General features: G+C 72.1%; 100 protein-coding genes and 1 riboswitch (1 of these 101 running past the window's edge). Of the genes, 42 read left to right on the forward strand and 58 right to left on the reverse strand.

What is annotated here, in order from left to right; genetic code table 11:
• Window positions 1–451: 451 nt before the first annotated feature.
• Together ADK54_RS05735 and ptsP are read left to right on the forward strand one after the other, a co-directional pair.
• On the forward strand, window positions 452–901 hold the full coding sequence (locus ADK54_RS05735) for a PTS sugar transporter subunit IIA (RefSeq protein ID WP_053724419.1): 450 nt from the start codon (window positions 452–454) through the stop codon (window positions 899–901).
• An 81-nt stretch (window positions 902–982) separates the two neighbouring features.
• A complete protein-coding gene (gene ptsP / locus ADK54_RS05740) occupies window positions 983–2,653 on the forward strand; it encodes a phosphoenolpyruvate--protein phosphotransferase (RefSeq protein ID WP_053724420.1) in 1,671 nt (556 codons plus the stop codon).
• A 106-nt stretch (window positions 2,654–2,759) separates the two neighbouring features.
• On the opposite strand, the gene ADK54_RS05745 is transcribed toward ptsP, so the two are convergent.
• Both ADK54_RS05745 and ADK54_RS05750 read right to left on the reverse strand, forming a co-directional pair.
• A complete protein-coding gene (locus ADK54_RS05745) occupies window positions 2,760–3,644 on the reverse strand; it encodes a hypothetical protein (RefSeq protein WP_053724421.1) in 885 nt (294 codons plus the stop codon).
• 24 nt (window positions 3,645–3,668) lie between these two features.
• Entirely contained in the window at window positions 3,669–4,943 is a 1,275-nt protein-coding gene (locus ADK54_RS05750; RefSeq protein ID WP_324610136.1) for an MFS transporter, read from the reverse strand.
• 45 nt (window positions 4,944–4,988) lie between these two features.
• On the opposite strand from ADK54_RS05750, the gene ADK54_RS05755 reads away from it, so the two are divergent.
• Window positions 4,989–6,308 carry an aminotransferase class I/II-fold pyridoxal phosphate-dependent enzyme gene (locus tag ADK54_RS05755; RefSeq protein WP_053724422.1) on the forward strand — a complete coding sequence of 440 codons (1,320 nt, stop codon included), beginning with the start codon at window positions 4,989–4,991 and terminating at the stop codon, window positions 6,306–6,308.
• Here the strand turns inward: ADK54_RS05755 and ADK54_RS05760 are convergent, their stop codons facing one another.
• Complete coding sequence (locus ADK54_RS05760) at window positions 6,309–8,297, reverse strand: acetoacetate--CoA ligase (protein WP_053724423.1); 1,989 nt, start codon at window positions 8,295–8,297, stop codon at window positions 6,309–6,311.
• Window positions 8,298–8,514: 217 nt separating this feature from the next.
• On the opposite strand from ADK54_RS05760, the gene ADK54_RS05765 reads away from it, so the two are divergent.
• Window positions 8,515–10,869 carry a glycoside hydrolase family 31 protein gene (locus tag ADK54_RS05765; protein WP_053724424.1) on the forward strand — a complete coding sequence of 785 codons (2,355 nt, stop codon included), beginning with the start codon at window positions 8,515–8,517 and terminating at the stop codon, window positions 10,867–10,869.
• Window positions 10,870–10,901: 32 nt separating this feature from the next.
• Here ADK54_RS05765 and ADK54_RS05770 read toward each other — a convergent pair whose 3' ends face one another.
• A complete protein-coding gene (locus tag ADK54_RS05770; RefSeq protein WP_053724425.1) occupies window positions 10,902–11,447 on the reverse strand; it encodes an NUDIX hydrolase in 546 nt (181 codons plus the stop codon).
• Window positions 11,448–11,539: 92 nt separating this feature from the next.
• On the opposite strand from ADK54_RS05770, the gene ADK54_RS05775 reads away from it, so the two are divergent.
• The 6 genes from ADK54_RS05775 (at window position 11,540) to glpK (ending at window position 17,268) form a co-directional block, all read left to right on the forward strand.
• Window positions 11,540–12,391: a M15 family metallopeptidase gene (locus ADK54_RS05775; RefSeq protein WP_078966149.1), complete on the forward strand. Its 852-nt coding sequence runs from the start codon at window positions 11,540–11,542 to the stop codon at window positions 12,389–12,391.
• Between the two features lie 177 nt (window positions 12,392–12,568).
• The gene (locus ADK54_RS05780) at window positions 12,569–12,922 is read left to right on the forward strand and encodes a DUF962 domain-containing protein (protein WP_053724427.1); all 354 of its coding nucleotides are present in this window, start codon (window positions 12,569–12,571) and stop codon (window positions 12,920–12,922) included.
• Between the two features lie 118 nt (window positions 12,923–13,040).
• A complete protein-coding gene (locus ADK54_RS05785; protein ID WP_053724428.1) occupies window positions 13,041–13,469 on the forward strand; it encodes a Zn-ribbon domain-containing OB-fold protein in 429 nt (142 codons plus the stop codon).
• On the forward strand, window positions 13,466–14,656 hold the full coding sequence (locus tag ADK54_RS05790; protein ID WP_053724429.1) for a lipid-transfer protein: 1,191 nt from the start codon (window positions 13,466–13,468) through the stop codon (window positions 14,654–14,656). Before ADK54_RS05785 ends, ADK54_RS05790 begins: the two co-directional genes overlap by 4 nt.
• Before the next feature lie 346 nt (window positions 14,657–15,002).
• The gene (locus ADK54_RS05795) at window positions 15,003–15,728 is read left to right on the forward strand and encodes an MIP/aquaporin family protein (protein WP_053724430.1); all 726 of its coding nucleotides are present in this window, start codon (window positions 15,003–15,005) and stop codon (window positions 15,726–15,728) included.
• Window positions 15,729–15,756: 28 nt separating this feature from the next.
• Window positions 15,757–17,268 carry a glycerol kinase GlpK gene (gene glpK, locus ADK54_RS05800; RefSeq protein ID WP_053724431.1) on the forward strand — a complete coding sequence of 504 codons (1,512 nt, stop codon included), beginning with the start codon at window positions 15,757–15,759 and terminating at the stop codon, window positions 17,266–17,268.
• A gap of 75 nt (window positions 17,269–17,343) precedes the next feature.
• Here glpK and ADK54_RS05805 read toward each other — a convergent pair whose 3' ends face one another.
• From ADK54_RS05805 to ADK54_RS05820, 4 genes are read right to left on the reverse strand one after another with little or no spacing between them, the layout of a single operon-like run.
• Window positions 17,344–17,949, reverse strand: a complete 606-nt coding sequence (locus ADK54_RS05805; protein ID WP_053724432.1) for a GTP-binding protein — start codon at window positions 17,947–17,949, stop codon at window positions 17,344–17,346.
• Window positions 17,930–18,373: a DUF742 domain-containing protein gene (locus ADK54_RS05810; RefSeq protein WP_078966150.1), complete on the reverse strand. Its 444-nt coding sequence runs from the start codon at window positions 18,371–18,373 to the stop codon at window positions 17,930–17,932. Before ADK54_RS05810 ends, ADK54_RS05805 begins: the two co-directional genes overlap by 20 nt.
• Window positions 18,374–18,401: 28 nt before the next feature.
• Window positions 18,402–18,845: a roadblock/LC7 domain-containing protein gene (locus tag ADK54_RS05815; protein ID WP_053724433.1), complete on the reverse strand. Its 444-nt coding sequence runs from the start codon at window positions 18,843–18,845 to the stop codon at window positions 18,402–18,404.
• Entirely contained in the window at window positions 18,842–21,694 is a 2,853-nt protein-coding gene (locus tag ADK54_RS05820) for a nitrate- and nitrite sensing domain-containing protein (RefSeq protein ID WP_053724434.1), read from the reverse strand. Before ADK54_RS05820 ends, ADK54_RS05815 begins: the two co-directional genes overlap by 4 nt.
• Window positions 21,695–21,973: 279 nt before the next feature.
• On the opposite strand from ADK54_RS05820, the gene ADK54_RS05825 reads away from it, so the two are divergent.
• Complete coding sequence (locus ADK54_RS05825; protein WP_078966151.1) at window positions 21,974–22,438, forward strand: hypothetical protein; 465 nt, start codon at window positions 21,974–21,976, stop codon at window positions 22,436–22,438.
• Window positions 22,439–22,495: 57 nt separating this feature from the next.
• Here the strand turns inward: ADK54_RS05825 and ADK54_RS05830 are convergent, their stop codons facing one another.
• The 4 genes from ADK54_RS05830 to ADK54_RS05845 form a co-directional block, all read right to left on the reverse strand.
• Entirely contained in the window at window positions 22,496–27,103 is a 4,608-nt protein-coding gene (locus ADK54_RS05830) for a hypothetical protein (protein ID WP_053724436.1), read from the reverse strand.
• Between the two features lie 40 nt (window positions 27,104–27,143).
• Window positions 27,144–28,052 carry a hypothetical protein gene (locus tag ADK54_RS05835; protein ID WP_053724437.1) on the reverse strand — a complete coding sequence of 303 codons (909 nt, stop codon included), beginning with the start codon at window positions 28,050–28,052 and terminating at the stop codon, window positions 27,144–27,146.
• 310 nt (window positions 28,053–28,362) lie between these two features.
• Window positions 28,363–29,889, reverse strand: coding sequence for a hypothetical protein (locus ADK54_RS05840; protein WP_053724438.1), 1,527 nt, complete (start codon window positions 29,887–29,889; stop codon window positions 28,363–28,365).
• Window positions 29,890–29,968: 79 nt separating this feature from the next.
• Window positions 29,969–30,676 carry a GntR family transcriptional regulator gene (locus ADK54_RS05845; RefSeq protein WP_053724439.1) on the reverse strand — a complete coding sequence of 236 codons (708 nt, stop codon included), beginning with the start codon at window positions 30,674–30,676 and terminating at the stop codon, window positions 29,969–29,971.
• A gap of 268 nt (window positions 30,677–30,944) precedes the next feature.
• On the opposite strand from ADK54_RS05845, the gene ADK54_RS05850 reads away from it, so the two are divergent.
• The 4 genes from ADK54_RS05850 (at window position 30,945) to ADK54_RS05865 (ending at window position 34,646) form a co-directional block, all read left to right on the forward strand.
• Window positions 30,945–32,234 carry an MFS transporter gene (locus tag ADK54_RS05850; protein ID WP_053724440.1) on the forward strand — a complete coding sequence of 430 codons (1,290 nt, stop codon included), beginning with the start codon at window positions 30,945–30,947 and terminating at the stop codon, window positions 32,232–32,234.
• Window positions 32,235–32,380: 146 nt separating this feature from the next.
• Entirely contained in the window at window positions 32,381–33,154 is a 774-nt protein-coding gene (locus ADK54_RS05855) for a LamB/YcsF family protein (protein WP_053724441.1), read from the forward strand.
• Window positions 33,151–33,780 carry a 5-oxoprolinase subunit PxpB gene (gene pxpB, locus ADK54_RS05860; protein ID WP_053724442.1) on the forward strand — a complete coding sequence of 210 codons (630 nt, stop codon included), beginning with the start codon at window positions 33,151–33,153 and terminating at the stop codon, window positions 33,778–33,780. The genes ADK54_RS05855 and pxpB overlap by 4 nt, the downstream gene beginning before the upstream one ends.
• Complete coding sequence (locus ADK54_RS05865) at window positions 33,777–34,646, forward strand: biotin-dependent carboxyltransferase family protein (RefSeq protein ID WP_053724443.1); 870 nt, start codon at window positions 33,777–33,779, stop codon at window positions 34,644–34,646. The genes pxpB and ADK54_RS05865 overlap by 4 nt, the downstream gene beginning before the upstream one ends.
• Here ADK54_RS05865 and ADK54_RS05870 read toward each other — a convergent pair.
• The 5 genes from ADK54_RS05870 to ADK54_RS05890 form a co-directional block, all read right to left on the reverse strand.
• Window positions 34,595–35,500, reverse strand: coding sequence for an SGNH/GDSL hydrolase family protein (locus tag ADK54_RS05870; RefSeq protein WP_053724444.1), 906 nt, complete (start codon window positions 35,498–35,500; stop codon window positions 34,595–34,597). The two genes, ADK54_RS05865 and ADK54_RS05870, sit on opposite strands and share 52 nt — an antisense overlap.
• Window positions 35,497–36,663, reverse strand: a complete 1,167-nt coding sequence (locus tag ADK54_RS05875; protein ID WP_078966152.1) for a glycosyltransferase — start codon at window positions 36,661–36,663, stop codon at window positions 35,497–35,499. The genes ADK54_RS05870 and ADK54_RS05875 overlap by 4 nt, the downstream gene beginning before the upstream one ends.
• On the reverse strand, window positions 36,660–37,769 hold the full coding sequence (locus ADK54_RS05880) for a glycosyltransferase family 4 protein (protein WP_053724445.1): 1,110 nt from the start codon (window positions 37,767–37,769) through the stop codon (window positions 36,660–36,662). Before ADK54_RS05880 ends, ADK54_RS05875 begins: the two co-directional genes overlap by 4 nt.
• Before the next feature lie 128 nt (window positions 37,770–37,897).
• On the reverse strand, window positions 37,898–39,316 hold the full coding sequence (locus tag ADK54_RS05885) for a hypothetical protein (protein ID WP_053724446.1): 1,419 nt from the start codon (window positions 39,314–39,316) through the stop codon (window positions 37,898–37,900).
• A 267-nt stretch (window positions 39,317–39,583) separates the two neighbouring features.
• Window positions 39,584–39,976, reverse strand: a complete 393-nt coding sequence (locus tag ADK54_RS05890; protein WP_053724447.1) for an ankyrin repeat domain-containing protein — start codon at window positions 39,974–39,976, stop codon at window positions 39,584–39,586.
• Window positions 39,977–40,272: 296 nt separating this feature from the next.
• Between ADK54_RS05890 and ADK54_RS05895 the strand changes: the two genes are divergently transcribed.
• Entirely contained in the window at window positions 40,273–40,467 is a 195-nt protein-coding gene (locus ADK54_RS05895) for a hypothetical protein (protein ID WP_053724448.1), read from the forward strand.
• Window positions 40,468–40,540: 73 nt separating this feature from the next.
• Complete coding sequence (locus tag ADK54_RS05900; protein ID WP_053724449.1) at window positions 40,541–42,088, forward strand: hypothetical protein; 1,548 nt, start codon at window positions 40,541–40,543, stop codon at window positions 42,086–42,088.
• 11 nt (window positions 42,089–42,099) lie between these two features.
• Here ADK54_RS05900 and ADK54_RS05905 read toward each other — a convergent pair whose 3' ends face one another.
• Window positions 42,100–43,602 carry a PLP-dependent aminotransferase family protein gene (locus tag ADK54_RS05905; protein WP_053724450.1) on the reverse strand — a complete coding sequence of 501 codons (1,503 nt, stop codon included), beginning with the start codon at window positions 43,600–43,602 and terminating at the stop codon, window positions 42,100–42,102.
• 29 nt (window positions 43,603–43,631) lie between these two features.
• Here ADK54_RS05905 and ADK54_RS05910 point away from each other — a divergent pair, with 29 nt between their 5' ends.
• The 4 genes from ADK54_RS05910 to ADK54_RS05925 all read left to right on the forward strand — a co-directional run bounded on the left by ADK54_RS05910 (window position 43,632) and on the right by ADK54_RS05925 (window position 47,221).
• On the forward strand, window positions 43,632–44,411 hold the full coding sequence (locus ADK54_RS05910) for a YczE/YyaS/YitT family protein (RefSeq protein WP_420717264.1): 780 nt from the start codon (window positions 43,632–43,634) through the stop codon (window positions 44,409–44,411).
• Complete coding sequence (locus ADK54_RS05915) at window positions 44,408–45,172, forward strand: glycerophosphodiester phosphodiesterase (protein ID WP_053724451.1); 765 nt, start codon at window positions 44,408–44,410, stop codon at window positions 45,170–45,172. Before ADK54_RS05910 ends, ADK54_RS05915 begins: the two co-directional genes overlap by 4 nt.
• Window positions 45,173–45,221: 49 nt before the next feature.
• Complete coding sequence (locus ADK54_RS05920; protein WP_053724452.1) at window positions 45,222–46,592, forward strand: MFS transporter; 1,371 nt, start codon at window positions 45,222–45,224, stop codon at window positions 46,590–46,592.
• Window positions 46,593–46,846: 254 nt separating this feature from the next.
• A complete protein-coding gene (locus tag ADK54_RS05925) occupies window positions 46,847–47,221 on the forward strand; it encodes an RNA polymerase-binding protein RbpA (protein WP_053724453.1) in 375 nt (124 codons plus the stop codon).
• A 93-nt stretch (window positions 47,222–47,314) separates the two neighbouring features.
• On the opposite strand, the gene fxsA is transcribed toward ADK54_RS05925, so the two are convergent.
• From fxsA to ADK54_RS05945, 4 genes are all read right to left on the reverse strand, one after another.
• Window positions 47,315–47,899, reverse strand: coding sequence for an FxsA family membrane protein (gene fxsA, locus ADK54_RS05930; RefSeq protein WP_053724454.1), 585 nt, complete (start codon window positions 47,897–47,899; stop codon window positions 47,315–47,317).
• A gap of 82 nt (window positions 47,900–47,981) precedes the next feature.
• Entirely contained in the window at window positions 47,982–48,749 is a 768-nt protein-coding gene (locus ADK54_RS05935; protein ID WP_053724455.1) for a polyprenol monophosphomannose synthase, read from the reverse strand.
• Window positions 48,750–49,387: 638 nt separating this feature from the next.
• Window positions 49,388–51,034 (reverse strand): amidohydrolase, encoded by a 1,647-nt coding sequence (locus ADK54_RS05940; protein WP_053724456.1) that lies wholly within the window; start codon window positions 51,032–51,034, stop codon window positions 49,388–49,390.
• Between the two features lie 10 nt (window positions 51,035–51,044).
• Entirely contained in the window at window positions 51,045–51,485 is a 441-nt protein-coding gene (locus ADK54_RS05945; RefSeq protein WP_053724457.1) for an Lrp/AsnC family transcriptional regulator, read from the reverse strand.
• A gap of 203 nt (window positions 51,486–51,688) precedes the next feature.
• On the opposite strand from ADK54_RS05945, the gene ADK54_RS05950 reads away from it, so the two are divergent.
• Entirely contained in the window at window positions 51,689–52,111 is a 423-nt protein-coding gene (locus ADK54_RS05950; RefSeq protein ID WP_053724458.1) for a hypothetical protein, read from the forward strand.
• Window positions 52,112–52,174: 63 nt separating this feature from the next.
• On the opposite strand, the gene ADK54_RS05955 is transcribed toward ADK54_RS05950, so the two are convergent.
• From ADK54_RS05955 to ADK54_RS05965, 3 genes are all read right to left on the reverse strand, one after another.
• Window positions 52,175–53,275 carry a phosphotransferase family protein gene (locus tag ADK54_RS05955; RefSeq protein WP_053724459.1) on the reverse strand — a complete coding sequence of 367 codons (1,101 nt, stop codon included), beginning with the start codon at window positions 53,273–53,275 and terminating at the stop codon, window positions 52,175–52,177.
• Window positions 53,276–53,301: 26 nt separating this feature from the next.
• The gene (locus ADK54_RS05960; protein WP_053724460.1) at window positions 53,302–54,423 is read right to left on the reverse strand and encodes a hypothetical protein; all 1,122 of its coding nucleotides are present in this window, start codon (window positions 54,421–54,423) and stop codon (window positions 53,302–53,304) included.
• Window positions 54,424–54,875: 452 nt separating this feature from the next.
• Window positions 54,876–56,048, reverse strand: a complete 1,173-nt coding sequence (locus ADK54_RS05965) for an acyl-CoA dehydrogenase family protein (protein WP_053724461.1) — start codon at window positions 56,046–56,048, stop codon at window positions 54,876–54,878.
• Window positions 56,049–56,427: 379 nt separating this feature from the next.
• Between ADK54_RS05965 and ADK54_RS05970 the strand changes: the two genes are divergently transcribed.
• Entirely contained in the window at window positions 56,428–57,678 is a 1,251-nt protein-coding gene (locus tag ADK54_RS05970) for a glycoside hydrolase family 18 protein (protein WP_053724462.1), read from the forward strand.
• Window positions 57,679–57,728: 50 nt separating this feature from the next.
• Here the strand turns inward: ADK54_RS05970 and ADK54_RS05975 are convergent, their stop codons facing one another.
• Window positions 57,729–58,355, reverse strand: coding sequence for a TetR/AcrR family transcriptional regulator (locus tag ADK54_RS05975; RefSeq protein WP_053724463.1), 627 nt, complete (start codon window positions 58,353–58,355; stop codon window positions 57,729–57,731).
• A gap of 103 nt (window positions 58,356–58,458) precedes the next feature.
• On the opposite strand from ADK54_RS05975, the gene ADK54_RS05980 reads away from it, so the two are divergent.
• The 3 genes from ADK54_RS05980 to ADK54_RS05990 all read left to right on the forward strand — a co-directional run bounded on the left by ADK54_RS05980 (window position 58,459) and on the right by ADK54_RS05990 (window position 61,099).
• Window positions 58,459–59,073 (forward strand): DUF6230 family protein, encoded by a 615-nt coding sequence (locus tag ADK54_RS05980; protein ID WP_053724464.1) that lies wholly within the window; start codon window positions 58,459–58,461, stop codon window positions 59,071–59,073.
• A 233-nt stretch (window positions 59,074–59,306) separates the two neighbouring features.
• Window positions 59,307–60,224 (forward strand): DUF6114 domain-containing protein, encoded by a 918-nt coding sequence (locus tag ADK54_RS05985; protein ID WP_234391940.1) that lies wholly within the window; start codon window positions 59,307–59,309, stop codon window positions 60,222–60,224.
• Entirely contained in the window at window positions 60,221–61,099 is an 879-nt protein-coding gene (locus ADK54_RS05990; protein ID WP_053724465.1) for a hypothetical protein, read from the forward strand. Before ADK54_RS05985 ends, ADK54_RS05990 begins: the two co-directional genes overlap by 4 nt.
• A gap of 27 nt (window positions 61,100–61,126) precedes the next feature.
• Here the strand turns inward: ADK54_RS05990 and ADK54_RS44675 are convergent, their stop codons facing one another.
• Together ADK54_RS44675 and ADK54_RS05995 are read right to left on the reverse strand one after the other, a co-directional pair.
• Window positions 61,127–61,291: an SCO1431 family membrane protein gene (locus ADK54_RS44675; RefSeq protein ID WP_107090466.1), complete on the reverse strand. Its 165-nt coding sequence runs from the start codon at window positions 61,289–61,291 to the stop codon at window positions 61,127–61,129.
• 119 nt (window positions 61,292–61,410) lie between these two features.
• Window positions 61,411–62,775: a peptidase C39 family protein gene (locus ADK54_RS05995; protein ID WP_053724466.1), complete on the reverse strand. Its 1,365-nt coding sequence runs from the start codon at window positions 62,773–62,775 to the stop codon at window positions 61,411–61,413.
• Window positions 62,776–63,048: 273 nt separating this feature from the next.
• Between ADK54_RS05995 and ADK54_RS06000 the strand changes: the two genes are divergently transcribed.
• Both ADK54_RS06000 and ADK54_RS06005 read left to right on the forward strand, forming a co-directional pair.
• Window positions 63,049–63,699: a uridine kinase family protein gene (locus tag ADK54_RS06000; protein WP_078966154.1), complete on the forward strand. Its 651-nt coding sequence runs from the start codon at window positions 63,049–63,051 to the stop codon at window positions 63,697–63,699.
• Between the two features lie 334 nt (window positions 63,700–64,033).
• A complete protein-coding gene (locus ADK54_RS06005; RefSeq protein ID WP_053724467.1) occupies window positions 64,034–65,929 on the forward strand; it encodes an AAA family ATPase in 1,896 nt (631 codons plus the stop codon).
• On the opposite strand, the gene ADK54_RS06010 is transcribed toward ADK54_RS06005, so the two are convergent.
• The 11 genes from ADK54_RS06010 to ADK54_RS06060 all read right to left on the reverse strand — a co-directional run bounded on the left by ADK54_RS06010 (window position 65,930) and on the right by ADK54_RS06060 (window position 76,178).
• Window positions 65,930–67,024, reverse strand: a complete 1,095-nt coding sequence (locus ADK54_RS06010; protein ID WP_053724468.1) for a hemolysin family protein — start codon at window positions 67,022–67,024, stop codon at window positions 65,930–65,932.
• A complete protein-coding gene (locus ADK54_RS06015; RefSeq protein ID WP_053724469.1) occupies window positions 67,021–68,358 on the reverse strand; it encodes a hemolysin family protein in 1,338 nt (445 codons plus the stop codon). Before ADK54_RS06015 ends, ADK54_RS06010 begins: the two co-directional genes overlap by 4 nt.
• A gap of 183 nt (window positions 68,359–68,541) precedes the next feature.
• Window positions 68,542–69,021, reverse strand: coding sequence for a PH domain-containing protein (locus tag ADK54_RS06020; protein ID WP_053724470.1), 480 nt, complete (start codon window positions 69,019–69,021; stop codon window positions 68,542–68,544).
• 53 nt (window positions 69,022–69,074) lie between these two features.
• On the reverse strand, window positions 69,075–69,923 hold the full coding sequence (gene hisG / locus ADK54_RS06025) for an ATP phosphoribosyltransferase (protein ID WP_053724471.1): 849 nt from the start codon (window positions 69,921–69,923) through the stop codon (window positions 69,075–69,077).
• A gap of 47 nt (window positions 69,924–69,970) precedes the next feature.
• Window positions 69,971–70,252: a phosphoribosyl-ATP diphosphatase gene (locus ADK54_RS06030; RefSeq protein WP_053724472.1), complete on the reverse strand. Its 282-nt coding sequence runs from the start codon at window positions 70,250–70,252 to the stop codon at window positions 69,971–69,973.
• A 34-nt stretch (window positions 70,253–70,286) separates the two neighbouring features.
• Window positions 70,287–70,772, reverse strand: coding sequence for a 6,7-dimethyl-8-ribityllumazine synthase (ribH, locus tag ADK54_RS06035; RefSeq protein WP_053724473.1), 486 nt, complete (start codon window positions 70,770–70,772; stop codon window positions 70,287–70,289).
• A gap of 36 nt (window positions 70,773–70,808) precedes the next feature.
• Complete coding sequence (locus ADK54_RS06040) at window positions 70,809–72,107, reverse strand: bifunctional 3,4-dihydroxy-2-butanone-4-phosphate synthase/GTP cyclohydrolase II (protein ID WP_053724474.1); 1,299 nt, start codon at window positions 72,105–72,107, stop codon at window positions 70,809–70,811.
• On the reverse strand, window positions 72,104–72,748 hold the full coding sequence (pnuC, locus tag ADK54_RS06045; protein ID WP_053724526.1) for a nicotinamide riboside transporter PnuC: 645 nt from the start codon (window positions 72,746–72,748) through the stop codon (window positions 72,104–72,106). The genes ADK54_RS06040 and pnuC overlap by 4 nt, the downstream gene beginning before the upstream one ends.
• A gap of 5 nt (window positions 72,749–72,753) precedes the next feature.
• Entirely contained in the window at window positions 72,754–73,362 is a 609-nt protein-coding gene (locus ADK54_RS06050) for a riboflavin synthase (protein ID WP_053724475.1), read from the reverse strand.
• A gap of 2 nt (window positions 73,363–73,364) precedes the next feature.
• The gene (gene ribD, locus ADK54_RS06055) at window positions 73,365–74,453 is read right to left on the reverse strand and encodes a bifunctional diaminohydroxyphosphoribosylaminopyrimidine deaminase/5-amino-6-(5-phosphoribosylamino)uracil reductase RibD (protein WP_053724476.1); all 1,089 of its coding nucleotides are present in this window, start codon (window positions 74,451–74,453) and stop codon (window positions 73,365–73,367) included.
• 165 nt (window positions 74,454–74,618) lie between these two features.
• Window positions 74,619–74,749, reverse strand: a riboswitch (FMN riboswitch).
• Between the two features lie 289 nt (window positions 74,750–75,038).
• A complete protein-coding gene (locus ADK54_RS06060) occupies window positions 75,039–76,178 on the reverse strand; it encodes an ROK family transcriptional regulator (RefSeq protein WP_053724477.1) in 1,140 nt (379 codons plus the stop codon).
• A gap of 120 nt (window positions 76,179–76,298) precedes the next feature.
• Between ADK54_RS06060 and ADK54_RS06065 the strand changes: the two genes are divergently transcribed.
• The gene (locus ADK54_RS06065) at window positions 76,299–77,501 is read left to right on the forward strand and encodes an MFS transporter (RefSeq protein WP_053724478.1); all 1,203 of its coding nucleotides are present in this window, start codon (window positions 76,299–76,301) and stop codon (window positions 77,499–77,501) included.
• A gap of 24 nt (window positions 77,502–77,525) precedes the next feature.
• Here ADK54_RS06065 and ADK54_RS06070 read toward each other — a convergent pair whose 3' ends face one another.
• Window positions 77,526–78,803: an alginate lyase family protein gene (locus tag ADK54_RS06070; protein ID WP_053724479.1), complete on the reverse strand. Its 1,278-nt coding sequence runs from the start codon at window positions 78,801–78,803 to the stop codon at window positions 77,526–77,528.
• 264 nt (window positions 78,804–79,067) lie between these two features.
• Between ADK54_RS06070 and ADK54_RS06075 the strand changes: the two genes are divergently transcribed.
• The 3 genes from ADK54_RS06075 to ADK54_RS06085 all read left to right on the forward strand — a co-directional run bounded on the left by ADK54_RS06075 (window position 79,068) and on the right by ADK54_RS06085 (window position 82,234).
• On the forward strand, window positions 79,068–80,447 hold the full coding sequence (locus ADK54_RS06075) for a uracil-xanthine permease family protein (RefSeq protein WP_053724480.1): 1,380 nt from the start codon (window positions 79,068–79,070) through the stop codon (window positions 80,445–80,447).
• A 106-nt stretch (window positions 80,448–80,553) separates the two neighbouring features.
• Window positions 80,554–81,294, forward strand: a complete 741-nt coding sequence (locus tag ADK54_RS06080; protein WP_267886980.1) for a DUF5995 family protein — start codon at window positions 80,554–80,556, stop codon at window positions 81,292–81,294.
• Window positions 81,295–81,304: 10 nt separating this feature from the next.
• Window positions 81,305–82,234 carry an LLM class F420-dependent oxidoreductase gene (locus ADK54_RS06085; RefSeq protein WP_053724481.1) on the forward strand — a complete coding sequence of 310 codons (930 nt, stop codon included), beginning with the start codon at window positions 81,305–81,307 and terminating at the stop codon, window positions 82,232–82,234.
• Between the two features lie 57 nt (window positions 82,235–82,291).
• Here the strand turns inward: ADK54_RS06085 and ADK54_RS06090 are convergent, their stop codons facing one another.
• Together ADK54_RS06090 and ADK54_RS06095 are read right to left on the reverse strand one after the other, a co-directional pair.
• Entirely contained in the window at window positions 82,292–83,983 is a 1,692-nt protein-coding gene (locus ADK54_RS06090; RefSeq protein WP_053724482.1) for a flavin monoamine oxidase family protein, read from the reverse strand.
• Between the two features lie 104 nt (window positions 83,984–84,087).
• The gene (locus ADK54_RS06095) at window positions 84,088–84,885 is read right to left on the reverse strand and encodes a carbon-nitrogen hydrolase family protein (RefSeq protein WP_053724483.1); all 798 of its coding nucleotides are present in this window, start codon (window positions 84,883–84,885) and stop codon (window positions 84,088–84,090) included.
• Window positions 84,886–85,192: 307 nt separating this feature from the next.
• Here ADK54_RS06095 and ADK54_RS06100 point away from each other — a divergent pair, with 307 nt between their 5' ends.
• Window positions 85,193–85,768: a hypothetical protein gene (locus ADK54_RS06100; RefSeq protein WP_053724484.1), complete on the forward strand. Its 576-nt coding sequence runs from the start codon at window positions 85,193–85,195 to the stop codon at window positions 85,766–85,768.
• A 38-nt stretch (window positions 85,769–85,806) separates the two neighbouring features.
• Here ADK54_RS06100 and ADK54_RS06105 read toward each other — a convergent pair whose 3' ends face one another.
• The gene (locus tag ADK54_RS06105) at window positions 85,807–86,262 is read right to left on the reverse strand and encodes an Lrp/AsnC family transcriptional regulator (RefSeq protein WP_053724485.1); all 456 of its coding nucleotides are present in this window, start codon (window positions 86,260–86,262) and stop codon (window positions 85,807–85,809) included.
• Between the two features lie 10 nt (window positions 86,263–86,272).
• The gene (locus ADK54_RS06110) at window positions 86,273–87,742 is read right to left on the reverse strand and encodes an amino acid permease (protein ID WP_053724486.1); all 1,470 of its coding nucleotides are present in this window, start codon (window positions 87,740–87,742) and stop codon (window positions 86,273–86,275) included.
• Window positions 87,743–88,134: 392 nt separating this feature from the next.
• Here ADK54_RS06110 and ADK54_RS06115 point away from each other — a divergent pair, with 392 nt between their 5' ends.
• Window positions 88,135–89,175 (forward strand): GDSL-type esterase/lipase family protein, encoded by a 1,041-nt coding sequence (locus ADK54_RS06115; protein ID WP_053724528.1) that lies wholly within the window; start codon window positions 88,135–88,137, stop codon window positions 89,173–89,175.
• Here ADK54_RS06115 and ADK54_RS06120 read toward each other — a convergent pair.
• The 3 genes from ADK54_RS06120 to ADK54_RS06130 form a co-directional block, all read right to left on the reverse strand.
• A complete protein-coding gene (locus tag ADK54_RS06120) occupies window positions 89,172–90,653 on the reverse strand; it encodes a GuaB1 family IMP dehydrogenase-related protein (RefSeq protein WP_053724487.1) in 1,482 nt (493 codons plus the stop codon). The genes ADK54_RS06115 and ADK54_RS06120 overlap by 4 nt on opposite strands.
• An 89-nt stretch (window positions 90,654–90,742) precedes the next feature.
• On the reverse strand, window positions 90,743–91,081 hold the full coding sequence (locus ADK54_RS06125) for a barstar family protein (protein WP_053724488.1): 339 nt from the start codon (window positions 91,079–91,081) through the stop codon (window positions 90,743–90,745).
• Window positions 91,078–91,500, reverse strand: a complete 423-nt coding sequence (locus ADK54_RS06130) for a ribonuclease domain-containing protein (RefSeq protein WP_053724489.1) — start codon at window positions 91,498–91,500, stop codon at window positions 91,078–91,080. The genes ADK54_RS06125 and ADK54_RS06130 overlap by 4 nt, the downstream gene beginning before the upstream one ends.
• 71 nt (window positions 91,501–91,571) lie before the next feature.
• On the opposite strand from ADK54_RS06130, the gene ADK54_RS06135 reads away from it, so the two are divergent.
• From ADK54_RS06135 to ADK54_RS06145, 3 genes are read left to right on the forward strand one after another with little or no spacing between them, the layout of a single operon-like run.
• Entirely contained in the window at window positions 91,572–93,116 is a 1,545-nt protein-coding gene (locus ADK54_RS06135) for an ATP-dependent DNA ligase (RefSeq protein WP_053724490.1), read from the forward strand.
• A gap of 4 nt (window positions 93,117–93,120) precedes the next feature.
• The gene (locus tag ADK54_RS06140) at window positions 93,121–94,470 is read left to right on the forward strand and encodes a glutamine synthetase family protein (protein ID WP_053724491.1); all 1,350 of its coding nucleotides are present in this window, start codon (window positions 93,121–93,123) and stop codon (window positions 94,468–94,470) included.
• Window positions 94,471–95,559: an amidohydrolase family protein gene (locus ADK54_RS06145; RefSeq protein WP_053724492.1), complete on the forward strand. Its 1,089-nt coding sequence runs from the start codon at window positions 94,471–94,473 to the stop codon at window positions 95,557–95,559.
• Between the two features lie 30 nt (window positions 95,560–95,589).
• On the opposite strand, the gene ADK54_RS06150 is transcribed toward ADK54_RS06145, so the two are convergent.
• The 4 genes from ADK54_RS06150 to fmt form a co-directional block, all read right to left on the reverse strand.
• The gene (locus ADK54_RS06150; RefSeq protein WP_078966155.1) at window positions 95,590–96,639 is read right to left on the reverse strand and encodes a sugar-binding transcriptional regulator; all 1,050 of its coding nucleotides are present in this window, start codon (window positions 96,637–96,639) and stop codon (window positions 95,590–95,592) included.
• Window positions 96,640–96,731: 92 nt separating this feature from the next.
• Window positions 96,732–97,415: a ribulose-phosphate 3-epimerase gene (rpe, locus tag ADK54_RS06155; RefSeq protein ID WP_053724494.1), complete on the reverse strand. Its 684-nt coding sequence runs from the start codon at window positions 97,413–97,415 to the stop codon at window positions 96,732–96,734.
• A gap of 234 nt (window positions 97,416–97,649) precedes the next feature.
• Window positions 97,650–99,107, reverse strand: a complete 1,458-nt coding sequence (locus tag ADK54_RS06160) for an RsmB/NOP family class I SAM-dependent RNA methyltransferase (RefSeq protein WP_053724495.1) — start codon at window positions 99,105–99,107, stop codon at window positions 97,650–97,652.
• Window positions 99,108–99,145: 38 nt separating this feature from the next.
• Window positions 99,146–100,090 (reverse strand): methionyl-tRNA formyltransferase, encoded by a 945-nt coding sequence (gene fmt, locus ADK54_RS06165; RefSeq protein WP_053724496.1) that lies wholly within the window; start codon window positions 100,088–100,090, stop codon window positions 99,146–99,148.
• Between the two features lie 335 nt (window positions 100,091–100,425).
• On the opposite strand from fmt, the gene ADK54_RS06170 reads away from it, so the two are divergent.
• Window positions 100,426–100,965 (forward strand): hypothetical protein, encoded by a 540-nt coding sequence (locus ADK54_RS06170; RefSeq protein ID WP_053724497.1) that lies wholly within the window; start codon window positions 100,426–100,428, stop codon window positions 100,963–100,965.
• Window positions 100,966–101,041: 76 nt separating this feature from the next.
• On the opposite strand, the gene ADK54_RS06175 is transcribed toward ADK54_RS06170, so the two are convergent.
• Window positions 101,042–103,189: a primosomal protein N' gene (locus ADK54_RS06175; protein ID WP_053724498.1), complete on the reverse strand. Its 2,148-nt coding sequence runs from the start codon at window positions 103,187–103,189 to the stop codon at window positions 101,042–101,044.
• Between the two features lie 213 nt (window positions 103,190–103,402).
• Between ADK54_RS06175 and ADK54_RS06180 the strand changes: the two genes are divergently transcribed.
• Genes ADK54_RS06180 through ADK54_RS06195 form a run of 4 tightly spaced genes read left to right on the forward strand, consistent with a single transcriptional unit; the run spans window position 103,403 to window position 108,514 of the window.
• The gene (locus tag ADK54_RS06180; RefSeq protein WP_053724499.1) at window positions 103,403–104,686 is read left to right on the forward strand and encodes a helix-turn-helix domain-containing protein; all 1,284 of its coding nucleotides are present in this window, start codon (window positions 103,403–103,405) and stop codon (window positions 104,684–104,686) included.
• Window positions 104,687–104,714: 28 nt separating this feature from the next.
• Window positions 104,715–105,470: a toll/interleukin-1 receptor domain-containing protein gene (locus ADK54_RS06185; protein WP_053724500.1), complete on the forward strand. Its 756-nt coding sequence runs from the start codon at window positions 104,715–104,717 to the stop codon at window positions 105,468–105,470.
• Window positions 105,467–107,413 carry a hypothetical protein gene (locus tag ADK54_RS06190; protein WP_053724501.1) on the forward strand — a complete coding sequence of 649 codons (1,947 nt, stop codon included), beginning with the start codon at window positions 105,467–105,469 and terminating at the stop codon, window positions 107,411–107,413. The genes ADK54_RS06185 and ADK54_RS06190 overlap by 4 nt, the downstream gene beginning before the upstream one ends.
• A gap of 18 nt (window positions 107,414–107,431) precedes the next feature.
• Window positions 107,432–108,514, forward strand: a complete 1,083-nt coding sequence (locus ADK54_RS06195) for a hypothetical protein (RefSeq protein WP_159047641.1) — start codon at window positions 107,432–107,434, stop codon at window positions 108,512–108,514.
• Between the two features lie 75 nt (window positions 108,515–108,589).
• Here the strand turns inward: ADK54_RS06195 and metK are convergent, their stop codons facing one another.
• The 6 genes from metK to pyrF form a co-directional block, all read right to left on the reverse strand.
• Window positions 108,590–109,798 carry a methionine adenosyltransferase gene (gene metK, locus ADK54_RS06200; RefSeq protein ID WP_053724502.1) on the reverse strand — a complete coding sequence of 403 codons (1,209 nt, stop codon included), beginning with the start codon at window positions 109,796–109,798 and terminating at the stop codon, window positions 108,590–108,592.
• Between the two features lie 233 nt (window positions 109,799–110,031).
• Window positions 110,032–111,264: a bifunctional phosphopantothenoylcysteine decarboxylase/phosphopantothenate--cysteine ligase CoaBC gene (coaBC, locus tag ADK54_RS06205; RefSeq protein ID WP_053724503.1), complete on the reverse strand. Its 1,233-nt coding sequence runs from the start codon at window positions 111,262–111,264 to the stop codon at window positions 110,032–110,034.
• A 106-nt stretch (window positions 111,265–111,370) separates the two neighbouring features.
• The gene (gene rpoZ / locus ADK54_RS06210) at window positions 111,371–111,643 is read right to left on the reverse strand and encodes a DNA-directed RNA polymerase subunit omega (RefSeq protein ID WP_005319902.1); all 273 of its coding nucleotides are present in this window, start codon (window positions 111,641–111,643) and stop codon (window positions 111,371–111,373) included.
• Window positions 111,644–111,728: 85 nt separating this feature from the next.
• Entirely contained in the window at window positions 111,729–112,322 is a 594-nt protein-coding gene (gene gmk, locus ADK54_RS06215) for a guanylate kinase (RefSeq protein ID WP_053724504.1), read from the reverse strand.
• 38 nt (window positions 112,323–112,360) lie between these two features.
• Window positions 112,361–112,684, reverse strand: a complete 324-nt coding sequence (locus tag ADK54_RS06220; protein WP_053724505.1) for an integration host factor — start codon at window positions 112,682–112,684, stop codon at window positions 112,361–112,363.
• Window positions 112,685–113,057: 373 nt separating this feature from the next.
• On the reverse strand, window positions 113,058–113,774 hold the 3' portion of the coding sequence (gene pyrF / locus ADK54_RS06225; RefSeq protein WP_053724506.1) for an orotidine-5'-phosphate decarboxylase. Its footprint extends 117 nt past the window's final position; 717 of the gene's 834 nt are visible here — the last part of the coding sequence; its start codon lies beyond the right edge, outside the window — the gene reads right to left on this strand; it ends in the stop codon at window positions 113,058–113,060.

Genomic DNA, 113,774 nt, shown 5'->3' on the forward strand with positions numbered 1-113,774 from the left:
ACTCACCCTCTCGGGCTTTCCTCCGGGCGCTTCCCTTCGGTATTTCGTGTTTCCAGCTTAGCAGATCCGATTTCCGTTTCTGCCACCCGCTGGAGCGGGGATTTCGCTTTCCAGCCTTATCGGCTTTCCGGCGATTCAGACTCTAGCAAGTCTTTTCCGTCTTCCTGACCACCGTCTCCACAGCATGCAGAGTCAGAAATCCGGGTTAGGATCGGGACTTGGTAGGCGCCGCCGACCGCCGAATCACAGTGTTGTGATGGGGTCAGGCAGGAGTACGACAGTACAGGCCACCGGGAGTTGAGGCAAATCGTTTCCGGTGTGCATCTAGGTCCGCCAACCGTCACCTGTCGTGCGGAACTAGGACTTCTTATGACTTACCCTTCTGAACAGTACGCCGTCCAGGACAGGTAGTGACGGCGACACTAGAAGCTCCGCCCCTGGGAGGCTCCCCATGACTAGCGTGACGTCCCCACTTGCTGGAAAGGCCATCGGGCTCGCTGCAGTGCCCGACCCCGTCTTCTCCGGCGCGATGGTGGGCCCCGGCACCGCTATTGATCCCGTACGTGAGCCGTCGGCGGCCGTGGCGCCCGTGGATGGCGTCGTTGTGTCCCTGCACCCGCACGCCTTCGTCGTCGTCGACGCCGAAGGCCACGGTGTGCTGACGCACCTCGGAATCGACACCGTTCAGCTCAATGGCGAGGGCTTCGAGCTCCTCGTCAACAAGGGCGACACCGTGACGCGCGGCCAGGAGGTCGTGCGCTGGGACCCGGCCGCCGTCGAGGCCGCCGGCAAGTCCCCCATTTGTCCCATCGTGGCTCTCGAGGCCACCACTGACTCCCTCTCCGGTGTCGTCGACAGCGGTGACGTGAAGGCCGGCGACGCGCTGTTCGGCTGGCAGTGACGCCCGCGCCGTTGCGACGGCGCGCTGGACGGACAACAACGGCGGCGGCACTGACCGCCGCGACTATCGGAGACGGGTGAGATGGAGACAACGCTGCGAGGCGTCGGCGTGAGCCACGGTGTGGCGATCGGCGAGGTTCGGCACATGGGCACGGCGGTTCTCGAACCGCCTGCCAAGCAGATTCCGGCATCGGAGCACGAGCGCGAACAGGGGCGCGCTCGCCAGGCCGTGGAAGCTGTGGCGGCCGACCTGATGGCGCGTGGCAATCTGGCCGGCGGTGAGGCGCAGGCCGTGCTCGAGGCCCAGGCGATGATCGCCCAGGACCCGGAGCTGATGGCCGATGTCGACCGGCGCATCGTCGTCGGCAGCACCGCCGAACGCGCCGTGTACGACGCGTTCTCGCACTACCGCGAGCTGCTCGCGGGGGCCGGCGAGTACATGGCGGGACGCGTCGCCGACCTCGACGACGTGCGGAACCGGATCGTGGCGCGCCTGCTCGGCGTGCCGATGCCGGGTGTGCCGGACAGTGACGAGCCGTACGTGCTCATCGCCCGGGACCTCGCGCCGGCCGACACCGCGCTGCTCGACCCGGCCCTTGTGCTCGGTTTCGTGACCGAGGAGGGCGGGCCCACCAGCCACAGCGCCATCCTGGCGCGGGCGCTCGGTGTTCCCGCGATCGTGGCGCTGCCCGGCGCCGGTGAGCTGGCCGAAGGCACGCTGGTCGCCGTGGACGGCAGCACGGGCGAGATTTTCGTCGACCCGAGCGAGGAGAAGCAGGCCGAGCTCGAGCGGGCCGCCGCCGAGCGCAAGGCCGCGCTGTCCGCCTCGTCCGGCCCGGGTGCCACCTCGGACGGCCACAAGGTTCCGCTGCTGGCCAATGTCGGCGGTCCCGCCGATGTTCCGGCCGCGGTGGAGGCGGGCGCCGAGGGCGTCGGTCTGTTCCGTACCGAGTTCCTCTTCCTCGACGACTCCGCCAAGGCGCCGTCGGAGGAGAAGCAGGTCGAGGCGTACCGCAAGGTGCTTGAGGCGTTCCCCGAGGGGCGCGTCGTGGTGCGGGTTCTGGACGCGGGCGCCGACAAGCCGCTCGACTTCCTGACCCCGGCCGACGAGCCCAACCCCGCGCTCGGTGTGCGTGGTCTGCGCTCGCTGCTCGACCACCCCGAGGTGCTGCGTACGCAGCTGACCGCGCTGGCCAAGGCGGCCGAGGGTCTGCCGGTGTACCTCGAGGTCATGGCGCCGATGGTGGCCGACCGTACCGACGCCAAGGCGTTTGCCGACGCGTGCCGGGAGGCCGGGCTGCGGGCGAAGTTCGGTGCGATGGTGGAGATCCCTTCCGCCGCACTCCGGGCCCGCTCGATCCTGCAGGAGGTCGAGTTCCTGTCGCTGGGCACCAACGACCTCGCGCAGTACGCCTTTGCCGCCGACCGCCAGGTGGGCGCGGTGTCCCGGCTTCAGGACCCGTGGCAGCCCGCGCTGCTCGACCTGATCTCGATGTCCGCCGAGGCCGCCAAGGCCGAGGGCAAGAGCTGTGGTGTGTGTGGCGAGGCTGCCTCCGATCCACTGCTGGCCTGTGTTCTGACGGGTCTTGGTGTGACCAGCCTGTCGATGGGTGCGGCTTCCATTCCTTACGTGCGGGCGACGCTGGCGAAGTACACGCTGGCCCAGTGCGAGCGTGCTGCGTCCGCGGCTCGTGCCGCGGACACCGCCGAGGATGCGCGCAAGGCCGCCCAGGCGGTGCTGTCCGGCGAGTGAACGGACGGTCGTGAGACCGGTGTGGTCGTGAGACCCGTGTGAGGGGCTTCCCGTCGCGGTGCGGCGGGGAGCCCCTCTTCTGTGCCTCCCCCCCCTTGTTGTTGCTTCAGTGGTGGCTGTCGGGCTGGTCGATGGCGAATCCGGCGCGGTATTCGACGTCGGGTTCCGGGGCGAGGGGGTCGCCCGTCGCCGCGTCGGTGCAGTAGGCGCTGAAGACCTCGCCCGCGGTCAGTGGGTCGAGTCGGCCCTGGTTCAGGCGCCAGCCGTGCAGCCGGTCCGGGGTGCCCGATTCAGTCGTACGGAGTACCAGCCCTCCGACGCTGTGCAGGGCGATGCCCGCCGCGAGGACGGTCACGAACTCGGCCGCGTCCCTCTCGTCGAGGCGTACCGGGTCGAAGCCCTCCCGGTCGGCGTGGAGGACTGCGATGAGCTGCTCCGCCTGGGCGGGGATGCTGCACACCAGGTGGTGGGTGCCCGGGCCGGCCACCTCCAGCAGGCTCAGGACGAGGTGCGAGGCACGGTCGAAGGCTGACCTGCCGATGTCCTGGCCGCATTCCGCGCACTCCCCCGCCTCTGCCAGGAGCAGCGTCGCGTACTCCCAAGTCGCTTTGCGGACGGCCTTGTTGATGAGTTGCGGGACCAGGCTGTCGATGGGCTGGCCCGCGTAGGCGACGCAGGCGCCGCCCGCTGCCAGTTCGGCTGTGAAGCGGGTGCGGCTGTCCGCCGTGTCCGGGTCGAGGCCCTCCGACGCACAGAACTCGGTGAACTCGTCCGGGTCGAAGAGCGCGACCGTCGTGTGCGCGCCCTGGGCGGCAAGTGAGCGGAGCAGCCCTTCGACCTGGCGGAGGTAGGCCGTGTGGTCGTCGAAGGCGAAGGATCGGTATCTCGTCATGGCCGTGAAGTCGTGCGCGTCGGCGATCAGGCCGACGGTGCTCGGCATTTCACGGCGGAGTGTGCGCCGGATGGCCCTGATGTGATTGGCGTGCGCCATGTTTCCCCCTGAGCACGGTGTTGATCAATGCTCACTCACCGTAACCGAAGGCACTGACAGCGGCGTCCGCCGGGATCCCGGCCGGGCGAGACGGTGCTGGACCAGGCAGGTTCCCGCGATGACGGTGCCGAAGGTGATCCAGCCCGCCGGTCCGGTCGCGATGGCCGCGGTCACGGCGAGGGGTCCGACGCTGCGCTGCACGGACTGGGCCAGGCCGTGCACTCCGAGGTAGGCGCCCTGTGCCGCGTCGGGCGCGAGGGCGATCGAGAGTTCCCAGGAGATCGTCGCGTGGATGATCTCGGCCAGCGTGAAGGCGGCCGTCGCGATCAGGAGGAAGGCGGTGGCGAGGGCGGCGCCGTGTACGGCGGAGGCTGCGATGGCCACGCCCGCGAGCGCGAAGATCGCGGAGAGCGGGAACAGGAGCCGCCGGGCCGCCGCCGTGGTGGCGCCGAATCGCGCGAGGGGCACCTGAAGGCCGACGACCATCACGTTGTTGAGCACCATGAGCAGCGGGACGAGGCCGTGCGGGGCGTCGGTGGCGTGCACGGTCCAGAGCGGGAGGCCGATCTTGAACACGGCATCGTCCAGGAAGAGCACCGTTTCGCTGGCCACGAAGGCCAGGTAGCGGCGGTCGCGCCAGGGGTTGGTCGGATTCGGCCTGGCCGCCGGATCGCCGGACTTGGCGACCGTGCGCGAGGGCGCCGGGGGTTCGGCGCAGAGCGCCGTGATGACGGCGGAGCCGACGAACGAGAGCGCGTTGCCCGCCAGGAGCCACTCGTAGGCGGAGACCGAGCCGATGGCGAGGGCTCCTGCGGCGGCCAGTCCGCCGACGGCCCAGCCCGCGTTGGCGACGGTCCGGCTGACGGCCTGGTAGCGGACGCGGTCGGGGCCCGCGATCCGGGCGGCGTACAGCTTGGTGAGGACGTTGGCCGAGCGGTCGCCGAAGCTTCCTACGGAGGCGATCAGGAGCAGCAGGATGAAGTTGTCGGTGGTCAGGAGCGCGAACGCGGCGACGGCGCGCAGCGATTGGAGGCCGACGAGGACGCGGGTCAGCGGCAGCCGGTCGGCGATGCGGCCGCCGATGGGCGCCCCCGCGATTCCGACGGCTCCGGACGCGGCGACCAGGGTGCCGATCTGGGCGAGCGAGAGCCCGGCCACGTAGGTGAAGTAAAGAACGGAGACGGCTTCCCAGAGGCCGCTTCCGGTCCTGTCCACGAAGGCGACCGACAGCATCCGGCGGCCGTCGAGGCCTCCCGGGATGCGTTCCCACAGTGCTGCGCGGCGGCGGCTCCAGCTCATTGCTCCCCCTTGACGGAATTTATGTATTGGTACAGAATCATTTACGTGGCAGCACAATATTCGATCTCTGGTACGACAGCCAAGGGGATTGCCGCGTCCGTCGAGCGCGCGGTCGCCGACGGAGGCCTGGGCCCCGGCGACGCGCTCCCTCCCGTGCGCAGGCTGGCCGATGACCTGTCGGTGAGTCCCGGCACGGTCGCCACCGCCTACAAGGAGCTGCGCCGACGCGGTGTGGTCGTGACCCGTGGGCGCGGCGGAACCGTGGTGGCCGCGGAGCCCGCCGTCGCTTCCCGGCGGCCGCCCAAAGTCCCCGAAGGGCTGCGGGACTTGGCGGGCGGCCACCCCGACTCGGCCTTCCTGCCGGATCTGCCGGGGCTCGTCGCGCCGTCGACGGGGCCCCGCTCGCACCGGTCCACGCCGCGGCTCCCGCAGTTGGAGGAGCGGGTGCGCGCGTGGTTCGAGGGTGACGGGGTGCCGTCCGAGTGCGTGACGTTCGCCCATGGGGCGCTCGACTGCATCGCACGGCTGCTGACCACGGAGCTGCGCCCCGGGGACGCGGTGGCGATGGAGGACCCCGGATACCACCATCTGCTCGATCTGCTCCACGCCATGGGGCTGCGCACGATCCCGGTCGCCGTGGACGACGAGGGCATGCGGCCCAAAGAGTTGCGGGAGGCGCTGCGCGGCGGGGCGCGGGCCGTCGTGTGCAGCCCCCGGGCGCAGAATCCGTACGGCGGCTGCTTCTCCGAGGCGCGGCGCGACGAGCTGGCCGAGGTGCTGCGGCAGGCGCCCGAGGTGCTGGTGATCGAGAACGACCATGCCGCCGAGATCGCGGGTGCGGAGCTCAACTCTCTTACGGAGGGCGGGCTTTCGCGGTGGGCACAGGTGCGGACCGTGACCAAATATCTGGGCACGGACCTGCGGTGGGCGGCCGCCGCCTGCGATCCGGTGACGCTGGCGCGGCACGACGGGCGGCTGCTGCTCACCTCCGGGTGGGTGAGCCATCTGCTGCAGGCGGCCGTGCTGGCCTTGCTGGACGACCCGTCGGCCCAGCTATTGGTGACGCGGGCGGAGGACACCTATGGGGAGCGTCGTACGGCATTCGTCAAGGAGCTGGCCCAGCGCGGGATTCCGGCGCACGGGGCGAGCGGGATGAATGTGTGGGTGCCGGTGCGGGACGAGTCGGCCGTCGTCAACGGGCTGCGTACGCGCGGCTGGTGGGTGGCGGCCGGGGCCCGCTTCCGCATGGCCTCGCCTCCTGGCGTACGCATCACCGTGGCCGGCCTGGACGGCTCGGAGGCGGCGCGGCTGGCCTCGGACTTCGCCGATGTGCTTGGCGAGTCCGAGGCCACCTACGGCGGTTGATCAGCCGCGCTTGCGGGCGACGTCCTCGTAGAAGCGCAGCAGGTCGAGATTGTCGACCGAGCCGGGGTTGACAGCCTTGTCGAGGGCCGTGCCTTGGAGGAGGCGCTTCACGGGGACCTCGATGCGCTTGCCGGTGAGGGTGTGCGGGACGCCCGGGGCCTCGATGATCTCGTCGGGGACGTGGCGGGGCGAGAGCTGCTCCCGGATCGCCTGCTTGATCCTCGTACGCAGTGCCTCGTCCAGGACCGCGCCCTCGGCGAGGTGCACGAACAGGGGCATCCAGTAGCCGCCGTCCGGCTCTTCGAGACCGATGACGAGGGACTCGCGGATCTCCGGAAGGCGCTCGACGACCTCATAGATGTCGGCCGAACCCATGCGCACGCCTTGACGGTTGAGGGTCGAGTCGGAGCGGCCGTGGATGATCACCGAGCCGTGGTCCGTGATGGTGATCCAGTCGCCGTGCCGCCATACCCCCGGGAACATGTCGAAGTAGCTGTCGCGGTAGCGGCTGCCGTCGGGGTCGTTCCAGAAGCGGATCGGCATCGAGGGCATCGGGTTGGTGACGACGAGCTCGCCGACCTCGCCGATGACGGGCCGGCCCTGCGCGTCCCAGGCCTGGAGGTCGGTGCCGAGGCAGGGGGCCTGGAGCTCGCCGATGTGCACGGGCAGCGTGGGGACCGCTCCCGCGAAGCAGGAGCAGACGTCGGTGCCGCCGCTGACGGACGCGATCCACAGGTCCTCGCGCACCTCGTCGTGGAGCCAGCGGAACCCGTCGGGCGGCAGCGGCGAACCAGTGGTCGCGACGCCCTTCACGCGGGACAGGTCGAAGTCGCGGCCCGGGTGCACATCGGCCTTGCGGCAGGCCATGACGTACGCCGCCGACGTGCCGAACAGGGTGGCGCCGGTGCGCTCCGCCACGCCCCACTGGGCGCCGGTGTCGGGGTAGCCGGGGCTTCCGTCGTACAGCACGACGGTGGTGCCGGTGAGCAGGCCGGAGACGAGGAAGTTCCACATCATCCAGCCGGTGGAGGTGTACCAGAAGAAACGGTCCTCGGGGCCGAGGTCGCAGTGCAGGCCCAGCTGCTTGAAGTGCTCCAGGAGGATGCCGCCCTGGGACTGCACGATCGCCTTGGGCAGGCCTGTCGTGCCGGAGGAGTAGAGCACCCACAGGGGGTGGTCGAACGGCACCTGCTCGAAGACGGGCTCCACCTCGTCCGAGGTGAGGGCGGACCATTCGACGGCGCCCTCGGGGGCGGGCGTGCCGAGCAGCGGGATGTGCACGACGGCGCGCAGGGTGGGCAGCTCGCGACGCAGTTCCGCGACGACGTCGGTGCGGTCGTGCTCCTTGCCGCCGTAGCGGTAGCCGTCGACGGCGAACAGGACGACCGGCTCGACCTGCTGGAAGCGGTCGAGGACGCTGCGGGCGCCGAAGTCGGGGGCGCAGGAGGTCCAGACGGCGCCGACGGCCGCCGAGGCGAGCAGCGCGGTCACCGCCTGCGGGACGTTGGGCAGATAGCCGCTGACCCGGTCGCCGGGGCGTACGCCGAGGGCACGCAACTGGGCGGCGAGCGAGCCGACTTGGCGGCGGAGTGCGGACCAGCTGATCTCGACCGGTTCGTGGGTCTCGTCGACGTGCAGCAGGGCCGGGTCACCGGCCCGCGCGGGGTCCTCGGCGGTGCGCAGCGCGTGTTCCGCGTAGTTCAGGGTGGCCCCCGGGAACCACTGCGCGCCGGGCATCGTTCGATCAGCAAGGACAGCTTCGTAGGGGGAGGAGAAGCGGATGTCGAACCAATCGGCGACGGCTTGCCAGAAGGTGTCGAGTTCGGCGACCGACCAGCGGTGGAGAGCCGGGTACCCGCCCTCGGCCGGTGCCCCGTAGCGCTCGGCCGCCCAGGCCTGGAAGCGGGTGATCCGCGCGGCGGCGATGCGGTCTGAGTCCGGCTGCCACAGGGGCGCGGGCTGCGGAGCGGGGTTCGCTGCTGAGGTCATGGGTCGGCTCCCGGGCTGTAACGCGTGATGTGCGTGTTTCCCGCGCACACGCGAGGGGTGTGCGCGTGAGGCGGCTGACAGGGACGATGCCATGTGATCGTCTTCCGCACCAGGGTCCCCCACCCATAGTCGGCTGCCCGGGCATGTGGCGCGACCACGGGTGAACGGCAGTTGAACGATCCGCACACGGGGCCGTCCGGGTGGCAGGGTGAGCTGCATGAACGGCGATGACCTGGTGCGCTCGGTGAAGGCGGTCGGCTCGGTGCGGGGGCTGCGGGCGATGCGCTCGGCCCTGCGGCGGCGCCGGGCGGACGCGCGGGACCTGCCCGCGCGCAGACCGGAGCGGGCCCGGGTGCCGGGGGCGGTGACCGAGGCCGAGCCGCGCGCCGGCGGCGGTGTGGTGCGGTTCGCCCGCTCCGAGCTGGAGGTGCGGGTGGCGGTGGGCGGCGCGGTGTTCTGGGGCTGGGACGGGGCTGGTCCGGAGCCGTCGTACGCCCTGAGCGGCCGGGCGCCCGAGCCGGATCCGCGGGCGGTCCTCGAACCGGACAAGGACGGCGGCTGGCGGGTCGTGTCCGAGCGGCTGACCGTGGTCGTCTCCCGGCACGGCGCGGTGGAGGTGAGCACACCGGGCGGAGTGGTGCTGCGGCGCGAGCTGCCGCCGCGCTGGTGGGAGCCGGTCGGCGGCGGTCCTGCCCGCTGGCTGCAGCGGTCCGAAGTGGCCGCCGACGCCCGGTTCTTCGGCCTGGGAGGGCGGGCGCACGGGCCCCGGCTGCGAGACGGTGCGTACCGGCTGTGGAACACCGATCCCGGGGGCGGGTTCGGTCCGGGTGACGATCCGCTGTACATCACGATGCCCGTGCAGCTGGTCGTGGCGGACGCGGGGACCCACCTCGCGTTCTACGACAGCACGTGGGACGGGCGGGTGGTGCTGCGCGAGGGCGAGGAGGGCGCGGGGTCCGGGCACGACCGGCCCGGCGGCAGCGAGCTGCGCATGGAGGGCGGACCGCTGCGCTGCTGGGTGGTGGCGGGCACACCGGCCCGGGTGCTCCAGGGCTGGACGGCACTCACCGGCGCGCCCGCGCTGCCTCCGTCGTGGGCGCTCGGCCCCCAGCACGCGCGCTGGGGGTTCGGCAGCGAGCGCGAGGTGCGGCGGATCGTCGGCGGGTACACCGAGCGCGGCCTGCCGCTGTCCGCGCTGCACCTGGACATCGACCACTACGACGCCCACCAGGTCTTCACGGTCGACCGGGAGGCCTTTCCCGATGTACCGCGTCTCGCGAAGGACCTGGCGGAGGAGGGCGTACGGCTGGTGTCGATCGTCGATCCGGCGGTCAGGGCGGAGCGCGGGAATCCGGTGTACGAGAGCGGCGTCGCCGCCGGGGCCTTCGTGAAGGACGCCCACGGACAGGAGGTGCACGGCGAGGTGTGGCCCGGGGAGTGCGCCTATCCGGACTTCACCGACCCCAGGGCGCGTACCTGGTGGGGCGGGCTCTACCAGGAGCGGCTGGACCAGGGCTTCGCCGGGGTGTGGCACGACATGAACGAACCGGTGGCCTTCGCGCCGTTCGGGGATCCGACGCTGCCCAGGTCCGCGCGGCACGACCTGGACGGCCGGGGCGGCGATCACCGCGAGGCCCACAATGTGTACGGCCTCACCATGGCCCGCGCCGGGTACGAGGGGCTGCGCCGGCTGCGCCCCGCCGAGCGGCCGTTCCTCTTCTCCCGCTCCGGCTGGGCCGGGATGCAGCGCTACGGCGGCACCTGGTCCGGCGATGTGGCGACCGGCTGGCCCGGGCTGCGTGCCTCGCTGTCCCTGGTGCTGGGCCTCGGCCTGTGCGGCGTGCCGTACTCGGGCCCCGACGTGGGCGGCTTCACGGGCAGCCCGTCTCCCGAGCTGTATCTGCGCTGGTTCCAGCTGGGCGCCTGGCTGCCCCTGTTCCGTACGCACGCCGCGAAGTGGGCGGGGCGGCGGGAGCCCTGGGAGTTCGGCCCGAAGGTCCTTGAGGGCGCGCGGGCCGCGCTGGCCGAACGGCAGCGGCTGCACCCGTACTTCGTGACGCTGGCCCAGCTGGCCCGGCTCACCGGGGCTCCCTATGTGCGCCCGGTGTGGTGGAGCGCGCCGGCAGACCGGGCGCTGCGCGACTGCGAGGACTCCTTCCTGCTCGGCGACGCGCTGCTGGTGGCCCCGGTCCTGGAGCGCGGCGCCGACCGGCGGGCGGTGCGGCTGCCGCGCGGGCGCTGGTACGACACCACGACCGGCGAGGCCCACGACGGCCCGGGCACGGTGCTCCTCAACGCCCCCCTGTCCCGGATCCCGGTCCTCGCCCGGGCCGGTTCGGTGATCCCGGTACGGGGCGACGGGGGCGGCCTGGAGCTTGAGGTGTGGGCGCCGGCCGCCGGACGTACCGGGGGCGGGGTCGTGGTGCGGGACGCGGGCGACGGCTGGGAGCCGGCGAGGGTCGAGCGGTTCTCGACGCGGGTGGCCAACGGCCGGGTGGTGGTGGAGCGGGTGGACGGCGGGGCGGGCGGCGACGTCGGGTACCCGGTGCGGGTGAGGGGGGCGATGCGCTGAGCCGACCGTCCACCGGTGATGCTGACGCCTCGTCAGGAACGAGGTGGCCGCCCTTGGCCGTACTCCCCCGCGAACCACTTCCGTACCGCCTCGGTATGCAGCGGAAACGTCAACTCGGCCGGTTCGCGCAGCAGTTCCCAGCCCTCCGTCTCGTCGGTGGGCCGCGCGGGCGGCAGAGCGCCGGCCGGGCGGGCGGGCAGCAGGCCGAACAGCAGCAGGTGCTCGGAGGAGCTCAGGGCGTCGGCGAGGCGGACCTCCGCGACCGGGGCCTCGATGCCGGTCTCCTCGTGGAGCTCGCGCACGACCGCGTCCTGCCAGGTCTCGCCGAGGTCGATGAAGCCGCCGGGCAGGGCCAGGCCGCCCAGCTGCGGCTCGATGGTGCGGGTGATCACGACGAGCCCGGTGCCGCGCGCGTCGACAACCGGCAGCAGCGCGATCGCGACGGGGAGCGGATTGCGGTACGCGACCGTGCCGCAGGCCGTGCAGGCGCGGGGCCAGTCGCCGTCCGGGGCGGCGTACGGTGCTCCGCACGAAGCGCAGTGGGAGTCGTCGATGGGCTGCTTCAGGGGCACGGTCACGCGCGGACTCTAGTCGACACCCGTTTCTCAACCGAAAGCCCGAGCCAACTGCCCTTTCCCACCCACCAGTTGACCTGATAGAGGGTGTGCACATGACACGACGTACCGAACGGCAGGACCTCACCTCCCGGCGAACACCGTCGCGGGCGTTGCGGACTTGGCGCGGGCTCCTCGCCGGTGCTGCCGCGCTGCTCACCGTCACCGCCCTCTCCCCCGCCGCACAGGCTGCGCCGGAACCCAAGGCACCCGAGGCGTTCGTGGCGCTGAGTTCCGTCGACCCCTCGATCATTCAGGAGATGCGCTACATCACCCCCCACGACTTCGTGGGCGAGCCCATCGACGGCTACCGACAGCCCCTGTGCATCCTGACCCGGCCGGCCGCCGAGGCGCTGCACCGGGCGCAGCTGAAGCTGCTGCGGCACGGCTACTCCCTGAAGGTGTACGACTGTTACCGGCCGCAGCGGGCCGTCGACCACTTCGTGCGCTGGGCGAAGGACCTGGACGACGAGCGGATGAAGGCGGAGTTCTATCCACGTGTCGACAAGTCGAGGCTGTTCGCGGACGGGTACATCGCCGAGAAGTCCGGGCACAGCCGGGGCAGCACGATGGATCTCACCATCGTGAAGCTGCCCGCCCTGCCCACCCGGCCGTACCACCCGGGGCAGCCGCTCGTGCCCTGTTACGCGCCGAAGGGCGAGCGGTTCCCCGACAACTCCGTCGACATGGGCACCGGTTTCGACTGCTTCGACACCCTGGCGCACACCGACGACCCGCGCATCCAGGGCGCACAGCGGGCGAATCGGCAGTTCCTGAAGAGCACCCTTGAGGCGCAGGGTTTCGTCAATCTGCCCGAGGAGTGGTGGCACTTCACCTACCAGCCCGAGACCTTCCCGGACACCTACTTCGACTTCCCCGTGGCATGGCGGTCCGTGGCCGGGCACTAAATTCCGGTTCGGCCAGTCTCGCCGTCACTGCCAGTGCGAGTGCCTGTGACGCCTGGTTCCGTTTGAAGGTTGAGCGGGCGTCCGGGGCCACCCCCGTGGGTCCCGGGCGCCCGCTCTGTCTTCTCGGACGCGCAGCAGCCGTATCCGGTTCTCCGAAGAGCGATTAGGTTCTGCCGCATGACGCACACGAAGCCGACGTTCGATTCGTACGAGGAGTTCTGGCCCTACTACGTGGCGATGCACTCCAGGGCGGCCACCCGCTGGGTCCATCTGGCGGGCACCCTCACCGGGCTCGCGCTCAGCGCCTACGGGCTCGCGCGCGGGCGCAAGCGGTACGCGCTCGCGCTGCCGCTCATCGGGTACGGGACCGCCTGGCCCGCGCACTGGTTCATCGAGAAGAACAACCCGGCCAGCTTCGGGCATCCCGGCTGGTCGCTGCGCGGGGACCGGCAGATGATCTCGATGATGCTGGCCGGGCGCGACCGCGAGCTCGGGGAGATCGCCGCCAAGTGGCTGGCCGGGAACCGCTGATCCAGGACCCGGCCCCGACCGCCCCTCCCCAACTCCGGTTGCCCATGGCACACTTCTGACGTTCCGTCAGAAGTGAGTACCTGGAGGGGACTTGACAGACGCACGCACACGCACGCCTGTGGTCGCGGGCTGGTTCACGGACGCCGCGGGGCAGGACTTCCGGCTGCTCGGCACCCGGTGCGCCGCCTGCTCCTCCGTCTTCTTTCCGCGTGAGGACTCCTTCTGCCGCAACCCGGGCTGCGCGGGCGGCGAGCTGGAGGAGGTGCCACTCTCCCAGCGAGGCCGTGTGTGGTCGTACACCGACGGCCGCTACCGGCCGCCCGCACCTTATGTGTCCGACCCACATGTGGAGTGGGAGCCCTATGTCCTGATCGCCGTCGAGCTGGCGGCCGAGCGGATGATCGTGCTCGGCCAGGCCGCGCCAGGGGTGAGCACCGCCGATCTGGCGGTCGGGATGGAGGTCGAGGTGGTGCCCGGCGTCCTCAACGAGGACGCGGAGACCACCTGGACGACCTGGCACTGGCGGCCCGTGGAGGTGGCGGCATGAGCGGCGACATCGCGGTCCTGGGTGCGGGAATGCACCCGTGGGGCAAGTGGGGACGGAGTTTCATCGAGTACGGGACGGTCGCGGCCCGGGCCGCGCTCACCGATGCCGGGATCGACTGGACGGACGTGCACTCGGTGGTCGGCGCGGACACCGTGCGCGGCGGCTACCCCGGTTATGTGGCGGGGGCGACCTTCGCGCAGGCACTCGGCTGGCAGGGCGCGCGCGTGACCAGCGTGTACGCGGCCTGCGCCTCCGGTGCGCAGGCGATCAACACGGCGCGGGCGCAGATCCTGGCCGGGATGGCGGACGTGGTGCTGGTGGTGGGGGCCGATGCCGCGCCGAAGGGGTTCTTCGCGCCGGCCGGGGGCGACCGCCACGACGACCCGGACTGGCTGCGGTTCCGGGTGCTCGGCGCGACCAACCCGGCCTACTTCGGACTGTACGCCCGCCGCCGCATGGCGCTGCACGGCGACAGCGTCGACGACTTCGCGCAGGTCAAGGTGAAGAACGCGGCGGCCGGCGCGCTCAACCCGAACGCCCGCTACCGCAAGGCCGTCAGCGCCGAGGAGGTCGCCGCCTCGGCCGTCGTCGCGGACCCGCTGCGGCTGCTCGACATCTGCGCCACTTCGGACGGCGCCGCGGCGCTCGTCCTGACCAGCATGGACTTCGCCCGCCGGCACGGCGCCGCCGACCCGGTCCGCATCCGAGCGGTCTCCACGGTCACCCCCACCTACCCCAAGGCGGTGCTCGACCTGCCCGACATCGCGACCGACTCGGCGGCCGCCGTCGAGCCCTCGCCGCACTCGTTCCGGGCGTCCATCGCGCGGGCCGCGTACGAAGAGGCGGGCATCGGGCCCGAGGAACTGTCGCTGGCCGAGGTGTACGACCTGTCCACCGCGCTTGAGCTGGAGTGGTACGAGGACCTCGGGCTGTGCGGCACGGGCGAGGGGGCCAAGCTCGTGCGGGACGGGACAACGGCGCTCGGGGGGCGGATCCCGGTCAATGCGAGTGGCGGATTGGCGTCGTTCGGGGAGGCCGTGCCCGCCCAGGCGATCGCCCAAGTATGCGAGCTCACCTGGCAGTTGAGGGGCACGGCCGGAGCTCGACAGGTCGCCGGAGCCCGGGTCGGAATCACCACGAACCAGGGTCTTTTCGGACACGGCTCCTCGGTGGTGGCGGTGCGCTGAACCGACATGCCCGATCACCTGGGCACGTACCGGGCATCCGGAACGTACCCGCCCGCATTCTTCGCACCGCACGCCAACAGGCCGTGCTGTCGGCGACCTTGACGGTCCATCACGGCCGGTGAAAACTTCCCGTTGTCTCTCGGCATCGCCGTTTTCCGGCTCCCGGCCGCGCGGCAGGCGCACGGCTGTCCGGCGCCGCCGCCACGGGTGATTTCGCCACAGGGGCACGCTCGACGCGACGCCGGCCGGCGTCCGGGTTCGCCCCTCGGCCGGCCTTGCCGCCATGGGAAACGCGCACCCTGCACGGAGACCGGGGCACCCCCCGGGCGAGGGCCTAGGAGCCGCGATGAGCAACGGGGACATATTCGTCGGTGAAGTGCTCGGCACGTCGATCCTGATCCTGTTCGGGGCCGGGGTGTGCGCCGCCGTCACCCTCAAGCACTCCAAGGCCAGGGCGGCCGGCTGGGTCGTCATCGCCTTCGGCTGGGGCCTCGGCGTGCTCGCCGGGGCCTACACGGCCGCGCCGCTCTCGGGCGGCCAGCTGAACCCGGCCGTCACCATCGGCATCGCGATCGACACCGGCAGCTGGGGCCAGGTGTGGATCTATCTCTGTGGCCAGATGACGGGCGCGCTCCTCGGCGCCGTACTCGCCTATCTCGCCTACTTCGCGCAGTTCCAGGCCAACGCCGACCAGGACGACGCGCTGCCGACGCTCGGCATCTTCGCCACGATTCCCGAGATCAGGAACCCGGTCGCCAACCTGGTGACCGAGATCATCGCGACCATCGGGCTCGTCCTGCCGGTTCTTGCCTTCGGCAACACCAAGGGCCTCGGCGAATCCGGCGTCACGGTGCTCGTCGTGGCGCTGGTCGTGGTCGGCATCGGCCTTTCGCTCGGTGGCCCCACGGGGTACGCCATCAACCCGGCACGCGACCTCGGTCCGCGCATCGTCCACGCCCTGCTGCCGATCCCCAACAAGGGGACCTCCGACTGGAGTTACGCCTGGATCCCGGTCGTCGGGCCGCTGATCGGCGGGGCGCTGGGCGGCCTCATCCACCACGCAGCCTTCTGACCCGCAGCCTTCAGAACCAGGGGTAGCCATGACGGACAAGTTCGTCGCCGCGATCGACCAGGGGACCACCTCCAGCCGCTGCATCATCTTCAACCAGGACGGGGCGATCGTCGCCGTCGACCAGCGCGAGCACCGGCAGATCTTCCCCAAGCCCGGCTGGGTGGAGCACGACGCCACCGAGATCTGGTCCAAGGTGCAGGCCGTGGTCGCGGGCGCGCTCGCCAGGGCCGGGCTGCGCGCCGAGCAGCTCAGCGCGCTCGGCATCACCAACCAGCGCGAGACGACGGTGCTCTGGGACCGGGCGACCGGCAAGCCCGTGCACAACGCGATCGTCTGGCAGGACACCCGGACCTCCGCGCTCTGCCACGAACTGGGCGCCACCGACGGGCAGGACCGGTTCCGCGAGGCCACCGGGCTGCCGCTCGCGAGCTACTTCTCGGGGCCCAAGGCGGCCTGGCTGCTCGACAACGTCCCCGGTCTGCGGACCCGCGCCGAACGCGGCGAGATCGCGTTCGGGACCATCGACTCCTGGCTGATCTGGAACCTGACCGGCGGGACCTCCGGCGGCGTCCACGTCACGGACGTCACCAACGCCTCGCGGACGATGCTGATGAACCTGGAGACCCTGCAATGGGACCCCGAGATCCTCGCCGCGATGAACGTGCCCCGCGCGGTGCTCCCTCAGATCAGGTCCTCGGCGGAGGTTTACGGCACCGCCGTCGGCCAAGTGGCGGGCGTTCCCGTCGCCTCTGCGCTCGGCGACCAGCAAGCGGCGATTTTCGGACAGGCCTGCTACGACACCGGGACGGCGAAGAACACGTACGGGACGGGGAGTTTCCTGCTCCTCAACACCGGCACCCGGCCGGTCCCCTCGAAGAGCGGGCTGATCACCACCGTCGGGTACAAGATCGGTGAACAGGCGCCGGTCTACTGCCTGGAGGGGTCGATCGCGATCACCGGGGCCCTGGTCCAGTGGTTCCGCGACCAGCTCGGCATCATCCGCAGCGCGGACGAGATCGAGACGCTCGCGGCGAGCGTCGACGACAACGGCGGGGCCTACATCGTGCCCGCCTTCTCCGGGCTCTTCGCGCCCTACTGGCGCTCCGATGCGCGGGGCGTCATCACGGGGTTGACCCGGTACGTGACGAAGGCGCACCTCGCGCGCGCCGTCCTGGAGGCGACGAGTTGGCAGACCCGCGAGGTGGTCGACGCCATGTACCAGGACTCGGGAGTGCAGATCACGACGCTCAAGGTGGACGGCGGCATGACCGCCAACAACCTCCTGATGCAGCATCAGGCGGACGTGCTGGGGGTCCCCGTGATCCGCCCCAAGGTGTCCGAGACGACGTGCCTGGGAGCGGCGTACGCGGCCGGTCTTGCCACCGGTGTCTGGTCGGACCTCGACGAACTCAAGGCGCACTGGCAGCGCGATGTGGAATGGTCTCCGCGTATGGAGGGCCAGGTCCGCGAGCGCGAGTACGCCAACTGGCGCAAGGCGGTGGAGCGCAGCCTCGGCTGGCACGAGGAGGGCGGCCGGTAGGCCCCCCACGGACGCGCGGCCCGTACCCCGGTCGGTGGGGGTACGGGCCGCGCTGCGCTCCTTGGGCACGGGGCTTCACGTGGTGGCGGGCTGGCGCGACTTCGCGGACATCGCCATGGCGTGCTCGACCACCCCGACGAGGATCTCCTTGACGGACTCGCGGACCCGAGCGTCGCACATCAGGAGCGGCACCTCGGGGTCGAGGTCGAGGGCCGCGCGTACGGTGTCGACGGGGTAACGGGCCGCGTCGTCGAAGCAGTTGACGGCGACGGTGAAGGGTATGCCGCGCCGTTCGAAGTAGTCGATGCCGGCGAAGCAGTCCTCCAGGCGGCGGGTGTCGGCGAGGACGACCGCGCCGAGCGCCCCCTGCGCCAGCTCGTCCCACAGGAACCAGAACCGGTCCTGGCCCGGGGTGCCGAAGAGGTAGAGCACCAGGTCCTCGCGGAGCGTGATGCGCCCGAAGTCCATGGCGACCGTGGTGGTGCTCTTGCCCTCCACGCCCGCGAGGTCGTCGACCGGGCGGCCCGCCTCGCTGAGGCGTTCCTCGGTGCGCAGTGGCCGGATCTCGCTCACCGCGCCGACCAGGGTGGTCTTGCCGACGCCGAAGCCGCCGGCGACGAGGATCTTGAGCGTCACCGGATCGACGTGCCGCTTCCTGCGGCTAGAGCGCCCGAAGGCCATTGATCACCTCGCGGAGAAGGGACTCGTCCGGCAGCTCGGCCGGCGGAACGGGTCGGGTTACGTGCACCAGGGCGTCGGCGACGAGATCGCCGACCAGGACCCGGACCACCCCGACGGGGAGGTCGAGCCCGGCCGCGAGCTCGGCGATCGACTGCGGGGAGTCGCCACAGCGTTCGACGATCTCCACGTGTTCCGGGGAGAGCGTCTGGTCGCGGCCCGGGTCGTCGGCGGCGGGTTCCGGGACGACCACGGCGATCAGGTCGAGACGGTGCTGGCCGACGCTGGTGGTGCGGCCGCGCGTCATGGCGTACGGACGCACCACCGGCCCCGCGTCGTCGTCGAACCAGTGGTGCGGCCGCCCCGGGGCCGCTGCCCCCGACGGGTCGCGCAGCCGGTCCTGGGCCCGCTGGTCTGCGTCACTCATCGCGTCCCCCGCTCATGACGTACCCCACTCACCCTCCGGTGTGCAGGCCGGTCCGTGGTGCGGTGGTCAGATGGACGCCGACCCGCTTGACCATCAGTGTCATCTCGTACGCGACCTGTCCGACGTCGGAGTCGGCGTCGGACAGGACTGCCAGACAGCTGCCGTCGCCGGCGGCCGTCACGAAGAGGAAGGCGTCGTCGAGTTCGACGACGGTCTGGCGGACCTTGCCCGCCTCGAAGTGGCGGCCGACGCCCTTGGCCAGGCTGTGGAAGCCGGAGGCGACGGCGGCCAGGTGCTCGCCGTCCTCGCGGGTCAGGTCGCGGGAGGTTCCGGTGGCGAGGCCGTCGCTGGAGAGCACCAGTGCCTTGCGGATGGAGCCGACGCGGTCGACCAACTCGTCGAGAAGCCAGTTGAGTTCGCCGGAACCGCTCCCTGCGTTGCGTGCTGCGGCTGAGTCCTGTGGCGCGGTCATCGACCGTCCCCCTCCGGTGTGGTTCGTCGTGCGGTGTCGCCCCGGGCGGGCGCGGACGGTCCTTCCGCGGTGTCCGGTGCGGCGTTCTGGCGGCGGCCGCGTTGCCAGCCGCGCTGCAGTGCGGCCATGCGGTCGCGCACCTCGTCGGCGTCGCGCTCCGGCTCGGGCCCGTCGTCGGACTCGGGGCCGGGGAGCCGACCGTCGGGGGCGCCCTTGAGCTGGGGGGCCAGGCTGGCCTGGCGGACCCGGCGGGGCAGCCCGCCCAGCGGGGTCTCGTCCTCGGGCCGCTGCGGCCCGGGCAGGCTGCCCCAGGACGGTGCGGAGCTGGGCGCGCCCGGCAGGTCGGCCGGGTTGGCGGGCCCCGACCCGGGCGGCTCGGAGAGGCCCGCGGGCTTCACCGGCGTCAGTCCTGACGGCGCGGGCGCGGGCCTGAGGGACTGCGGGGCCCCGGGAGTCGAGGACCGCGGCGGCTGGGGCGTACGGCGTTCGGGCAGCCGGTTCCCGAAGGCGCGGCCCTCCGCGGGGGCCGGGTCCGGGTCGGGGGCCGGGTGGCCGCGTCCGGGGCCGTCCACGCGCCGGCCGTTGTCGCTGACCAGGGTCGGCACCCGGTGGCGGCGCGGCAGCGGCACGGGACCCTGCTCCTCGCCCTCGTCGGCGGCCTGCTGGTGCTGCTGGCGGTCGTCGGCCGGTTCGGGCACCCGGCGGGCCGAGCGGAGGAGTCCGCCGCGGGACGCCTCGATCTCGTCGAGACCCGGGGGCGCTTCGAGAACGGAAGGCACCTCCAGGCCCAACTGGTCGAGCGGCGGCTCCAGTTCGACCGGTCCGTCCAGGACCGACTGGCCGGGGATGCCGACCGGCAGCGGGGAGAGCGCGCGGCGCGGCGCGTCCGGGACGCTCTTGCCGTCGCCCTTGGCGGCCTTGCGGTCGAGCCGGAACCCGGTGCCCTCGGTGTCGGGCGCGTCAGTGAGCAGCGTCGCCGGGATGAACACGACGGCGGTGGTGCCTCCGTACGGAGACGGCTGGAGCGAGACGCGTACGTTCTGGCGCTGGGCGAGCCGGCTGACCACGAACAGGCCGAGCCGGTCGGTGTCGGAGAGCTCGAACTCGGGGGTCTCGGCGAGCCGCAGGTTGGCGTCGAGGAGCATCTCCGGGGCCATGCCGAGGCCGCGGTCGTGGATCTCCAGGGTGAAGCCGTTGGCGACCCGCTCGCCGTGCACCTGGACGGCGGTGTGCGGGGGCGAGAACACCGTGGCGTTCTCCAGGAGTTCGGCGATCAGGTGGGTGAGGTCGGCGACGGCCGGGCCGCCGACCCCGAGCCTGGGCAGCCTGCGCACCTCGATGCGCTCGTAGTCCTCGACCTCGGCGACCGCGGCCCGTACGACGTCCATGAGCTGGACGGGCTTGCGCCACTGGCGGGAGGGAGCCGCGCCGGACAGGATCACCAGGCCCTCGGCGTGCCGGCGCATGCGGGTGGTGAGGTGGTCGAGCCGGAAGAGGTCGGCGAGCTCGTCGGTATCCTCGGTGCGCCGCTCCATGGTGTCCAGGAGCGTCAACTGGCGGTGCAGGAGCACCTGGTTGCGGCGCGCGAGGTTGACGAACACCTCGGAGACGCCGCGGCGCATGTCGGCCTGCTTGACGGCGGCCTCGACGGCGGCGCGTTGCAGGGTGTTGAGGGCCTGGCCGACCTGGCCGACCTCGTCGCGTTCGTAGTCGAGGCGCGGCGCCTCGGTCTCGACGTCGACCTGTTCGCCGGCGGCGAGGCGGCGCATCACGCTCGGCAGCCGCACGCCGGAGACCTCGTGCGCCTCCTTACGGAGGCGGGTGAGGTCGCGGATCAGCTCGCGGCCGACGCGTACGGACATGAACAGCGAGATCAGCAGCGCGAGGAAGCCGAGCACGCCGGCGAGCCCGGCCTTGATGAGCACGTTGAAGGCGACCGGCTCGACGCGGTCCTGGTAGCGGTTTCCGGCCTCGGTGCCCATCTGGGCGAGGTGGTCGAGGACGGGGGTTGCGGCCTGCTGCCAGCGGGCGGCGTCGATGTGCCGGGGGTCCTTGGCGGGCCCGGCGTCGATGATGGCGGCCTCGGCGGTGCGCAGGGCCTCGGTGTCGGGGCCGCGCCAGTACTGCTCGAAGACGTCGCGTTCGGAAGCGGGCAGGATCTCCAGGTTGGTGTCGTAGAGCAGCTGCCGGTTGGCCACCAGGTCGGAGATCCGGCGCAGTTCGGGGGCCGTCGTCTTCGGAGTGATCAGCGAGGAGGCCACGAGGGCGTCCTCGCGCGACAGCATCTCGCGGGCCCGGGTGATGCCGACGAGCGCCCGGCCCTGCTTGTCCATCTCCACGTTCTCCAGGGCGTGGAGATTCATGAGGAAGCTGTAGCAGGGGTCGACGAGGCGGTTGTAGAACTCCAGCGCCTGCTGCCGGTCGACACTGCCCTGGTCGATGGACTGGCGCAGCGAGGCCATGGAGTCGAAGCCGTCGAGCACGGCCTTGAGCCGGGCCTTCGCGAGGGGCTGGAGGTCGCCGCGGACGTCCGAGTCCTGTGCCGCCGCCCGGATTTGGGCCATCTCGGTGTCGGTGGCGGAGCGGCGGCTGCGCAGCGCGGCGAGGGCGTCGGACGGGCGCTCGTCGGCGAGGTAGACGAGGGTCTGGCGGCGCTCCTGCTGGATGACGCGGACGGTGTCCTCGATGGGGTAGCCGACCTTCTTGACGATGTTCGCCACGTCCAGCAGCTCGTTGGCCTGCCGGCCGGTGAGATAGGTGGAGAACCCCCACAGCGCGGTGAGGGAGACGAGCGGCACGAGCAGCAACGCCACGATCTTCCTGCGGATGGACTTCCCGCGAAAGCGCATGGCCTCCCCCAGATCAACCGTCAACAAACGGCGTGAGCCTACTACTGACACACAGACAACTCGAAGGCACGTCCGGGCGATTTTCGGCCGCCGTCGCGGACGGTGATCATGAGTTGTCCTGGTATTCCGGGAGATGACGACCCGGTCCCTGGCCGAGGACACCCGCCATGGCGGCTTTTCGACCACTGTGGCAGATGGCTGGAATTCTGCGTTCCGGGCAAATCCCGGGAATCTTCGGGGAGTTCCGTTCGTCTGTCTGTGCGGGAGGTCTGTTACGGGATGTCTGATGCGGGGGTATCTGTGGGGGGCATCGGGGCTCCGCGGGCGGGGAGGATTGAAGGCATGAGCGTTGAGCAGCAGCCGTTGTGGGTCGAGGAACCTGCCGTGCGACCGCGGCTGCCCGACCCGGTCCGCATCGCGGCCGTGCGCGCGGTCATCATCGTCGCGGCGACGCTGATACAGGCGATGGTCGCCGTCCTGTGCACACTGGCCGGGGCGTGGCTCGCCTTCCCGATGGTGCTGAGCAGCGTCGGAAGCACCGTGCTCGCCACCTGGGGGGTGCTCGACGTCTGGGTCACCCGCCAGGTGTGGAACCAGCGCAACGGTGTGGTGTCGACGCCCAGCAGCACGGCGCGCAAGCTGCGCAAGGAGCGCCGCCGGGCCCGGCGGGCCGCCCGCACGGCCGAGCGGGCGGCGCGAATACGGTCCGCCGACGGCTCGGGGCAGCGGCTGTCCCGAGCCTGAGCCGCCCGGCCGCCGCTTCCGCCCCGGCGTGCCGCGCCGAGTGCCTCGACTCCTCGGTCAGGCGGGCTTCTTGAACATGCGCGTCGCGGTGATCTCGCCGTGCACGGTCTCGCCCGCGGTGTCCTGCTGGGGCAGGCCGGGCCGCAGGTGCTCCTCGACGCTGATGTACTTCAGGCCCGCCCTGAGGTCCGCGTCGTTGCGCAGCCGGATCACCAGGGGGAACTCGGCGAGCGCGGTCGTGTCGAACAGGCCCGTGGTGTAGAGGAGTTGGACACCGAGCGCGTCGGACACGGCCCGCTGGAGCTCCAGGAGGTATGTCGCATTGGCGCGGCCGATCGGGTTGTCGAGGAAGAGCGTCCCGGCGTGGCGGTGCTTGTCCCGGCCGCGGTCGTTGCTGCGCAGCGCCGCCATCGTGCAGTAGAGCGCGATCGCGGCGGTGAGCAGCTGGCCGCCGGAGAACACGTCGCCCATCTGCCCGACGGGGACGCGCTCGGCGCGCAGCACCGCGTCCGGCTTGAGGATCTCCACGGAGATGCCGCGCGGCTCAAGTGCCGCCTGCACTCCGCGCAGCAGCAGGGACATGCCGTCCCTGCGCATGTCGGAGTTCTTCTTGACGGCGGCGCGGGTGGCCTCGTCGATGACCTCGCCGAGCCGTTCGGTGAGGGTCGCCTGGTCGGGTTCGTCGAAGCGGATCCGCAGGAATTCCTGCCCCGACCATTCGCCGAGGCCCTCGGGGAGCTGGGAGAGGCGCTGGGCGGAGCGGAGCGTGGTGAGCGCCGAGTCCACCAGGCCGCGCAGCCGGTCGACGATGGAGTCGCGGTTGCGCTCCAGCTGCTCCAGCTCGTCGGTCAGGACGCGCAGCCGGGGTTCGAAGGCGGCGGCCCAGGCGGCGGCGTGCTCGGGCAGAGCCGCGGCGGGCAGTTCGCGGATCTGCTGGCGGGCCGGGGTGCGGACCTGCTCGTAGCGGGTGGCGTTGGCGTGCCGGACCAGGATGTCGGACGCCTCGCGGACCGCGGAGTCGGCGGCCGAGAGGTCGCCGGAGCAGCCGCGCAGCGAGCGGCGTGCCTCGGCGGCGGACTGCCGGGCCTCCTCCAGGCTGCCCGGGTACGGCTCGGGGGCGCTCTCCTCGTCCGGGCCCTGGCTGTTGTCCCGCAGCAGGTCGCGCAGCAGCGCGGCCGTCTCGTCGAAGCCGCCGGCCGCGTCCTCGGCGGCCCGGTGGGCGGCGAGGAGTTCGGCATGGGCGGCGCGCGAGGTGTCCAACTCGTCCGTGCGCGCGGCCAGTTCGCTGGTCGCGGTACGCAGCAGGGCCTGGGCCTGCTCGGCGTCGGCGGGCACCTGGTCCTCGGGGAGCTCGGTGTGCGTCTCGCCGTCGGCGGGTGCCAGGCGTTCGGCTTCGCCACGCAGTCGGCCGAGCTGCTCGCTCGCCGTGGACGCCCGGGTCTCCAGCATCTGTACGAGCGACTCGGCGCGGGCGGCGGCCGCCTGGCGGGAGGGGCCGTCCGCACCGTCGGTGCCTTCGAGGAGGGTGGCGGCGCGGGTGCGCACCTTGTTGGTGAGGCGGTCGAGCTCGGCGAGAGCCGCGCTTTCGTCGCTCTCGGCTCGGGCCTGTTCGGCTCGCAGATCGGCGCCGACGCCGACCTTCTCGTACAGCTGGGACGCGGCGCGGTAGGCCTCGCGCAGGGCGGGCAGTGCGGCGCGCGGGGCGTCCGCGTCGGGCTCCGGCAGGGTTTCGGGTGCGCCCGCGATCTCGGCGCGCTCGGCGCGCAGCGCGCGGGAGGTGCGGTGGGCGTCGTCGGCGGCGCGCTGGGCGGCGCGGCGGTCCTCGTCGGCGGCCTTGGCTCGCTCCAGGAACGTCTGGGCGCGGGCCTCCGACTCGGCCGCGTCGTCGGCGAGTTCGCGGAGTTTGACCTGCCAGCCGGCCCGCTCGCGGAGCCGGTAGGCGAGTCCGGCCAGCGCGTCGGCGGCGCGCCGGGCGCGCTGGGCGGCCTCCTGGCGCTCCTCGCGTACCCGTGCGGTGTCGGCGGCCGCCTCGTCCGCCTCGGCCCGTACGGTGCGGGCCTCGGTCAGTTCCTGTGCGGCTTGCCCGGCGGCCTCGCGGGCGCAGTGGGCGGCGGTGGCAAGCTCGGCGAGCATGCCGGGCGGGCAGTCGGCGCGCCAGGATCCGATGCGGGCGGCGAGCGAGCGGTCCCCGGTGAGCCGGGCGGCCAGCGTACGGATCTCCTCGTCGCGGGCGGTGGCGCGGGCGCGCAGCGTCTGGCGCTCCTCGTCGGCGGCGCCCTCGTCGTGCATGGCCGGGTTCGGCGGGACGAGGAAGATGCCGCTGTCACCGCCCGAGTCCGCGGCGGGAACGGGCGCGAGCAGCGCGGCAGTTGTGCCGACGGCCACCGCGGAGCGCGGCAGCAGCGCGGCGCTTGCGAGGGCCTCGCGGGCCCGGGCGTGCGAGGCGGGGTCGGTGATCACCACGCCGTCGACGAGCTCGGGGCGGGCCGCGAGCACCGCGGCGTGGTCGGCGGGGGCCACGGCCTGGGCGAGGTAGCGCCAGCCGGGCAGCGCCGGGATGCCGTGCTCGCCGAGGTACTCGACCGTGGCGAGGACGTCCGGACTGGGCGGCAGCAGCCCGCCGTCGCCGAGGGCGCCGAGGATGCGCGCGTCGTCGGCGGCGGCCGTGCGCAGTTCGAAGAGCTGGCGCTCGGCGGAGGCGATGCCCTGATCGAGGAGGGCGCGCAGTTCATCCGCAGTTCGGTCCAACTCCTCGGCGGTGAGCGGGCTTTGGGCGCCTTCACCGTCGGGCCGGCGCGGGCCGGGCACGGAGGCCGGGGCTCCGGGCAGGCTGAGCAGTTCGGCCAGGCGCTCCTGTGACGCGATGGATTCGGCGGCGCGGCGCTCGGCGTCGTAGGCGTTCCCGGTGGCTCGGGCGGCGTCCTCGGCGCGGGCCGCTGCCAGTTCGGCGCGGGCTTCGACGGAGGCGGCTTCGCGGGCCCGGTCGGCGGCGGTGCGGGCGGCTTCGCGGGCCGCGTCCCAGCCGGCCACCGCGGTCTTCTCGGCGTCGCTGGCGGCGAGCGCGGCGCGGGCCGGGTCGGCGTCCGGCGCGCTGTCGTCGAGCCATCCGGCGCGTACCGCCTCGGCGGTCTCCTGCTCGACCTCCGCCAGGCGCTGGCGCAGGTGCCCGGCCTCGCTGCGGGCGCGCTGGGCCTCGGTCGCGGCGGCGGTGGCGTCGCGGTGGGCGGCCTCGCCCGCTTCCTGGAGGCCCGCGGAGCGCTCTTCTTCCTCGGCCGCCACGCGCTCGCCGTCCTCGGCGGCCGCGTGCAGGGCCCGTACGAGATCGGCGGCGGCCTTGGCGCGCGCCGCCAGGGCGGGGGCCGCGTCCCGTTCGGCCTCCTGGATGGCGGCGGCGACGCGCGCGGAGCGGTCGGCGGCGGCCCGGTGGCGCAGGACCGCCTCGGCGGCCTGCCAGGCGGAGTGCAGCGTACGGGCGTCGGCCAGTTCGCGGCGCTGCGCGGTGGCGGCCTTCTCGGCGACGGCGAGCGCCAACGAGGCGTGCCGGTAGGCGAGTTCGGAGGCGATCAGGGAGCTGCGGCCGCGCGTCTGCTCGGCGAGGGTGACGTGGTGGGCGGCGGCGGTGACCTGCTGGGCGAGGTCGGTGGCGCGGCCCCGCTCGTCGGCGGCGCGGGCCGAGAGGCGGCGGGCGAGGGTGCGGGTGCGCCGCTCGGCCCCGGCGTGGACGTCGCGGGCGCGTGCCCGGGTCTCGGCGGCTTCGACGATGCGGTTCAGCAGGTCCACCGAGCCCGCGGTGAAGTCGCGTTCGGCGGTGAGTTCGGCGCGGCGGCCGAGCTTGTTGCCGAAGCCGCTGACCAGGTCGGCGAGCCCGTCGGTGTCGCGGGTGTCGGTGACCGCGCGAAGCAGCAGGTCGGTGAAGTCGGAGTCCTTCTTGACCGCGAACAGGCCCGCGGCCTCGCCCTCGTCGGCGTTCATCTCCCGCTGGTAGCGGAAGAGTTCGGGGTCCAGACCCAGGTCGCCGAGGTGTTCGTTCCAGCGGTCGTGGATCTCCTCCCAGTACACCTCCAGGTGCGGGTACGCCTTGGTCGCCTCCGTGATGGCGTCGCGGAAGCCCTTCATGGTGCGGCGGCGGCCCTGGGCGCCCGAGGCACCTTCGGCGGACGGCCGCATCGCGCTGGACTCGGCGACCGGCAGCGAGTCCAGGCTGAGCCCGGGGCCCGGCCGGAACGAGTACCAGGCCTCGGCGAACTTCCGCGGGTCGTTGGAGACCTGGCGGCCGCGCCATTCGCTGACCTTGCCGACCACGACGAGCTCGCCGGTGAGGGTGTGCTGCCACTCCAGGGCGACGTGCCCGCAGTCGTCGGCGAGCAGGAACTTGCGCAGCACGCCGGAGCTCGCGCCGCCCAGGGTGTTGCGGTGGCCGGGCAGCATCACCGAGAAGATCAGCTTGAGGAGTACGGACTTGCCGCCGCCGTTCTCCAGGAAGAGCACGCCCGCGGGCGCCGGGCGGCGCGGCGGGCCGACCGGCTCGTCCTCGAAGAACTCGGCCTGCGCGGGGGCCGGGTTGGGCACGGGCGCGCCGACTCCCCGCAGGTCAAGCACGGTGTCGGCGTAGCGCGCACCGGCAGGCCCGATGGAGTAGAGGCGGACCCGGGACAGCTCGTACATGTCGGCGGACTCTCGTGGTGGTGGGGGGCGGGAAGCGGGGTCAGGAGTGGAACGGCAGCCCGGCGTCGGCCGCCAGTTCCAGGTCGTCGGCGTCGGTCGGCGGGAGCAGGGTGGCGCCGCCGTCGGTGACCGCGACCACGCCGAGCTCGATCAGCTCGGACAGGGCGGCGCTGCCCGCCATGTCGCGGACCTGCAACTGGTAGCGGGCGGTGGTGCGGTAGGCGCCGCCCGCGTCGTCTCCGGTCCGCTGGAGGAAGCCGGACTCGGTGAGGAAGGCGACGGCCTTGGCGACGATGCCGGTGGTCGATCCGGCGAGCCGGCGGGCGTCCTTGGTCGCGCCGGTGGAGCTGCGCCGCGCGTAGATCCGCCAGGCCGCCTCCAGGCCGGGGGCGCCGCTCTCGGGGTCGGTGTTCTCGCCCACCTCCTCGGCCCGTTCCTCCAGGCGGCGGCAGGCCTGCCGCACGAAGGCGTCCACGCCGTTGACGGTGATCCGGCCGATGTAGCCGTCGTCGGCGAGGTCCTCGGGCCGGGGGTACGCCATGGCGGCGACGGCGAGATGGGCCAGGCCGTGCAGGAAGCGGTCGGCGGAGTCGGGGGCGGCGGCGCGGCGCGCGTAGTCGCCCATGCGGACGGCGAAGACCGAGTCCTCCGCGGCCGTCACGGCCATGCCGGCGCGGGGCGACACCTCCAGGACGATCAAGCCGAGGCCGGCTGCGACGGCGTCCGCGAGGCGGGCGAACGCGGGGTCCTCGCGGTGGCGCCTCAGCAGCTCGCTGTACTCGGCGTCCCTGGCCGGGAGCAGCTTGGGCTGGAGGCCGAAGGCGACGAGCCGCGCGGCGTCGGCGGCGTCGGCGGGGGTGATCCGGCCTTCGCCGCCGGTGCCGGTCGCGGCGGGCGCCGGGGCCTCGGCGTCGTCGCCGAACGCGGGCTCGGGGTGGTGGTCGGTCACGGGTGCTTCTCCTTGGTGCGTACGTTGCCGAGCGGGGCGGGGTGGGCGCCTGCGGCGGGGTTCTCCCCCACCCCGCCCCTTCCCGCTGTGACACTCAGCGGCTCCGCCACGGGCCTCCGGCGGTTAGTGGGAAAAGGGAGGGTGTTCGTTCTGGGGGCTCCGCCCCCAGAACCCCGCGGGGGCTGCGCCCCTCGACCCCGCTGCGGGGTCAGATCCAGCCCCTCCGGCGTTTGAGGAGCGGGTGTTCGGGGGCCGAGCCCCCGGAGCAGGGGTGCAGGCGGCGCAGTCCCCGCCGGGTCCGGGGCGAACCTCACGCCGCCTCCGTCCGGCCCGCTGCCATCCCCGCCGCGTCGAGCAGCGCCGTGCCCACGATCAGGTCCGCGCCGCCGAACTCCGGGTCGTCCAGCTGGGTTCCGTCGTCCACGGCGAACAGGAGGCGTTCTTCGCCCTGGCGGTACGCGGTGCCGACCGGCGGGCTCGCCGCGTGGACCGCCAACAGGGCGACCAGGTACGGCAGTTCGGGGTCGAGGCGGCGGGCCTCGGCCAGCAGGCCCGAGAGACGGCGCGGGGCGTCGTGCTCCAGGTCGAGCAGTTCCATGGCGGCGGCGAGCTGCTCCTCGCTGAACCGGCTGTCGTCCGGGGTGGCGATCAGGTCCGGCTCGGGCATCTCCGCGCCGAGGTGCTCGCGCTCCATGGGCGGCGTGAGCAGTATGTCCACCAGGTCGCCGACCCGTACGGACACCGGGGTGCGCAGGCCCGTGCCGCGGGCGAAGAAGGCGTCGGTGACGCGGATCGCCTGTTCCACCGGGAGCGGCAGCACGGGCGCGACCAGCTGTCCGTACAGGTCGAGGCCGGAGCGGGCGGCCGGGCGGGCGAAGGCCTGGCGGTCCTGTTCCGCGCGGAAGAGCGGGCCGGCCTCCAGGAGGCGGGACTGGAGCTGGGTGTGGCGGCGGATGCAGTCCTTGACGATGTCGACGAGCTCGGCGGCGCGGCGCTTGTGCTCCGGGTCCTCCGCCTCGTCGCGCGCCTTGCGGATGTTGGTGAGGATCGCGTTCTCGTGCCGGTAGCGGTCGGCGACGTGGTCGAGGGCCTCGGCGATCATGTCCGGCACGGCGTTGAGCCAGTCGACCGCGCGCACGTTGCGCCGCGTGGCCTCCAGGGTGCGCCGCAGCGTCTCGGCGTACTGCACGGTGCGGTAGCGGGCCTGTTCGGCGGCGAGCTGGGCGTCGGCCAGGCGGCCGCGGCTGATGAGGACCTCCAGCTTGACCTCGGCCGCGATCTGGGCGCTGGTGACGTCGGTGTCGAGGGCGCCCACCAGGACGTTGACGGCCTCGTCGGTGGTGCGCAGGTACACGGCGCCGCCGTAGCCGGGGACCTCTTCGAGGAGCTTGAAGTCGTAGTCCCTGCGGACGTAGACCCCGTCCGGGTTGAACGTGCCGTACACCGCGCGGAAGCCGCGGTCCACGCTGCCCACGTTGATCAGGTTCTCCAGGACCCAGCGGGCCACCCGCTCGTGCTCGGCGGCGGGCCGGGCCGGCGCCTGGGCGGCCACGCGCGGGATGAGCCGGGCCACGATCTGGTCGTGGTCGGCGCCCGTGTCGAAGTCCATGTTCAGCGTGACGAGGTCGATGGAGGCCAGGGCCACCTCCGCCATCGCGTACACCGAGTACTCGCCCGCGAGGTTGGCCTTGCGCACGTCGAGGTCGTGCAGCGGCGCGGTGCACGCCAGCGCGCGCAGACGCCGCGCGAGCCCCTCGTCGGCGGCCGGGCCCGGTGCGGGGCGCGCCGCCGCGCTGAGCTGGGGCGGAACGGGTTCCGTCGAGGCAGGCGAAGTCACGGTGGACAGATTAGGTCCTCGCACTGACAACGGTCGAAACGGCGCAGAACAGCCCGCTGCCCACGGCCTCTCGCAGTGGCTACGCGGGGGCGTGCGCGACCAGTTTCCCGTACGCCTCGACGAGCTGGGCGCGCGAGTCGTCGAGGTAGTCGGCGAGCAGCCCCTCGGCCGGCACCCGCTCCCCCGCGCGCAGCGCTTCGAGGATCTCCCGGTTGCGTACGAGGTAGGGCTGGTGGAGTCGGCGCGGGTCGTCCACCACGTGGAAGGCCAGGCGGAGTTCGGCGAGCACGCCCCGCATCAGTTCGTCGGTGCGGGCGCTGCCCGCGAGGCGCACGAGTTCGCGGTGGAAGTGGATGTTGGCGGTGGAGACGCCCTGCCAGTCGCCCTCCTCGGCCGCGCGTTCGCCGCCCGAGACGGCCGCGGCGAGCCCGTCGAGCGGGTAGGGCGGCTCGCCGAGCCCCTGGACGACGGCGCATTCGACCAGGCGCCGGGTGCGGTAGATGTCGGCGACGTCCTCGACGGCGAGCACCCGGACGAAGACCCCTCGGTTGAGTTCGTGGACCAGGAGCCGTTCGTGGGTGAGCAGCCGGAACGCCTCGCGCAGGGTGTTGCGCGAGACCCCCAGGGCCTTGCCGATGGCGTCCTCCGCGAGGCGCTCCCCCGGCGGGAAGAAGCCTTCCGCGATCCGGCTGCGCAGGATGTCCGCGACCCGCTCCGCCGTGCTGGTGCGGCCGAGCAGCGCGCGGTCCTCGGCGAGTCCGCCGAGTCCGGAGTCCGTTGTCGCCACAGCGCCCTCTCTCCCCCGCCGGCCGCTCCGGCCGACGCGTGGGCCCATCGTAGAAGCATCGCGAGGACGTGAGCACGTGAGGAAGCAGGAACGTCTCGACATGAGTCTTGTCGGATCGTTCAACAATCCCCTACGTTGAGGGAACGACACACCGACACTGCGCTCCGGAACCGCACCCCGGATGCGCGCTCAAGGAACCCCACGACCGGACCCCGCTCCGGCCCCGCACGGTCTCGGCAGCCCTCTCGTCCCCTCCTGCGAGGTGCACATGAGCACGACCAAGGCACAGCCGCAGCACGGTCAACACCCGCACGACAACGGCCCGTTCGGATGGCTGCGCGCGCTCGGCCCCGATGGTCGCCGCGCCTTCTCGGGCGCCTTCGGGGGCTATGCCCTCGACTCGTACGACTTCTTCACGCTCCCGCTCACCATGGTCGCGATCTCGGCGTACTTCGGGCTCGACACCGGCCAGACCGGGCTGCTCACCACGGTGACGCTGGTGGTGTCGGCCGTGGGCGGCGCGTTCGCCGGGGTGGTCGCGGACCGGATCGGCCGGGTCAAGGCGCTGATGATCACCGTCGGCACCTACGCGGTCTTCACGGTGCTCTGCGGATTCGCCCCCAACTACGAGACGCTGCTGGTGTTCCGCGCCCTCCAGGGGCTCGGCTTCGGCGGCGAGTGGGCGGTCGGCGCGATCCTGGTCGCCGAGTACGCCTCGGCCAAGCACCGCGGGCGGACCCTGGGCGCGGTGCAGAGCGCGTGGGCGGCCGGCTGGGCGCTCGCCGTCGTCGTGTACACGCTGGTGTTCCAGTACGTCGACGCGGACACCGCCTGGCGCGTGGTCTTCTGGACCGGCGCGCTCCCCGCCCTGCTGCTCGTCTACGTACGCCGCAACGTCAGTGACGCGCCCCAGGCGACCGAGCAGCGCCTCGCCACGGCCCGCACCACGAGCGGCGGCGCCACCTTCGCCGCCATCTTCCGGGGCCCGCTGCTGCGCACGACGCTCTTCGCGGTGCTGCTCTCGGCCGGTGTCCAGGGCGGCTACTACACGCTCGCCACCTGGGTGCCCACCTTCCTCAAGAGCGACCGACACCTCACGGTCGTCGGCACCGGCGGCTATCTGGCGTTCCTCATCTCCGGCGCCTTCATCGGCTACCTGACCGGCGGATACCTCACCGACCGGCTCGGCCGGAAGAAGAACATCGCCCTGTTCGCGGTCCTGTCGGCCGTCTGCATCCTTCTCTACACCCACCTTCCGTCCGGGGCGAACACCCTCCTCCTGGTGCTCGGCTTCCCGCTCGGCTTCTGCATGTCGGCGATCTTCAGCGGCTTCGGCTCGTTCCTCAGCGAGCTGTACCCGACCGCCGTGCGCGGCACCGGTCAGGGCTTCACGTACAACACCGGGCGGGCCGTGGGCGCGTTCTTCCCCACTCTGGTCGGCTATCTCGCCGACAGCTGGGGCGTGGGCGGCGCCCTGGTGTTCGGCGCGGTCGGCTACGCCATCGCCGTACTGGCCCTGCTGGGACTGCCCGAGACGCGCGGACAGGAACTCCTGTGAACACGTGAACGCGGCGCCGCCCACCTCCTCAAGGCCGGCGAGCGGGGCCCGCGCCCCGTTCCCGAGCGTCCTCGCCCCGCCCGGGGCAGACTGCATCACAGGGCCACGAACACTTCGCACCACCCCGAACAGGAGATCCCACCCCCATGACCCGGTCCGCGACGACGTCGATCGACCTCAATGCCGACCTCGGTGAGGGCTTCGGCCACTGGCGGTTGACCGACGACGAACAACTCCTGTCCGTTGTCACCAGCGCCAATGTGGCCTGCGGCTTCCACGCGGGCGACCCGGCCATCATGCGGCGGGTCTGCGCCCTGGCGGCGGAGCGCGGCGTACGCATCGGCGCCCAGGTCTCCTACCGGGATCTGGCGGGCTTCGGCCGCCGCTCGATGGACGTGCCGCCCGATGAGCTGGCCGCCGAAGTCGCCTACCAGATCGGCGCGTTGGAGGTCTTCGCGCGCGCCGCGGGCAGCCGGGTCTCGTACGTCAAACCGCACGGCGCGCTCTACAACCGCGTCGTGCACGACGAGGAGCAGGCGGCCGCCGTCGTCGAAGGGGTGCTCCTCGCGGGCGGGGCGCTGCCGGTCCTCGGGCTGCCGGGCTCCCGGCTGCTTTCGGCGGCCGAGGCGGCCGGGCTCGGCGTCGTCACCGAGGCGTTCGCGGACCGCGCCTACACCGCGCGGGCCACCTTGGTACCGCGCGGCCGGGACGGCGCCGTCGTCAGTGACCCGGACGCCGTGGTCGCGCGAGCGGTCGCGATGGCCCTGGACGGCACGGTCGTGGCCGAGTCCGGCGAGCCGGTCCCCGTCGGCGCGGGCTCGCTGTGCCTGCACGGCGACACCCCGGGCGCGGTGGACCTGGCCCGCCGGGTGCGGGCGGCGCTTGAGTCGGCGGGCGTCCGGGTCGCGGCGTTCTCGTGAGCACCCCGCGCACCCTGCCGGTCGGGGAACACGCCCTGCTGGTCGAGCTGGAGGACGGCGAGGCGGCCGGCGCGCTGCACGCCGAGCTGCTGCGCCGCCGCGCCGCCGGAACGCTCCCTCCGGTACGGGAGATCGTGCCCGCGGCCCTCACCGTACTGCTCGACGGCGTCACCGATCCCCAGGCGCTCGCCGCCCAGTTGACGAGGTGGCGCATCCCTCCTTTGGAGGCGGGCGCCCAGGAGGCGGTCGAGATCCCCGTGCGCTATGACGGTCCCGACCTCGCGGACGTCGCGGCCCTGTGGCAGGTCTCGGAACAGGAGGCGGTGCGCATCCACTCCTCGGCCGAGTTCCGGGTCGCCTTCTGCGGGTTCGCGCCCGGTTTCGCCTACCTCACCGGGCTCGGCGAGCGGTACGCCGTGCCGCGCCGGGACACCCCGCGCACCTCTGTCCCGGCCGGCTCGGTGGCCCTAGCGGGCCCGTACACCGGTGTCTATCCGCGCTCCTCCCCCGGCGGCTGGCAGCTGATCGGCAGCACGGACGCCGCCCTGTGGGACCCGCACCGCGACCCCGCCGCCCTGCTCGGCCCGGGCACCCCGGTGCGATTCGTGCCCCGGGCGGCACGATGACCGACCGGGCCCTGTGCGTCGTACGGGCCGGAGCGCTCACCTCAGTACAGGACGAGGGGAGACACGGCCACGCGCACCTTGGGGTGCCGCGTTCGGGCGCGCTCGATCTGCCCGCGAGCCGTCTCGCCAACCGCCTGGTCGGCAATGCCATGGGGGCGGCCGTGCTCGAAACGACCCTCAACGGGTGTGCGGTACGGCCCCTTTGTGCGGTCACCGTGGCGGTGACCGGGGCGCCCTGCCCGGTCACGCTGGACGGCCGGCCGGTGGCGTGGGGCGCCCCGGTGCGGGCGCCTGCGGGGGCCGTGGTCGAGGTGGGCGCGGCGACGCACGGGGTGCGCTCCTACCTCGCGTTCGCCGGTGGCATCACCGTCGAGCCGGTGCTCGGCAGCCGCTCCACCGACCTCCTGTCGGGCCTGGGCCCGGCGCTGCTCAGGGACGGCGCCGTGCTGCCGCTGGGCAGCCCGGCCGCCGCGTACCCGCCCGTGGACGAGGCGCCCGCGCCCGGCGTGCCGCAGGAGCTGGTGCTGCGGGTGCGCCCGGGGCCGCGCGCGGACTGGTTCACGGCGGACGCCACGGCCGTTCTGGCGGGCGGGCACTACCGGGTGTCCTCGGCGAGCAACCGCATCGGGCTGCGCACCGAGGGGCCCGCGCTGCGGCGCGCCGTCGACGGTGAACTCCCCAGCGAGGGAATGGTGTTGGGCGCGGTCCAGGTGCCGCCGGACGGACGTCCGGTGGTCTTCCTCGCCGACCACCCGACGACCGGCGGCTACCCGGTGATCGGCGTGGTCCCCGAACCCGACCTGGCGGCCGCGGCTCAGGCCACCGTGGGCATGCCACTGAGGTTCGCGCCGGTGGGCCGGCCCTGACCCGGCGAGACGGCCGCCAGCGCGGACGTCAGGGCTTCGGCGGCCCGCACATCGAGCCGCGCCGCGTGGCGCAGCTCCTCACCGGCCAGCCGGAGCAGTTGGGGCAGCAGGTCGGTGGAGCGGCGGGCCAGCCAGGCGGTGCCCGAGGTGGCCAGCCAGAAGAGCGAGGCGGCGGCACTCGGCGGCGGCTGTTCCGGTTCGACCGGGGGTGGGGCGCCCGGTGCCAGGCCGCGCTCGGCGAGCAGCACGTGGCAGCGGGCCGCGATCAGCCGGTGCCCGCGCTCGCCCGGGTGCAGCCGGTCCGCGCTCCACAGGGCGCGGTCCTCGACCCAGGCGGGGTCGGCGAGGTGCAGATGGACCGCTCCGTAACGCGCGGACAGGGTGTGCACCACGGCGTTGACGGCCCGCTGCCTCCTGGCGAGCGGGCGGGCGAGCGGCCCCGGCAGCCCGAGCATGGCGCCCGGGTCGGGCAGGCAGGCGGTGAGCAGCACCGCTCCCTGCCCGGTGAGGCCGCCGTACACCGCGTCCAGGCGGACCGCGACGCGGTGGATGTCGAAGGAGCGGCGAAGTGTGTCGTTGACGCCGACGACGACCGAGGCGAGGTGAGGGGCGAACTCCTTTGCCATAGGCGCCTGTTGCTCCGCGACGTCTAGGGTGAGCGCTCCGCTGGCGGCGAGATTGCGGAACTCCCAGCCCGGCTGGTGACCGGCGAGCAGCGCCGCCCAGCCGCGCCACCCGCCGGCCACCGGGTCGCCGACACCTTCGGTGAGCGAGTCGCCTAGGGCGGCGAACCGCAGGTCCCGGAGGGGACGTTCAACCGCTTCACCGGCGGGGGCGGGGGCAGGGGCGGTCACACGATCACCCCCGGCGTCGTCCGGCCGGTGCCGGGCCGCACCACCGGCGCCTCGTGTGCGGCGAGGAAGGCCGCCACCGAGGCGTCCCAGCCGAACAGTTCGGCCCTCGCCCGCGCGTCCGCCCGGCGATCCCGCTCGGGCCTTGCGAGCAACTCCCTTACCGCTGTGGCGAATTCCCCGCCCGTGCTCCCGGCCGCGAGCCCCGCGTCGCCGATGACCTCCGGCAGGGCGGACGACGCGCTGCACACGACGGGGGTCCCGCAGGCCAGCGCTTCGAGGGCCGAGAGGCCGAACGTCTCCGCCGGGCCCGGCGCCAGGCAGATGTCGGCGGCGGCCTGGAGGTCGGCGAGCGTTTCGCGGTCGGCGACATGGCCGAGGAACTCGACCGGCAGCCGTTCCGCGGCCGCCCGGCGCTCCAGGCTCCCCGCCAGCGGGCCGTCCCCCGCGACCACCAGCGCCGCGCGCACGCCCGCGTGCCGCAGCGCCGCGAGCGCGTCCAGGGCGAGACCCGGCCGCTTCTCGACCGAGAGCCGCGAGCACATCAGGAGCAGCACCCGGGCGCCGCGCGCGTGCCGGGCCCGCAGCACCGTCGAGCGCCGCCCCGGCCTGCACTGCGCCAGATCGACCCCGAGCGGGGCCCTGACCACGTTGCGCGCGCCGATCCGTACGAACTCGCGCTCCGCCCACTCCGTGGTGCACACGATCCGTGAAAACGCCCAGCCCGTACGCCGGTTGAGCCGGTCGGCCGCGCCCGCGGCCACGGCTTCGGGCAGGCCCCAGGTGCGCAGGACGCCGTCGGCCGTCTCGTGCGAGACCATCACGGAGGGGACCCGGGCGCGGCGCGCCCACTCCCCGGTCCAGCGCAAGGTGGTGCGGTCGGACACCTCGATGCGGTCGGGCGCGAGGTCTTCGAGGATCCGGCGCACCCGGCGCCGGTCGGCGAGCACCCGGTAGCCGCCGGTGCCCGGCAGCACGACGCCGGGCAGGGTGATCACCCGCCCCTGCTCGGCGAGTTCGTCCCGCGCCCGCTCGCCCGGCACGACGAGCACGGGGTCGTGCCCGGCCGCCAGATAGCCCCGGCCGAGCTCGCGCAGCGCGGTGCGCAAGCCGCCGGAGGCGGGGGTCACGAAGTTGGCGAGCCGCACGATCCTGAGGCCGCTCATGCCGCCACCACCGCGCGTGCGCCGAGCACCTCGGCGTAGTGGTCCAGGAGCAGATCGCCGACGGCGGCCCAGGTGCGGCTCCGCACGGCGGCCCGCCCGGCGTGCCCGTAGGCGGCCCGCAGCGCCGGATCGGCGAGCTTCAGGACGGCGTCGTGGACGGCCCCGGCATCCCCCGGCGGCACAAGGAGTCCGGTGCGTCCGTGGCCCACGAGATCGAGCGGGCCGCCCGCCGCGGGCGCGATCACGGGCACTCCGCTCGCCATGGCCTCCTGCACGGTCTGGCAGAACGTCTCGTAGGGGCCGGTGTGCGCGAAGACGTCCAGCGAGGCGTGGATCCGGGCGAGTTCGTCGCCGGTGCGCCGCCCGAGGAAGACGGCACCGGGCAGCGCGGCGCGCAGGGCGGGCGCGCTCGGCCCGTCGCCGGTGACGACGACGCGTACGCCGTCCAGGGCGCAGACGTCCGCGAGGAGCTCCACCTGCTTCTCCGGGGCGAGCCGACCGACGTAGCCGACCAGGAGTTCGCCGTGCGGGGCGAGTTGGCGGCGCAGGGCGGCGTCGCGCCTTTCCGGCCGGAAGCGGTCGGTGTCGACGCCGCGCGGCCACAGGCGCACCCGCCGCACTCCGTGCTCCTCCAGGTCGCGCAGGGCCGAGGTGGAGGGTGCGAGGGTGCGGTCGGCGGCGGAGTGCACGGCTCTCAGGCGCCGCCAGGCGGTGCCTTCGCCGGTGCCCACGTAGGTGCGGGCGTACCCGGCCAGGTCGGTCTGGTAGACGGCGACGGCGGGAACGTTCAGGCGGGCCGCGGCGGCCATGCCGCGTACGCCGAGGACGAAGGGGCTCGCCAGGTGGACGAGGTCGGCCCGGTGGGCCGCGATCGCGGCGGCGACCCGGCGGCTGGGCAGCGCGAGGCGGACCTCCGGATAGCCGGGCAGTGGCAGCGAGGGCACCCGTATGACGGGGCACGGCGCGTCAGAGCCCTCCCCCGTGGCCGGGGCTATGACGAGCGGTTGGTGACCGCGTGCGGCGAGATGCCGGGCGGTCTGCAGGGCGCAGTGGGCAACGCCGTTGACGTCGGGCGGGAAGGATTCGGTGACGATGACGACACGCATACCCGTGTTGTCGTCGCGCCGGAAGTGGCCCGGCCGACTTGGATCTTTCCGCCCGGGGAACGTCCCATGAGCGTTGTCTCACCGGGGTCCGGCCGTGGATCGCACGGCCCTGCCCCGGTTGCCGTGGATCACACGGCCGTGGGGTCCGGGCCGAGCCGGTCGTGGATCGCGCTCTGCACCTCGGCCTCCTCGGCCGGGTCGGCGGCGAGCCTGCGCAGCCGCTCCGCGACACGGGCGTCGACGAGCTCGGCGTACTGGGCGGCCACTTCTCTGGTGGTCTCCTCGCAGTCCCACAGGCATTCGACGGCGAAGCCGGTGGCGAAGGAGGGGTCGGTGGCGGCGAGCGCGCGGGCGGTGCGGCCGCGCAGCTGGGAGGAGGCGGTCTCGCGGTAGACGTGCCGCAGAACGGGGGCGGCGCAGCAGATGCCGAGCCTTCCCGCCCCGTCGACGAGCGCCCGAAGGAGCGGCGCGTCGGGGCCTTCGGCGCGTACGGTCTCGCGGAGCGCGCCGAGCACCAGCTTCTCGTCGCCGGCCTCGCCGCGTGAGGCGAGCACGCTGGCGGCGGAGGCACCGAGTTCGTCGGGGCGCTGGACCCAGCCGCGGGCCCGGTCGACGGCCTCGGGGCCGCACATCCGCTCGAAGGCGTGCACGGCGGCTTCGGCGGCGAGGCGTGAACCGGTGGAGACGGCGGATTCGATCAGGTCGAGCACGCGGGCGTCGCGGGACTCGGCGAGATAGTGCAGGGCGGCGCCGCGCGCTCCGTCGGTGCCGGAGCGGGCCGCCTCGATGATGGCGTCCCGGTCCTCGGGCCCGGCGACGGCGCCGAGGCACCTGGCCGCGGGGAGGTGCAGGACCGCGCCGCGTTCCAGTCCTTCGTCGGCCCAGTCGAAGACGGCCTGGACGCTCCATCCGGGGCGGGGTCCCGACGGCCGCATCTGGCGCTGCCAGCGGTCGAAGGAGCCGGTCTCCTGGGCGGCCCGCACCCGGGCGCCCACGCTCTCGCGCGGGTCCTCGGCCCACAGCCGCCAGGGCCGCGGCTCATAGGCGTCACGCACGGTGGCGGCGAGCTCGGCGTCGCCCTCCGCCGTGGCGGGGAACCGGCCGAGCACGGACGTGGCGAGGCCGCGCAGGCCCGCGTCGTCGTCGCGCAGCGCGAGCTCGTCGAGGGCCCAGGCCCAGTTGGCGCCGGTCGCGGCGTAGCGGCGGAGCAGCGCGAGCGCGTCGTTCCTGCCGTACGAGGCGAGGTGGCCGAGGACGGCGAGGGCGAGCCCGGTCCTGGAGTCCTCGGTGTCGAGGATGTCCTCGGGGCCGAAGAGGTGGCGCTCGATCTGGTCGAGCCCGCCGTCGAGATCCAGGAAGAGGCGCGCGTAGTACAGCGAGCGGTTCTCGACCTGCCAGTCGTGGCGGGGGTCGCTCAGTACGCAGTGGTTGAGGGCCGCCAGGGCCTCGTCGCGCGGGGCGGCCAGCGCGTGCAGGGTGCCGTCGCCACGGCCCCTCTGCAGCAGACCGAGCAGCGTGCCGCTCGGCGCTATGACTGGATCGAACATGGAAATAGCCTCACATCAAGCTGTCGACGCAACCGGGGATTCGTGCCTTGCCCTAGGCCGCGCAGCAACATGAGGGGTCGCCCGCCGTCTTCTGCTTGGTGTAGACCATCTTCCTGCCTTTCGTCGCGGTCCCCGATGTAGGGACCCTGCCCCCGATGTAGGGGTTCGACGTCATGATGACCCAGCCATTTCGCCATCGCGACCACATTTACGGCGCCCCTCTCAGCGGGCTCTTCGGTGGATCCCCCGTAAACGCTTGGTGGACGCTCAGTTGGCCCCGAACTGGGCGAGCAGGTCCGTCTTGCCGAACATCCTGGCCGTGTCGACCGCGGAGGGCGTCCCGGCGGAAGGATCGGCTCCGCCGGCCAGGAGGGCCTTGATCACGGCGTCCTCGCCCTTGAAGACGGCGCCGGCGAGCGGGGTCTGGCCGCGGTCGTTGGCGCGGTCGGCCTCGGCGCCGCGGGCCAGCAGGGCGGCCACCGCCTCGGCGTGCCCGTGGTAGGCGGCCAGCATCACGAGGGAGTCGCCGCGGTCGTTGGTGAGGTTCGCGGGCACCCCGGCGTCGACGTACGCGGCGAGCGCCTCGGCGTCTCCCCGGCGGGCCAGCTCGAAGATCTTGGCCGCCAGCTCGACCACCTCGGGATCGAGTTCCTCGCTCATCGAAAACTCCTTAGGGGCAACGGAACAAACCCGCACGGCGACAGAGCCGTACGAGTGAATCGACAGGGTACTGCCCGAGGGGGGACATGACGCGGCCCTGCGGCGGCAAAGATCACCGCGAGTGACGGTTTCGCGTCCCTGCGGCCGCACAGTGTGCCGCTCCGGGCCGCTTTTCATATCCGCCGCTCCAGTGAAATTGGCAAGATTTCACCCGTTTGCACCTTTTATCGCATAGATACTTCCTGTGAGCCTGGAAGAACTCATGGTGACCGTCCCCTCGACCAGGAGATCCCCAAATGATCCTCTCCATCTCAGGCGTGGTGCTGCTCGGAGTCGTCTGCTTCCTCTTCTTCAAGAAAGACGGACTCAAGGCGTCGCACGCGCTCGTGTGCGCGCTCTTCGGCTTCTACCTCGCGGGCACCGCCATCGCCCCGAGCATCACCGCCGGGGGCGCGAGCCTGGCCAACATGCTGGGCGGGATCAAGTTCTGACCTCCCGCCGTCCTGCGAACGGCAGCAGACAGGGCCGCGGACACCGCCGCGGACACAACTCCAGGAGAACGATGTGGCCCGGCGACCGCTCCCCCGCATTCTGAGCAGCAGCGCACCCGTCGTTCGCAGCCGCGAGATCGCGCGCACGGCCGCCGACAACGCCACCGACGTTCTCCATCCGCTCATCACGATCAGCCGCGGCCTGCGGCTGATCGTCGCCGCCCTGCACGCCAAATGGGCCGCCACCCCCAAGGAACGGCGTGGTCCCGCACTGTTCCTGACGGCGGCCGTCGTCCTGGTCGTCGCGCTCATCCCGTACGGGCCGCTCCTCGCCCTGATCACGGCGATGGGCGCGGCCGGCTGGATGGGCCGCGAGCGGCCGGTCGTCAAGACCGGCCCCGACGAGGCCGAACTCGCGCGCCTCCAGGCCCTCTACGAGGCGCTCGTGCCGTACTTCTCCGTCCCGGAGGACCCGAGCCCGCTGTTCTCCTACTCGGGCGAGTGGGAGACGGCCTTCAGCGAGTTCGAATTCGACGACGACGGCCGGCTCACCCGGCTCCAGGTGCGCTACCCGGCGTACTTCACCGACAGCGAGGCCGACGCGCGCGCCCGCATCGAACAGCTTCTGCACGCCAAGTCGGGGCGTGGCCGCGAGTACCACTTCGCCTGGGACGAGGAGGGCAGCCAGCTCGTCATGAGCGTGCTCGGCGCGCTGCCGACCTCCATCGCCGCCCAGCGCTTCGTGACGTCGCCGGGCGAGACCGTCCTCGGCTTCACCGACGCGGACGCCGTGCGGCGGACGGTGCCGGTGACCGCGGACGAGGAGCACCAGGACGCCCCGCCGGTGATCTGGCGCACCGGGCCGCGCTCCACCGAGCCCCACCTCCTGGTGGTCGGCCGGCCCGGTACGGGCACCACGACCCTGCTCCGCTCCATCGCGCTCCAGGTCCTCCAGAACGGCGACCTGCTGGTCGTCGAGGGCAGCGGAACCGGTGAGTACGCCTGCCTCGCGGGCCGCTCGGGCGTCCTCGCCGTCGAGTGCGGGCTCACCGGGGCGCTCGCCACCCTGGAATGGGCCTCGCACGAGACGGAGCGTCGCCTGATCGCCGCGAACCGGGCCCGCCAGGCGGGCCACCCGGCGCCCGAGGACACCAAGCGCCCCCTGTGGATCCTGCTCGACCGGCCCAGCGTGCTGGCCGACCTGGCCGCGGCCGACGGCCGGATCGACCCCCAGCACCTGCTCCAGGTCCCGCTGCGGCACGGCCGGGCCGCCGGGGTGACGGTCGTGGTCGCCGAACAGTTCGACACCCTGGACGACCTGTCCGAGCCCGTGCTCTCCCACACCCGGGCCCGGGTGGTCCTGGGCCCGGCCTCGCCGGGCGAGGTCGAGTCGGTGCTCGGCGTCCCCCCGCACACCACCCCGACCCCCGACGTCCCCCCGGGCCGCGGCTACGCCCGCCTGGGCACGGGCCCCGTCCTGCGCCTTCAGGTCCCGGCCACCCCGGACCCTTACGACGACGCGACGACAGAGGCCCACCGGCAGGCGGTCCTGGACCTCCTCCCGGCGCGGGAGGCGGCGGTGGAGGCGGTGGAGGCGGCGGCGGTTCCGGCGGAAGGGTAGGAAGCCCGCGCTCAGGCCACGAACGTCCGAGGCGGCTCCGCGCTCCCCGAGCCTCCGCCCGTCTCCACGAGACGCGCGGCCGCGGCCAGCCGCACCGCGGCCTCCTCGGCGACCGGGCCGCCCACCGTGAACGGCAGGCGCACGTAGCCCTCGAAGGCGCCGTCCACTCCGAAGCGGGGGCCGGACGGCACCCGCACTCCGACGCGTTCGCCGACCTCCGCGAGGCGTGATCCCGACAGGCCGCCCGTACGGACCCACAGCGTGAGGCCGCCGCGCGGCACGTGGAACTCCCAGTCGGGGAGTTCGCGGCGCACCGCCGTGACCAGGGCGTCGCGGTTGTCCCGGGCCTGGGTACGCCGGAGCTCGACCGCCTGCTCCCAACCCCCCGTCGCCATCAGCCAGTTGACGGCGAGCTGCTCAAGGACCGGGGTGCCCAGGTCCGCGTACGCGCGGGCGGCGACCAGCGAGCGGATGATGTCGGGGGCGGCCCGCACCCAGCCGATGCGCATGCCCGCCCAGAACGCCTTGCTCGCCGAGCCGACGGTGAGCACCGTGGCCCCGGCCGGGTCGAAGGTGCACACGGGGCGCGGCATGTCGAGGTCCTCGTCCAGCCACAGCTCGCTCATCGTCTCGTCGACGACGAGCACCGTGCCGGCCGAGCGGGCCGCGTCCACGAGCTGGCGGCGCTGGTCCTCGTCGGCGAGCGCACCCGTGGGGTTGTGGAAGTCGGCGACGACGTACGCCAGCCGGGGCGCGGCGTCCCGCAGCACCTGTCGCCAGCGCGGCAGGTCCCAGCCGGTGAGCCCCTCGGCCATGGCGATCGGCACGAGGCGGGCGCCCGCCTCCCGCATGAGCTGGAGGATGTTGGCGTACGAGGGTGATTCGACGGCGATGCGTTCACCGCGTCCGGCGAACAGATGGCAGATGGCGTCCATCGCCCCCATCGCGCCCGTCGTCACCATGATCTGCTCGGGCATCGTGGGGATGCCGCGCGCGGTGTAGCGGTCGGCGAGCATCTGGCGCAGCGCGGGCAGGCCCGCGGGGTAGTCGCCGTGGGTGTGGGCGTACGGCGGAAGCTCTTCGAGCGCGCCCTGTACGCCCCGGGTCAGCCAGGGCTCGGGGGCGGGCAGGGCCGCGCAGCCCAGGTCGATCATCGAGCCGAGCGACTCGGGCGGGAGCGGTTCGAGGCCGCGGCCGGGCAGCGGATGCCCGGCGGGCACGGCGGTCCAGCTGCCCGCGCCGCGCCTGGATTCGAGGAAGCCCTCGCCCCGCAGCGCCTCGTAGGCGGCGGCGACCGTCGTGCGGCTCACCGACAGGGCGACGGCCAGTTCGCGCTCGGCGGGCAGCCGGGCGGCGGCCGGGACGCGGCCTTCGAGGACGAGCAGCCGGATCCCGTCGGCCAGCGCCCGGTAGGCGGGCGGCTTGCGCAGTCCGGCGCCGACCGGGCGGGGCTGCTGTGCTTGGAGTTGACGGGCGAGCTGGGCGGGCCCGATCGCCGAGGTCCACTGAGCCATGAAGTCAGTCCACCTTCCTCGAATTGGCCATGGTTGGAGTCCATTTCCCCGCCACAGAGTGTCATGAGTCAGTCCACCATCACCACACCGGATCCACCCAAGGGGGAATCACCTTGTCCACGCACCTCACGCGGAGGCTGCTGCAGCTCTACGTCGGCCTCGCGCTGTACGGCGTCAGCTCGGGGCTGCTCGTCCGCGCCGGGCTCGGTCTCGAACCGTGGGGGGTGCTGCACCAGGGTCTCGCCGAGCACACGGGTCTCTCCATCGGCGTGGTGTCGATCATCGTCGGGGCCGCGGTGCTGCTCCTTTGGATACCGATCCGGCAGCGTCCGGGGCTCGGCACCGTGTCCAACGTCTTCGCGATCGGCATCTTCATGGACGCCACGCTCGCCGTCGTCCCCGATGTACACGGTCTGCTGGCACAGGTTCCGCTGACGGCCGCCGCGATCGTCTGCAACGGGGCCGCGACGGGCCTCTACATCTCGGCCCGCTTCGGGCCGGGCCCGCGCGACGGCCTGATGACGGGCCTGCACAAGGTGACGGGCCGCTCAATTCGCCTTGTCCGCACGTCACTTGAGGTGATCGTGGTCGCGACCGGGTTCCTGCTCGGCGGCTCGCTCGGCATCGGCACGGTCCTCTACGCGCTGGCGATCGGACCGCTCGCCCAATTCTTCCTGCGCATCTTCGCGATCCCCGAAGCGGCGCCGCGGGAGAAGGCGGAGCAGGCCCTGGACGTCACGTCCCCGGCACTCGCGCGCGGCACGGCCGTCGCGGAGCCGACGCCCCGGCGCGCGATACTTCCCCGGTGACTCGCGTACGCCACCCCTATCTGGACCATCCGTCGCCGATCCCGTTCGCCCACCGCGGCGGGGCGGCGGACGGCATCGAGAACACCGCGGCCGCCTTCGCGCGGGCCGCCGAGGCCGGGTACCGCTACTTCGAGACCGATGTGCACACCACGGCCGACGGGCGCGTGGTCGCCTTCCACGACGCGACGCTGGACCGCGTCACCGACGCCCGGGGAAGGATCGCCGAGCTGCCCTGGGCCGAGGTCAGTCAGGCCCGGGTGGCCGGGCGCGAGCCGCTGCCGCTGTTCGAGGAGCTCCTCGAAGCCTTCCCCGAGGTCCGCTGGAACGTCGACCTCAAGGCCGAGTCCGCACTCCTCCCGCTGATCGACCTGATCCGCCGCACCGACGCCTGGGACCGGGTCTGCGTCGGCTCGTTCTCGGAGGCCCGGGTGGCGAGGGCGCACCGGCTCGCGGGCCCGCGCCTGGCCACCTCGTACGGCGTGCGGGGAGTCGCCGCGCTGCGGCTTCGCTCGTACGGGATCCCCGTGCCGCTGCGCGCGGGCGCCGTCAGCGCCCAGGTTCCCGAGAGCCAGAGCGGCATCCCGGTTGTGGACCGGCGCTTCGTCCGGACCGCGCACGCCCTTGGCCTGCAGGTCCACGTGTGGACCATCAACGATCCCGCTCGGATGAGGGCTCTCCTGGACCTGGGAGTGGATGGCATCATGACCGATCATCTGGAGACGCTGCGCACGGTACTGACCGACCGGGGAGTCTGGCACTGACCACCCGGCAGCCACCGCTCGCGTACGGGGACGAGCAAGGGGGCGCGGGTTGAGCACTGAGATCGCTGACATCACGGACCGGGCGGAACAGCCGGTGAACACGGCCGACCGCAAGCGGGAGCAACGCGGCTGGTACTTCTACGACTTCGCGTGCTCGGTGTATTCGACGAGCGTGCTCACGGTGTTCCTGGGCCCGTATCTGACGTCGATAGCCAAGTCGGCGGCGGACCCCGACGGGTTCGTGCATCCGCTGGGCATCCCGGTGCGCGCGGGCTCGCTCTTCGCCTACGCGGTCTCCGCCTCGGTGATCCTCGCGGTGGTCCTGATGCCGATCGTGGGCGCCGCGGCCGACCGCAGCGGCCGCAAGAAGCCGCTCCTGGCGGCCGCCGCGTACACGGGCGCGGCCGCGACGGCCGGGATGTTCTTCCTGGACGGGCACCGCTATCTGCTGGGCGCGGTGCTGCTGATCGTCGCGAACGCGTCGCTCTCGGTGTCGATGGTCCTCTACAACGCCTATCTGCCGCAGATCGCGGGCCCCGAGGAACGCGACCGGGTCTCTTCGCGGGGCTGGGCCTTCGGCTACACCTCGGGCGCGGGCGTCCTCGTCCTCGACCTGGTCCTCTATTCGGGCCACGACAGCTTCGGGGTATCGGAGTCGACCGCGGTGCGGATCTGTCTGGCCTCGGCCGGGATCTGGTGGGGCGCGTTCACGCTGGTGCCGCTCAGAAGGCTGCGCGACCGCAAGGCGGCCGCCGTGGCGGCGGCCGAGGGGAGGGTCGGCGCGGGCTGGCGGCAGCTGATCTCCACGCTGCGGGACATGCGGGCCCGCCCGCTGACCCTCGCCTTCCTGGCGGCGTACCTGATCTACAACGACGGCGTGCAGACGGTGATCTCGCAGGCCTCCATCTACGGGTCCGAGGAGCTCGGCCTCAATCAGGACACGCTCATCGTGGCCGTGCTCCTCGTGCAGCTCCTGGCGGTGGCGGGCGCGCTGGGGATGGGGCGCCTGGCCCAGACGTACGGCGCGAAGCGGACGATTCTGGGCTCGCTCGCCGTGTGGGCGGTGATCCTCGGGGTCGGCTTCTTCCTGCCGGCCCGCCAGCCGGTGCTCTTCTTCGTGCTCGCGGGCGCGATCGGGACGGTGCTCGGCGGCAGCCAGGCGCTTTCACGGTCGCTTTTCTCACACATGGTGCCGAGCGGCAAGGAGGCCGAATACTTCTCGGCCTACGAGATGAGCGACCGGGGCCTGAGCTGGCTGGGGCCATTGGTGTTCGGTCTCGCGTATCAGCTGACCGGCAGCTACCGGGATGCGATCATCTCGCTGGTGGTCTTCTTCGCGGTCGGGTTCGTGCTGCTCGCCCGGGTCCCGGTGCGGGCCGCCGTGGCGGCCGCCGGGAACCCGGTTCCGGCGCGGATTTAGACGTTGAAGTGAAAGGCCGGTAGTGTACGCCTTTGGCCTGCCAGGCGGACCGTTACTGCGTGCTCAAGTAGTGAAGACGCTGGGTGACATCTGCTGTCAGATGTGACAAACCGGTCACTGGTGGGTACAACAAGGGGCGGCACGACGGCGACGCATGACCCAGAACGGGAATCTTTACCGCCGACCGGACGTTGACCGGATGACGACGACAGTGACACCTGTCCTGTGGGCGACAAGCCCGGGAGGCACGATTCATGAGTGAGCGAGCTCTTCGCGGCACGCGCCTCGTGGTGACCAGCTACGAGACCGACCGCGGCATCGATCTGGCCCCGCGCCAGGCCGTGGAGTACGCATGCGAGAAGGGACATCGCTTTGAGATGCCCTTCTCGGTGGAGGCGGAGATCCCGCCGGAGTGGGAGTGCAAGGTCTGCGGGGCCCCCGCACTCCTGGTGGACGGCGACGGTCCTGAAGAGAAGAAGGGCAAGCCCGCGCGTACGCACTGGGACATGCTCATGGAGCGGCGCACCCGCGAGGAGCTGGAGGAGGTTCTGGCCGAGAGGCTGGAGGTCCTTCGTTCCGGCACCATGAACATTGCCGTGCATCCGCGCGACAGCCGCAAGTCCGCCTGATCGCACAATTCGGCGATACAGCGCACAACAGCTGAGGGCCGGTCACACCACCTGGTGTGACCGGCCCTCAGCTGTTGTCTGCCGTCTCTGTGTTCAGGGAGTCAGCGGCGGGCGCGGGCCCCGGTCCTCGCGTGGCGGCGGGTACGAGGACGGGCTGTCCTCGCGGATGACCTCGCCCGGCACGACCTTCCCGTCCGGGTAGTGGATGCGGGCCTGCTGGAAGGCGTCGCCGAAGCTGCCGGGAGTGGCCGCCCGCATCCGCCTCTGCAGCGAGCGCTCGGCGAGGCGGGCCGCGGACTTCCGCACCGGCGGGAGCAGACAGAGCAGCCCCAGCGCGTCCGAGAGGAACCCGGGGACGATCAGCAGCAGCCCGCCCAGCATGGTCAGCGCGTTGCCCTCGCTACCGGGCTTGGCGGTGGCGGGGGCGGCTCCCGACTGCTGCTCCTTGAACGTCTCCGTGAGATTGCGGAAGGCGCGGCGCCCGGCCCGCTTGATCACGTAACTGCCGAGCAGTAGGCCGCCGACGAGCAGCAGCACGACCGTGAGCCCGCTGGTGGCGCCGGCCACCACGGTGAGCAGCCAGATCTCCAGGACCAGCCAGGCGGCGATCCCCAGGGGTACGAAGGTGCGGGCGCGCGAGCGCTTGGGAACTGTCGGAGGCGGAGTGCCGGTCGTCATGCTCCCAGTGTGCCTGGGAGCCGATCCGGACGGCGTAAGGAGGTGATCAGTACGCCCTGCTCATGACACCCCGGGTTCCCGCTCAGGAGGGCTTGCGGCCCAGGAGCTTGTTGGCGCGGGAGCCGACGCCCCAGGCGGTGACCCGCCAGAGCGCCTCGACCAGGATGTCGTTGCTCATCTTGGAGTCGCCGCGTTCGCGCTCGACGAACGTGATGGGCACCTCGACCACGTGGAAGCCCGCGCCGACCGCGCGGCGGGCCAGGTCGACCTGGAAGCAGTAGCCGGCCGAGGCGACCTCGTCGAGGCCGAGGCCTTCGAGGGTCTCGCGACGGAAGGCCCGGTAGCCGCCGGTGACGTCGCGGATCGGGACGCCGAGGAGCAGCCGGGAGTAGGTGGAGCCGCCGCGCGAGATGAACTCGCGGTACTTGGGCCAGTTCACGATCCGCCCGCCGGGCACCCAGCGGGAGCCGAGCACCAGGTCGGCGCCCTTGAGGGCGGTGAGCAGCCGGGGCAGCTCCTCGGGCTGGTGGGAGCCGTCGGCGTCCATTTCGACGAGGACGCCGTAGTCGTGCTCGATGCCCCAGCGGAAGCCGGCCAGGTAGGCGGCGCCGAGGCCTTCCTTGCCCTTGCGGTGCAGCACGTGCACCTGGTCGTCCTCGGCCGCGATCTCGTCCGCGAACTTGCCCGTGCCATCGGGGCTGTTGTCGTCGGCGACCAGAACGTGGGCCTGGGGGACCGCCGCTCTGACGCGGGCGACGATCGGCTTGATGTTCTCCGCCTCGTTGTAGGTCGGAATGATCACCAAGGCCTTGCCCAGCGGGCCGTACCGCCTCTGACCGCCGTCGTTCACTGCTGCCCCTTATTGTCCGTACGCAGGGGTCCACCATAGCGAGCGGTCGTGATCAGCCCGTACCGCGAGGGTGTGTGGTGTCGGATGCGCCCGGATGGCGGCGGGGATCGGCCGGAATGCCGGATGTCGGGACGATGTCTCAAAGGGAGGTCGGGTCGGCTTCGTGAAGGGACCTCTGGACGGTGTCGCGCGGGAGCCGTATCGGTACCGGGGCCCGGCGCCCTTCGGGCCGACCTGGGACCCGCTGGCTGCGGGTCGACCGAGAGCCGTTGTCTACTGAGCGTCCGGGCCCCACCCGGGTCGCACCTTCCCCCGGGCCCGACGGGGCAGGGGGGACACCCTCGCGGCTGAAACCTTCCCTCGCCCCCGAGGCGCGGGCGCTGAACCTGGCTCCCAGTGACGGTGTGCCGGTGCGGCACACCGCCCCATGACCCAGCGGCGTTCGACGACTGCGTGGAGGTTTTAACCGGTCGGACGTCCTGTGGTGGACTCGGCCGAACCTACCGGCCCCCGCACGCTTTCTGTCAACAGCCGTTTGAGCTGCGACGTTTTTACGAATCGCCAGGTCAGCGCCGAAGATCCGCAGGTCGTGGCGATGCCGTGACGGCTGCCCGCCGATGGTGCGAAATGCCCCTATGTCACTCGTTCGGGCGCGCGAATACCGTTTGTCCGAACACCACGGTGCGCAGACAGACCGGCAGCGCGGTGCCCGGCGTGAGGTCGGGCAGGCCCGGGGTGCCCGAGCGCGGGTCGGTGGACCAGCGGGCCACCCGATCGTCCGGGGCCTGGACCACGAGGTCCTGGGCGCGCCAGACCGCGTAGTCGGCCGGAGCGCCGGGCACCAGGATGCCCGCGTCGTCCCGGCCGAGGGCGCGCCAGCCGCCCCGGGTGTGGGCGGTGAAGGCGGCTCGGGCGGAAATACGGTGCTCAAGGGTGCGGTGGAAGGCGGCCGCGCGCACGGTCCCCCACGGGTCCAGCGGGGTCACCGGGGAGTCGGAGCCGAAGGCGAGCGGCACTCCGGCCCTCAGCAGGTCGGCGTACGGGTTGAGGGTGCTGGCCCGCTCGGCGCCGAGCCGCTCGGCGTACATGCCCTCCTCGCCGCCCCACAGCGCGTCGAACGCGGGCTGCACGGAAGCGGTGAGGCCGAGCTCGGCGAAGGCGGCGATCGTGCGCGGGGTGAGCATCTCGGCGTGCTCGACGCGGTGCCGGGCGGCGCGGATCCGGGCGAGGCCGACCCGCTCGGCGGCGGCCCGCACGCCCTCGACGACGGCGGTGACGGCGGCGTCGCCGATGGCGTGGAAGCCGGCCTGGAGTCCGGCCTCGGTGCAGGCGGCCACATGGTCGGCGACGTCGGCCGCGTCGAGGTGGCCGGTCCCGGTGTGCGGGGCGTCGGCGTAGGGGGCGTGCAGGCAGGCGGTGTGGGAGCCGAGCGAGCCGTCCACGAAGAGGTCGCCGGCCGCGCCGACCGCGCCGAGTTCGCGGATGCGATCGGCGTCCTTGGCGCCGGCGACGCGCTCGGCCCAGTAGCCGTAGACCCGTGGGCCGGCTTCGTCGCGGGCCAGGGCGAGCAGCGAGGTGAAGTCGTCCTCGTCGGAGATGTCGGGGCCGCCGCACTCGTGGACGGTGCCGATGCCGAGCGAGGCGGCCTCGCGCAGCGCCGCGCGCTGGGCCTCGGCGCGCTGGCGCGGGGTGATCGCGCCGTGGGCCGCGGCCCGCACGGCGTGGTGCGCGGCGCCGGTCAGCGGCTCGCCGTCGCGGAATCCGGCCAGCTCGCGCACGCCGGGGACCAGGTCGAGCAGGGCGGTGGTGACTACGGCCGAGTGGACGTCGATGCGGGGCAGGTAGAGCGGGCGGCCGCCGGTGGCCGCGTCGAGTTCGGCGCGCGAGGGGTGGCGCCGCTCGGGCCAGCGGGCGGCGTCCCAGCCGTTGCCGAGCAGCACCTTGTCGTCGGGGCGGGCGGCGGCGTGGGCGCGTACGGCGTCGAGGGCCTCGGCGAGCGTGCGGGCCGAGGAGAGGTCGAGGCCGGTCAGGGCGAGGCCGGTGGCGGTGGTGTGCACATGTGCGTCGGTGAACGCGGGAGTGACCAGGGCGCCTTCGAGGTCGACGACCTCGTCGACACCACTGGCGAAGGCGTCCGCGGCGCCCTCCGAGCCGACCCAGGCGACGTGTCCGCGTTCGACGACCATCGCGGTGGCGAAGGGGTCGGCGGGGCTGTGCACGTCGCCGCCGCGCAGCAGGACGGTGCGGTGGGCGGTCTCTTGGGGTGCGGAACTCGCGGAACTCATGGAGGACAGCCTAGATATGCGGCGGCCGTGCCTCGTACGGGGTGGACAGGACGACGGTCGTACGGGTGGAGACGCCGGCCAGGGTGCGGATGCGGGTCAGCAGGTGCTCCAGCTCCAGCGGGGTCGCCACGCGCACCTTGAGGATGTAGTTCTCGTCCCCGGCGACGCTGTGGCAGGCCTCCAGCTCGGGTACGCCCGCCAGGCGCTCGGCGATGTCGTCGGGGGCGCTGGGGTCGAAGGGCTTGACCGAGATGAACGCGGTCAGCGGCAGGCCCACCGCCTCCGGGTCCACGACGGCTGCGTATCCGCGGATGACCCCGCGCTGTTCGAGACGGCGTACCCGCTGGTGCACCGCCGAGGTGGACAGGCCGGTGGCCTTGCCCAGGTCGGTGTAGCTCATCCGCCCGTCCTTGACGAGCAGATCCACAATCTGACGGTCCAGCTCCTCCATGGCGATCAACCTATTGCCCCGGGTCGCTTCCGGCACAGTCGGGCGCCACCGGAATGGGCAGTTGCGGGCGGCATGTGACGAACGCCACAGGTTTGCGGACGCCTCGGTGGGGGTCGCGCGGTTATCGCCGGGACTTGGCGGGAAGTGCTTGCTTTGGTCGCGGCCGCGGCGCAATGCCGGCCCACCCGAGGGGGAGTGTCCCAATGCAGAATCCCAAGCGCACCGGACGTACGGAACGTGAACGTGACGAACCGGAGCCTGTCGATAACACCGACCTGATCGACGCGGAGGACTCGCTCGACGCGTACGACACGTTCGAGATGTACCGGGTGATCTGCCCGGACTGTGCCCAGCCGATCGCGCTGCTCGCCGACGAGGACGAGCTGCCCGAGCACGCGCTGTGCCCGAGCAAGTGGAACCCGTTCGTCCTGACGGTGTGTGCCGGGACCGGGCGCTCGGCCTCGGACGCGAAGGCGGCGGACGAGTCGCTCGACGTCCAGGAGCAGGACACCGCGCTGCTGCTCACGCTCCCGCAGGGGCTCGACTGGCGCACCCAGCCGTTCTCGCACGTCGGCGGCCCGGGCTCGCGCCCGCTGCGCGTGCCGGGGATGCGCCGCGCCGCCTGACCCGAGCGCGCAGAGCCTCCGTACGGGCCGGACGCCACAGGGGGGCGTCCGGCCGATGACCGCTCAACTCCAGTACGTGCCGCGCACCATGGCCTCCAGGCTGTCTCGGTGCATGATCAGCGCGTCCGGGTCTGCGGGCGGTTCGACCTCGCCGAAGTGCAGCTGGCGGTAGGCGATCCGGAGCATGACCACCGCGTGCCGCAGTGCCGCGTACAGGGTGTGGAATTCCATGTCGCGCGGGGTGTGGCCGGTGAGTTCGGCGTAGCGGCGCTCGATGTCGTCGCGGCGCAGGAAGCCGGGAAGGCCGGGCTGGCCGAAACCCACCGTCAGGTCCTGGAAGAAGCGGTGCAGATAGACGGTCCAGCCGAGGTCGAGTTCGCGGGGGCCGCAGGCGGCCATCTCCCAGTCGAGGACGGCCGCCGGTTCGAAACCGTCGTAGATGATGTTTCCGATGCGGGCGTCGCCCCAGTTGAGGACCGAGGGGCCCTCGTCGTCGGGCCAGTGCGCGTCGAGCCAGTCGAAGGCCGCCTCTATGAGGGGCGAGCGCGGAACTTTGTCAACCACCCATTCGTAGTAGTCCCGTTGGGCGGCGACATGCCGGCTCAGGGCCGACCCCTTCGGAAAGCGGTCCGGCAGCAGGAACTCGGCTTCCTGGGGCGGGAATTGGTCGTGCAGCCGGGCGACGACGCCGACGGTGGCGTCCTGGAGGCGGGCGCGTTCGGCGTCGGTGGCAGAGTGCAGCCAATTGCCCTCGTACGTATAGGGCATGACGTCCGGCGGTACGCGCCCCTCGGCCCGGTCCATCACGAAGAACGGGGCGCCGAGCGGGGCCGGGTCCTCTTCGAGCCAGCGGACGCGCGGCACGGGGATGTCGGTGTGCTCGGCGACCAGGCGCATGACGCGGTGCTGGCGGCCCATGTCGTACACGGGGAAGACGGTGTAGGCGGCCGGGTCGGCGGCGAGCCGCAGGGCGCAGGCGCGGACGGGAGCTTCGGGGTGCTCGATGTCGAAGAGGAGGGTCTCGCTCGACATGCCGTTGGAGGACGGGACCCGGACGTCGTTGATGCGGACGCCCGGCAGGCGGGCAGCGAGCCAGGCGGTGAGCCGGCGGCCGACGTCCTCGGGGTCACGGGTGGAGGTGCGGGGGCGTGGCGCGGTGGCCATGGCGGTGCTCCCTTCACGAGCGGCTCTCAGGGGGCGACGGAGGTGTAGTCGGCGAAGCCGCTGGGGTCGTGGCGGCCGAAGCTGCCGTGCTCGAAGATCCCGTAGCCGGTCTGCCCGTCGAGCGTGAAGCGGGCGGCGTGGTCGGTGACGCCGTACGCGGCCATGGGGTGGGCGGCCGGGTCGGACAGGTCGTAGACCTGCCGGTCGGTCCAGCCGCGACCCTGCCAGGTGCCGTGCTGCCAGCCGTCGGCGGGCGGGTAGCCGGCACCGACCGCGAGGGGCGAGGAGGCGAGGACCTCGACGCCGAGTTCGAGGGGTTTGCGGGACTGGTCGGTGAGGTGGATGACGGCGCGTTCGGGGTGGCGGGTGCCGGGACGGTAGGTGATGTCGGCCTGCGGCCAGCCGAGTTGGGCGTCGGGGTGGCCGTCGCGCACGAGCACGGCCTCGTTCAGGGTGCGGTAGCCGTGGGCGTCCTCCTGGGCGATGACCATGACGAACCGGTCGTCGAACCGGGCCGGCACCCAGAGCCAGTGGAAACCCTCGGGCCGGTACTCGTCGCCGCGCCCCGCCTCCTCGCCGGGGATCGGCCGCACGCCCCAACTGCGGTCGCGCGTCCCGGTCCACTCCCCCGCCGTGACGGGTATCTCCTCGCCGCCGACGCGGATGAGCCCGGTGCAGTGGCCCGCCTGCACGAACCGGCGCCCCTCCAGCGTGAGCCGGTCGCCCCTGCGCTGCACATGATGGGGTTCCCACAGTGCGGGGAAGTCCGCGTTCCAGACAATGTCGTACGAGAGTGAATTCGGGTCGTCCGGATCGGGAGCGCAGTGCAGTGTGAGGCGGCGCAACGGGGTGTCGACGGTGATCCGCAGCGGACCGACGCCGAGGTTCATACGGTCGTCCGTGAGCGCGTCGGAGGCCCGGACGGCGTGCAGCCGGTCGCCTACGCGCAGGGTGGCGTAGGCGTCGATCACCCCGGTGTTGGGATAGACGCCGAGGCCCGCGATGAGCAGGGCGCGGCCCTGGTGGTCGAAGACGTGGAAGATGCAGCGGTCGTAGGCGTTGCGGTCGCCCGTCGCGACGTGCTTCATCGAGAGCGGGGTCTGGTGGATGGGGTACTCGTCGAGGGGGATGGGGCGGTCCTGCGGCATCGGCAACCTCCGTATGAGCAGCGGAAGTTGACGGTACGTCAGCTCGGCTTGCCTCGCCATACCCCGGGCGGGGGTGGGGGCCCCTGGGGCTCCGCCCCAGACCCCGGGGAGTTGCCCCCCGCCCGTGCAGGGAGTTGAGAAGGTCGAGCCCCGGGGCTGCGCCCCGGACCCCCGGCGGGGGCTCCGCCCCCGAACCCCCGTTCGCGGCTTAATGGCGCTCGTCCTCAAACGCCGGACGGGCTGGGAATGCCTGCTGAGCGGCGTGCGAAGCGCGGGGCGTGACATCGTGCGGCTCCGCCGCGTGGGCGCGATCAGCCACGCACGGTCCGCGGTCGAAGGGCGTCGCAGGCTCGGGGCGCAGCCCGGAATGCCCGCACCGCACCCCGCCAGGGGCGCAGGGAACCGCGGAGCCGACCACCCGGGGCCCGCACCGGCACCCGCGCCCCCTGGGGTCAGCGGGTCTCCGGGCCCGCTAGGTGGCGGGCGATGACCATGCGCTGGATCTGGTTGGTGCCCTCGACGATCTGGAGGACCTTCGCCTCGCGCATGAAGCGCTCGACCGGGAAGTCGGCCGTGTAGCCGTAGCCGCCCAGGACCTGGACCGCGTCCGTGGTCACCTTCATCGCCGCGTCCGTGCAGAACAGCTTGGCCATCGCGGCCTGGCGGGAGAAGGGGCGCCCCGCGTCGCGGAGCCGGGCGGCGGCCAGGTACAGCGCGCGGCCCGCCTCGATCTGGGTCGCCATGTCGGCCAGCATGAAGCGCAGGCCCTGGAAGTCGGCGATGGGCCGGCCGAACTGCTCGCGCCCGGTGGCGTACGCGAGGGCCTCGTCGAGGGCGGCCTGGGCGACGCCGATGGCGCAGGCCGCGATGCCGAGCCGCCCCGAGTCGAGCGCGGACAGCGCGATCGCGAAGCCCTGGCCCTCCTCACCGATGCGGCGCGCGTCGGGGACGCGTACGCCGTCGAAGTGGAGCTGGGCGGTGGGCGAGCCCTTCATGCCCATCTTCTTCTCGGGGGCGGCCGCGCTGAGCCCTTCGGCATCGCCCGGGACGAGGAAGGCCGTGATGCCACGGGCTCCTTCGCCGCCGGTGCGGGCGAGGACGGTGTAGAAGTCGGCGATGCCGCCGTGGGTGATCCAGGCCTTGGTGCCGGTGATGACCCAGTCGGCGCCGTCCCGTACGGCCTTGGTGCGCAGCGAGGCCGCGTCCGATCCCGACGAGGGCTCCGAGAGGCAGTACGCGCCGAGCAGTCCGCCGCCGAGCATGGCGGGCAGGTGCTCGGCCTGCTGCTCCTTGGTGCCGTAGCCCGCGAGCGCGTGGCAGGCGAGCGAGTGGACGCTCACGCCGAGGCCGACCGTGAGGCGGGCCGAGGCGAGCTCTTCGAGCACCTGGAGGTAGACCTCGTAGGGCTGGTCGCCGCCGCCGAACTCGGAGTCGTACGGGAGGCCGAGGAGGCCGGATTCGGAGAGCAGGGTGAAGATCTCGCGCGGGAAGTGCCCGGCGTCCTCCTGCTCGGCGGCGCGAGGCGCGATCTCCCGCTGGACGATGTCGCGCACCAGCGCGACAAGGTCCCGGGCCTCCTCGGTGGGCAGCTGTCGTTCCACCGGCTGTGGGGCACGGTCGGGCATGGCGGCGCTCTCCTCCCTGTCGGGCGCTTCGGCGGACGCACGCGCAGGGTGTGGCGGCGCCGCCGGTGACTCTGCTCTACGGCCGATACCTTCCCTCCCGGGTCACGGAAGTAGCAGGCGGGCGGCCGTGGCGCTGTGAGTATGCCCGATCGGACGCGTCCCGTCACTGGCTCCAAGATCACGATTTACCCGCGCTCCAGGCCCGCTTCGCGCCGGGCGGCGCGCTGGAATTGAGCACTCCGGAATTGGTCCGAACCATTGACCGCACTGGTCTAGTCCTTCTAGCGTTCCCTTCAACGCCTTAGTGCGTTCATGTCAAAGAACACCTCACGGGAGTCGTGCACGGCCCCCACTCTCCCCTCCCCACGAGGAGACCACGATGCTCGGACCCCGCCCCCCACTCCTCAAGTTCAAGGCGCTGATCGCCGCCGCGTGTACCGCCGCGCTCGGCGTCAGCCTGCTCGCCGGCGCGGGCAGCGCCACCGCCTCCCCCGAAAAGGTTCCCCCGGCCCCGCAGGCAGCCGCCGCCGGTTCCAAGGTCGTCGGGTACTTCACCGACTGGGGCGTCTACCAGCGCAATTACCACGTGAAGAACATCGAGACGTCCGGCTCGGCGGCCAAACTGACCCACATCAACTACGCGTTCGGCAACGTCACCGGCGGCAAGTGCGCCATCGGCGACGCGTACGCCGACTACCAGAAGACGTACGACGCCGCCTCCAGTGTGGACGGCACCGCCGACACCTGGGACCAGCCGGTCGCCGGCAGCTTCAATCAGCTGCGCGAGCTCAAGAAGAAGCACCCCGGGCTCAAGGTCCTCTGGTCGTTCGGCGGTTGGACCTGGTCGGGCGGGTTCGGCGAGGCCGCGAAGAACCCCGCCGCGTTCGCCGACTCCTGCTACAGCCTGGTCAAGGACCCGCGCTGGGCGGGCCTCTTCGACGGCATCGACATCGACTGGGAGTACCCCAACGCCTGCGGCCTGTCCTGCGACACCAGCGGGCGCGAGGCCTTCAAGAACGTGCTGGCGGCGCTGCGTTCGAAGTTCGGCGGCTCCAGTCTGGTGACCGCCGCGATCACCGCCGACGCCTCGGCGGGCGGCAAGACGGACGCCACCGACTACGCGGGCGCGGCCCAGTACGTCGACTGGTACAACCCGATGACGTACGACTTCTTCGGCGCCTGGGCAGCTCAGGGCCCGACCGCCCCGCACTCCCCGCTGACCTCCTACAGCGGGATCCCCACGCAGGGCTTCAACACGGATGCGGCCATCCAGAAGCTGAAGGGCCTCGGCATCCCCGCCGGCAAGCTCCTGCTCGGCATCGGGTTCTACGGGCGCGGCTGGACGGGTGTGACGCAGAAGGCGCCCGGCGGCACCGCGACCGGGCCCGCGGCCGGAACGTACGAGCAGGGCATCGAGGACTACAAGGTGCTCAAGAACACCTGCCCCGCCAACGGGACGGTCGCGGGGACGGCGTACGCGTACTGCGGCAACAACTGGTGGAGCTACGACACCCCGGCCACCATCGCCGGGAAGATGGCCTACAAGAACAACCAGGGTCTCGGCGGCACCTTCTTCTGGGAGCTGAGCGGCGACACGAGCAATGGGGAGCTCATCAAGTCGATCCGTTAGCAAGGGAGTTGGAGGGGCGGGTGGCGAGGCCGCCCGCCCCTTCGGCATGTCTAGGCCGGCTCCGGGGAGGGGCAGGACGGCTCGAACTCCTCGATGGTGTCCAGGGTGCGCCGCAGCATCCGCACCAGGAGTTCGCGCACGGTGTCGCGCGGCGGCTCCATGGTGGCCAGCCAGTCCAGCGTGACGCTCTCCACGCTGCCCAGCCAGCCGAGCAGCGCGAGCCGGGCGAGCACCGGTATGCCCCGGGTGCCGTAGGCACCCTCGGCGATGGTGGCGATCAGCTCCTCCCGCACCGCGTCCCGGATGGCCTGCACCTGGGTGTCGAAGCCGACGCCGCCGGTGACGATCGTGCGGTACGCGGCCTGGTGGTGCTGGGCGTACAGGAGGTAGCCGTCGATGGTGCGGTGGACGCGTTCGGCGCGGGGCAGCTCGGTGTCGCTCCCGGCGCGGGACACCAGATCCGCGACGGAGTCCTCGACGATGGCCAGGTAGTAGCCCCGTTTGGACTTGAAGTAGTAGTAGATCAGGCCCTTGGCGACCCCTGCGTGTTTGGCGATGTCGTCCATCGACAGCGCGTCGTACGAGGTGTCGGCGAACAACTTCCGGCCCGTTGCGATGAGTTCGGAGCGGCGGACCTGGGATCTCTCGGTCGCACCGCCCTGTTGACTATTATTCAAATTCGGCCCTAGTCTCCAACTGCCACAGGATGCCCGCAGTATGGCAGACCTGCATTCGCACTCCCCCTGCACCACTGGACGACGTGTCGTACGGGAGGATCAAGTGAGCGCAGCCAAGCGGCCGTTGGCCGAAGGCAGAACCGCCTGGAAGAAGACCGCGGTCGTCGCCCTGCCGGCGGTCGTCGCCGTCGGGGTCATGGCCAATGTGATGGCCGAGGGCGCGCTGGCCGCGTCGTTCGCGGTCTCCGGGACCAGCTTCCAGGTGTCGTCGGGGAAGCTGACCAGTTCGGGGCTCTCCTCCTACGTGCAGACCGACAGGTCCGTCGACGGCAAGGGCCACCCGGTGGCGCTGCTCGGCATCGGCGACGCGAAGCTCAGCGACATCTGCCAGTCGGCCGAGGTCAGCACCCCCGTCGGCACCGTCGTGTTCAAGCTGACGGCGGGCGGCGACGCGGGCGAGGTCACGGCAAGCAATCTGGTCATCGACGGCGAGGACCTGGTCGGCGACGCCCAGTTCGGCACGGCCCAGATCGGCCGGGACGCATCGACTCTGGACGCCGTCAAGGGAGTTCAGGGCGAGCCGGGCAAGTTCGGGCTGCAGGCCGGGAACATCGAGGTCAACGGCGTGAAGTCGCATGCCTGGTCGGCGACCGGCGGCAACTTCCGGCTGAAGGGGATGAAGGTCGATGTGAGCATCGGCGGCAAGAAGTGCTTCTGAGACGCCTGGGGCTGCTCAGGCTCCCCCGCGACGGCGCCGCGGCGCTCGGGCCGCCGGTCCGGGTGCAAGGTGATCCGCGAGCTCCTCGGCCGGGCGACGACGTCGGTCCGCACACCGGGTCCGGTCCCGGCGCGCGGACCGGCCAGGGTGCGGGGCCCCGCACCAGCGAGGGGACGGGGCCCCGTACCGGCGAACCGCGGCGTGCCTCCTGGGGCGAGCCGGAGGAGAGCCGGGTGCGGATCCCGGCCCCCGACGAGCGGCTGCCGCTGCCCGAGGCCCGGCGGGCCTTACGGGGCTGGCGGCGGACGCGGCCGTTCTGGGCGGGGCTCCTCCTCGTCCTCGGCGGTCTCGAACTGCTCGTGGTGCCGCTGTCGCCGCTGACGATCCTGGTCAGCCTCGGGCTCGGCGGGATCGCCGCGATCGGCATCGGACTCGCCCTCGTCGCGGCCGGGCTCTTCCTCTGGTTCCTGCCGCACACCCGGCACTACGTGTCGATCAACGCCCTGATCCTGTCGGTGCTCTCCTTCGCGGCCACCAACCTCGGCGGGTTCCTGGTCGGGATGGCGCTCGGCATCGCGGGCAGCGCGATGGGGTTCGGCTGGACGCCGAAGGAGGAGGCGACGGGGCCGGTGCCGAACGTCCGCACCCAGCGCACGCTCGCCGCGGCCCTGCCGCTCGCCCTCCTCGCCACGCTCGGCGGGCAGCGCGTCGAGCAGGTGCCGCAGCCCGGCTCGGTCACCGCCCCCGCCGTGCCGCCGACCGTCACCACGACGCGCTTCGCACCCAACGGCTTCCTGCTCGCCGGGGTGACGACCGTGCCCACCGCGCACGGCCCCCTCAAGGTGATGGTCCTGAAGATGGACTCGGCCTCGCTCACCGACTACCGCCTTGCCACCCGCGACGGCCACGACGGCCACGACGAACTCGCCCTGGGAGCAAGCTCGTTGGACCTCAGCGGTCATGTGACGCTCTACCTCACCAAGTTCAGCGGCTGCCTCGAAGGGCTGCTCTGCATCACCTTCGACCCCGACACCCTGCCGGTGCCGCCGATCGTCCCGCCGTTCGTCTTCATGACCGACGTGACGGCCGAACAGGCCCTCGTCACCTCGGATTCCATCGTCGCGAACGGACTGACGCTGGGGGCATCGTGATCCAGATCCAGGCCGCGCTCTTCTGGGCCTACGGAACCGGGGCGACCTTCGCGGTCTCTGCGGCCCGCCAGCTCCAGTGGTGGCAGCGCTCGGTGCACGAGGAAGGGGTACGCACCCGCAGCCGCGCCGCCAACCCGTACCTGATGCTGACCGTGCTGTTCGCGGCCGTGCTCCTGGTGCCCACGGGGCTGTTCATGATGTGGCAGAACCCGTCGTGGGCGACCATGCAGGTGGCCGGCGACCACCACGGGATCTGGGCCGGACTCGTGCTGTTCTACGCGGGCGGCACCGTCGTCGCGGCGCTGCTCGGCTTCCTCGTGGCGCAGTCGCTCGTGCTGGTGGGGGCGGGCTACTGGGCGTATCTGCAGAGCGTGGGCGCGCATTTCCTGCTGTTCGCGGTGCTGGTCCACGGCTGGGACGGGACCGGCTACCGGCGGCTGCTCACCACGAGCCGGGGCGCGCTGCGGGACTGGCCGAAGGATAGCGTGATCAACGATCTGCTGCACTTCCTGACGTCGGGGACGTTCCTCGCGCTGCTCGTCCTCGGGGCCGCCGTCATCGGCACGATGCTGATCACGGAGATCGGCTGGCTGATGGAGGGCTGGGAGCTGCCGGGGGCGGACGACGACCGCAGGGTGCCGCGTGTGGTGGCGGTGGCGATTGCGGCGGCGGGGGTCTACGGGCTGCCGTTCGTGGGCGCGGTCGGTGCGAGCGTGCTGGTGCACCTGGTGGGGTGGGCGGTTGGGCTCCCGGTGTTTGCCGTGCTGGCAGGGGTGGTGCTGCTGGCCCGGAGGTCGCCGGTGCGGCTGCTTTACGGGCTGGTCGGCGTTCCGAAGCGGCACTGGAAGGCCGACCTGGAGCTCACGTATGAGTGAGAGCGGATTATGAGTGAGAGCAGATGGTTACAGCAGACCCGTCTGCGTCACCAGCATCGCGATGACCACCACGAGCGTCCAGCCCAGGACGTGCTCCAGGATCTTGGGGCCGGTGTCCTTGGGGCCGCCGGTGCGGGCGCGGAGCTCGGCCAGGGCGCGGGGGTCGTCGACGGTCGTGGCAGGCAGGGTCATGGCGACTCACTCGGTCGTGTGGTGGTGCACGGTCCCCCCGGTGACCGTTCCACGGTGCCATCGGAGCGGGCCCCCGGGGTAGAGACGTTCGTCACTGCCCCGGGGTGCCGGCGGTCCGCTCAGCGGATGCCGACTGCCGCGAGCGCCTTGGCCTGCCTGGCCGTCGGGTACGCGGGCCAGTAGAGGTAGCAGACGCCTCCTGTGCCGGAGACCACTTTCCCGCTCGCGTTGTACCGCTTGGTCCGCAGCCAGATGTTCTCGAACTCCCGCCGCTTGTAGACGCGGCGCACGGCCGCGTCGTCGGGAGCCGCCGGATCGTGGGCGATCACGTCGCCGTCGGCGGTGAAGCCGGTCACCGTCATCAGGTGCCCCGCGGTGCCGTACCCCGCGCCGGTCAGCTCGGTGGCCAGGAAGGACTGGGACGTTATGGCCGGGATGCCCGCGCGGACCAGCGTCTCCACGTCGTTCAGCGACCCCAGCCGGGTCACGACGGAGCTCATGTCCCGGTACGTGGCGGCGTACGCGGCGTTGAAGGGCCAGTTGCCGCAGCCCGCGTACTGGTAGTCGTAGGTCCGCCGGGCGGCCTGGCACACCTGCGGGTCGGTGTAGGACGGGTCGACCCAGGCGAGGTCCGCAGGGTTCGGCTTCCGCCCCCAGTGCTCGATGATCATCTGCGAGGAGGTGGGGCTGCACCAGGCCTCGCCGCCGTTGTCGTACTGCGGGTACTGGCCCTTGTGGATCTCCTGCGAGTAGCTCGGCACCTCCAGCTCGCCCGCGAAGCCGGGGGTCGATGCGTCGACCGTGAACCGGTCCGGGATGTCGGAGGCCATCGCGCCGAGCCGCCACACGGTCGGCGTGAGCCGGCTGCCCGGGAGGCGGAAGAGGGTGATCCGCAGCTGGTAGGAGGCGAGCCGCAGGCCGGTGGCGGGGGTGTCGATCGCGAAGGTGTCCGTCGAGATCGAGCTCTTGCCGTCGCCCTGGCCGTCGAGGGAGGTGCGCCGGATGTCCATGTCGCCGTCGCCCGCCGTCCAGCGACCCATGACGTACGCGGGTGTGGCGGACCCGTCCGTGTAGGTGCCGAGCAGCTCGACCTGGAGCCAGGTGCCGGCCGGGGCGTCCGCGTTCCAGTGGGCGACGGCCTCGGTGGCGGGGACGCCGGAGCGGTGGACCGGGGAGGTCCAGGTCGCGTACTCCCAGGTGGCGGTCCTGTTGGTGTGCGGGTCGGTGTAGGAGGTGGTTCCGGCGGGCCGGTCGATGACGATGCCGGGGCGGCGGCCCCCTTCGACGCGCACGCCGTGCCCGGTGCCCGAGCACCACTGGGCGTGCGAGGTCCAGGCCTGATCGTCCACGAGCTGCTGGCCCTGCTTGGGCCGAGGCACGCCGCCGGACGCGGCCGCGGGCCCCGAGGAGGCGGTCACGACGGCACCGACCGCGGCGGCGACGGCCGCGGCGAGGACGGTTCTGCGCGAGGTTGGGCTGGTCACGGTGAGGACCCCCGGTCGGTTGCGGATGGGACGGCGAGTGCACGACAGCGGGCCAACTATCCCGGGTCCGAGGTCCTTCGGCCAGTGATTCGGCATGCGTCCCGCTCCCAATATTGGTCTCGACCACTTGCGTGACCTGGGCGGGAGCCGAGGCCCGGAGAACCGGCCGTGGCGGCGCCGGCATCGGGCACCTCACCCCGCGCACCGGGTACGGTCGGAACTCCCGCCCCGGGGGACATCAGTCGCAGGCCCCCGGACCACCAGGCAGGACGCATGAACAGCACACCGCGCCCCGGCACCGCCGTGGCCGAACTGGCCGCCCTGGTAAGGGAGTTGCTGCCGTCGTGCGGGCCGGTACGGCTGGTCGGAGTGGACGGGCACGCGGGCTCCGGCAAGTCCACGTTCGCGGCCCGGCTCGCCGAGGCGCTGGGCGGGGCGCCGGTGCTGCACCTGGACGATCTGGCCACGCACGAGGAGTTCTTCGGCTGGACGGACCGGTTCGGCCGCCAGGTGCTCGACCCGTTCGCGCGCGGCGAGGCCGCGAGGTACGACCCGTACGACTGGCACCTGCGGCGCTTCGGGGCCGCGCGCGCCCTGGAGCCCGCGCCCGTGGTGCTGATCGAGGGCGTCGGGGCCGGACGCCGGGCGCTGCGGCCCTCGCTCGCCCTGCTCGTATGGATGGAGCTGGCCGCGGAATCCTCCTGGGAGCGGGGCCGGCGCCGCGACGGAATCGGACTCTCCGCTTTCTGGGACGACTGGACGGCGGCGGAGATGCGCCATTTCGCCGAGGACCCGTCGAGACCCTTCGCCGACACCTTGGTACGCCAGGTGCAGGAGGGGTACGAGTGGCTCCCGGGGCCCGATTCGGCACCTCGCGCGGATCGTTTCCTCACCCACAGTGACGACCTCGCCCCACCGGACTGAACAGTCGCAAAACAGCCCCCCGAGTGCCTCAACTCCGCTTGACCCAGGGGCCATACAGGTCTTACGTTCTCAATGTGCGGCTTTCCGAAGCCGCCGCGGACGCGAAGCCCCCGGTTGTTCCCCCGTGATCGGGGGCTTCGTTCTGCCCCTCGCCCCTCAACCGGGCCGTCACGCAGGGCATTTCACTCACCCTGCGTCACCACCGATGCTCCCCCCGCGCCCCCTTCGGCAGCGGGCCTTCCCGCAGGTACGATGCACATCGGTGCGGTCAACTCCCGTCAATTCCGTTGTGTGAATGGGCGGTTCAGCACGGGGCACGGTGGTGGGGGACGTGATGGACTTCGGCACTACGGGCGCACACGCCCCGGCCGATCTCGCCTGGCTGCGCGGTGTGGATGCGTACACCATGGGCGCGTATCCGCAGGCCGAGGAGGAGTTCCGCACGGCGGTGCGGCTCGATCCCTCGATGGCGGACGGCTGGCTCGGGCTGCACGCGCTGCGCGTGGACACGACGACCGCGCTGCTTCGCATGTACCGGCATCGCGAACGCTTCGGCGAACAGCGGGCAGGACACCGAAGGACGCTCAACTCCTGGTACTGGCTCGGCTGGTGGGTCCAGCCGGTCCTGGAGAGCCCCCGTGACCTGCTGCTCGCCCACGCCTCGCACTGGCTCGACGGGCGCCATGTCCCCGAGCTGGACCGGGCGTTGGCCGGGCTTCCCCCCGTCGACACCGATCCACAGGTGCGCTTCCTGCACGCCTGCCGCGCCTACCTGGTCAAGGACTGGGAGCAACTGGTGTGCCACACCGAGCCGTTGGTCGACGATCCGCTGCTCGGCATCGAGGCGGGCCTGTTCGGCGGGATGGCCCGGGTCCGCCTGGAGATGTTCGGCCAGGCCGAGCCACTGCTCTCGGCCGCCCTGATGCGCTGTCGCAGCGAACAGCCCCAGCGCAAGGAACTGCGCTACTGGCTGGCCCGCGCCCACGAGGGCACCGGCCGCTCCGCCGCGGCCCTCCCGCTGTACCGGGCGGTGCACCGGGTCGACCCGGCGTTCATGGACACCTCGGCGCGGCTCACCGCGATCACCGAGAACGACGGGTTCGACGGCTCGGAGGACTCCCCCGACCTGGCCGCGGTCGCCCTGTCCGGCTTCGGCGACACCGTGGAGGCGGAGGCCGAGGCCGCCCTCGGCGCGGATCAGCCCGAGGGCCGCGAGCTCCGGCTCGGCGGCGAGCCGCAGGCACCCCTGGCCGGTCCCCCGGAGGCCGCGCGCGACGGCGTACGACACAAGCCGGGCATTCCGGCGCAGGCCGGCCCCCCGCCGTTCCCGTCCGGGCCCACCGATCCCGTGTTGCTGGCCGAAGCCCTCGCCGAGCTGGAGCGGATGGTGGGGCTCGAACCGGTCAAGCGTCAGGTCAAGGCGCTGTCCGCGCAGCTCAACATGGCGCGGCTCAGGGCCAGTCAGGGCCTGCCGGTCCAGCCGCCGAAACGTCACTTTGTCTTCTCCGGCCCCAGCGGAACCGGCAAGACCACCGTAGCGCGCATCCTGGGCCGGGTCTTCTACGCGCTCGGACTGCTCGGCGGCGACCACCTCGTGGAGGCCCAACGAGCGGACCTGGTCGGCGAGTTCCTCGGCCAGACCGCCGTCAAGGCCAACGAGCTGATCGACTCGGCACTGGGCGGCGTGCTCTTCGTCGACGAGGCGTACTCGCTCTCCAACTCCGGCTACAGCAAGGGCGACGCGTACGGCGACGAGGCGCTCCAGGTGCTGCTCAAGCGCGCCGAGGACAACCGCGACCACCTGGTGGTGATCCTCGCCGGCTACCCCGAGGGCATGGACCGGCTGCTCGCCACCAATCCGGGGCTGTCCTCGCGGTTCACCACCCGCGTCGACTTCCCCTCCTACCGCCCCCTCGAACTCACCTCGATCGGCGAGGTGCTCGCCGGTGAGAACGGGGACGCCTGGGACGAGGAGGCACTTGAGGAGCTGCGCTCGATCAGCGGGCACGTCGTCGACCAGGGCTGGATCGACGAGCTCGGCAACGGCCGCTTCCTGCGCACCCTGTACGAGAAGAGCTGCGCCTACCGGGACCTGAGGCTGTCGATGTACCCGACGCTTCCGACCCGGGACGACCTGTCCACCCTGCGCCTGCCCGATCTGATGCAGGCGTACGGGGAGGTCCTGTCGGGTCGCGGCCCCGCTCGCCGCGACCCGCAGGATCCCCTCTAGCTATCCGGCCAGCGCCTGCTGGGCCTGTTCGCCGCGGGGCTCGGCCAGCCGGGCCAGCGGGGTGGGCTCCTCGCGGTGGGCGGGGTCGCGGACCTCGCCCACCAGCTTTTCGAGGACGTCCTCCATGGCGACCAGGCCGAGCACCCGGCCGGAGCCGTCGGCGACCTGGGCGAGGTGGGTCGCCGCGCGGCGCATCACGGTGAGGGCGTCGTCCAGGGGCAGTTCGGCCCGCAGGGTGGCGAGCGGCCGCCACAGCTGCTGCGGCACCGCGCGCTCCCGGTCCTCCACGTCGAGCACGTCCTTGACATGGAGGAAGCCCATGAAGGCGCCGCCCTCCGCGCACACCGGGAAGCGGGAGAATCCGGTGCGTACCGTCAGCTCCTCCAGCTCCCTCGGGGTCACCGAGCAGCCGACCGTGACCAGGGACGCCCGGTCGAGCAGGACGTCCGTCACCGGGCGGCTGCCCAGCTCAAGGGCGTCCTCCAGGCGTTCCTGCGCCTCGGGTTCCAGGAGCCCGGCCTGGCCGGAGTCCTCGACGAGGCGGCCGAGCTGGACGCTGGTGAAGACGGCCTCCACCTCGTCCTTCGGCTCGACCCGGAACAGCTTCAGGATGAGCCGCGCGCAGGCCCCGAGCGCGATCGTCACCGGCTTGCAGACCCGGGCGAAGGCGACCAGGCCCGGGCTGAACCAGAGCGCGGTCTTCTCCGGTGCCGCCATCGCCAGGTTCTTCGGGACCATCTCGCCGATGACGAGGTGGAGCGAGACCACCACGGCGAGCGCGATGACATAGCCGAGCGGGTGGACGAGGCCCTCGGGGATCCGGGCCGCCTGGAAGACGGGCTCCAGGAGCCGCGCCACGGTCGGCTCGGCGACCGCGCCGAGCGTCAACGAGCAGATGGTGATGCCGAATTGGGCGGCGGCCATCATCTGGGGCAGGTTCTCCAGGCCGTGCAGCACCTGGCGGGCCCGCGCGGAGGCCGCGGCCAGCGGTTCGATCTGGCTGCGGCGTACGGAGACGAGCGCGAACTCGGCGCCGACGAAGAAGCCGTTGGCCAGCACGAGCAGCAGCGCGAAGAGAAGCTGGAGCAGGCTCATCGGGCCGCCTCCAGGGCCGGCGCGTCGGCCGACCGCACGAAGCGGACCCGCTCGGCGCGGTACCGCTCGACCCGGCGGACCTGGATCCGCCAGCCGGGCAGCTCGACCCGGTCGCCGGGGACCGGGATCCGGCCGAGCAGGTCGGCGACCAGTCCCGCGACGGTCTCGTACGGGCCCTCGGGGGCTTCGAGGCCTATCCGGCCGAGCGAGAGGACGCGGCAGCTGCCGTCGGCCTCCCAGGCGGGCCGGCCGTCCTCGCCCGCCACCACGGCGAGTTCGGGCCGGGCGGCGTCCGCGCCGTCGTGCTCGTCGCGGACCTCGCCGACGAGCTCCTCGATGATGTCCTCAAGGGTGACCACGCCGGCCGTGCCCCCGTACTCGTCGACGACGACGGCTATCGGCTGTTCGCTGCGCAGCCGCTCCAGGAGCTGCTGCACGGGCAGCGTCTGAGGCACGAGCAGCGGCGGCACGGCGATCAGGCCGACCGCGGTGCGCAGCCGCTCCGGCGGCCGGACGGCGAGCGCGTCCTTGAGGTGGACCATGCCGACGACCTCGTCGATCCGCTCCCGGTAGACCGGGAAGCGGGACAGGCCCGTGGCCCGGGTGAGGTTGAGGACGTCGGCGGCGGTGGCCGTGGTCTGCAGGGCGCTGACCTTGACGCGCGGGGTCATCACGTTCTCGGCCGTGAGGTGGCCGAGCGAGAGGGTCCGCACGAAGAGGTCGGCGGTGTCCTGTTCCAGGGCTCCGGCCCGCGCCGAGTGCTTGACCAGGGAGACCAGTTCGCCGGGCGTGCGGGCGGAGGCCAGCTCATCGGCGGGCTCCACGCCGAGCGCCCGCACCAGGCGGTTGGCGACCGTGTTGAGCAGGGCGATGACCGGGCGGAAGAGCCGCGAGAAGCGGTCCTGCGGTCCGGCCACGAAGCGGGCCACCTGGAGCGGCTTGGAGACCGCCCAGTTCTTCGGGACGAGCTCGCCGATCACCATTTGCACGGCGGCGGCGAGCAGCATGCCGAGGACGACGCTGATGCCGGAGACGGCGCCCGCCGGAAGCCCGGTGGCACCGATCGGCCCGTCGAGCAGGTCGGCGAGCGCGGGCTCGGCGAGCATGCCCACGACCAGCGAGGTGATGGTGATGCCGAGCTGGGTGCCGGAGAGCTGGAAGGACAGCTCGCGCAGGGCGCGCACCACGGCGTTGGCCCTGCGGTCGCCGTCGGCGGCGGCGCGCTCGGCGTCCGGCCGGTCGACGGTGACCAGGCCGAACTCGGCCGCCACGAAGAAGCCGTTGGCGAGGATCAGAAGGAATGCCGCGAAGAGCAGCACAAGCGTGATGGTCATGCCGCCGCCTCCTGGGAGGGGGCGGCGCAGGTACTACCGGACGATCCGTCCATTGCTGGAGGGAGTCACTCCTCGGGTCGCTGGTGCCCCGCGGCCGATGACGCTGGCCCGTGTGCGGGGCGGGGCGCACTCGGCGCCGCCGACATCAGGGTAATCAAGATGCTGCCAGGTGGGGCAGGGGGCTCAGCCGTTGTCGCGCGTCGCACCGGGTGAATCGGCACCCGTGCCGTGGGTTTCGGCGAGCGCGCGCAGCGCCTTGGCGTCGCGGATGGCCCGCGCCTTGCCGATGCCGGGCTGGATGCCGAGCACGGGCAGGCTGGTGCCGTCGCTGAGGTCGAGGAAGACCCAGGGGTCGCCGGGGCGCAGGTTCACCCGGAGGATCTCCGCCCAGGCGAGGCGGCGCCTCGCGGTGAGGTTGACGACGGTGACGCCCGTGTCGTCGGCGACGACCTTGGGCCGGCTGAGCAGCACGAGGACCCCGGCGAACAGTGCCGCCATCAGGATGAAGCTGCCCCGCTCGCCCCCGCTCAGGGTCTCCAGGAGCAGCGACATCACCGTCATGGCGACGAACATGGCGGCCGCGCTGGTCAGCAGGACGGCCCGGGTGCGGGTCGGCCTGAAGGTGACCGGCAGGGCAGGAGTGTGGGGCGCGGGGGCGGACACGGTGTCGTTCGCTTTCGTCGCTGTCTTCTTCGGCGCTGTCTTCGGCCGGCCGGTCAGAGGCGGCAGGCGTGGATGGCCGTGGTGAGGATCGCGCGGGCGCCCAGCTCGTACAGGTCGTCCATGACCCGCTGGGAGTCCTTGGCGGGGACCATCGAGCGGACGGCGACCCAGCCCTCGTTGTGCAGCGGGGAGATCGTCGGCGACTCCAGGCCCGGCGTGAGCGCCACGGCCCGCTCCAGGTGCTCGGCGCGGCAGTCGTAGTCCATCATCACGTAGCTGCGGGCGACCAGGACGCCCTGGAGGCGGCGCAGGAACTGCTGCACCTTGGGGTCGTCCGCGTCGGCGCCGGTGCGGCGGATGACGACCGCCTCCGACTTCATGATCGGCTCGCCGATGACTTCGAGGCCCGCGTTGCGCAGCGAGGTGCCGGTCTCGACGACGTCCGCGATGACCTGGGCGACGCCCAGCTCGATGGCGGTCTCGACGGCGCCGTCCAGGTGGACGACGGAGGCGTCGACCCCGTTGTCCGCGAGGTGCTTGGCGACGATGCCCTCGTAGGAGGTGGCGATCGTCATGCCGCCGAAGTCGGCGATGCCGCTCGCGGTGCCGGGCTTGGTGGCGTAGCGGAAGGTGGAGCGGGCGAAGCCAAGCGGCAGGATCGCCTCGGCGTTGGCGCCGGAGTCGACCAGGAGGTCCTGGCCGGTGATGCCGATGTCGAGCTTGCCCGCGGACACGTAGATCGCGATGTCCTTGGGGCGCAGGTAGAAGAACTCGACCTCGTTGACGGGGTCGACGAGGACGAGCTCCTTCGACTCCTTGCGCATCTGGTAGCCGGCCTCATGGAGCATCGCCGACGCAGGTCCGGACAGTGAACCCTTGTTGGGAACGGCGATGCGCAGCATGAGGTCAGCTTCCTTCTTGTGCGGGGTGGTGTGGAATGCGGGCGGGCTCAGAGGTGGGCGTAGACGTCGTCGAGGGAGATCCCGCGCGCGACCATCATCACCTGGACGTGGTACAGCAACTGCGAGATCTCCTCGGCGGCGGCTTCCTTGCCCTCGTACTCGGCGGCCATCCAGACTTCGGCGGCCTCCTCGACGACCTTCTTGCCGATGGCATGCACGCCCTGGTCCACCAGCTCGGCGGTGCGGGAGGTGGAGGGGTCGCCGTTGGCGGCCTTGAGCTGGAGCTCGGTGAAGAGCTCTTCGAAACTCTTGGAGGGTTTGTTCGCCATGATGCTTCTTAGAGTAGAGGGTGGGCCCGGTCGCTCAGCGCCAGGGTTCGCTGACCGTGCGCAGCGTGGCGGCGGTGGCCACGGCGGCGGTGACCGCTTCATGACCCTTGTCCTCGTTCGACCCTTCGAGGCCGGCCCGGTCCAGGGCCTGCTCCTCGGTGTCACAGGTCAGCACGCCGAACCCGATGGGTACGCCGGTGTCGACACTGACCTGGGTGAGGCCGTTGGTGACACCCTGGCACACGTACTCGAAGTGCGGGGTACCGCCCCTGATGACTACGCCAAGTGCGACGACGGCATCGTAGCCGCGACCTGCCAGGACCTTCGCCACGACGGGCAGTTCGAAGCTGCCGGGGACGCGCAGCAGCGTCGGCTCGTCGATGCCGAGTTCGTGCAGGGCGCGCAGGGCGCCGTCGACGAGTCCGTCCATCACCTTCTCGTGCCACTGTGCCGCGACCACGGCGACACGGAGGTCCCCGCAGTTGCGTACGGACAGTTCGGGTGCGCCCTTGCCACTCACGTGCTCTCCTCAGGTGTTTCCGGTGTGCTTACTGGGTTACTGGTTGCCGCAGGCGGACATCGGCGTCGATGCCGCGTCCAGCCACGGAAGGTCGTGCCCCATGCGGTCCCGCTTGGTGCGCAGGTAGCTCAGGTTGTGCTCGCCCGCCTGGACGGGCATGGGCTCGCGCCCCGACACCTTCAGGCCGTGCCGTACCAGCGCGGTGATCTTGTCGGGGTTGTTGGTCATGAGCCGCAGGCTGCGCACGCCGAGATCGGCGAGGATCTGGGCGCCGGCCGCGTAGTCGCGGGCGTCGGCGGGCAGGCCCAGCTCCAGGTTGGCGTCGAGCGTGTCGCGGCCGCGCTCCTGGAGTTCGTACGCGCGCAGCTTGGAAAGGAGGCCGATGCCGCGGCCCTCGTGGCCGCGCAGGTAGACCACGACGCCGCGGCCGGCCTCGGTGATGCGTTCCATGGAGGCCTGGAGCTGGGGGCCGCAGTCGCAGCGCAGCGAGGAGAAGATGTCGCCGGTCAGGCACTCGGAGTGGACCCGGACCAGGACGTCCTCGCCGTCGCCGATGTCGCCGTGGACCAGGGCGACGTGCTCGACGCCGTCGACGGTGGAGCGGTAGCCGTACGCGGTGAACTCACCTGCGGCAGTGGGGAGTTGGACCTCGGCCTCGCGGCGCACGGTCGGCTCGGCGGAGCGCCGGTAGGCGATCAGGTCCTCGATGGAGATGATCGTCAGGCCGTGCTTGCGGGCGAACGGTACGAGCTCCGGGAGGCGCAGCATGACGCCGTCCTCGCCCGCGATCTCGACGATGGCGCCGGCCGGGGCGAGCCCGGCGAGCCGGGCGAGGTCGACCGCGGCCTCGGTGTGGCCGTTGCGCACCAGCACGCCGCCGGGCTTGGCGCGCAGCGGGAAGATGTGGCCGGGGCGTACGAAGTCGCCGGAGGCGGAGCGGCCGTCGGCGAGCAGGCGCAGCGTGGTGGCGCGGTCGGCGGCGGAGATGCCGGTGCTCACGCCGTGCTCGGCGCTCGCGTCGACGGAGACGGTGAAGGCGGTCTTCATCGACTCGGTGTTGTGGTCGACCATCTGCGGCAGGTCGAGCCGGTCGAGGTCCTCGCCCTCCATGGGCGCGCAGATCAGGCCGCGGCACTCGCTCATCATGAACGCGACGATCTCGGGCGTGGCCTTCTCGGCGGCGACGACGAGGTCGCCCTCGTTCTCGCGGTCCTCGTCGTCGACGACGACCACGGGCCGGCCGGCCGCGATGTCGCGGATGGCCTGCTCGACGGGGTCGAGGGAGAGGTCCTCTCGGTTGTCGGTGGAGTACCAGGTGGGTGCGTGCGTGGTCATGCCGTCGCTCCTTCCAGGACGGGCTTGACGCTCGTGCGCGAGCGCAGCCACCAGTCGCGCATGCCCCACAGGACGAGCGCGCCGTATATGACGTAGACGAAGCCGGAGAAGGCGTATCCGTTGGCGAAGTTGAGGGGGACGCCGACGACGTCGACGAGCAGCCAGGCGAACCAGAACTCGACCATGCCGCGGGCCTGGGCGAACATCGCGACGATGGTGCCGACGAAGACGTAGGCGTCGGGCCACGGGTCCCACGAGAGGGCCGGGTAGGCGGTGAACAGGGCCGCTACGGCGACCGTGCCGAGGGCGGCGCCGCCGAGCAGGAAGGCCCGCTCGCGCCAGGTGGCGAACCGTACGGCGATGGAGCCGTCCTGCGCCTGCTGCCGGCCCCGGCTCCAGGCGAGCCAGCCGCCCGCGGCCACGACCATCACGACGACCTGCTTGCCCGCGCTGCCGGAGAGGTGTCCGGCGGCGAAGGCCACGAACAGGATGAGGCCCGACACGAACTGGGCGGGCCAGGTCCATATGGACCGGCGCCAGCCGAGCGCGAGGGCTGCCAGACCGATCGTGTTGCCGATCATGTCCGACCACTTGATGTGCTGCCCGAGGACCGTGAAGGCCTCGCCGTTCAGCCAGTTCACCGCGCTCACTTCTCGTTCCCCCCGTGGCTCGCGCCGAGCAGCCGCTCGACGTACTTGGCGATGACGTCGACCTCCAGGTTGACCGGGTCGCCGGGCTGTTTGATGCCGAGCGTGGTCAGCGCGAGGGTGGTCGGGATGAGACTGATGGTGAAGTAGTCGGCGGCGGCCTCAACGACCGTGAGGCTGACGCCGTCCACGGTGATGGAGCCCTTCTCCACGACGTACTTGGAGAGGTCACCGGGAAGGGCGATCTTGACGATCTCCCAGTTCTCCGAGGGGGTGCGTGAGAGCACCGTGCCGGTGCCGTCGACGTGGCCCTGGACGATGTGCCCGCCGAGGCGGCCGCCGACGGCCATGGGCCGCTCCAGGTTGACCCGGGAGCCGACGTCCAGGGCGCCGAGGCTGGAGCGCTTCAGCGTCTCGTCCATCACGTCGGCGGTGAACTCGCCGTCGCCGAACTCCACGACGGTCAGACACACGCCGTTGACGGCGATCGAGTCGCCGTGTGCGGCGCCCTCGGTGACGACGGGGCCGCGCAGGCGGAAGCGGGAGGCGTCACCGAGGTTCTCGATGGCGGTGACTTCGCCCAGCTCTTCGACGATTCCGGTGAACACGTTCAGCGCTCCTTGGCGAGAGGGGTGGCGGTGATGCGCAGATCGGGGCCGATGCGCACGGTCTCGGTGATGTCGAGCCGCAACGCCTCGGTGATGGTGGAGATTCCTGCTCCGGCGAGCGCGGTGGGCCCGGCGCCGAGCAGGGCGGGTGCGAGGTAGCCGACGACCCTGTCGACGGCGCCCGCGGCGACGAAGGCCCCGGCCAGGGTCGGGCCGCCTTCGAGGAGTACGGAGCGCACGCCGCGCGCGTGGAGGGCGGCGAGCAGTGCCGGGATGTCAAGACCGGTGGCGGCGCGCGGCATGCGCAGGACCGCCGCTTGGGGCAGGTGGGCCGCGTCGGCGTCCTCGGCGACCGCGATCAGGGTGGGCGCGGCGTCGTCGAGGATGCGGGCGCCGGGCTTGACGGCGGTGGCGTTGGTGTCGACTGCCACGCGCAGGGGCTGAGTTGAGCCGTCGATGCCGCGGACCGCGAGGTGCGGGTCGTCGGTGCGGGCGGTGCCGGAGCCCACGACCACGGCGTCGCACTCGGCGCGCAGCCGGTGGACGTCGGCGCGGGCCTCGGCGGAGGTGATCCAGCGGCTGGTGCCGTCCTCGGCGGCGGTCCGGCCGTCGAGGGTCGCCGCGTACTTCCAGGTGACGTGCGGGCGGCCGAGCCGTACGGAGGTGAGCCAGGCGGTGTTGACGGCCTCGGCCTCGTCCGCGAGGAGGCCCTGCTCGGCCCGGACGCCGGCCGCGCGCAGGGTGTCGGCGCCGCCGGTGGCCTGGGGGTTTGGATCGCCGACCGCGTAGAAGACGCGGGTGACGCCGGCCGCGATGAGCGCCTGGGCACAGGGGCCGGTGCGGCCGGTGTGGTTGCAGGGTTCGAGGCTGACGTACGCGGTGCCGCCACGGGCACGCTCGCCTGCGGCTTCGAGGGCGTGGACCTCGGCGTGCGGGCCGCCGGCCCGCTGGTGGAAGCCCTCGCCGACGACCGTGCCGCGGGCATCGGTGATGACGCACCCGACGACCGGGTTGGGGCTGGTGGAGCCGAGTCCGCGCGCGGCGAGCTCAATGGCTCGGCGCATGGCGTCTGCGTCGGCTGCGGTGGCCACCGGGTCCTCCTGCCTCTTCGGGCACGGACTCCGGGGTCTGTCGATGACGACAGAGAGCGGGAAAACAGACCATCGCGCACAGCTCACGCCACGGCCGAAAGAGACCGGTGCCTTGGACGGCGACCGGTAACAGACGGCCGGCGCGACCGTGGAACGGTCCGCCCGCCGCGCACTGCCTCCCATCCGGACTTTCACCGTCGGTCCAGGAATTTCACCTGGTCAACCGGCCGCTGGATGCGGACGGGTCGCGGACTATTACCGCCGGTTCGGAATTACACCGACCCCGGAGTGCGCTGCTGCTGGTACAGGGCCAGTGTGCCACGCCCGATCGGAGGCCATGTGGGTCGATGGATGTGGGCTGGCTCACAGGATGGCCGGATTCGAGCCGCCCTCCAGACGGGAGCCCCTGGCACCCCAGGGGCCGGACCTTCCTTTTGGTCCATACCCATTGACCGTACTGGTCTAGTCCTCTTAATCTCTGCGTCACCTCCGAGGAGAGGCCCGCCGGTCCGCTCCCCGCCCCATACGCCCGGCGGCGGTCTCCAGGCCCTTGGCCGCCGTCGGGCTCCGAAACCTGAGACGCCGTCACGCTTTCGGTGCGAAGAGGTCGTCCTGGGCCGCGTCCCGCGCAGTCAGCAGGGCGCCGCTCAAAACCGCGCCGTCGCCCAGTTCGCTCGGTCTCACCTCGGTGGCGAGGGGGGTCAGGGCGGCCAGGGCGCGCTGTACGCGACTCGCGAGCAACTGGCCGCCCGCGTGGCCCAGTTCGCCGCCAAGGACGATCAGGCCGGGGTCGAGGACCGCGACCACGCCCGCCGCTCCGATCGCGAGCCGCTCGGCCAGCGCGTCGAGGAAGGGCCCGTCGGCGTCCCGTACGGCCTCTTCCGCACTGCCTGCCCTGCCGTGCGCGGCGGCGAGGCGGGACACCGCGCCCGCGTGCACCAGCGCGTGGAAGCCGCCGTCGCAACCGGTCGCGGACGGCAGGCCGCCGGTGCCGGGCACCGGCATGAACCCGATCTCGCCCGCGCCGCCCGAGGCGCCCCTGCGCAGCTTCCCGTCCAGGACGACGGCCGCGCCGATGCCCTGCCCGAGCCACAGCAGCACGAAGGTGTCCTGCCCGCGGGCCGCGCCGAGCCGCTGCTCGGCCACGGCGGCCAGGTTGGTCTCGTTCTCGACGAGCACGGCGGCGGGCAGACGTCCGGCCAGGACGCGGACGAGTTCGCGGTGCCAGGCGGGCAGCCCGCTGGTGTCGCGCAGCTCGCCGCTCGCCGGGTCGACGAGGCCGGGCGCGCCGATCCCGACGCTGTGCAGCCGCTCGGCGCCCGCCTCCTTGGCGGTGCGTTCAAGAAGCGCCACGGCCTGCTCGACGGCGGGCCCCGTCCCGGCCTCCGGTTCGATCGGCAGGGTCGCCTCGGCCAGCGTCACGCCCAGCAGATCGGCGACGGCGAGGGACACACTGTGGGTGCGGACGTCCAGGGCCGCGAGATGGGCCCGGTCGGCGACGATCGCGTACAGGCGCGCGTTGGGGCCGCGCCGCTCGGCACCCGACTCCCCCACCACGTGGACCAGGCCGGAGCCCTGGAGGCGCTCGACGAGGTCGGCGACGGTGGGCCGGGAGAGTCCGGTGAGGTTCTTGAGCTGGCCTGCCGTCAACGGGCCCTCGTCCTGGAGGAGGCGCAGGGCGAGCCGGTCGTTGATGGCCCGGGCGGTGCTCGGGGATGCGGGCATGCCGGGAATCCTTCCAGATCACCGAAGGCGGGTTGCGACCGCTTCTATTTATCAGGCAGGGTTCCTGATAGTTTACGCCGCGGCGGCGGGAGGCCGCCCACGAGGGAGGGAATCCGCTCGATGACAGCCGAACTGGCTCTGGATCCACGGCAGTTGAGGCGGACGCGGCTCGCGATCGCCGCGGTGTTCTGTGTGCACGGCGCGGTGACCGGCAACTTCGCCACCCGGGTCCCCTGGATCCAGGAGCACGCCGGGGTGTCCGCCGGGCAGCTCGGCCTCGCCCTCGCCTTCCCGGCGATCGGCTCGTCCCTGCTGATGCCGCTGTCCGGCGCCGTCACCCACCGGTTCGGAGCGCGGGGTGCGCTGCGCGGGCTGCTCGCGCTGTGGACGCTGGCCCTGGCGCTGCCCGCGCTCGCGCCGAACGTCTACACGCTGTGCGCGGCCCTCTTCGCGTACGGAGCGAGCGCGGGCATGGCGGACGTGGCGATGAACGCGCTCGGCGTGGAGACCGAGAACCGGCTCGGCCGCTCGATCATGTCCTCGCTGCACGGCATGTGGAGCGTGGGCGCGCTGATCGGCTCGGCGGCCGGGACGCTCGCCGCGCACCTCGGGGCCGACGCGCGGCTGCACCACACGGTGGCCGCCGCCGTGCTGACCCTGCTCGGCCTGGCCGCCTGCCAGGGCGTGCTCGATCTGCGCAGCGCCCCTGACGAGGCGCCCCCGCCGCGATTCGCGCTGCCGCCCAAGTCGGCGCTCGTCATCGGCATGGTGGGGTTCTGCGCGGTGTTCGCCGAGGGCGCGAGCCTCGACTGGTCGGCGGTCTATCTGCGTGACGTACTGGACGCTTCGGCGGGCACGGCCGCCGCCTGCACCACCGCGTTCACGCTGACCATGGCGGCGGCCCGGCTCGCGGGCGACAAGGGCGTGGACCGCTTCGGCGCCGTGCGTACGGTGCGCGGCGGAGGCATCCTGGCCACGCTGGGCGGTCTGCTCGTGGTGGTGGCGCCGGGCCCGGCGGTGGCGATGGCCGGGTTCGGCCTGATGGGCCTGGGCGTGGCGGTCGTCGTGCCGCTCGCGTTCGCGGCGGCGGGGCGCAGCGGCCCCAACCCGAGCCAGGCCATCGCGGGGGTCGCGACCATCACGTACACCTCGGGCCTGGTGGCCCCCTCCGCGATCGGCGGGATCGCCGATCTGACCTCGCTGGTGGTGTCGTTCGGCCTGGTGACCGTGCTCGGGCTCGGCCTGGTGGCGGGGGCGCGGGTCCTGCGGGCGGGCGCCCGGCCCCGTGAGGCGGTGGACGCGGCGCCGGTCCGCCAGGTCTGAACCGGCGCCGCGCAGCCGCCCGGGTCAGCCGGCGATGGAGTCGAGCTGTTCGGCGGCGGGACGCAGGGCCCACAGGTCGCCGCCGGGCGGCGCCTGGAGCCGCGGCACGGCCGCCCGCGCGTCCTCGTCCCCGGCGTCGGCCGCGGCGTGGACGACGTCGCTCGCCGCGTACCGGTAGAACTCCAGCTCCGGATGCGGCCAGGCGGCGGCCCCGGTGGCCGCGGGCAACAGGTAGCGCACGGCCTTGAACAGGCCCTGTCCCCGGGGTCCTTGATATGCCCACAGGTCGACGCCGATCTGCTTGCCGATGGCGGCGAGCCGGGTGTAGGCGACGAGGTCGAAGGTCGAGTAGTGCCAGCTCCGGGTCCTGGCCAGCTCCTGCGGCTGACTGCCGTCGGCCGCGATCTGCGGGTCGATGCGCCGCTTCTCGGCGCCGAGGACGGTCCGTCGGGCCAGGTCCCTGTTTCCGGTGGCCAGGGCGAGGGCGGCGATCTGGAGGTCCTGGAAGGTGCCGTGGTTGTTCTGGGCCGCCGACTCCTCCTTGCCGAACGCCGAATTCACCTCCCAGTTCAGGAACTTCTTGTTCCAGTCGAGCATTGAGGCGTGATCGCTCGCCGTCCAGCCGGGCGCCCCGGTTTCCAGGATCGCGACCGCGTCCAGGACGCTGGAGTACTGCTGCGAGAAGTCGATGATGCCGATGGCCCGGCCGTCGTACTTGCAGGGGATGAACTGCCCGTGGTTCAGGTTCGGATTCATCCGCGTCGCCGGGTCGAGGAACCAGGTGCGCAGGATGTCCGAGGCGTGCTCGGCGTACTGCTTCTCACCGGTGTAGTACCAGGCCAGGCTGAGGCTGGTGACCGAGTTGAAGACCTTGCCGAGGTCGGGCCGGTCGGTGCCGGAGTCGACCTCGGGATTGCGCTGGCCGTCCTTCTGGACGTAGGGGCAGCCCCACGGGTTGTCGGCGGTCTTCGGCTGGGAGGGCCACCAGTAGGGGGCCTGGCTGAGGTAGTCGTGCGGATCGCCGCCCGGGGCCGGCTTCGGCTTGTCGACGACCGTCCAGGGGCCCTGGGCGAGCCAGCCGTCGGCGGTTGCCGTCAACTTCCTTACGGCATCGCGCAGTTGGGCGTCCCCGTGGCCGAGCCGCCGCTTGGCGTCCTGGAGGCGCTTGCCGTCCAGGACCACGGTGTGGGGCGCCTCGGCGGCGGCCGGAGCGGCGTACGAGGTGGCGGGTATCAGCGCGGAGGCGACCGCCACCGCGAGGGACAGCAAGGCGACGAGCCCACGGCGGGGTCTTCCGCTCATCGGGCACTCCCATCGAGTCGGATGTCGATTCGGGCCTGCGAGGTGTAGCTACTCGGGCATGTACGTGAATGGCATTCATGAACGAGACCGTGTGAGCGTAGGGCCCGCTGTTCCGGCTGACAATGCCCCAGGCGCGGATTCACGGATGGGACCTTCGGCCCGGCCGCTCTGGTGAGTGGCGCCCGTGATCCGGCATTAATATTTGGCCTGATCTTTTCGAGACTTTTCGCATCACCGACCCCAACAGACGAACTGGAGCGACCCATGCGCCTCGGCGTGCGCTGGACCCTGCACGGCGACGGGCGGACCCCCGCTCCAGGAGCCGTCGTACGCCCCGACGAACGGCTCTCCTGGCCGCGCACGATCGGCCTCGGCGCGCAGCACGTGGTCGCGATGTTCGGCGCCTCGTTCGTCGCGCCCGTGCTGATGGGCCTCGACCCCAACCTCGCGATCATGATGTCCGGCATCGCGACGGTCATCTTCCTGCTCGCCACCAAGGGCCGGGTGCCCAGCTACCTCGGCTGCTCGCTCTCCTTCGTCGGCGTCGCCGCGGCGATCCGGGCCACCGGAGGCACCAGCGCCACCGTCACCGGCGCGGTCTTCGTCGTGGGCGTGGTGCTGTTCTTCGCGGGCCTCGCGGTGCAGCGGTTCGGCGCGCGGATCATCCACGCCGCGATGCCGCCCATCGTCACGGGCGCCGTCGTCATGCTGATCGGCTTCAACCTGGCGCCGGTCACCGCCTCCACGTACTGGCCCCAGGACCAGTGGACGGCGCTCATGGTGATGCTGTTCACCGGTCTGGCCGTGGTCTGCCTGCGCGGTTTCTGGTCCCGGATCGCGATCTTCCTCGGCCTGATCTTCGGGTACGGCATCTCCTGGCTGCTCGACCGCGTCTTCGGGAAGATCCACTCGGTGCACGGCGGCGCGGAGGCCGTGGACCACTGGCGCCTGGACCTCTCGGGCGTGGGCAAGGCCGACTGGATCGGGCTGCCGAGCTTCCACGCGCCGAGCTTCGAGTGGTCGGCGATCCTCGTCGCCCTGCCCGTCGTCATCGCCCTGATCGCCGAGAACGCGGGCCACGTCAAGGCCGTCGGCGAGATGACCGGCACCGACCTCGACGACAAGCTGGGCACCGCGATCGCCGCCGACGGCGCCGCCTCCATGCTGTCGACCGCGGTGGGCGGCCCGCCCAACACCACGTACTCCGAGAACATCGGCGTGATGGCCGCGACCCGCGTCTACTCGACCGCCGCCTACTGGGCCGCCGCCGGATTCGCGCTGCTCTTCGGCGTGTGCCCCAAGTTCGGCGCGGTCGTCGCGGCGATCCCGGGCGGCGTGCTCGGCGGCATCACCGTCATCCTGTACGGCATGATCGGCCTGCTCGGCGCGCAGATCTGGATCAACGCGAAGGTCGATCTGCGCAACCCGCTGAACCTGGTGCCGGCCGCCGCGGGCATCATCATCGGCATCGGCAATGTCAGCCTGAAGTTCACCGACAACTTCCAGCTCAGCGGCATCGCACTCGGCACGATCGTGGTCATCACCGGTTACCACGTGCTGCGCGCGCTCGCCCCGGCCCACCTCAAGCAGCAGGAGCCGCTGCTGGATTCGGGCACGTCGTCGTACGAGAACGACCAGGCGTAGCTCCCGCGCCGTAGGGGCAGCGGGCTCCCGAGCCACGGTTCATCCGTTCCGGTCAAGCCCCCTTACGGCGGTGCTCGGGGCGGCGGCGGGCTGGGACGCTGCCTCCATGACGCAGACCGGATGGACGCCAACGGGATCGCCGCGGACCGGACACCTCGCGCACACTCACCGGTCCGCCGCGCCGCTGGACCCCGTGGTCCGGCGGATGCGCGCGCTGCGGGCCGATCTGCCGGCCCGGGACGGCATCGCGGTCTTCAACCGTGTCTACCTGACGGTGACCGAGGAGATCTCCCGGCTCATCGCGCACGACGGCTTCGCCGACCCGCGGGCCGCGGCCACCCTCGACGTGCTCTTCGCCGAGCGCTATCTCGCGGCCGTGGAGGCGGCTTCGGCGGGCCGGCGTCCACCGGGCTGCTGGCGTCCGCTGTTCCAGTACCGGCGCCATCCGGGCGTGCGGCCGCTGCAGTTCGCGCTGGCCGGGATCAACGCGCACATCGGGCACGACCTGACGCTCGCCGTGGTGGACAGCTGCCGGACCCTCGGCTGTGAACCCGCCCTCCTGGAGCGGGACTTCGACCGGGTCGGCGACACGCTGGCACTCCTGGAGGAGCGGATCCGCGAGGAACTCATGCCGGGGCCCGACCTCTTCGAGGTGGCCGATCCGATGACCCACCTCCTTGCGTCGTGGAGTCTGGACCGGGCGCGGGACGCCTCCTGGTCCGCGGCGAAAGTCCTGTGGCAGTTGCGGGAACTTCCGGGCCTGGCCCAGGAGTTCACTGATCGGTTGGACGCGGGCGTGGGTCTGGTGACCCGATGTCTGCTGACACCGCTTTCGGTTCCCGACTGAGGAGCGCTCCATGGCAATCCGGCTCGGACTCGGCCTTCCGCAGATGAGGCAGTACGACCTCGGCCACGATGTGCCCGCGGTGGCGCGCGCGGCCGAGGAGATCGGTTTCGAGAGCCTGTGGGTCTTCGAGCGGGTGCTGTTCCCCGAGCCCGCCACCCAGGGTCTGTACGGGGTCGAGGGCCTGCCCTGGCCCGACATCTACCGCTCGGTCGCCGACCCGCTGATCACCCTCACGCTGGCGGCCGCCGCGACCGAGCGGGCCCGGCTCGGTACCAGCGTCCTGGTCGCTCCGCTGCACATACCCTTCCAACTGGCGCGCTCGCTGGCCTCGTTGGATGCGGCGAGCGGCGGCCGGGTCGTCGCCGGGCTCGGCACGGGCTGGTCGCACGACGAGTACGCGGCGGCGGGCGTGGCGCCCTTCGAGCAGCGCGGCAAGGTCCTCGACGAGCTGCTCGACGTGTGCGCGGCGGTGTGGGGCCCCGACCCGGTCTCCTACCAGGGCGGGCTGACGACGATCGCCCCCTCCGTCGTCGGCCCCAAGCCGGCCCGCCCGATCCCGGTCTACCTCCCGGCGATGAGCCCGAGGTCGGCGCGCCGCCTGGTGGACCGCGCGGACGGCTGGCTGCCCGCGACCCAGGGCGTCGCCCAGCTCACCGAGGAGTGGACGAGGCTGAAGGACCTGGCCGAGGAGCGCGGCAGGACCCGCCCCATCGAGGTGTGCCTCCGCGTCAACACCCGCTACACGGCGAAGCCGTACGAAGGCGCGGACCGGCCCCCGTTCACGGGCAGCGCGCCGCAAATAGTGGAGGACCTGGCCGCACACGCCATCGAGGGCGTCGGCGAGTTCCTCCTGGACCTGCAGGGCTCGGCGCGGGATGCGGAGGAGCTGAAGGACGTGGCGGCGGAGGTGTACCAGCTGGCTCGGGCGGCGGGGTTGTAACCGCTGAGAGGGTTGCTGAGGGGGTTGCGGCCCAACCCCCTCAGCCCAAGGGCGTGCTCAGTCCTCGGGAAGCTCGACCGGGGCGATCGAGTCGTACAGGTCACCCGGCCCCGGGTTGGTCGAGTCGGTCGTGCCGCCGAAGTGGTGCATCACGCCCCACACCGCGTTCAGCGCGGTCTGCACCGCGCCCTCGGCCCACCCGGCCGTCCAGGAGATGTCGTCGCCCGCGAGGAAGATGCCCCGCTTGTCCTCGGGCAGCGAGTCCTGCATGAAGTGGGTGAAGAGCCGGCGCTGGTAGCGGTAGTGCCCGGGCAGGTTGGCCTTGAACGCGCCCATGAAGTACGGCTCGTTCTCCCAGGAGACCGTCACCGGGTTGCCGATGATGTGGCCCCGGATGTCGACCTTCGGGTAGATCTCGCCGAGCGACTTGAGCATGACCTCCATGCGCTCGCTCGCCGACAGCGGCAGCCACTTCAGGCTGTCGTCGCACCAGGTGTAGGAGAGGCAGATGACGGCGGGCTTGTCCGGCCCGTTGTCCAGGAGGTAGGTGCCGCGCGTCATGCGGTCGGTGAGCGTCATCGACATGACGTCCCGGCCCGTCTCTTCGTCCTTGTCGAGCCAGAACGGCCGGTCGACCGGCACGAACAGCTTGGAGGACTCCATGTAGTGGGTGCGCTCCATCGCCGTCCAGTGGTCGATCGGGAAGAGCGAGTCGTCACAGGCGATCTTGGAGAGCAGCATCCAGGACTGGGCGGTGAAGATCGCCGCACGGTAGGTGCGGATGTCGCCGTCCGCGTCCGTCACCGTGATGCGGTTGCCCGCGGTGCGGTGCAGGCGGGTCACGGCCGGCTTGGGCGTCCCCTCGTGCAGCGAGGAGAGCGAGGTGCCGGGCGCCCAGTGCACGAGCTTCTCCGGCTCGCGCTCCCACAGGCGCAGCGGCAGCTGCTGGGAGCCGCCGACGATGCCGCGGTGGTGGTCGTCGGCCTCGGTGTAGACGACGCGCAGGATCTCCAGGATGGAGTTCGGGAAGTCGGTGTCCCAGCCACCGGTGCCGAAGCCGACCTGGCCGAAGATCTCGCGGTGCCGGAAGGACTTGAAGGCCTCCGACTCGCAGAGGAAGCCGTAGAAGGTCTGGTTGTCGAGCTTGTCGACGAGCTTCGCCCAGATCTCGCGGATGCGCGGGATGTCGCGCTCACGGATCGCCTGGTTCATGTCGGTGAAGTCGGCGCCCTCTTCGAGACAGGCGTTCCACGCGTCCATGACCTCGCGGTACACGGGCGGCAGCTCGTCGACGGACGTCGCGTAGTGGGACTCGCCCTTGAGGTCGACGACCGTCGAGGGGGTGTCCGGCGCGAGCGGGTTCGGGAACGGCTTGGTCTCCAGGCCCACCAGGTCGATGTAGTGCTGGAGCGCGGTCGAGCACGGGGGGAACCGCATGGCGCCCATCTCGGCGGTGAGCTCGGGGTCGCAGCCCGGGAAGCCGACGGTGCGCAGCCGGCCGCCGATCTGGTCGGCCTCGTACACGACGGGCTTGAGGCCCATCTTCATCAGCTCGTACGCGGCGACGATGCCGGAGAGGCCACCGCCGATGACCGCGACCTCCGCGCCGTGCTCGGTCGCGGGTATCTGGCCGAGCCCGGCCGGGTGCGCGAGGAAGTCGTCGTACGCGTAGGGGAAGTCCGGCCCGAACATCGTGACGGGCGGCTGCTCGTCGATGTGCTGGACGGCGGTGGGCACCGTGGACGTCATGGGGTACGGACTCCTTGCACAGTACGGAAGTTGAGGGGCTCGGGGCCTCGGGACCCAGGGCTCGGGGGATCGGAGCTCGGGGCTCAGGACATGTGGCTCAGGGCTCAGACGAGGGAGGCGTAGAGGCCGGGGCGGCGGTCGCGCAGGTACGGGTTGTTCGCGCGCGAGGCGGCCAGGAACTCGGGGTCGACGTCGCCGACGACCAGTTCGGTGCCCCGTCCGGCGCGGGCCCGCGCGGCGCCGTCGGGGCCCGCCAGGCAGCTGAGCCCGACGAACTCGAACTCGCCCTCCGGACCGGTCCGGTTGACGTACGCGACGTACAGCTGGTTCTCGAAGGCGCGGACCGGCACGACGGACTCGGCGACGAACTGGAAGGGGTGCATCTGCGCGGTGGGCACCAGGAGCAGGTCGGTGCCGGCCAGGGCGTGCGCCCGTACGTTCTCCGGGAACTCCACGTCATAGCAGATCATCATGCCGACGCGGAGGCCGTTCAGCTCGGCCTGGACGACCGGCTCGTCACCCGGCGTGAACGCCTCCTGCTCGAAGCAGCCGAAGAGGTGGGTCTTGCGGTAGTTCGCGAGGCGGCTGCCGTCGGGGCCGATGAGCTGGGCCGCGTTGTAGACGGTGTCGCCGTCGCGCTCGGGGTAGCCGTAGACGACGGCCAGGCCGTGGCGGACCGCGATGTCGGCGATGGCCTGCGCGGAGGGGCCGTCGGCGGCCTCGGCGAGCTCCGCCACGTCGTCGCCGATGGCGTACCCGGTGAGGAACAGCTCGGGGCAGACGATCAGCCCGGCGCCGGTCTCCGCCGCCCGTCCGGCCGCCTCGTCCAGCACCTTCAGATTCGCGGCGACGTCGGAGAGACGGCCGGAGCTCTGGAGCAGGGCGGTGCGCAACGGCGGCATGGGCAGTCCTCGGCAGGGGCGGAAGTGCAGGGTGGGGTCACTAGACGGTACGTTCCGCCGTTCGGCCCGGACAAGGCGCCACCGTTGCGCGCCGCCGCATGATTCATTGCGCGTGATCAGCGATCGGCGGCGATTCGTTGCGCCGCGTTGACGCCGCCCTTACGCCTCAGGTCCTGGGTGCGCTTCCCCCGCGCGGGGGAAGCGGTCCACCCCACGGTGTGATGTGCCGGGCCGCCGGGCGCGGAAGGCTGGTCATGCCCGGAACGGCCGGGCCACCGCATCTCACGACCGTACGGAAGGTCCTGCCATGCCCCGCATCGCGTTCGCCCCCACCCGCACCCGTGTCCTCGCCCTCGGCGTGGCCCTGCTCATCGCCGCCGTGGTCACCGGAGGGGCGACGGCCGCCGGGAACGGAGCCGACGGCCATTCGCCCAGGGAAGCCGCGGCGCTGACCGGCACCGCGAAGCTGTACCGGCCGGCCGGGGACGACATCACGTTCAGCTTCGACGCCCATCTGGCGGCCAAGGACACCATGGACCCGGAGGCGGCGTACGGCACGTTCTCCTTCAGGCACGTCTTCCCGAACGGGACGTCCGGCTGGGCGAAGGCGAAGGTGGACTGCCTGGTGACGGGCGGGAAGGTCGCGGTGGTCACCGGCGTCGTGACCGACTCGGACACTCCGTTCAAGGGCAAGCGGGTCGGCGTCACGGTGAACGACGCGGGCACGCACGACCGGCTCGGCTACAGCTGGATAGGCAAGGACTCCGAGACGCAGCGGTTGCCGAAGTGCATGAGCTCGGCGCCCTTCGAGAAGGTCAAGGAAGGGACCGGCGACTTCAAGGTGCTGCCGTGGCAGCCGATATACGAGCAGCCCAAGGGCTAGGCGGTTCTGGCGCACCGCGCCGACCCACGCCCGAAGGGCTACGCGGGCGAGCCGGACGTATAGCGCCGCAGCAGAGGCGAGAGCACCAGCACCGACTTGGTCCGCTCCACGTACGGCTCGCCCGCGATCCGCTCAAGGACCCGCTCGAAGTGCCGCATGTCGGAGGCGAAGACCTGGACGATCGCGTCCGCCTCACCGGTGACGGTGGAGGCGGACGCGACCTCGGGGTACCGCTCAAGCCCGCGCTTGATCGCGTCGGGCGAGGTGTTGCGACGGCAGTAGATCTCGATGAACCCCTCGGTCTCCCAGCCGAGGGCCGCCGGGTCCACGCGGACGGTGAACCCGGTGATGGCGCCCTCGGCCCGCAGCCGGTCCACGCGCCGCTTGACGGCGGGCGCGGACAGGCCGATCAGCGAGCCGATGTCGGCGTAGGAGCGCCGGGCGTCTTCGGCGAGCGCGTGGACGATGCGTTCATCGAGGTCATTCAGTCGCACTGCGGGTGGATCACTTCTGTGAGGCGGTGGCCAGCCTGGAACGGCGGTAGCCGTAAGCGAAGTAGATCACGAGACCGGCGGCCATCCAGTATCCGAAGTACTCCCAGGTGACCCCGGACAGGTTCCACATGAGGTAGCCGCAGGTGGCGAAGCCGAGGATCGGGACGACCCAGCCGAGCGGCACCCGGAAGGTGCGCGGCATGTCGGGGCGGGTCACGCGCAGGATGACGACGGCCACGTTGACCAGCGCGAAGGCGAAGAGCGTGCCGATGCTGGTGGCGTCGGCGAGGTTGCCGAGCGGCACGGCCGCGGCCAGCACGCCGCAGAACAGCGACACGGCGATGGTGTTGGCGACGGGCGTTCCGCTGCGCGGGCTGACCTTGGCGAACACCTTGGGCACCAGACCGTCGCGGGACATCGCGAAGAGGATGCGGGTCTGGCCGTAGAGCACGGTCAGGACGACGCTCGCGATCGCGATCACGGCGCAGGCCGCGAGCAGGGTGGCCCAGAAGGAGTGCCCGGTGACGTCCTTCATGATCCCGGCGAGCGCCGCCTCCGAGCCCTCGAACTGCTTCCAGGGGCGGGCGCCGACGGCGACGAAGGCGACAAGCACGTACAGCGCGGTGACGATGACCAGCGAGAGCATGATCGCGCGCGGCAGGTCCTTCTTGGGGTTCTTCGCCTCTTCACCGGCCGTGGAGGCCGCGTCGAAGCCGATGTAGGAGAAGAACAGCGACGAGGCGGCCCCGCTCACTCCGGCCGTGCCCATCGGCATGAAGTTGGAGTAGTTGCCCGACTTGAAGCCCATGAAGCCGATGACGCAGAACAGCACCAGGGCGGCGATCTTCACTCCGACCATGATCGTGTTGATGCGGGCGGACTCGCGGGCGCCGCCGAGCAGCAGGCCCATCGCGAGGACGACGACGATCAGCGCGGGGAGGTTGAATATCCCGCCCTCGCCGGGCGGCGCGGACAGCGCGTCGGGGATGGTGACGCCGATCGTGCCGTCCAGGAACTCATTGAGGTACTGCCCCCAGCCGACGGCGACCGCCGCCACCGAGACGCCGTATTCCAGGATCAGGCACCAGCCGCAGATCCAGGCGACGAGTTCGCCGAGCGTTGCGTAAGCGTACGAATACGAAGAGCCCGCGACCGGGATGGAGCCCGCGAGCTCCGCGTAGGAAAGCGCGGAGAAGAGTGCCGTGAGGCCAGCGAGTACGAAGGAGATCGTGACGGCGGGTCCGGCCTTGGGGACGGCCTCTCCGAGCACCACGAAAATGCCGGTGCCGAGCGTCGCACCGATGCTGATCATGGTCAGCTGCCACATGCCGAGCGACCGCTTCAGCGAGCCGCCCTCACCCTGGCCGCCTTCCGCGACCAGCGTTTCTACCGGCTTGCGCCGCATCAGACCGCGACCGGGGTGCGGGCCCCCGGCGGCGGGGGCATCGGTCGAGGGTGGCGCTGCGCCGTGATCCAACACTGAGGTGGCTCCTTATCGCTGCCAATCGGCGGCAGGTGACCGCGACGGCCCGGCCTTCCCGCACAAAGGGATATTTCGGGCAGCATGGAGCCTTCCCGTGGCCGGTTCCGCCGAGCAGGCGATCCCCGCCACTCCACGTACGGCGAGAACCTTATGGGTTTCCGCTTCCCGGTCGTAATGCAGCAACCTTGCGCATCGGCGGTTGATCATTGCGCGCAAGAGCGACGGATGGGTGTTTGTTGCACATCAACGTTCGATCCGTGCGCAAGCCCTGCTCAGGGGCCTGTTCACAGCCCTGTCCAGTGGTCCTGGTCACGGGGCTGCCTTGACACTTCGTCAGGCCTGTTGCAGGGTCGCGCCCCATGGAGCTGGACGTGTCGCACGAGAGGGCCATGAGCTGGCTGGATCCGGGCCCTTTTCTGCGTGGGCTGGCCTGGCTGGACGCTGAAGGGCGGCCGGTGCGCGCGGACCCCGACGACACGATGCGGCTGCCGTGGGACACCGGCGAGCGGGCCGCGCTGCCCATCGGGATGCGGGTCGAGTTCACGGCGCGGGGCGCCTCGGCGGTGGAGATCCGCTACCGCGCCCGGGTGCCGGAACCGGACGACGAGCTGGCCGGGCTCGCCCACACCTTCGCACTGTGGGAGGGCGACCACCTGGTCCACGAGACGGCCGCGGAACCGGTCGAGGAGGGGGTGGTCGCGCTCCAACTCCCGCACCACAACGGGCTGTTCACGATCCATCCGCCCGAGAGCTGCTCCCCGGTGGTGCTCGGCGTGCGCGCGATCGGCGGCGCGATCACTCCCGCGCCGCGTGGCCCGCGCTGGCTCGTGCACGGGGACTCGATCACGGAGGGCTGGTGGTCGACCCGGCCCGCACACGCCTGGCCGGCCGTCGCGGGCCGCGCGCTGGGCCTGGACACGGTGAACCTCGGCTACGCGGGCGCGGCGCGCGGCGAACTCCCCACCGCCGAGCAATTGGCACGGCTCCCGGCCGACGTGATCACGCTCGCGTTCGGCACCAACTGCTGGTCGCGCATACCGTTTTCGGCCACCCTGATGCACGAGACGACCCTGGCCTTCATACGCCTCGTACGCCGCGGCCACCCGATGACCCCGCTGCTCGTGCTCTCTCCCCTGCTGCGCCCGGAGGCCGAGCGGACCCCGAACGCGCTGGGCGCGACGCTGGCCGGGCTGCGCGCGGCCATGGAGGACGCGACGCGGCACCTCATCGCGGCAGGCGACCGCACCCTTCAACTACTGCCCGGACAGGGCCTGTTGGCCCCGGGCCACCTAGCGGACGGCCTGCACCCGAACGACGAGGGACATGCGCTCCTCGGCTCGGCGGTGGCGAGGGCACTGGCCCCGTACGTGCCGGAGCCCCAGCGAAAGGAATCGCGGGGGCTCCGGCACGTACGACGGTCGAGCGACTAGCTCCAGCTGGCGTGCAGCGGCTTGCCCTCGGCGTAGCCGGCGGCGGACTGGATGCCGACGACGGCCTTCTCCTCGAACTCGGCGAGCGAGGACGCACCGGCGTAGGTGCAGGAGGAGCGGACGCCCGCGATGATCGAGTCGATCAGGTCCTCGACGCCCGGGCGGGCCGGGTCCAGGAACATGCGCGAGGTGGAGATGCCCTCCTCGAACAGGGCCTTGCGGGCCCGGTCGTAGGCGGACTCGTCGCTCGTGCGGTTCTTGACCGCGCGGGCGGAGGCCATGCCGAAGGACTCCTTGTAGAGGTGGCCTTCGGCGGAGGTGTGCAGGTCGCCCGGGGACTCGTAGGTGCCCGCGAACCAGGAGCCGATCATGACGTTGGAGGCACCGGCGGCGAGCGCCATGGCGACGTCGCGCGGGTGGCGCACTCCACCGTCGGCCCAGACGTGCTTGCCGAACTTCTTGGCCTCGGCGGCGCACTCGAGGACGGCGGAGAACTGCGGCCGGCCGACGCCGGTCATCATGCGGGTCGTGCACATCGCGCCGGGCCCGACGCCCACCTTGATGATGTCGGCGCCGGCCTCGATGAGGTCGCGCACGCCCTCGGCGGCGACGATGTTGCCCGCGACGATCGGGACCTGCGGGTCCAGGCCGCGCACGGCCTTGATCGCGGCGATCATCGACTCCTGGTGGCCGTGCGCGGTGTCCACCACGATGGTGTCCGCGCCGGCGTCCAGGAGCTGCTTGGCCTTGCCGGCCACGTCGCCGTTGATGCCGACGGCGGCGGCGATGCGCAGCTTGCCGTTGGCGTCGGTGGCCGGGGTGTAGAGGGTCGCGCGCAGGGCGCCCTTGCGGGTCAGGATGCCCGCGAGGCGGCCGTCCTTGTCCACGGCGGGGGCGTAGCGGCGGTTGGCGCCGTCGAGCTTGTTGAAGGCCTCGCGCGGGTCGATGTCCGCGTCGAGGAGCAGCAGGTCCTTGGACATGACCTCGGACAGCTGGGTGAAGCGGTCGACGCCCGTCAGGTCGGCGTCGGTGACGACTCCGACCGGCTTCTGGTCGGCGTCGACGACGACGCCCGCGTTGTGGGCCCGCTTCGGCAGCAGGGCCAGCGCGTCGGCGACGGTCTGGGTCGGGGCCAGGACGATCGGGGTGTCGAGCACGTGGTGACGCGTCTTGACCCACGAGATCACGTCGGTGACGACCTCGATCGGAATGTCCTGGGGGATCACCACGATGCCGCCACGGCGGGCCACGGTCTCGGCCATGCGGCGGCCGGCGATCGCGGTCATGTTGGCGACGACGAGCGGGATGGTGGTGCCCGTGCCGTCGGGGGAGGCCAGGTCGACGCCCTGGCGGGAGCCCACCGCGGAGCGGCTCGGCACCATGAACACATCGTCGTACGTCAGGTCGTACGGCGGCTTGATGTCGTTGAGGAAACGCACGTGCTGAACATCCCAGTCGTTCGAGGTGGCCCCAGGCATTTCAGCCAGGGGAAAAGCACGTAGTTCATTGTCCCATGTTCGTACGATTGCGCTGCCCGGGCCGATCGTCCAGGGCCGGCACGTTAGGCCTAGTGCGATCCTCCGAGAGCGAGCACCGCGCACAGGTCCGGGCCCGTCGCCGAGTCCAGGACTTCCCGGGCGACGGCCCACTCCTCGGGGCGTGCCTCGGCGTAGGCCTGCCAGCCGGTGACGATCAGGAGCAGGCCCCGCTCGCCCCTGGGGAGGTCGCCCAGGGAGTCGGCCAGGGCGTCCCAGTTGCGGCCGAACCAGTCGGGGAGGTCCAGGGCCCGGGCGAAGCGGTCCATCAGGGCGGGCTTCGCGGTGACGCCGGTCAGGTCGAGCAGCACCGTGGACCAGCCCTCGGCGCGGGCGCCGGCGAGCAGGCCGGTGAACGGGTCGGCCGTCATCGCAGTACCGCCTTGAACGTCTTGTAGTGGTCGTCGGTGTAGTAGAACTCGCCACCCTGCCCGGTGATGAGGCGCCTCGCGCCGCGGTCCCGGGAGTTCGGGGTGTCGACGGTGTACTCGTGGTAGTAGCCGCGTTTCTGCTGCGGCAGGAGCTTCTCGAAGTTGCCGAACACCACGCCGTCCTTGCTGTACGGGAACGGGCCGCCCTTGTCGATGAGTTTGAGGGTCTGGCGCGCCTCGGGCGGCAGCTGGGCGGCCGGGACCGTGGCCATGCCCTTGCCCCAGGCGGGGGCGGAGACGGCCGCGGAGGGTCCCGAGCCGGCGGGTTTCGCGGCGTCCTTGCCGCCGCAGCCGACGAGCAGCACGGCGAGGCACGCGAGCACCGATGCGAGGGCGATCCGGGCAAACCTGTTGATCATGCTCTGATGCTCCCATCCGATGGCGGTACGAGCGAATGCGTACCCGGATGTCTCCGGGTCACGATGGAGGCATGCTGCTCGCCGACGTGGCCAGAACCTCGGCCGAGATCGCCGCCACCTCCTCGCGCTCGGAGAAGTCCGCGCTGCTCGCCCGGCTGTTCTCGGCCACCGAGCCCGACGAGGCGCCGCTGGTCGTCACCTATCTCGCGGGGCGGCTGCCCCAGCGGCGCACCGGGCTCGGGTGGAGCTCGCTCAAGGACCGGCCGCGGCCCGCCGCCTCCGCCCGTTTGACCGTCCGGGAGGTCGACCGGCGGCTTGATCGGATCTCGGCCGTGGCCGGAAAGGGAGCCCAGGGTGAGCGCAGGCGCCTTGCCGGGGAGCTCATGGCGGCGGCCACCGAGGAGGAGCAACACTTCCTGTTCGCGCTGATCACCGGCGAGGTGCGGCAGGGCGCGCTGGACGCGGCGGCCGTCGAGGGGCTCGCGGCGGCGGCCGGTGCCCCCGTGGCGGACGTGCGGCGCGCGGTGATGCTGGGCGGCTCGCTCGGCACCGTGGCGCGGGCGCTGCTCACGGAGGGCCCGGCCGCGCTCGCCGCCTTCCGGCTCGACGTGGGCCGCCCCGTCCTGCCGATGCTCGCGCAGAGCGCCAAGGACGTCGCCGAGGCGCTCGACCGGCTCGGCCCCTGCGCGGTCGAGGAGAAGCTCGACGGCATCCGCGCCCAGGTGCACAAGGACGGAGATGCGGTACGCGTCTTCACCCGTACCCTTGACGAGATCACCGAGCGCTTGCCCGAAGTGGTGTCCGTGGCAAGGGAGTTGACTGCGAGGCGCGCCGTTCTTGACGGCGAGGTGATCGCGCTCGGTCCCGACGGGCGGCCCCGTTCGTTCCAGGACATCGCGGGACGCGTCGGCTCACGGCTCGATGTCGCCGGCGCCCAGGACCGGCTGCCGCTCTCCCCCGTCTTCTTCGACCTGTTGTCGGTGGACGGCCGGGATCTGCTCGACCTGCCGGTGCGCGAGCGGCATGCCGAGCTCGCCCGCATCGCGCCCGAGCCCCGGCGTGTACGGCGGTTCGTGGTGGGGGATCCGGCCGATCCCCAACTGCGGCTCGGCGCCGAGGAGTTCGCGACCGCGACGCTGGAGCGCGGGCACGAGGGCGTGGTCCTGAAGGCGCTCGACTCGACGTACGCGGCGGGGCGGCGCGGCGCTTCCTGGCTCAAGGTCAAGCCCGTGCACACCCTCGACCTGGTGGTCCTCGCGGCGGAGTGGGGGCACGGCCGGCGCACCGGCACGCTCTCCAACCTGCACCTCGGGGCGCGCCGCGAGGACGGCACGTTCGCGATGCTGGGCAAGACGTTCAAGGGGCTCACCGACGCGCTGCTCGCCTGGCAGACGGAGCGGCTGCGGGTGTTGGCGGTGGCCGAGGAGCCGTGGGGTGTGCGGGTGCGGCCGGAACTCGTCGTCGAGGTGGCCTTCGACGGCGTACAGAGATCATCTCGGTACCCGGAAGGGGTGACACTTCGGTTCGCACGGGTAGTGCGCTATCGCGAGGACAAGAGGGCCTCGGATGCGGACACGGTCGCGACAGTCATCTCACTGCGCGGCGGGAGGGATTGAACCGGTGGAGCAGGGTCACAGCGCGGTACAGCGGGAGCAGGCACGACGGCGGGCGCAGGAGGCGGGGCTCGCCGCCGCCAGGCTGACCGCCGAGGGGGTGCGGACGGTGGCGCTGACCTGGGTGGACGTCGCGGGCCTCACCCGCGTCAAGGTCGTGCCGACCACCCGGCTCGCCCAGGTCGCGGCCCACGGGGTGGGCATGTCGCCGGTCTTCGACGTGTACCTGGTGGACGACTCGGTCACCAGCAGTGCGCACATCGGCGGGCCCGACGGCGACCTCCGCCTGATCCCCGACCTCGACCGGCTCACCGTGCTCGCCGCGCAGCCCGGCTGGGCGTGGGCGCCGATCGACCGCTTCGAGCAGTCGGGGCAGCCCTACGACGCCTGCCAGCGGCAGTTCGCGCGCCGGATGACCGAGCGGGCCGCCGAGCGCGGCATCGAACTGCGGATGGGCTTCGAGACGGAGTGGATCGTCGACCCGCCGCTGGCGGGCCCGGCGTACGGGATGGCGCGGGTCGTCGAGCGCTCGGCGTACGTGGGCGATGTGGTCGGCGCCCTTGAGGCGCAGGGCGTCGAGGTGCTCCAGATCCACCCGGAGTACACGCCGGGCCAGTTCGAGGTGTCGGTCGCCCCGGCGGACCCGGTGGGGGCCGCGGATCTCGTGGTCCTTGTCCGCGAGACGATCCGGGCGGTGTCGCTCCAGCACGGGCTGACCCCGTGGTTCGGGCCGGTCGTCGACCCCGAGGGCGTCGGCAACGGCGGCCATGTCCACCTCAGCCTCTGGCAGGACGGCCGCAATCTGTGCCGGGGCGGCGACGGCCCCTGTGGGATGACGTCGACCAGCGAGTCCTTCCTCGCCGGGATCCTCGACGCGCTGCCCGCGCTGCTCGCCATCGGCGCTCCGACCCCGGCGAGCTACCTCCGCCTGGCGCCGTCGCGCTGGGCCGGGGCCTTCCAGTGCTGGGGCCTTGAGAACCGGGAGGCGGCGCTGCGGTTCGTCGCCGGACCGCCCGGCGCCGAAGAGGCGGCGAACGCCGAGGTCAAGTCGTTCGACCCGGCCGCCAACCCGTACCTCGTGACCGGCGCGCTGATCGCCGCCGGGCTCGCCGGGCTCGACGCGGGCCTGCGCCTGCCCGAGCCGGTGTCGGGCGACCCCGTCAACGCCGGAGGTTCCCGGCGGCTGCCCGCCTCGCTGCCCGAGGCGCTCAGCCGCTTCACGGAGTCGGCGGTGCTGCGCGAGGCACTCGGCGACCGGCTCTTCGAGGCGATCGTCTCGGTGCGCCAGGCCGAGACGAAGCTCTTCGACGGCCACAGTCCGCAGCAGATCGCCGAGGCCACGCGCGGGAGGTACTGAGTGCTGCCGCTCGTCGACCACCACTGTCACGGCGTGCTGCGCTCCGACCCCGACGACGCCGCCTTCGAGGCGTTCCTGACCGAGTCCGACGCCCCGGCCGCGCCTGGCACCAGCTTCTTCGACACCCAGCTCGGCTTCGCGGTGCGCCGCTGGTGCCCGCCGCTGCTCGGCCTCCACGCACACTGCCCGCCGGAGCGCTACCTGGCCCGCCGCCGCGAGCTGGGCGCCCAGGAGGCCAACCGGCTGCTCCTGAGCGCCAGCGGCATCAGCACGTTCCTCGTCGACACGGGGCTGACCGGCGACCTGACGAGCCCGGCCGAGCTGGCCGAGGCGAGCGGGGCCGCGGCGCGCGAGATCGTACGCCTGGAACTCCTCGCGGAGCGCGTCGCCGAGGAGGTGCGGGATCCGGACAAGTTCCTGGCGACCCTCGCCGATGCGATCGCCGCCGCGGCCCGCACCGCGGCGGGCTTCAAATCGGTCGCCGCGTACCGGTACGGCCTGGACCTCGCCCCCGAGCCGCCGGGCCCGGCCGAGCTGCGCGCGGCCACCGCGGGCTGGCTGGCCGCCGGGGCCGGCCGGATCACCTCGCCCGTACTGCTGCGCCATCTGCTGTGGTCGGCGGCGGGGACGGGACTGCCGCTCCAGCTGCACACCGGGTTCGGCGACCCCGACCTCAGGCTGCACCGCTGCGATCCGCTGCTGCTCACCGATTTCATCCGGGCGGTGCGCCCGACGGGCTGCCGGCTGATCCTCCTGCACGGCTATCCGTACCACCGCAACGCGGCCTACCTGGCGCAGGCCTATCCGCATGTGTACGCCGACGTGGGCCTCTCGCTCACGCACACCGGGGCGCGGGCAGGGGCGGTGCTCGCCGAGTTCCTCGAACTGGCCCCGTTCGGCAAGCTGCTGTTCTCGACGGACGCCTACGGCCTCGCGGAGCTGTACGTCGTGGGGGCGCGGCTCTACCGGGAGGCCCTGGACCGGCTCCTGAACGGCTGGACCGGGTCCGGGGCGTGGTCGGCCGCGGACGCGCAGCGGGTGGCGGCGCTGGTGTCGGCGGGCAACGCCGAGCGGGTCTACGGCACGTGAGTCGTACCGGGGGCGCGGGCCCCCGGTACGTCAGATTCCATCCGGGTCCGCGCGGTCGAGCGCGGGCCGCGGCTTGGGCCCGGTCTCGTTGAGCAGGAAGTCGGCCGCGGCCGTGTCCGTGACCAGGCTGGTCACCAGGCCGGAGCGGAGCACCGCGTCGATCGCCGCGGCCTTGCGCTGGCCCCCGGCGATCGCGACGACCTCCGGGATGCGGCGCAGCCGGTCCGCCTCGACCGTGATGCAGCGCTCGCCCAGGTCGCGGCCGACCCGGCGGCCCTCCGCGTCGAAGAGGTGAGCGGACATCTCGGCGGCGACGCCGAGCGAGGCGTAGTGCGCCCGCTCCTCGTCGGTCAGCATGTCGTGGACCGTGGAGATGCCCGGCTCCCACGAGCCGATGGACACCGCGGCGACGGTGACCTTGTCGAAGTACTCGAAGGCGCGGGCGATCCCGGTCTGGTTGCGCAGCGCGGCCGCGGTGGCCGGGTCGGGCAGCAGCATCGGGGCGTAGATGGGGTGGGCCTCGCCGCCGGACACCTGGGCGGCCCTGCGGACGGCCTCGACGGAGCCGCGCTCGGCGGTGCCCGCGTCGTACACACCGGTCAGCTGGACGACCGTGCAGGGCGGCAGCCGGTCGAGGGCGGCGGCCATGTGGATGGTGGAGCGGCCCCAGGCCAGGCCCAGGACGTCGCCCTCGCTGACGAGCTCGCCGAGCAGGTCGGCGGCCGTCTCTCCGAGGTTCTCCGGGTCGGGCGAGGTCTCCTCGCCCTCGGCCGGGGACTCGACGACGACCGCGTGCCGCAGTCCGTACCGGGCGCGCAGGGCGTCGGAGCGCTCCGCGTCCAGTTCGGCGGGGACGCGGATCTCGATCCGTACGAGATCCCGCTCCAGGGCGGTCTCCAGGACCCGGGCCACCTTGAAGCGGCTCACGCCGAACTCCTCGGCGATCTGGATCTTGGACTTCCCCTCCAGGTAGAAGCGGCGGGCCATGGCCGCCGCCTGCACCAGCTCCGCGGGTCCCATCCGCAGGGCTGACCGACCCGCCGACATTGCAGACACCGCGATCTCCTCACTGCTGTTCACAACTGCTGTTCACGCACCGGACTCGCTGTTCATCCTGTCAGATCCAACGGTCCTTGATCAGCCCCGAAGGGTTCCGTTCACTCAGTGGCGGCTCAGTGTGCGCACGCCCAGGGTGCGCTCGCCGTCGCCTGTTCAGCCAGGGAGCGCAGGGTGCGCACCGCTTCGGCCGGGTCGTGGGCTCCGTAGACGGCCGAACCGGCGACGAAGACGTCCGCTCCGGCCTCGGCGCAGCGCTCGATCGTGGAGGCCGAGACGCCGCCGTCGATCTGGAGCCACAGTTCAAGTCCGTGTTTGCTGATCAGCTCACGGGTCCGGCGGATCTTCGGCAGCATGATGTCGAGGAAGGACTGGCCGCCGAAGCCCGGCTCCACCGTCATGATCAGCAGCATGTCGAGCTCGGGGAGCAGGTCCTCGTACGGCTCGATCGGCGTCGCGGGCTTCAGCGCCATCGACGCGCGGGCGCCCTTGGCACGGATCTCCCGGGCGAGCCGGACCGGGGCCGCCGCCGCCTCCACGTGGAAGGTGACCGAGCCGGCCCCCGCCTCCACGTACTGCGGGGCCCAGCGGTCCGGGTCCTCGATCATCAGATGGCAGTCCAGCGGCGTCTTCGTCGCCCGGCTGAGGGATTCCACTACGGGCACCCCCAGCGTGAGGTTGGGCACGAAGTGGTTGTCCATCACATCGACATGCAGCCAGTCGGCGCCTTGGACGGCCTTTGCCTCGTCGGCCAGCCTGGCGAAGTCCGCGGAAAGGATGCTGGGGTTGATCTGAGCCATGCCCCAAGCCTGCCATGCCCTGGGCAACTTGCCTGCCACAGTGCCGGTCGAAGCCTGTCCGGATCCGTGCGGACCGGGCGATCCTGCCGATTCAGCGGGCCTCGTGACGTGATCCTTCGGCTGCCGGCGCGCGTGGCCGGAGCCCTTTCGACACGCCGACAGCCAAACCGTGATCCGCTCAACTCCCGTACAGGAGCGCCGAGTTCGGGCCCGGACGCATCCCGGCCCGGCTCGTCAGGCCGTGCGCCTCAGGAGCGCCAGGTACATCGCGTCCGTGCCGTGCAGATGCGGCCACAGCTGTACGTCGGGGCCCTCTCCCAGGCCCGCGACGCCGGGCATGAGCGGGCGCACGTCGATCCAGTCGGCCTCGACGGGCTCGGCGCCGCCGCGGCCCTTGAGGACGTCCTCGACGACGATCCGCGTCTCCGCCAGGTGCGGCGAGCAGGTGGCGTACCCGACGACGCCGCCGACGCGGACCGCCGACAGGGCCTCGCGCAGCAGCCCGCGCTGGAGCGGAGCGAATCCCTCCAGGTCCTCGGGGCGGCGGCGCCAGCGGGCCTCCGGGCGGCGGCGCAGGGCGCCGAGCCCGGAGCAGGGCACGTCGACCAGGACGCGGTCGAAGGCCCCGGGCAGCCACGGCGGGCGCGTGCCGTCGGCCGCGATGACCTGGTACGGGCCCGGGTTGCCGGCCAGGGCGCGCTCGACGAGGCGGGCCCGGTGCGGCTGCTTCTCGGAGGCGAGCAGGGCGGCGCCGCGGCCGGCGGCCAGGGCGGCGAGCAGCGCGGCCTTGCCGCCGGGGCCCGCGCAGCCGTCCAGCCAGCGCTCGTCGCGGCCCTCCAGGGGGGCGTTGGCGAGAGCGGCGGCCACCAGCTGGCTGCCCTCGTCCTGCACGCCGGCCCGGCCCTCCCGCACGGCGTCCAGGGCTCCGGGCTCGCCGCCCTCGGCCATCCGCACGGCGTACGGCGACCAGCGGCCGGGCAGGCCGCCCTCCTCGCCGAGGGCGTCGAGGAGTTCGTCGGTGGTGGAGCGGCCGGGGCGGGCGACCAGGGTCACCTCGGGGCGCTCGTTGTCGGCCTCCAGGAGGTCCTCGATGCCGGCCCGGCCGCCGCCGAGGGCGTCCCAGAGCGCGGAGACGACCCAGCGCGGATGCGAGTGGACGACCGCGAGGTGGTCCTCGGCGTCGTCCTCATAAGAGGGCGCGACCTTCTCCAACCAGCCGTCGAGGTCGTCCGCCGAGATCTTCCGCAGGACGGCGTTGACGAACTTGGCCCGCCCGTCGCCGAGCACCACGCGGGCCAGCTCGACGCTCGCGGAGACCGCGGCGTGGGTGGGGATCCGGGTGCCGAGCAGCTGGTGCGCGCCGAGCGCGAGCACGTCGAGCACCGGCGGGTCGACCTCGCGCAGCGGCCGGTCGATGCAGGCCGCGATGATCGCGTCGTACGTGCCCTGCCGGCGCAGCGTCCCGTAGACGAGCTCGGTGGCAAGGGCCGCATCCCGGGCGTCGAAGTTCCCGCCCTCGCGCGCCTTGCGGAGCAGCGGGGGCAGGACGAGGTTGGCGTAGGCGTCGCGCTCGTCGACGGCCCGCAACGCCTCGAAAGCGAGGATGCGGACCGGGTCCTTCTTGGGACGGCGGTACGGCTTGCCGGCCTTGCCCGCATTGGGGTTCGGGCTGCGACGTGGCGAATCGTTCACGTGAAAGGTGCTCCGCGGATCAGATGGGGCGAACCCCCTCAGCGTACGTCCGCCGCCCCCAGGCGCTCACCCGGGGCGATGCGGACCCCGCGGGCCCAGTCCGCGCCGCGCATCGGCTTCTTGCCCTGGGGCTGGACCCAGAGCAGTTCCACGGCGTGCGAGCCGGTGCCCACGTACACGTTGTTCTTGGCGACGGAGAGCTCGCCTGGCGCGAGGTCGGTGCGGTCGGTGACCAGCGCCACCTGGATGAGCTTGAGGCGCTCGCCGCGGAACACGGTCCAGGCGCCGGGCGCGGGCGTGCAGCCGCGCACCACGCGGTCGACCCGCAGCGCGGGGGCCGCCCAGTCGACGAGCGCCATCTCGACGGTGATCTTCGGGGCGAGCGAGATGCCGTCGGCGGGCTGCGGGACGGCCTTCAGGGAGCCGTCCTCGATGCCGTCCATGGTCGCGGCGAGCAGCCCGGCGCCCGCGAACGCGAGCCGGGTGAGCAGGTCGCCGCTGGTGTCGGTGGGCCGGATCTCCTCGGTGACCGTGCCGTACACCGGGCCCGAGTCGAGCCCCTCCTCGATGAGGAAGGTGGCGGCGCCGGTGATCTCGTCGCCCGCCATGACGGCGTGCTGGACGGGCGCGGCTCCGCGCCACGCGGGCAGCAGCGAGAAGTGCAGGTTGACCCAGCCGTGCGCCGGGATGTCGAGGGCGACCTTGGGAAGGAGCGCCCCGTACGCGACGACCGGGCAGCAGTCCGGCGCGATCTCGCGCAGCCGGGCCAGGAACTGCTCGTCCCGCGGCTTCACGGGCTTGAGCACCTCGATGCCGGCCTCCGCGGCGCGCTCGGCGACCGGGCTCGCCACCAGACGGCGGCCGCGCCCGGCGGGTGCGTCGGGCCGGGTGACGACCGCGGCGACCTCGTGCCGGCCGGATGCGATCAGGGCGTCCAGGGCGGGGACGGCGACCTCGGGGGTGCCTGCGAAGACGAGCTTCACTGGGGGTTACCTCGCTTTGTCGAGAGCAGCGTCTCAGTCTATGGGCCCCTGGGCGGCGGGCGTACGCGCAGGCGTCAAGGACGGTGCGGCCCTCCCGTCCGCGCTCTTACGGCAGGGGCGTACGGGGACTTGTGCGCCCTGTGCATATGCCCATACGCCCCCGCAGCGTGACCACAACAGCGGGTAGCGCGTTGGTCAAGAGAGATTGACCGAACCGGGCCGCTTCTGCGGCCCGCGCCATTTCAGCACTACCAGCACGTCAACACAGCACGGCAGAACGCAACACAAGCACCGTCTTCACCATCCCTTTCATCGCCGGTTCGAGAGGCTTGCTCATGGCCGACCACGCAACCCACGACGCCCAAGCGCGGGCCAGCCTGCACCTGTTGGTGCGGGACATCGAGCGGGTCCGCCGGCAGGTGGACGCACTGCGCACCCTCACCGCGCAGCTGGGCAACGTCTACCGCCCGCGCCGCTCCGGCCCTTCCACGGGCTTCGTCGTGTACGGACGCGCCCCGGCCCCGACCGTACGACTCGCCCAGGAGCTGCGGGACAGCGTCGAGACGCTGGTGACCGCGGCCGTGGACTTCGACCGCTCCCTCGGCTTCTCCTGGGACGCGGTGGGCTCGGCGCTCGGCGTCACCAAGCAGGCGGTGCACCGCCGTTACGGGTCCCGCCGGGCGACCGCCCCGGCCGCGGGCCAGGTGGACACCGAGCGTCCGGTCGAGGCCGCGCCGACCCGCACGCTGCCGCCGCTGCCCCCCATGCCCGCGGTGCCCGCCGCCCGTTCGATGCCGCCGCAGCCGACGGCGAGCAGCCAGTCCCTGCGCGAGGAGGTCCGCACCAGCGCCTTCCCCGGCCCCCGCAACGGGTGACCCCGCTCCGCCGCTTCGTGCCCTCGCGTTCGTACGTGTCGCGGGGGCACACCCATGTGGCCCCCGAGCACGGGCCTCAGCCGATGTCCGGCGGGTCGATCCTGATGCGCACCGGGTCGCCGCCGCCGCGCGCAAGGCGTGCCGCCTGGGCGGCCTTGAGGGCGGCTGCCAGGGCCGCGCCGCTGCCCGGCGGGACCCGCACCAGCGCCCGCTCCCACCGCTCCCCCGCCGGCGGATCGCCGGGCCGGCGCGGCCGTCCGGGATCGGCGACCGGCAGCGGGACGGGCCCCAACACCTGGGCGTCGGGCGGCAGTTGGGCCGCCATGAGGAAGGCCTCGACCGCCTCCGGGCGCCCGATGGCCTCGGCCATCCGGGAGACCGGCGGGAAGCCGAGCTCGGCCCGCTCGGCCAGTTCGCGCAGGGCGTGCCCGACCGGGTCCCAGCGGACCAGCGCCTGCACGGGCCGCAGCGTGGGCTCGGCCACCACGACCACCGTGCCGCCCTCGTCCTGGCCGCGCACCAGCGAGGCCGCCGAGATCCAGCGGCGCAGCGCCTCCTCGCCCGCCCTGAGGTCGGGCCGGCTGAGCATCGCCCAGCCGTCGAGGAGCAGCGCGGCCGCGTAGCCGCCCTCGGCGACCGGCTCGGCGCCCGGCGTGGACACCACGAGGGAGGGCTGGCCGGGCACGCTGTCCAGGACGTGGTCGCGCCCCGAGGTCCGTACGGGCACCGCGGGGAAGGCCCGGCCGAGCTCCTCGGCGGTCCGCCGGGCGCCGACGATCTGGGCCCGCAGCCGGTTCGCGCCGCACTCCGCGCAGTGCCAGTCGGCCTCCGCCGTCCCGCACCACGTACACCTCAGCTCCCGCTCGTCCGGCGCCTCCAGCGGGCCCGCGCAGCGTCCGCACCGGGCGGGCGTACGGCAGCGCGCGCAGGCGAGCCGGGGCGCGTACCCCCTCCTCGGCACCTGCACGAGGACGGGACCGCTCTTCAGCCCCTCCCGCACGGCCTGCCAGGCCAGGCTCGGCAGCCGGGCCGCCCGCGCCGCCTCGTCCCGCGCCAGCTCCCCGTCCCCCACGGTGCGTACGAGCGGGGCGGCGGCCCGCGCCACGGTGCGGTCGGCGTCCAGCGGCGCGGCCCAGCCGCTCTGCACCAACTGGGCGGCCTCGACCGTGCAGCTCGTACTCCCGAGCAGGAAGCCGCACTTGTCGTGCGCGGCCCGCAGTTCGAGCACCTCGCGGACATGCGGGAACGGGGCGTTGTCGTCGCTGTGGCTGGAGTCCCCGTCCTCCCACACGACGACGAGGCCGAGCTGCTCGACCGGCGCGAACATCGCCGCGCGGGTGCCGACCACGGCCCGCACCGCGCCGCGCCGCACCGCGAGCCACTGCCGGTAGCGCCGCTCGGGGCCCGAATCGGCGGTGAGCAGCGCGTGCCGGCCCTCGCCGAGCAGCGAGGTCAGCGCCGCGTCGACCCGGCCCGCGCTGCGCCCGTCCGGCACGACGACGAGAGCGCCGCGCCCCGAGGCGAGCGTCGCCCCGACGGCGCGGGCGATCTCCTGTGCCCAGTGCGGCCCGGGCAGCGCGGTCCACACCGCGCGGGGAGACCCGCCGGTGGCCAACGCCCTGAGGAACGCGGGCCCTTGCCGATACCGCTCCCACGTCCCGGCGGCCGGCTCGGCCGGGGGCGGGGCCGGCGCGGGCGACGGCTTCGCCTCGGCCCTGGCATTGCGGGGCGGCACGGCGAGCTGCAGCACATCGGCGAGGCTGCCCGCGTACCGGTCCGCGACGGCCCGGGCGAGCGACAGCATGTCCGCGCTGAGCACCCGCTCCGGCGAGACGACGCCGGCCAGGGCGGCCAGCGGGCCCGAGTAGTCCGACTCGGCCCGCCGCTCGACGAGGAACCCATCGATCAGACCGCCGCCCTCCCGACGCCCGTCCCGCACGTTGCGCGCCCCGGCCCCGAACCGCACCCGCACCCGCACCCCGGGCTGCGCCTCGGCATCAAGTTCTTCCGGCACGGCATAGTCGAAGTACTGATCAAGATGCAGCACGCCCTTGTTCACCACGACCCGGGCGACCGGCAGCTCCTTGGCGAGCGCCGCCCCCCGCCAGGTCCGCGGCTTGGCCTTGGGCACCTTGGCCTTGCGCACCGTCTCCCGAATGAGCGCAAGCTGCTCCGGCCCCGCACCCTCGGCGCCCCCACCCTGCCGTTCGTTCTCGCTGCTCACAGCCAAATTCCTACCAGACGGGACTGACAACAGCCTCGGCCGCGGGTAGCTGGCCGGTTCGGGCCGGGCTCCCCTCGACAGCCTGAAAGGGGTGCGATTCCCTCCGGATGAGGAAACGGGAAACGTCCCCATTCGCCTTGTTCCGCTCAGTCGGCTGCCGCACGCTGATTCGCGTCGTCGCCGGCCTCCCGGACGGCAGCGACGGAGGTTCACGTGCAGCAGCACCCGTACGGCTTCGGAGAAGAACTTCGCCGACGACGTCTGGCGGCGGATCTCTCCCTGGAACAGCTCGGCAAGCGTGTGCACTACAGCAAGGCCCAGCTCAGCAAGGTGGAACGTGGTCTCAAGCGTCCGAGTCTTGAGCTCGCCCGCCTGTGCGACACCGAACTCACTGCCGACGGCGCCCTGGCCCGGCTGCTGGAACCGGCAGGTTCACCGATGTCCCTGCCCTCTCCCGGGCGCGACGACGAGGTGTGGTTGATGTATCTCGACAAGGACGGCGACAGCACGCTCCAGCCGGTGAAGCGCCGCAGCCTGATCGCGGTCGGCGCGGCGTCGGCTCTCTCACTCCAACTGGGCGGCGACCCGCTACCGGTGGACACCGGAGCGGGCACGCTCGTCGAAGCATCCCGGATGCTCTTCGACCAGTTCCGCCGAATCGGCCAGGCCGCGACGCCCCGGAGCCTGCTGTCGGCGCTGATCGCCCAGACCCACTCCCTGGAACAGCTGGCCCGGCTCGCCGGACCCCGGACGAGGAACGAGCTGCTGGTCCTCGCCTCGCGGTACGCGGAATACACGGGCTGGATGGCACAGGAGGCCGGTGACGACCGTACGGCCCTGTGGTGGACGGACCGTGCCGTGCAGCTCGCCCATGGGGGCGGCGACGACGCGCTGGCCGCGTACGCCCTGGTCCGGCGGTCGCTGATCTGCCTGTTCGGCGGCGATCCGGCACAGGCCACGCAGCTGGCCGAGCAGGCACTGCACAGTGCGGCGGCTCCGCGGGTCCGCGGACTGGCAGCCCAGCACCGGGCCCAGAGCCTCGCGGTGACAGGTGAGCACAGCGCGGCCATGCGGTCCCTGGACCAAGCGCGAGAACTGCTCGCGGCGGACAATGCCCGCTCCGACACACCCACACTCGGGGCCTCGCACGTGCCCGATGTCGTCGCGATGTACACGGGCTGGTGCCTGTACGAACTGGGCAGGCCGGGGCAGGCCGCCGAACTCCTCGACCGGGAAACGGCCGGGCTCTCCGCCCATGCGCTGCGCGCCCGGGCCCGGCACGGCGCACGCCGCGCCCTCGCACACGCCGCCGCCGGTGACATCGACCAGGCCTGCGTCATCACGTCGGAGCTGCTCTCGTCCGCCGCCGCGGTCGACTCGGCGACCATCGCCACCGATCTGCGGCGACTCGCTCGGCTACTCGCCCGGCACCCGCGCAACGTCGGTGTACGTGAGGTGGCTCCCCGGCTCACCGCGGTTCTGCCGCGCCACTCCTGACGAAGTCCACAGAGAAGGGACCGACCCCGTGCACGAGCTCTTCATCAACTACCGCACCCAGGACGGCAAAGAGACTGCCCACAGGTTCGACGACGAGTTGTCCAAGCGGTTCGGCACGGACAGCGTGTTCCGCGCCCAGAAGTCCATCGCCCCCGGAACCAATTACGTCGACACCCTGGTCAAAGGCGTGCGCCGCTGCCGGGTGTTACTCGCGCTGATCGGAACCGATTGGCTCGATGCCCCGGACCAGAAGCGGCCCGGCCGCCGGGCTCTCACGAACCCGGGCGACTGGGTGCGGCGCGAACTCGAAGAGGCTTTCGCCGCCGGGGTCCTGGTGGTGCCGGTCCTCCTCGGACGCCATGTGGAGCAGCTCGACCCGTTGCGGCTCCCCCGGTCCCTGAAGAGCCTGGCCGAGTGCCAGTACGAGCGGTACGCCATGCGCACCGGCGAAGCCGATCTCGCTCGGCTCGGCGACCGGCTGGTCCGCCAGGTGCCCGACCTCGCCCCGCTGGACCGCCACGGGGCCGAATCCAAGCCCACGAGCGTGGAATCCCCCGGCGCCACGACTATCCGCAATGACCAGCAGAGCGGCGGCATAGGCGGCGTCCACGGTGACGTCGGCTCGTTCATCAACGAGGCGCACGGCCCCCTGCACACCGGATCCGGCAGCCAGGTCAACGGCCCTCAGATCAACGGCGACGGAACCAATTACGTGGCCGGGGACAATCACGGTGGCATCCGCCAGCGGTTCGGCGACGCGAAGCGCCCCGGGGCCGAGAAGTGACCGAGCCGTACAGCGCGTACATCAGCGAGTCCTACGGCGCTGTGCACACCGGCGACGGAACCCAGCTCAACATCTCCCTCGCTCTCGCCTCGGATCGGTTACGGCACGAGGCAGGGCCGAGTCTGCGCAGCATCACGGACCGCGACGGCGACTGGCTGGACCAGAGGTTCGTCGCCCCTGGCGGAATGCAGCGAGCACGCACGCTGCTCCGGACCAACTCCGTCGTACTGCTCTCGGCTCGCCCCGGAGCGGGCAGGCGGGCCGCCGCCCTGATGCTCCTGCACGAACTCGCGGACGGATCAGGCGGGTTGTACGAACTGCCGGACACCGAGGACGACAGCGGGTCGGTCCTCGACGCGAGTGAGGTGAGTGAGGGCGACCGGCTGATGCTCGATCTGTCGGCCGTCGACGAGGCCCGCTATCTCTCCCTCCAGCGCCGACTGCCGGACTTCCGGGCCAGACTCGTCGAGCGGCGGGCCCTGCTCGCCGTCGTGCTGCCGCACCATCACTCCTACCTGCAGAGGGTCGAGCTCAAGCCCTACACCGCGGAGCTCACCAAGCCTTCTTCGCGTGACGTACTCAGTCGGTATCTCCAACTCGACAACATCCGACCGACGGTGGCGGAATTGGGTGTCCAGAGCCTCGTGAACCATCTGGCGAGAGTTCCGATGCGGGAGGTCGCCGAGCTCGCGGACCGCATCCGCAGCCTGCGGGACGACGGCATACCCGGCGGCTTCCCCAGCTGGCGCGACCGGGCCATCAAGCGGGTGGCCGACCGGAGCGCCGAGGTCGCCGCGGACCTGGCCACCCACGACTCGGGCCGTCGACGGGCCCTGCTGCTCGCCCTCGCGATGTTCCACGAATCCCCGCCCGCCACGGTGCTGCGCACCGCCTCCGCACTGCTGTCGGCCCTGTCCCACCCACCCGACGAACGGCCGCGCCTGGAACAGACGGACCTGAACCGCGAGTTGACCGAGCTGGGCGCGGAAACCGGCCCCGACGGGCTCGTCCGGTTCCGAACGCACAACTACGACCGAGGCGTCCGGGAACACTTCTGGACGTACTTTCCGGATCTGACCGAACAGCTCCGCCGCTGGTTCCACGACTGCCTGGCACGGCCCCGGATCGGCGAGGACGAACACGGTCCCGCCATCGTGCGGTTCGCCGAGCAGTGTCTGAGGGCCGGCCGGCCCGACGACCTGCTGTGGCTGGCCGAGGCCTGGACCGGCCGCCACGGCCAGGTCCGGCTCATCCCGGATGCGGCGCAGGCGCTCAACCGCGGTCTGGCCGACGAGCAGTACGGCCAGAGATTCCGGCAGCGGATCTATGACTGGTCGATCACCGGAAGCCTGCCGCAGAACCTCAAACAAGTACTCGTACTGGTCTGCTCGGAGACCATGCGGCGCAGCCACCCGCACCAGGCGCTGGTACGGCTCCACCACCTGGACCGCCGGGCGGACGGGCGGGTGGCGGACACCGCGCGCACTGCCCTGCTCGACCTCGCGCTCGGCAACAGCCGTATGTACCGCCTGTTGCTCCAGCGCGTCCGTCGCAGCCTGGTGGAATCGGCTTGGGCCAGGGACCTCGGTCTGTTCCTCGCGCTCACCCAGTCCGTGCGGCTCACCGCCTCGCAGGAGGTGCGTGCGGGACTCACCGCCGGCTGGGCCGCGGTCTTCCAGAAGCTTCCGCGTGAGGAGTGGCACCCGTATGCGGTCCGCTGGTTCACGGCTGTCGTGGACGGCTCCGGCTCGGAGCGGCTGCTCGACGTGCTCGTGGACGGCTGCCGGAATGAGGCCGCCCTGCTCGGTGGCCTCTATCAGCTCGCCCGCGACTGGGAGCGGTCCCGTCCGCCAAAGCCCGGCGACGAGCCCCGCATCGTGGGCCTGCTCGTCCAGAAGATCAACTTCGCCCAGGGGCTCAGTTTCCTGGTGCCCGCTGTCTGACACTCCTCGGGGGAGAACATGATCGGCTCAGGTCGCAACACCATGACGGTCTTCGTCACCCTTCTGCTCGGGCTGCTGCTCGTCATCGCGGGCGTCGCACTGCAGTGGCCGCGCTGGGCCTGGCCCGTCCTGGCCGCCGTGCTGGTCACGGCCGCCCTGGCGGTCAATCGGCTCATGGCCGGGGACCGTGACCGGTTCCCGCCCCACCTGGCCATGGAACCCGATCTGCCCATACCGCCCGCCCCGCGCCAGGAGATCCGCGTCAGCGGCGTCGCACTGCCGAGTGCGGTCGCGGACTACGACTTCCTGTTCTCGGCCACGGTGCGCTGGAGCCTTCTCGAATCGCCCGACGGGGCCGCCCTCATCAATCCGTCCGGGCTCGCCGTCGATGCCGTCCTGCACCGGGCCCGGGAGATAACCGCGGGCCAGCCCCCGTCCCGGAGCGCGCTGGTACAACACCGGCTCGACGGCGCTCTCGCCACGATGCAGGCCGACTCCAGCGGACGGCTGCTCGCCATGGCCCTGGACGTCTCGCTCTGCCTTCCCGATCCGGATCTGGAACGGCTGGCCAAACTCTCGACCGTACGCAAGGAGCGGGACGTCTGGGAGCACGAGCGCAGCCACGAACGCAACAAGCGCGACTACCTGGGCGGCGACGTCCTCAAGGACACCGGCAGCGCGGTGGTGTGGTGGCTGTCCCGCAACGAGGACCGGATCGAGGAGACCGTGGACCGGATCGGCGTCCTCGCCAGGCTTACCGCCGCGGCCAACAACGACGAGGTGGCACCGGAGTTCCGGCACCTGGTGCCGCCTCCCCCTGTTCCGCCGCAGCAGGACTTCGACGAGGAGAGCCCACTCGGCCCGGAAACCGCCCAGGAGCGGCACGAGGAACCGCCAGAGGCATCGCCGGGCCATCGCCTGGACGACGTGATCGCCTGGTTCGGCTTCGGCCCGCACGACCCCGACCTGGCCCTGTTCGCGGAGCACCTGGTCCAGGTGGCCGAGGCACACGGAAAGAGCGAAGCCGCCGCCCGGATCAAATACCGCTTCGACGGCCGGATGCCCGAGGACCCCGCCGAGACCCCGCCCCCGGGGTCATGACCGGATTCCGGCAGCAAGCACACGAGGGCCCCGGACCGAACCCGGTCCGGGGCCCTCGTGAGGATGCCGTGTCGGCTACAGGCCCGCGGCCTTGCGCAGGGCCTCCACGCGGTCCGTGCGCTCCCACGTGAAGTCGGGGAGCTCGCGGCCGAAGTGGCCGTAGGCGGCGGTCTGGGCGTAGATCGGGCGGAGCAGGTCGAGGTCGCGGATGATCGCGGCGGGGCGCAGGTCGAAGACCTGGTTGATCGCGGTCTCGATCTTGTCGTTGTCGACCGTGTTGGTGCCGAACGTCTCGACGAACAGGCCGACCGGCTCGGCCTTGCCGATGGCGTAGGCGACCTGGACCTCGCAGCGCGCGGCGAGGCCGGCGGCCACGACGTTCTTGGCGACCCAGCGCATGGCGTAGGCGGCCGAGCGGTCGACCTTGGACGGGTCCTTGCCGGAGAAGGCGCCGCCGCCGTGGCGGGCCATGCCGCCGTACGTGTCGATGATGATCTTGCGGCCGGTCAGGCCGGCGTCGCCCATCGGGCCGCCGATCTCGAAGCGGCCGGTCGGGTTCACCAGGAGGCGGTAGGCGTCGGTGTCCAGCTTGATGCCGTCCTCGACGAGCTGCTTGAGGACGTGCTCGACGACGAACTCGCGGATGTCGGGGGCGAGCAGCGACTCCAGGTCGATGTCGCTCGCGTGCTGCGTGGAGACGACGACCGTGTCGAGGCGGACGGCCTTGTCGCCGTCGTACTCGATGGTGACCTGGGTCTTGCCGTCGGGGCGCAGGTACGGGATGGTCCCGTTCTTGCGGACCTCGGTCAGGCGGCGCGCGAGACGGTGCGCGATGTGGATCGGCAGCGGCATCAGTTCGGGCGTCTCGTCCGTGGCGTAGCCGAACATCAGGCCCTGGTCGCCGGCACCCTGCTTGTCGAGCTCGTCCTCATCGCCCTCGACACGCTTCTCGTACGCCGTGTCGACACCCTGCGCGATGTCCGGGGACTGCGCGCCGATGGACACCGAGACGCCGCAGGAGGCGCCGTCGAAGCCCTTCTTCGACGAGTCGTAGCCGATCTCCAGGATCTTGTCGCGGACCAGCTGGGCGATCGGCGCGTAAGCCTTGGTCGTGACCTCTCCGGCCACGTGCACCAGGCCCGTGGTGATGAGGGTCTCCACGGCGACGCGGGAGGTCGGGTCCTCGCGCAGAAGCGCGTCGAGGATCGTGTCGCTGATCTGGTCAGCGATCTTGTCGGGGTGACCCTCGGTCACTGACTCCGAGGTGAAGAGACGACGGGACACAACGCTCCCTGGGGTTGCAGCGGCTGCTGGCTGATCATGGTCGGTCGCGCCGGGAGCTGCGCCCGGCTGCGGTTCCGAGACCAGTTTATCGGTCGGTTCTGCTCGTTGGACCACGTGTCTCGATCCGTGGAGTCCGGAGATCTCCGGATCTGCTCGTACGAACGTCTGTCTCGGCTGTCGACGACACTACGCGCGGGCCCGGGATCATGCCCCCGGGCCCGGGTCCGGGAGGGCTACGGGCGGTCGGCAGGCGCGGCGGCTGTTTGTCCGAAACGCTGGCCCACCAGATCCCACACCGTGTCGGCGAGGGCTTCCTTCGGGCCGTACGGGACCGGCGTCTCCGAGCCGTCGGCCCCCAGGACCACGGCCTCGTTCTCCTCGGAGCCGAACGTCTTGCGCTCGCCGACCTCGTTGACGACGAGCAGGTCGCACCCCTTGCGCCGGAGTTTGAGGCGGCCGTTGGCGAGCACGTCGTCGGTCTCCGCGGCGAAGCCGACGACCAGTTGCTCCGGACGGGCCCGCTCGGCGGAGATCTCGGCCAGGATGTCCGGATTGCGGACCAGGGTGAGCGGCGCGGGCTCCTCGCCGTCCTTCTTCTTGATCTTCCCGGCGGCGTACGACTCGGGCCGGAAGTCGGCGACGGCGGCCGCCATGACCACGGCGTCGGCGTCCGGGGCCGCCTTCAGGACGGCTTCCCGCAGCTGTACGGCGGTGCCGACGCGGACCACATCGGCGCCCGCCGGGTCCGGCAGCCCGGTGTTCGCCTCGATCAGGGTGACCCTGGCCCCCCGCGCGACGGCGGTCCGCGCGAGGGCGTACCCCTGCTTGCCGGAGGAGCGGTTGCCGAGATAGCGGACGGGGTCGAGCGGCTCGCGCGTGCCGCCCGCGCTGATCACCACGTGCCGCCCGGCCAGATCCCGCTCGGCACTCCCCCGCGCGAGCACCCGGCGGCACACCTCGAACAGCTCGCCCGGGTCGGGCAGCCGCCCCTTGCCGGTGTCGACGCCGGTGAGCCGTCCGACGGCGGGCTCGACGACGACCGCGCCCCGGCGGCGCAGCGTCGCCACGTTCTCCTGCGTCGCGGGGTGCTCCCACATCTCGGTGTGCATCGCGGGCGCGAAGACGACCGGGCAGCGGGCGGTGAGCAGGGTGTTGGTCAGCAGGTCGTCGGCGAGCCCGTGCGCGGCCTTGGCCAGCATGTCGGCGGTGGCCGGGGCCACGATCACGAGGTCGGCGTCCTGCCCGATCCGGACGTGCGGCACCTCGTGGACGTCGGACCAGACCTCGGTCGAGACGGGATGGCCGGACAGTGCCGACCAGGTGGCGGCCCCGACGAAGTGCAGCGCCGACTCGGTCGGCACCACCCGTACGTCGTGCCCCGACTCGGTGAGCCGGCGCAGCAGCTCGCACGCCTTGTAGGCGGCGATGCCGCCGCTGACCCCCAGAACGACCTTCGGCTTGGCCATCGGAAAACTCGCCTCTCCCCGCGCGCGCCTGATGCGTGTACGTACCCATGACACACCACAGGCCCGGCAGTCGCGCTGCCGGGCCTGTGGTGGGATGTTCTGTCGCCTACTGGGCGGGGCCCTCGATGGCCTCGGAGGTCAGCAGACCCGCGTTGATCTCGCGCAGCGCGATCGAGAGCGGCTTCTCGTGGACGTGGGTGTCCACCAGCGGGCCGACGTACTCAAGCAGACCCTCACCGAGCTGCGAGTAGTACGCGTTGATCTGGCGGGCACGCTTGGCCGCGTAGATCACCAGGCTGTACTTCGAGTCGGTTGCCTCAAGGAGCTCATCAATCGGAGGGTTGATGATGCCCTCGGGCGCGGTAATGGAAGAGGACACTCTCTGCCTTCCGATGGGGATCGAAGATGTGAGCTGAATCAAATGAGTCGAATCGGCGTCAGACAAATGACGTCGTACGACTCGATCAAACAACTCGCATCAAGGCTAGCAGCTCACGGGCCACGTCCTCGACCGAGGTGTTGACCAGTGTCGTATCGAACTCGGCCTCGGCGGCCAGTTCGACCTTCGCGGCGGCCAGGCGGCGCTCGATGACCTCCGGCGCCTCGGTGCCCCGGCCGGTGAGCCGACGGACCAGTTCGTCCCAGCTCGGCGGCGCGAGGAAGACCAGCTGGGCCTCGGGCATCGACTCGCGTACGAGCCGGGCGCCCTGGAGGTCGATCTCCAGGAGGACGGGCTCGCCCGCTTCGAGGTGTTCGAGCACGGCCTTGCGCGGGGTTCCGTAACGGTTGCCCGCGAACTCGGCCCACTCAAGGAGCTCGCCGTTGGCGACGAGCTTGTCGAACTCCTCGTCGTCGACGAAGAAGTACTGCACGCCGTGCCGCTCGCCGGGGCGCGGCTTGCGGGTCGTCGCCGACACCGAGAGCCAGACCTCGGGGTGGACCTTGCGCATATGAGCGACGACCGTGCTCTTGCCGACCCCGGAGGGGCCGGAGAGCACGGTCAGCCGCGGACGTGCGTCCGGGGGTACGGGGGTGGTCCCCCGGGGTGTTGCTGCCATGCGGCGATTATTCCAGCTTCTCGGGTATGCCCGAGACGTCAGGCCCCGGAGCCGCCGAACTCGCGCTCAAGGGACGCGATCTGGTTGGAGCCGAGCCCCCGCACGCGGCGGCTCTCGGAAATCCCGAGCCGCTCCATGATCTGCTTGGCGCGGACCTTGCCCACGCCGGGCAGGGACTCAAGGAGCGCGGAGACCTTCATCTTCCCGATGACGTCGTTCTCCTGGCCCGACTTGATGACCTCGTGGAGCGAGGCGCCGGAGTGCTTGAGTCGATTCTTGACCTCGGCCCGCTCCCGGCGAGCCGCGGCGGCCTTTTCGAGCGCGGCTGCGCGCTGTTCAGGGGTAAGGGGCGGAAGAGCCACGCCTACGTCACCTCGGATGTCGAACTGTCGGATACGGACCGGTGAGGAACCTAATCGCCCCACACCAGGCGAGCAACGAACAACGCACTCGCGCACGTGCTCGTCTGCTCTCGTCGGAGACTAGCGGCCAAGGCCGCTCCAGTCAGCGAGAACAGACGAAAAGTCCTGGTCAGCCTCAGCCGACCGGGACTTTTCGGACAAAACACCCTGGTTTTGAGTAAGGAAATTGTCAACGTTCGGTGTGCGCGCACCCCACGGCCTCTCCGGACGGGCGGTCCCGCCGTTCCGAGAACCGGTCCGGCGACCGTCCTCGCACGTCCGGGAAGCACGGCGCCCCGGTGCGACGTATGTCACACCGGGGCGCCGTGGTGGATCAGGCCTGCCCGATCGCCGCGCGGACCTCGTCGGCGTAGCGGGCCGCCGCCTCGCGCAGGGCGCTCACGTCCGGGCCGTGGCGCAGGACGCCGCGGCTGACGCTCGGGACGACGTTGCGCACGGCGGAGCCGAAGACGCCGGGGAGGTCGGCCGGGGTCGCGCCCTGGGCGCCGATGCCGGGGGCGAGCAGCGGGCCGTTGATGTCGAGGTTCACCCCGGCGTCGCCCAGCGTCGCGCCGACCACCGCGCCGACCGAGCCCATCGGCGAGGCGCCCGCGTTCTCGGCGGCCATGTGGTCCAGCATCAGCTGGGCAAGGGGACGGCCGTCGGCCGCCGTCGAGCGCTGGACCTCGGCGCCCTCCGGGTTGGAGGTCAGGGCGAGCACGAAGACGCCCGAGCCGGACTTCGCGGCCAGGTCGAGCGCCGGGCGCAGCGAGCCGAAGCCGAGGTAGGGCGAGACGGTCACGGCGTCCGAGAAGAGCGGGGACGCCGGGTCCAGGTAGGTGGCCGCGTACGCCGCCATGGTGGAGCCGATGTCGCCGCGCTTGGCGTCCATCAGGACCAGCGTGCCGGCCGCGCGGGCCTCCTCGACGGCCTTCTCCAGGACGGCGGTGCCGCGCGAGCCGAACCGCTCGAAGAACGCGGACTGCGGCTTGAGGACGGCCACCCGGTCGGCCAGCGCCTCCACCACGATGCGGGTGAAGCGCTCAAGACC

It is taken from the genome of Streptomyces sp. WM6378 (assembly GCF_001279695.1).
In the GTDB taxonomy this organism is placed as follows: domain Bacteria; phylum Actinomycetota; class Actinomycetes; order Streptomycetales; family Streptomycetaceae; genus Streptomyces.

Coding starts and splice junctions, on each gene's coding strand:
- ptsP (WP_053724420.1), top strand. CDS start 983: ATGGAGACAACGCTGCGAGGCGTCGGCGTGAGCCACGGTGTGGCGATC.
- ADK54_RS05880 (WP_053724445.1), bottom strand. CDS start 37,769: ATGCGTGTCGTCATCGTCACCGAATCCTTCCCGCCCGACGTCAACGGC.
- ADK54_RS06130 (WP_053724489.1), bottom strand. CDS start 91,500: ATGATCAACAGGTTTGCCCGGATCGCCCTCGCATCGGTGCTCGCGTGC.
- ADK54_RS05950 (WP_053724458.1), top strand. CDS start 51,689: ATGCAGAATCCCAAGCGCACCGGACGTACGGAACGTGAACGTGACGAA.
- ADK54_RS06000 (WP_078966154.1), top strand. CDS start 63,049: ATGAACAGCACACCGCGCCCCGGCACCGCCGTGGCCGAACTGGCCGCC.
- ADK54_RS06120 (WP_053724487.1), bottom strand. CDS start 90,653: ATGCCTGGGGCCACCTCGAACGACTGGGATGTTCAGCACGTGCGTTTC.
- fxsA (WP_053724454.1), bottom strand. CDS start 47,899: ATGACGACCGGCACTCCGCCTCCGACAGTTCCCAAGCGCTCGCGCGCC.
- coaBC (WP_053724503.1), bottom strand. CDS start 111,264: ATGGCCAAGCCGAAGGTCGTTCTGGGGGTCAGCGGCGGCATCGCCGCC.
- ADK54_RS05780 (WP_053724427.1), top strand. CDS start 12,569: ATGACGCACACGAAGCCGACGTTCGATTCGTACGAGGAGTTCTGGCCC.
- ADK54_RS06170 (WP_053724497.1), top strand. CDS start 100,426: ATGGCCGACCACGCAACCCACGACGCCCAAGCGCGGGCCAGCCTGCAC.
- ADK54_RS05910 (WP_420717264.1), top strand. CDS start 43,632: ATGGTTGGAGTCCATTTCCCCGCCACAGAGTGTCATGAGTCAGTCCAC.
- ADK54_RS06075 (WP_053724480.1), top strand. CDS start 79,068: ATGCGCCTCGGCGTGCGCTGGACCCTGCACGGCGACGGGCGGACCCCC.
- ADK54_RS06010 (WP_053724468.1), bottom strand. CDS start 67,024: ATGAGCCTGCTCCAGCTTCTCTTCGCGCTGCTGCTCGTGCTGGCCAAC.
- ADK54_RS05825 (WP_078966151.1), top strand. CDS start 21,974: ATGTCTGATGCGGGGGTATCTGTGGGGGGCATCGGGGCTCCGCGGGCG.
- ADK54_RS05760 (WP_053724423.1), bottom strand. CDS start 8,297: ATGACCTCAGCAGCGAACCCCGCTCCGCAGCCCGCGCCCCTGTGGCAG.
- ADK54_RS05955 (WP_053724459.1), bottom strand. CDS start 53,275: ATGGCCACCGCGCCACGCCCCCGCACCTCCACCCGTGACCCCGAGGAC.
- ADK54_RS06060 (WP_053724477.1), bottom strand. CDS start 76,178: ATGCCCGCATCCCCGAGCACCGCCCGGGCCATCAACGACCGGCTCGCC.
- ADK54_RS05750 (WP_324610136.1), bottom strand. CDS start 4,943: ATGAGCTGGAGCCGCCGCCGCGCAGCACTGTGGGAACGCATCCCGGGA.
- ADK54_RS05815 (WP_053724433.1), bottom strand. CDS start 18,845: ATGACCGCGCCACAGGACTCAGCCGCAGCACGCAACGCAGGGAGCGGT.
- ADK54_RS05775 (WP_078966149.1), top strand. CDS start 11,540: ATGACACGACGTACCGAACGGCAGGACCTCACCTCCCGGCGAACACCG.
- ADK54_RS05820 (WP_053724434.1), bottom strand. CDS start 21,694: ATGCGCTTTCGCGGGAAGTCCATCCGCAGGAAGATCGTGGCGTTGCTG.
- ADK54_RS06070 (WP_053724479.1), bottom strand. CDS start 78,803: ATGAGCGGAAGACCCCGCCGTGGGCTCGTCGCCTTGCTGTCCCTCGCG.
- ADK54_RS05925 (WP_053724453.1), top strand. CDS start 46,847: ATGAGTGAGCGAGCTCTTCGCGGCACGCGCCTCGTGGTGACCAGCTAC.
- ADK54_RS06040 (WP_053724474.1), bottom strand. CDS start 72,107: ATGACCACGCACGCACCCACCTGGTACTCCACCGACAACCGAGAGGAC.
- ADK54_RS06095 (WP_053724483.1), bottom strand. CDS start 84,885: ATGCCGCCGTTGCGCACCGCCCTGCTCCAGAGCTCCGGCCGTCTCTCC.
- ADK54_RS06015 (WP_053724469.1), bottom strand. CDS start 68,358: ATGACCATCACGCTTGTGCTGCTCTTCGCGGCATTCCTTCTGATCCTC.
- ADK54_RS06065 (WP_053724478.1), top strand. CDS start 76,299: ATGACAGCCGAACTGGCTCTGGATCCACGGCAGTTGAGGCGGACGCGG.
- ADK54_RS05810 (WP_078966150.1), bottom strand. CDS start 18,373: ATGAGTGACGCAGACCAGCGGGCCCAGGACCGGCTGCGCGACCCGTCG.
- ADK54_RS06125 (WP_053724488.1), bottom strand. CDS start 91,081: ATGACGGCCGACCCGTTCACCGGCCTGCTCGCCGGCGCCCGCGCCGAG.
- ADK54_RS06090 (WP_053724482.1), bottom strand. CDS start 83,983: ATGACGTCCACGGTGCCCACCGCCGTCCAGCACATCGACGAGCAGCCG.
- ADK54_RS06100 (WP_053724484.1), top strand. CDS start 85,193: ATGCCCCGCATCGCGTTCGCCCCCACCCGCACCCGTGTCCTCGCCCTC.
- ADK54_RS05745 (WP_053724421.1), bottom strand. CDS start 3,644: ATGGCGCACGCCAATCACATCAGGGCCATCCGGCGCACACTCCGCCGT.
- ADK54_RS05960 (WP_053724460.1), bottom strand. CDS start 54,423: ATGCCGCAGGACCGCCCCATCCCCCTCGACGAGTACCCCATCCACCAG.
- ADK54_RS05855 (WP_053724441.1), top strand. CDS start 32,381: ATGACCCGGTCCGCGACGACGTCGATCGACCTCAATGCCGACCTCGGT.
- ADK54_RS44675 (WP_107090466.1), bottom strand. CDS start 61,291: ATGACCCTGCCTGCCACGACCGTCGACGACCCCCGCGCCCTGGCCGAG.
- gmk (WP_053724504.1), bottom strand. CDS start 112,322: ATGGCAGCAACACCCCGGGGGACCACCCCCGTACCCCCGGACGCACGT.
- ADK54_RS05895 (WP_053724448.1), top strand. CDS start 40,273: ATGATCCTCTCCATCTCAGGCGTGGTGCTGCTCGGAGTCGTCTGCTTC.
- ADK54_RS06030 (WP_053724472.1), bottom strand. CDS start 70,252: ATGGCGAACAAACCCTCCAAGAGTTTCGAAGAGCTCTTCACCGAGCTC.
- ADK54_RS05885 (WP_053724446.1), bottom strand. CDS start 39,316: ATGTTCGATCCAGTCATAGCGCCGAGCGGCACGCTGCTCGGTCTGCTG.
- ADK54_RS06080 (WP_267886980.1), top strand. CDS start 80,554: ATGACGCAGACCGGATGGACGCCAACGGGATCGCCGCGGACCGGACAC.
- ADK54_RS05830 (WP_053724436.1), bottom strand. CDS start 27,103: ATGTACGAGCTGTCCCGGGTCCGCCTCTACTCCATCGGGCCTGCCGGT.
- ADK54_RS05850 (WP_053724440.1), top strand. CDS start 30,945: ATGAGCACGACCAAGGCACAGCCGCAGCACGGTCAACACCCGCACGAC.
- ADK54_RS06115 (WP_053724528.1), top strand. CDS start 88,135: ATGAGCTGGCTGGATCCGGGCCCTTTTCTGCGTGGGCTGGCCTGGCTG.
- ADK54_RS05865 (WP_053724443.1), top strand. CDS start 33,777: ATGACCGACCGGGCCCTGTGCGTCGTACGGGCCGGAGCGCTCACCTCA.
- ADK54_RS06005 (WP_053724467.1), top strand. CDS start 64,034: ATGGACTTCGGCACTACGGGCGCACACGCCCCGGCCGATCTCGCCTGG.
- ADK54_RS06085 (WP_053724481.1), top strand. CDS start 81,305: ATGGCAATCCGGCTCGGACTCGGCCTTCCGCAGATGAGGCAGTACGAC.
- ADK54_RS05965 (WP_053724461.1), bottom strand. CDS start 56,048: ATGCCCGACCGTGCCCCACAGCCGGTGGAACGACAGCTGCCCACCGAG.
- ADK54_RS05875 (WP_078966152.1), bottom strand. CDS start 36,663: ATGAGCGGCCTCAGGATCGTGCGGCTCGCCAACTTCGTGACCCCCGCC.
- ADK54_RS05765 (WP_053724424.1), top strand. CDS start 8,515: ATGAACGGCGATGACCTGGTGCGCTCGGTGAAGGCGGTCGGCTCGGTG.
- ADK54_RS05795 (WP_053724430.1), top strand. CDS start 15,003: ATGAGCAACGGGGACATATTCGTCGGTGAAGTGCTCGGCACGTCGATC.
- ADK54_RS06195 (WP_159047641.1), top strand. CDS start 107,432: ATGATCGGCTCAGGTCGCAACACCATGACGGTCTTCGTCACCCTTCTG.
- ADK54_RS05735 (WP_053724419.1), top strand. CDS start 452: ATGACTAGCGTGACGTCCCCACTTGCTGGAAAGGCCATCGGGCTCGCT.
- ADK54_RS05945 (WP_053724457.1), bottom strand. CDS start 51,485: ATGGAGGAGCTGGACCGTCAGATTGTGGATCTGCTCGTCAAGGACGGG.
- ADK54_RS06135 (WP_053724490.1), top strand. CDS start 91,572: ATGCTGCTCGCCGACGTGGCCAGAACCTCGGCCGAGATCGCCGCCACC.
- ADK54_RS05805 (WP_053724432.1), bottom strand. CDS start 17,949: ATGGCCTTCGGGCGCTCTAGCCGCAGGAAGCGGCACGTCGATCCGGTG.
- hisG (WP_053724471.1), bottom strand. CDS start 69,923: ATGCTGCGCATCGCCGTTCCCAACAAGGGTTCACTGTCCGGACCTGCG.
- ADK54_RS05905 (WP_053724450.1), bottom strand. CDS start 43,602: ATGGCTCAGTGGACCTCGGCGATCGGGCCCGCCCAGCTCGCCCGTCAA.
- ADK54_RS05940 (WP_053724456.1), bottom strand. CDS start 51,034: ATGAGTTCCGCGAGTTCCGCACCCCAAGAGACCGCCCACCGCACCGTC.
- ADK54_RS05970 (WP_053724462.1), top strand. CDS start 56,428: ATGCTCGGACCCCGCCCCCCACTCCTCAAGTTCAAGGCGCTGATCGCC.
- glpK (WP_053724431.1), top strand. CDS start 15,757: ATGACGGACAAGTTCGTCGCCGCGATCGACCAGGGGACCACCTCCAGC.
- ADK54_RS05890 (WP_053724447.1), bottom strand. CDS start 39,976: ATGAGCGAGGAACTCGATCCCGAGGTGGTCGAGCTGGCGGCCAAGATC.
- ADK54_RS05790 (WP_053724429.1), top strand. CDS start 13,466: ATGAGCGGCGACATCGCGGTCCTGGGTGCGGGAATGCACCCGTGGGGC.
- rpe (WP_053724494.1), bottom strand. CDS start 97,415: ATGGCTCAGATCAACCCCAGCATCCTTTCCGCGGACTTCGCCAGGCTG.